The organism is Bradyrhizobium sp. UFLA06-06 (genome assembly GCF_054820065.1).
On sequence record NZ_JADFUD010000014.1, the window covers coordinates 1 to 115,343 of the forward strand.

The following is a 115,343-nucleotide window of genomic DNA, read 5'->3' on the forward strand; positions in this document are numbered from 1 at the left end:
GAACGGGGCTCTAGATTCTTGTTTTGACGCGTTTTCTTCACGCGAACCGGTATCCACTTCGCTCGAAAACGCTCTAGAAATCCACCGTCATGGAAAGCCAGAGCGTCCGCGGCATGCCGCTGATCACATAGCCGGTTGGATTGCCGATCCAGTAGTGCCTGTCGAACAGATTGGTCAGTGACGCCCTGAAGGTGGTCGGACGCCCCGCGAGCGTCGTCGCGTAGCGCGCACCGATGTCGAAGGTCGCCCAGGCGGGGACGCTTTGGACGTTGTCGGCACTGACATAGGCCCGGCTGGTGTAGATGGCACGCGCCGTCGCGGTGAGGCCGGGCACGAAGGGCGTATCCCATTCGACACCGAGATTGCCCTGCAGGTCGGGCGCGCCGATCGCGTGATTGCCGTCGTAGAGGTGGCCCTGCGTTTGGGTGAGCCGGGCATCGAGCCAGGTCACGCCACCGAGAACGCGGACGCCGGGCGCGACCTCGCCGAAGGTATTGAGCTCGATGCCACGATTTCTCTGCTCGCCATCCAGACTGTAGATCTTGGTGACGGGATCGATCACCCCGCTCGGTTGGCTGATCTGGAATGCCGCAAGGCTCGCGCCGAAGCCTCCGAGATCGAGCTTGGTGCCGACCTCGACTTGCCGCGTCTTGAACGGCGCAAACACCGCATTGGTGTTCGCCGCGCCGGAAGGCGGCGTCGGCCCCGGCGTCAGCCCTTCGATGTAATTGGCATAAAGCGAGAGTTGCTTGATCGGCCTCACCACCAAGGCGATCGAAGGCGACGTCGCGCTATCGTCGTAGTGCGTTGTTTCCAGGCCGCTGACCGGATTGAAGCTGCTCGCGATCACCTGCTGCTGGCGCGCGCCCACGATCACCTGCAACAGGCCCCCCATCGTCGTGATGGTGTCGGCAACACCGACGCTGCGCAGCCCGAGGAAGCCGGACTTGCCCTCCGGGAATGTCGATACCGGCGCGCCGGCGGTCGTCAGCAAGGTCGGTCTGTAGATGTTCGTCAGGTAGGTCGCGTAGTTGGTCTGGCCGAGCCAGTCCGTCCGGTTTTGCGCGCTGCCGCTGACCACGACCTCGTGGCCGATGGGACCCGTGTCGAAACGCGCGCGTATGCCCGCCTCGCCGGAGGCGCCCTCCGACTTGCCGGTCTGGAACCGTGACGTGCCCAACGCATCGCCTGCGGTGTTGAGCAGCGTGGCACCGGGATCTTCCTGCTTGTCGTAGCGGAACTGGTTGCCGCCGATCGCGCCAAACACGGTGACGCTGTTGCTGAGATCGTATTCGGCCCTGGTCAAGCCGGTCAGGCTCTGCGACCTCGCATAGTCAAACGGCTGCGCGAGATTGATACGCGGATCGGGGGCGCTCGGCATTGCGATGCCGGGCACGGGCGTGTAGCCGCGCTGGGCCGCCTTCATCCAGTCGTCCTGGGAGATGATGTCCGCCGACCAGCGAAAGCGCTCTCCATGATAGTCCACGCCGAGCGAGCCCACGCCGTTGCGCGCCGACTGCCGATCGATCGTGGTGTTGCCGCCGTCGATCCCGCCGTTGAAGCGAACGCCCCATTCCTTCTGTTCGCCATAGCGGCGTGCGAGGTCCAGCTCCGTTCCAAAACGTCCATCCGAGATGTAGCCGGCGGTCAGGCGCGTGATGTCTTCCGCCGCCCGCTTCGTCACGACATTGACCGTGCCACCGATGCTGCCTTGCGGAGCCATTCCGTTGAGAAAGGCACCCGGACCCTTGAGCAGCTCGATGCGCTCGATGGGAGCCGGATTGATGCGGTAGGCCGGAACGAGGCCGTAGAGTCCGTTCAAGGCGATTTCGCTGTTCTCGACCCGGAAGCCGCGGATGGTCAGCGCGTCGTAACGGTTGCTGCTGCCGATCGCAGCACGCACCGACGGATCGGAATTGGTCAGCACTTCCGCAACGCTGGTTGCCTGCTGATCGCGGATCGTCTTCTCGGTGTAGCTCGTCAGACTGTACGGCGTCTCCATGTAGTCCTTGTTGCCGAGCAGGCCGAGTTGCCCGCCGCGCGCGACCTGGCCGCCGATATAGGGCACGGGCAACGCCGCCTGCTGCGCGCCGGCCGTCGGCGCGGCCGCAGCCTGCGGCGCGTGCTCGCGCCTGCTCACCTGACGCGATGCCGATGGGCGCACTGAGCGCGACGACGACGGCCTCCGAACCGGCGTGGCTCGATGCTGTGGCGCGGTGACGACGACTGGAGGCAGCGGCGCAACGCTGCTCGCGGGTGACTGCTCAGGCGACTGGGCGAGCGAAGGGACCGCGGAAAGGAGGAGAGACGCGCACGCGAATTGAAATGCGCGTGGAGCGTTTGAACTGACGAGCATGAGGTCCCCGGATTCTTCGTGGCTTCGCCTCGAACATCATCAGGGTTCGAGCGCGACCACCGGGGCATAAGCAGCATGCGTTGTGGGGCCAACTAGAACGCATCTAAGCGACGGGGATAACATCCTCTGCATGAAGCGCCATCGATGCAGCAAATTTCGCGTTTCGCTTATTCCTTCCTTGAAATGGCGACGCGCGTACGCGGTTCGGTCCCGACGGACGCTTTCGAGGTTAGAGGGATTCTTGGTGCGATCGTCGTCGCGATCGACGCGCTGCATCCAACCGTCGCGGTGAATCGTCGCAGACCGCGGATGCCGGCGGACGGAGCGATCGACAACGACGACCGATGGCTTCACCGACATGCGTCCCCTCGCCCGCCAGGGCGAAGGGACACGCAGCCACGGCGATCAGACGCCGGCCATCATCACGTATTTGATCTCGACATATTCATCCATGCCGTGACGCGAGCCTTCGCGGCCGAGGCCCGATTCCTTGACGCCGCCGAACGGCGCCACTTCGGTCGTGATCAGGCCGGAGTTGACGCCGACCATGCCCGACTCCAGCGCCTCGGCGACGCGCCAGACGCGGCCGATGTCGCGCGAATAGAAGTAGGAAGCGAGACCGAACGGCGAGGCATTGCACATCGCGATCACGTCGGCCTCGTCCTTGAAGCGGATCACCGGCGCGAGCGGGCCGAAGGTTTCCTCGTGCGACACCAGCGCGTCCGGCCGCACATCCGACAGCACCGTCGGCTCGAAGAAGCTGCGGCCGAGCGACGAGCGCTTGCCGCCGGTCACGATCTTGGCGCCGCCCTTCACGGCGTCGGCGATGTGCCGCTCGACCTTCTCGATCGCTTCCATGTTGATCAGCGGCCCCTGCGTCACGCCAGCTTCCGTGCCGTCGCCGATCTTCATCTCCGCGACCTTCTTCGACAGCTTCGTGACGAACGCGTCGTAGATCTTGTCCTGGGCATAGAGACGGTTGGCGCAGACGCAGGTCTGGCCCATGTTGCGATACTTCGAGACGATGGCGCCTTCGACCGCGGCATCGATGTCGGCATCGTCGAACACCACGAACGGCGCATTGCCGCCGAGCTCGAGGCCGAGCTTCTTCACGCCGACCGATGCCTGCCGGTACAGGATCTTGCCGACCTCGGTCGAGCCGGTGAAGCCGACGAAGCGCACCGCCGGATGCTCGCACAGCACCTTGCCGATCGGCGGCGCATCACCGGTGATGATGTTGAACACGCCCTTCGGCACGCCGGCCTTCTCGGCCAGCGCAACGAGCGCGAGCGCCGACAGCGGCGTCTCGTTGGCGGGCTTCAGCACCACGGTGCAACCGGCCGCCAGCGCCGGCGAGACCTTGCGGGTGATCATCGAATTCGGGAAATTCCATGGGGTGATGGCGCCGCAGACACCGATCGGCTGCCGGATCGCGAGCAGACGTGCGTCCGGACGCTGCGTCGGGATCGTCTCGCCATAGACGCGACGCGCCTCTTCCGCAAAGAATTCGACATAGGCGGCGCCGATATCGACCTCGCCGAGCGCTTCCGCCAGCGGCTTGCCCTGCTCGGAGGTCAGGATCAGCGCGAGATCCTCGCGGTTGGCGATGATCAGATCGAACCATTTGCGCAAGATGTTGGAGCGCTGTTTCGCGGTGAGCTTGGCCCAGGCCGGAAACGCGCGCTCGGCGGCCTCGACGGCCTTGGTCGCGTCATCGGCGCTCAGCTGCGGGATCTTGATCAGCTCGACGCCGGTCGCCGGATTGTTGACGGCGAATTCGGGGGTGCCGACCCAGGCGCCGTCGATATAGCAGCGGTCGCGCAGCAGCGAGGGGTCCTTCAGGCGGCTTTGCAGGGAGGATGCTGCGGATTGGGTGGCGCGTGCGGCAACGGGCGGGGTCATGGCGTTACTCCTGTCATTTCTGGAATTTCTTGGGGGTGTTCGCCGCCTATATAAGCGGAAAGCCGCTGCGATGCACCGGCGCCGGGCGCGACCCTGCTTCAAGCAATATTGAGGGCTCGCGCGCGATCTTTTTCCACGCGCCGACGTGCAGCGGTGCTCAGACTGCGCCGCCGGACATGTAGGTTTCACGACGGCCGATCATGCGCTCGGCCGCGGCCTTGGCGTCCGCCTTGGTCGAGGTCGCGCAGGTCCGGTATTCGAGGTCGGCCTGCGCCCGCGCATCGCGGCGGCCGAACCAGGATTTGGCGCCGGACCGCAGCAGCGCCAGCGCCTGCGCGACATTCTCGACGGCCTCGAACGAGTGCAGCGCGCCGGTACCTGCGTAGCGGACTTCGTAGAGACCTGGGCTGATCGGCGCCTCGATATTCTCGCCGCGGCCCGGCCGCGGATAGCGCTTCCATTCACTCCATGTCGAAATCATTGCTGCGCCCCCGCAAGGCGGGAAATGACGAATCTTTTCGTCAAATCCGGTCCAATCCGCCGCACCGTTTGTGCAGCGATCTGAATGCGTTAATGCAAATAATCAGGTACGAAAATCATTCCTTGATCACGTTACCGTGGCCGCTTGCGGAGGTCACCGGGACTTGCGCGGCGTCCCCTGCAAAATCTGCGCGCGTGGTGAACGCCTCCCGACCAAGGCCGTTCCTAGCGGCCCGGCCTTCACGACATCGCGACATCCTCGCATCGCGCCCGCCTTGCGGGAGCGGAAAAGCGGGAGGATGATCCGCCCACTTCAAAACAATAAACCCCACCGGAGGAAGCCCCCAATGCAGAGCAAGGCCCAGATCGATCAGGTATTGCGCCAGAAGAGCGAGGCAAAGGAAATTCCCGGCGTGGTCGCCATCGCGGCCACCGGCAAGGACGTGATCTACGAAGGCGCGTTCGGCAAGCGCGACCTTTCCAAGAGCGATCCCATGACGGCGGACAGTGTGTTCTGGATCGCCTCGATGACCAAGGCGGTGACCTCGGCGGGCGCGATGCAGCTTGTCGAACAGGGCAAGCTCTCGCTCGATGAGCCGATCGGCAAGCTGTTGCCCGATCTCGCCGCGGTGCAGGTGCTTGACGGCTTCGACGCCAAGGGCGAGCCGCAGCTGCGGCCGGCGAAAAAGCCGATCACGCTGCGCCAGCTCATGACCCACACCGCCGGCTTCGCCTACGATATGTGGGACGGCAACCTCGGGAAGTATCTGGAAAAGACCGGCACGCCCGGCATCATCACCTGCTTGAATGCCGCGCTGAAGACGCCGATCATGACCGACCCCGGCACGCGCTGGGAGTACGGCACCAATATCGACTTCGTCGGCAAGGCCGTGGAGGCCGCATCCGGCAAGAAGCTCGATGCCTATCTGCGCGACAACATGTTCGCACCGCTCGGCATGAGCGACACCGCGTTCAAGATCTCCGACGACATGCGCAAGCGGCTGGTCGGCATGCATGCCCGCGGCGAGGACGGCACGCTGGCGGCAATCCCGTTCGAGCTCGAGCAGAATCCTGAATTCCACATGGGTGGCGGCGGCCTGTATTCGACGGCGGCCGACTACATCAAGTTCTGCCAGATGATCCTCAACAAGGGCAAAGGCAACGGCAATCAGGTGCTGAAGGCCGAGACGGTCGCGACCATGGGGCAGAATCACATCGGCGAGCTCACCGTCGGCAAGATGACGACGGCCTTGCCGGTGTACACCAACGACGTCGATCTCTATCCCGACATCGTCAAGAAGTGGGGACTGAGCTTCCTCATCAACACCGCCAAGACGCCGGAAGGCCGCAGCGCCGGCAGCCTCGCCTGGGCGGGCCTTGCCAACACCTATTACTGGATCGATCCGTCGCGCGACGTCTGCGGCGTGATCCTGACCCAGCTGTTGCCGTTCGCCGACAAGCACAGCCTGGAAGCCTTCGCAGGCTTCGAGAAGGGCATCTATGCCGGGCTCGACGCCGGCAGCGGGCAGAGGGCGGCTTAAAATATCCTCTCCCTCTCCCCGTTCTTACGGGGAGAGGGTTGGGGTGAGGGGCTGCTTCCACGAGCTCTGACCGCAGTGAGACCTGTACCCCCTCACCCGGAACGCATCTCGCGATGCGTTCCGACCTCTCCCCGCAAGCGGGGCGAGGTAAGAGCCCGACCGTCTCATACCCGCCATAGGTCGGGCCTGTCCCATCGGCGCCAAACGACTAAGATCGCGCAAAAAGCGTGACGACACGAACACGACCACGAGGAGGACGATCTTGGCAGCCGATATCCTGGTCCCCAAGGCAGACAGCTATGTGTGCGGCATTTCCGATATGCCGCTGCTCGGTGAAACTATCGGCCGCAGCCTCGACCGTGCACGGGCGCGCTGGGGCGAGCGCGAAGCGCTGGTCTCGCCGAGCCACAACGTGCGCTGGACCTGGAACGAATTCGCCTGTCGCGTCGAGGCCTTGGCGGCGGGCTTTCTCGCGCTCGGGCTGCAACGCGGCGAGCGGATCGGCATCTGGTCGCTGAACCGGCCGGAATGGACACTGACGCAATTCGCCGCCGCGAAAGCCGGACTGATCCTCGTCACCATCAATCCGGCCTATCGCCTCAGCGAACTTGAATTTGCGCTCGGCAAGGTCGGCTGCGCCGCGATCGTGACGGCGACCGCATTCAAGACCTCGGCCTATATGGAGATGCTGAACACGCTGCTGCCCGAGCTTGCGAGCTCCGAGCCCGGCCATCTGCGCTCGGCGCGGCTGCCGCAACTGCGCGCCGTGATCCAGATCGGCGGACCGGCGGCGCCGGGCACCATTCCGTTCGATGCGGTCGCGCAGATGGGCGGCGAGCGCCATCGCGAGCAGCTTGCGGCGCTCGGCGAGAGCCTGCAGTTCGACGATCCCGTCAACATCCAGTTCACCAGCGGCACCACCGGCTCGCCGAAGGGCGTGACGCTGACCCATCACAACATCCTCAACAACGGCTACTTCACCGGCCGCGCCATGCGCCTGACCGAGCAGGACCGCATCTGCATTCCGGTGCCGCTCTATCACTGCTTCGGCATGGTGATGGGCAACCTCGCCTCGGTCACGCTCGGCACCGCCATGGTGTATCCCGGCGAAGGCTTTGATCCGCTGGCGACGCTGACGACGGTCGCGCAGGAGAGATGCACGACGCTGTACGGCGTGCCGACCATGTTCATCGCCGAGCTCGACCATCCGGACTTCGCGCGCTTCGATCTGTCCTCGCTGCGCACCGGCATCATGGCCGGGGCGCCCTGCCCGATCGAGGTGATGAAGCGCGTCAATACCGAGATGAACATGCGCGAAGTGACGATCGCCTACGGCATGACCGAGACCAGCCCGGTGAGTTTCCAGAGCGCGACCGACGATCCCCTGGAGCGCCGCGTCTCGACCGTCGGCCGCATCCATCCGCATGTCGAGGTCAAGGTGGTCGATCTCGACGGCAAGGTGGTGCCGCGCGGCGAACGCGGCGAGCTCTGCACGCGCGGCTACAGCATCATGCTCGGCTATTGGGACGAGAAGGAAAAGACGTCAGACGTGCTCGACGCCAATGGCTGGATGCACACCGGCGACCTCGCCGTGATCGACGACGAGGGCTATTGCAACATCGTCGGCCGCATCAAGGACATGGTGATCCGCGGCGGCGAGAACCTCTATCCGAGGGAGATCGAGGAATTCCTCTACCGCCATCCGAAGATCCAGGACGTGCAGATCTTCGGCGTCGCCGACGAGCGCTATGGCGAGGAGCTGTGCGCCTGGGTCAGGACCAGGCAGGGCGAAACGCTCACCGCCGACGAGCTCCGCGCCTTCTGCCATGGCCAGATCGCCCACAACAAGATCCCGCGCTATGTCGAATTCGTCGACGAATTCCCGATGACGGTGACCGGCAAGATCCAGAAATTCGTGATGCGCGACGCAGTGGAGCGGCGGCTGGGATTGAAGGCGTCGAAGACGGCGTGAGGCATTTTCTGCTCCCTCTCCCGCTTGCGGGGGAGGGTCGGGGTGGGGGCTCTTTCCGCGAGTCATTCCGTGGAGAGAGCCCCCACCCGCACCGCATCTTCGATGCGCTGCGACCTCCCCCGCAAGCGGGAGAGGTGAAGAAAGCCAGCGGCGCTCTTAAACCAGCAGCCCCTGCTGCTTCGCCAGATCCTGCAGCGACACCAGCGGCCGGGCGCCGATGTGCTGGATCACCTCGGCGGCGGCGAGCGCGCCGAGCCGGCCGGCATTCTCATGGCCGACATTGCGCACGAGACCGACCAGGAAGCCGGCGGCGAACAGGTCGCCGGCGCCGGTGGTGTCGACCAGCCTGTCGATCGGCGAGGCGGGCGCCGCGACGACGCTGTCGCCGGAGATCACGACGCAGCCCTTCTCGCTGCGGGTGACGACGCCGAGCCTGGTGTCCTTGCCGAACTGCTTCAGCGCGGTGTCGAAATCCGAGGTCTGGTACAGCGAGTGCAGCTCGGACTCGTTGGCGAACACCAGGTCCACAATGCCCTTGCGCATCAGGTCGAGGAATTCGTCGCGGTAGCGATCGACGCAGAACGAATCCGACAGCGTCAGCGCGACCTGGCGGCCCGCGCCATGCGCGATATCAGCCGCCTTCACGAAGGCGTCCTTGGCGTTCTTCGGATCCCAGAGATAGCCCTCGAGATAGATGATGCCGGCGGCCGCGATCTGCGCCGGATCGATATCGTCCGGCGTCAGGTCCTGCGCGGCGCCGAGATAGGTGTTCATGGTGCGCTCGCCGTCCGGCGTCACCAGGATGTAGGAGCAGCCGGTGGCCGGGCCGGTCCTGGCCGGCGTAGTATCGAAGGCGACGCCCGCGGCGCGGATGTCGTGGACGTAGAGCTTGCCGATCTGGTCGTCCTTGACCTTTCCGACATAGGCGGCGCGGGCACCGAGACTGCCGACGCCGACGATGGTATTCGCGGCCGAGCCGCCCGACATCTCGGTCGCCACGCCCATGTCGCCGTAGATCGCGGTGGCGCGCGCCTCGTCGATCAGTTGCATCGAGCCCTTGGTCATGCCGTGACGGGCAAGGAACCCCTCGTCGGTCTGTACCAGCACGTCGAAGATCGCGTTGCCGATCCCAAGAACGTCGTATTTTGCGTCAGCCATAGACCTGCCCTGTGTTAACGCCACTCAACAAGAGTGGCGGCCTATCACGTTCGGCCTCGGGGCAGCAAGGGAAGGGCTGCTGCTAGTTCCGTCATCCCCTCGCCTGTAACCCGTCATCCTGAGGTGCGAGCCTCTTGGCGAGCCTCGAAGGATGGACGGCCCGACTAGTGGCCGATGCATCCTTCGAGGCTCGCTTCGCTCGCACCTCAGGATGACGGGGCTGACGGAGTGCCGCTGGCAGCAAAGCGCGCTACTGCTATACAGACCTCATGTTCCGCTCCTTCCTCACGGTCTCCTCGGGAACGCTGGCCTCGCGACTGCTCGGCTTCGTGCGCGATTCCGCGATCGCGGCGCTGCTGGGCGCGGGGCCCGTGGCGGATGCGTTCCTGGCGGCGTTCCAGCTTGTGAATGTGGTGCGACGGCTGCTGGCCGAGGGTGGACTGAATGCCGCTTTGGTGCCGGCTTGGCTGAAGGCGCGCGATGCCGGCGGCTTGGACGCGGCAACCGCCTTTGCCGGCCGCGTGCTCGGCACCGTCAGCGCCGCCGTGATCGCGGCCGCGCTCGTCATCGGCGTGCTGATGCCGCTGGTGATCGCGGCGATCGCGCCGGGGTTCGTCGGCCGCGACACACTGCAATTCGCCGTCGACTACGCACGGCTGATGCTGCCCTATCTCGCCTTCGCCGGTCCGGTCACCGTGATGATGGCGCTGCTCAGCGCCCAGGGGCGCTTCGCGCTGACCGCGTTCTCGCCGCTGTTGTTCAACATCGCGCTGATATCAGTGATGGCCGTGCTGCTGGTGCGGCAGCAGGAGCCGGCGCAGGCCGCGATTGTCATGGCGGCGACGATCGGCATCGCCGGCTTCCTGCAACTGTCGATGCTGGCGCTGCGCGGCGCGAAACTCGCTTCGCCGCTCAGCGTGTCCTTCGATCCTGACGTGCGCCGCTTTCTCGGCCGCGCGGTCCCGGGCATGGTCGCGAGCAGCGCGCCACAATGGCTGATGGTGGCGGGCGCGGTGATCGCATCGACCTCGCCATCGGCGGTGTCCTGGCTCTATTTCGCCAACCGCCTGCTCGAGCTGCCGCTCGGCATTGTCGGCGTCGCCATGGGCACCGTGCTGATCCCGGAGATGACGCGCGCCGTGCGCAGCGGCGAATCCAGCGCGATCGCGCATGCGGAATCGCGTGCCCTCGAGCTCGCGGTCGGGCTGGCGCTGCCGGCGACGCTCGGCCTGATGGTGCTGAGCGAGCCGACCGTGCGGATGCTGTTCGAGCACGGCGCGTTCACCGCCCAGGATAGCGCGGCAACCGCGCAAGCCTTGACCTGGCTGACGCTGGCCTTGCCGGCGCATGTGCTGGTGAAGGCGCTGTCGCCGGCATTCTTTGCGCGCGAGGACACGCTGACGCCGCTGCTCGCGACGCTGAAAGCGGTCGTGGTGGCGATCGCGGCGGCCTTCCTGCTCGGCCAGATCTTCGGTGCGAGCGGAATTGCCGCAGGCATCGCGCTCGGCGCCTGGAGCAACGCACTGGCACTGATCCGCAAGGGGGCCGCGACCTTCGGCTTCTCGATCGATGCCGATGCGCGCCGCCGGCTGCCGCGCATCCTGGCCGCGGCGCTCGCGATGGGCGCCCTGCTCTGGCTCGCGCAGGGCGCGCTGCCGTCAGCCGGCAGCCACGGTTTCGTGCAGGCAGCCTCCCTGCTCATGCTGATCGCCTCAGGTATCGCCGGTTACGGGCTGTTCTTGCAGCTTTTCGGCGTCACCGGCTGGCGCGAGGCGGTTAACGCCGTCAGGCAAAGGCGCCCCGCGTGACTTGCGCGCGCGAAGCTTAAGTGGCAAACGACGCGGCAAAACTAGCCATTTCCGGGAATTAGACCATGGCGTTCGTTGAACGGGTTTTCTCAGGCGTCCAGCCGACGGGCAATCTGCACCTCGGCAACTACCTCGGCGCTATCGTCAACTTCGTGAAGATGCAGCAGACTCACAACTGCATCTATTGCGTCGTCGACATGCATGCGATCACGCAGGGCGTCGAGGTCTGGGGCGGCCCGGCCGAGCTCGCCCGCAACACCCGCGAGGTCACCGCGGCCTTCATCGCCGCGGGCATCGATGCCAAGAAGCACATCGTGTTCAACCAGAGCCAGATCGCCGGCCATGCCGAGCTGACCTGGATCTTCAACTGCGTCGCGCGGATCGGCTGGCTGAACCGCATGACGCAGTTCAAGGAGAAGGCCGGCAAGGACCGTGAGAACGCCTCGGTCGGCCTCTACGACTATCCGGTGCTGATGGCCGCCGACATCCTGCTCTACCGCGCGACCCATGTGCCGGTCGGCGAGGACCAGAAGCAGCACCTGGAGCTGTCCCGCGACATCGCGCAGAAGTTCAACAACGATTTCGGCGATTCAGTTCGTGGTCACGGTTTCGCCGACGGCCTGTTCTTCCCGCAGCCCGAGCCGCTGATCACGGGACCCGCGACGCGGGTGATGAGCCTGCGCGACGGCACCAAGAAGATGTCGAAGTCGGATGCGTCGGACAATTCGCGCATCAACCTCACCGACGACGCCGACACCATCGCGCAGAAGATCCGCAAGGCGAAGACCGATCCGGAGCCGCTGCCGTCGGAGGAAAAGGGCCTGGAGACGCGTCCCGAGGCCGACAACCTGGTCGGCATCTACGCGGCGCTGGCCGGCATCTCCAAGCAGGAGGTGCTGACGCAGTTCGGCGGCGGGCAGTTCTCCAGCTTCAAGAACGCGCTGGTCGAGGTTTGCGTCGCAAAACTGGCGCCGATCGCCTCCGAGATGAAGAAGCTGGTCGCCGATCCCGGCCATGTCGACGCGGTCCTCGCCGACGGCGCCAACCGCGCCCGCGGCATCGCCGACGAGACCATGCGCATCACCAAGGACATCGTCGGCTTCATCCGTCCGCGCTGACGCGCAAGGCAGGAACTGCGCGCTCCCTCTCCCAAACGGCGAGGGAGTATGGCACCATGGGTTGGTTTGGTTCAGCACCGGGACATGCATGACCACCCAGCGACGAAGCTACGAGACAGGTCACAAGCCGAAATGCCTCGTCATCGTTGACGACACTGCGGAATGGGACCGCGCGGTCTATTACGCCAGCCGGTGGGCGATCCGGGTCGGCGGCGGCGTCGTGATGCTGCGGGTGATCGAGACCGAGGATCAGAACCAGCAATGGCTAGGGGTCGCCGACATCATGCGCGCGGAGGCCGAGGAGGCCGCCAATGAGGCGCTCGACCGCGCCGCCGGCCGCGCCAACGGCATCGCCGCGATCACCCCGGAGCGGGTGATTCGCGAGGGCGACCCGATCGAGCAGATCCTCGACGTGATCGACAAGGACGTCGATATCTCAGCGCTGGTGCTGGCCGCCAATCCGGGCGCCGAGGGGCCCGGGCCGATCATCACCACCATGGCCAAGACCATGGGGGCATTCCCGATCCCGGTGACCATCGTGCCAGGCGGCCTGACCGACGCCGAGATCGACGCCCTGTCCTAGCCCGTTACCGGCCCCGGACCCGCTTCCGGGCATGGGTAGGCGCCTGGAACCGCGGTTTTGCGGCTTGATCGCGGGCTTTTTAGTTGCCATCTGATTCCTTGATTTGACGCGTTTTCTTCGCGAACCGGTGTCACTTCGCTCGAAAACGCTATAATGGAACCCAACGCGCCGGCCTTGAACCGGCGACGCCGGAGACAGCAAATGTTCATTCAGACCGAAGCCACGCCGAATCCCGCCACGCTGAAATTCATCCCGGGCCGCATGGTGCTCGACAGCGGCACCATGGAATTCTCCTCGCCCGAATCCGCCGCACGCTCGCCGCTCGCCGAACGGCTGTTCGCCGTATCCGGCGTCACCGGCGTGTTCTACGGCGGCGACTTCATCACCGTGACCAAGGCGGACGGCGACTGGCAGCACCTCAAGCCCGCGATCCTCGGCGCGATCATGGAGCACTACATGTCCGGCGCGCCGCTGCTCGCCGACGGCACCGCGGCCAGCGACGACGCCCGCGACGAGCAAGACGAGTTCTTCGACGAGGCCGACGCCGAGACGGTCGAGCAGATCAAGGACCTGATCGAGACCCGCGTGCGTCCTGCGGTCGCCAATGACGGCGGCGACATCACCTTCCGCGGCTTCAAGGACGGCATCGTCTATCTCAACATGAAGGGCTCCTGCGCCGGCTGCCCGTCGTCGACCGCAACCCTGCAACACGGCATCCAGAACCTGCTCCGGCACTTCGTGCCCGACGTGCAGGAAGTCCGGCCGATGTGATGGAGCGGCGAATGGCGAGTGGCGAATCGCGAATAGCATTCTCCGCAAGACCCCTGTTCGCCATTCCCTATTCACTATTCGCCCTCCCATGATGATTCTCGCCATCGATACGGCGCTCGACGCCTGCTCCGCGGCGGTGCTCGACACCACCTCCGGCAATACAATCGCCATTGAATCGCAGGCGATGCAGCGCGGCCATGCCGAGGCGCTGATGCCGCTGATCGCGCGGGTGATGAAAGAGAGCGGCATCGGCTTTGCCGGGCTCGACCGCATCGCCGTCACCACCGGCCCTGGCAGTTTCACGGGCCTGCGCGTCGGCCTCTCGGCGGCGCGCGGCTTGGCGCTGGCCGCGGAAAAGCCGGTGGTCGGACTGTCGACGCTCGCCGCTTACGCCGCGCCTGTCGTCGCCGAGAATGGCGCGTCTGCGATCCTGTCGGCGATCGATGCGCGGCATGATCACGTCTATTTCCAGCTGGTCGGCGGCGACGGCAGCCCGATCATCAAGCCGAAGGTGGCGCCGATCGCGGAAGCGCTCGAGGCCTCCCAACACGGCGCGCTGCATCTGGTCGGCAACGCCGCCAATATCCTCGCCGAGCGCTGGCCCGCCGACGCCGCACCGCCGGTCAAGGTCGACCGGCAGCCCGCGCCCGATATTAACTGGGTCGCATGGATCGGCGCGGCCGTGGATCCTGAGACCGCGCCGCCGCGGCCGTTCTATCTGCGCGCGCCCGACGCCAAGCCGCCGAAGGACCGGCTCGAAATCAGCGCGCCGCGATCGACATGATCGACTGGCTGTCACGATGGTGGGGCGGCGGTCCGCCCGCGATCGAGCCCGCATCGCTGCGCGATGCGGCGCGGCTCGCGCAATTGCACGGCGCGTCGTTTCATCGCGGCTGGGGCGAGGGCGAATTCGAGGCGATGCTGACCGAGCGCAACACGCTGGTGCACCGGCTGCGGCAGGGACGCAAGGTGATCGGCTTTGCCGTCTCGCGGATGGCGGCGGACGAAGCCGAAATCTTGTCGATTGCGATCGATTCCAATCAGCGCGGCCGCGGGCTGTCGCGCGACCTGCTGCTGACCCATCTCGGCCATCTTGCCGGCCGCGGCATCCGAACCATCTTCCTCGAGGTGGAAGAGAACAATCAGCCGGCGCGACGGCTCTATGAAAGGGCCGGATTCGGCGTGATCGGCCGCCGCGGACGCTACTACAAGCAGCCCGGCGGGGAACATTTGAACGCGCTTCTGATGCGGCGCGACTTGTCGTAACATCGGCGCGATGGCAGAACAGCGCCCTGCTCTGCCATCCAAGGCCCAAGGACTGGCCAAGGACCTGCCAAGGACCCATGACGACGGTGAAAATCACGCCTGCGCAGAAGAATACCGGCATCGAGGCGCGCTGCGCCGCGACCGGCATGCGCATGACCGAACAGCGCCGCGTGATCGCACGCGTGCTGGCGGAGGCCATGGATCACCCCGACGTCGAGGAGCTCTACCGCCGCTGCGTTGCGGTCGACGACAAGATCTCGATCTCGACCGTCTATCGCACCGTCAAGTTGTTCGAGGATGCCGGCATCATCGAGCGCCACGACTTCCGCGAGGGCCGCGCGCGCTACGAGCAGATGCCGGAGAGCCATCACGACCATCTGATCAATCTGCGCGACGGCAAGGTGATCGAGTTCACCTCCGAGGAAATCGAGAAGCTGCAGGCCGAGATCGCGCGCAAGCTCGGCTACAAGCTGGTCGATCATCGTCTCGAGCTGTATTGCGTCCCGCTCGACGAAGACAGCAAGTCCTAGGCGCGTGCGGGAACGCGTCACCCGACCATGACATTCGATCTCGTCATCTTCGATTGCGACGGCGTGCTGGTCGACAGCGAGGTGATCTCCTGTCGCGCGCATGCGGAAACGCTGACGCGGCACGGCTTTCCGATTACGCCTGACGGCGTGCTGAAGCGCTTCCTCGGCGTGTCCGACCGCGAGGCGCGGCGGATCGTCGAGAGCGAGATCGGCCGCGCGCTGCCCGAGACCTTCGAGGCCGAGGTCAAGCACGCGACGCTGAGCTTCTATGCCGACGATCTCAGCGCCATCGCGCATGTCGGCGAGGCGATCGCCGCGCTCGGCTTACCGAAATGCGTGGCGTCGAGCGGCACGCCGGAAAAGATCCATCACGGCCTGACCTGCGCCGGGCTCTACGACCAGCTGGCGCCGCATATTTTCTCCGCCACGCAGGTCAAGCGCGGCAAGCCGGCGCCCGATCTCTTCCTGTTCGCGGCCACGCAGATGGGCGTGACCCCTGCGCGTTGCGTCGTGATCGAGGACAGCGTGGCCGGCGTCACCGGCGCCCGTGCCGCCGGGATGACCGTGCTCGGTTTTTACGGCGGCAGCCACTGCACCGCGGAACATGAGGGGATGCTGCGCCAGGCCGGCGCGGCCGTAACCTTCGCCGATATGCGCCAATTGCCCGATTTGATCGCCCCGGGTGGGGGCCACGGCGAGCGCTGACTGACCCTGCGAGGTCATTCCGGGGCGCGACCGAAGGGAGCGAACCCTCAGGTGCGCAATTGCGCACCGAGAATCTCGAGATTCCGGGTTCGATGCTGACGCATCGCCCCGGAATGACGTCCAGACCGCTGGATTTTCGCCGGTTTAAGCTATATTTCAGCTCCGGCGCCCGATGGCGCCGTTTCCATTTTTCGCTCTCAGGGTTCCATGACGACGCCGCGCAAGCTGCACATCAAGTCCTATGGCTGCCAGATGAATGTCTACGATGCGCAACGCATGGCGGACACGCTGGCCGGCGAGGGCTTTGTCGAGACCGCGAGCGCCGAAGACGCCGACCTCGTGATCCTCAACACCTGCCACATCCGCGAGAAGGCATCGGAGAAAGTCTATTCCGAGCTCGGGCGGCTGCGCGTCGCCAAGGACGAGGCCGCGCGGGCGGGCCGCGAGATGAAGATCGCGGTCGCCGGCTGCGTCGCGCAGGCCGAAGGCGCCGAGATCATCCATCGCGCGCCGACCGTCGACATCGTGGTCGGGCCGCAGAGCTATCATCATCTGCCCGAGCTCTTGAAGCGCGCCAAACAAAACGGCCGCGCGCTGGAAACGGAATTCCCGGTCGAGGACAAGTTCGGCTTCCTGCCGCAGCCGAAGCCGGATGCGATCCGCGCCCGCGGCATCTCCGCCTTCGTCACGGTGCAGGAAGGTTGCGACAAGTTCTGCACCTTCTGCGTGGTGCCTTACACGCGCGGCGCGGAAGTCTCGCGTCCGGTCACCAGGATCATCGACGATGTGAAGCAGCTCGCCGACAATGGCGTGCGCGAGTTCACGCTGATCGGACAGAACGTCAACGCTTATCACGGCGAAGGCCCCGACGGCCGCGTCTGGCCGCTCGGCAAATTGTTGCAACGGCTCGCCGCAATCCCAGGCGTCACGCGGCTGCGCTATTCGACCAGCCATCCGCGCGACGTCGACGACGCCCTGATCGCGGCGCATCGCGATTTGCCCGAACTGATGCCGTTCGTGCACCTGCCGGTGCAATCGGGGTCGGACCGGATCCTTGCCGCCATGAACCGCAAACATACCGCCGATGACTACCGGCGCGTCATCGACCGGTTCCGCGCCGCACGGCAAGATATTGCTTTTTCATCAGATTTTATCGTGGGCTTCCCAGGAGAGACCGCGGAAGAATTTTCCGCCACCCTCGCGCTTGTCACGCAAATCGGATACGCTGCGGCGTATTCATTCAAGTATTCGCCACGGCCGGGCACGCCGGCGGCGGAGATGCGGGAGACAGTGTCAGCAGCCGAGATGGACGAGCGCTTGGGGCGGCTTCAGGAATTGATCGACAGCCAGCAATCGGCCTTCAACCGGGCTGCGATTGGCACAACGGTCGATGTGCTGTTCGAGCGCGCCGCGCGCAATCCGGGCCAGATCGTCGGCCGCACCGCCTATCTGCAGCCCGCCCATGTGATGGCGTCGCACGACATCATCGGCCGGGTCCTCCCGGTGAGGATCGACAGCCTCGAGCGCTACAGCCTGATCGGCGAGCTCGCGCCGCGACCCGCGCCCGGCCTCATTTCGCAGACCATTGGAGCCTGAAATCCTTGCCCAAAAGCGCATCGGATTCGTCTTCGCTCGCTCCCAGCCGCAAACCTGACCGCGACATGCAAATGCCACCTGAGACCCGGCCCCCTGAAACTCAGGTCGTCATCGATTTCGACGACAACCGCGCGGCATCCGCGCTGGTCGGCCCCTACGGACAAAATCTGGCGCTGATCGAGCGGCGGCTCGGCGTCGTGGTCGATTCCCGCGGCAATCATCTGACCATCGCAGGCTCCCGCGACGGCTGCGACGCGGCGCGGCGCGTGCTGGAGACGCTCTACGCGCAGGCCGTCGAGGGACACGACCTCGACCAGGGCGAGGTCGAAGGCGCGATCCGCGCCGTGATCGCGCAGGGCTCGCTGTTCGAATTCGACAACAAGACCGCCAAGCCGACCTTCGAGACCATCAATCTGCGCAAGCGTCCGGTGCGCGCCCGCACCGCGGCGCAGGATTCCTACATCCGCGCGCTGAAGCGGCATGAGCTGGTGTTCGGCATCGGCCCGGCCGGCACCGGCAAGACCTGGCTCGCGGTCGCCCATGCCGCGCAGTTGTTCGAGCGCAAGGAGGTTGATCGCATCATCCTGACGCGGCCCGCGGTGGAAGCCGGCGAGCGGCTCGGCTTCCTGCCCGGCGACCTCAAGGAGAAGGTCGATCCGTATCTGCGCCCGATCTATGACGCGCTGTACGATCTGATGGACGCCCGCGTCGTCGAGCGCGCGCTGCAGGGCAACGAGATCGAGATCGCGCCGCTTGCCTTCATGCGCGGCCGCACCCTGACCAATGCCGCCATCATCCTCGACGAGGCGCAGAACACCACGACGATGCAGATGAAGATGTTTTTGACGCGTCTCGGCGAGAACAGCCGGATGATCGTCACCGGCGACCCGTCGCAGATCGACCTGCCGCACGGCCAGGCCTCGGGGCTCACGGAAGCCGTGAAGCTGCTCGACGGCGTCGAGGGCATCGCGCAGGTGCATTTCAAGGCCGAGGACGTCATCCGCCATGAATTGGTGGCGCGCATCGTGGCCGCCTATGAGGGATTGCCGCAAAAGCCGGCAAACGCCAGATCTTGAGACCAATAGCTTCGGCCGCGAGCCCGCACGATGCGGGATCCGGCCATAACGCAGATTTTGAAACCAACGTGTCTGCTTTTCCTGCAACCGAGGTTCTCGTCACCGCCGAATGCTGGCAGGCCGAGCCCAATGCCGACGCGGTGATCCACCGCGCCATCGAGGCTGCCGCCGAGATCGCCGATGCCGATGTCGCCGACGCCGAGCTTGCGGTGATGCTGACCGACGATGCCGGTATCCGCACCCTGAACGCCAACTGGCGCAGCATCGACAAGCCGACCAATGTGCTGTCGTTTCCGGCGCTGCAGCCGGAAGGCGCCAGCGGATCCGACGATGCCCCGCGCATGCTCGGCGATATCGCGATCGCCTATGAGACGACGCGGCGGGAAGCCGATGAAGAGCAGAAGCCGTTCGACCATCATTTGAGCCATCTCGCGGTGCACGGCTTCCTGCACCTGATCGGTTACGACCACGAGAACGACGACGATGCCGAGGACATGGAGGCGCTCGAGCGCGAGATCCTCTCTTCCCTCGGCATTCCCGACCCCTATGCGGATCGGATCGCCTGACATGCCGGATTCCGAACCGACCCACGACAACCCGCGCAACGTGAGCAACCTGCCCGCCGTGGTGCACGAGGGCGAGGTGCAGCGCCCGGCGGCCGAGGGCTGGCTGGTGCGCGCGATCCGCACGCTGTTCGGCTGGAAGGCCGGCTCGGTGCGCGACGATTTGCAGGTCGTGCTCGACGCCTCGACACCCGACGATGTCGGCTTCTCGGCGATCGAGCGCACCATGCTGCGCAACATCCTGTCGCTGAACGAGCGGCGGATCGCCGACGTCATGGTGCACCGCGCCGACATCGTCGCGGTCAAGCGCGACATTCCGCTCGGCGAATTGATGAGCCTGTTCGAGAGCGCGGCGCATTCGCGGCTCGTCGTCTACAACGAAACCCTCGACGACCCCGAGGGCATGGTGCACATCCGCGACCTGCTCGCCTTCATGACCGCGAAGGCCCGCGTCACCGACGCGACCAAGACGAAGCGCAAGAAGCCGTTCCCGGCGGGGCTCGATCTGCGCAGCGTCGACCTCGCGCTGCCGCTGTCGGAAGCCAATATCATCCGCAAGCTGCTCTATATCCCGCCATCGATGCGCGCGATCGACCTGCTGGCGCAGATGCAGGCCTCGCGGATCCATCTCGCGCTGGTGGTCGACGAATATGGCGGCACCGACGGGCTGGTGTCGATCGAGGATATCGTCGAGCAGATCGTCGGCGAGATCGACGACGAACACGATTCCGACGAGCCGCCGTCCATCGTTCGCCAGCCGGACAACTCCTTCATCGCCGATGCGCGCGCCAGCCTCGACGATGTCCGCTCGGTGATCGGCGAGGATTTCGTGATCGGCGACGCCGGCGAGGAGGTCGAGACGCTCGGCGGCTACCTCGTATCGTTCGTTGGGCGCCTGCCGGTGCGCGGCGAGGTGATTTCGGGACCCGGCAATTACGAGGTCGAGGTGCTCGACGCCGATCCGCGGCGGGTCAAGCGCGTGCGCATCACCGCGCGCAAGGAACGGCCGACGCCGCGCAAGGAGCGCGAGCGGCGCCGCGAGCAGGCGCCGGACTCCGGAAACCCGCAGGCGAACGACAACATGCCGCCGCCCGGCGAGGGAGCCGGTCCGCAGTGAGGCTGTCCGACAAGCTCCGATCGATCGGCCTTGCAATCATCCTGACCTGGGGATGGAAACGCGCCGTCCTCGCGCTCACGGCCGGCGCGCTGTCTGCGCTGGCGATGGCGCCGTTCAACGCCTGGCCGGTTCTGTTTCTCACCTTTTCCATCGCGGTCTGGCTGATCGACGGCAGCGCGGCCGGCCGCTGGCGCGGTCTGCCCGCCGCGGCGCTGTCCGGGTTCTGGTTCGGCCTCGGCTATTTCGTGCCGGGCCTGTACTGGATCGGCTACGCCTTTTTCGTCGATGCGGACACCTTCGCCTGGCTGACGCCGTTCGCGGTGCTCGGCCTGCCTGCCTATCTCGCTTTGTTCACTGCGTTCGGCTTCGCGCTGGCGCGGCTGATCTGGCCGCGCGACGCCTTGCGCGTGCTGGCGCTCGCGGTCAGCCTGACGATTTCGGAATGGCTGCGCGGCCATCTCCTCAGCGGCTTTCCGTGGAATGCGTTCGGCTACGCACTGACCGAGCCGCTTGCGCTGGCCCAGACCGCGTCGCTGATCGGGCTGTGGGGCATGACGTTCCTGGCCGTCGCGATCTTCGCAAGCCCGGCCGTGTTGATCGACGGCGCCTCGCGCGGCCGCAAGCCGTGGCGTGCCCCGGCGGCGGCGGTGCTGGTTCTGGCAGCGATGCTGGTGTTCGGCGTGGTCCGCCTCGCGCAGCAGCCGACCAGGATGGTCGACGGCGTCAAGCTGCGCATCATGCAGCCCGATTTGCAGCAGGACGCCAAGTTCAACTACTCCGCCAAGGCGGCGGTGATGCAGAAATATCTCACCCTGTCGGATCGCGCCTCCGGGCCGCACGCCACCGGCGTGAAGGATGCCACCATCCTGATTTGGCCGGAATCCGCGTTTCCGTTCTTCCTGACCAAGGAAGCCGACGCGATGGCGCAGATCGCCGACCTGCTGCCGAAGGGAACCGTGCTGATCACCGGTTCGGTGCGCGCGCCCGATCTGCCGCCCGGCGTCCGCGTCACGCGCGCCTATAATTCCATCTACGTCATCGACCACGACGGCAGCGTGCTTGCGGTCTACGACAAGCTGCATCTTGTCCCGTTCGGAGAATATCTGCCGTTCCAGGACTGGATGGAGAAGGTCGGCTTCGTGCAACTCACCAAGGTGCAGGGCGGCTACATTCCCGGCACGATCCGCCGGACGCTCGATATTCCGAATGCACCGCGCGCCCTGCCCCTGATCTGCTACGAGGCGATCTTTCCCGGCAATGTCGTAAGCCGCGACGACCGTCCCGGCTGGATCGTCAATGTCACCAATGACGGATGGTTCGGAATCTCGACCGGCCCTTACCAGCACCTGCAACAGGCCCGGCTGCGCACCATCGAGGAAGGCCTGCCGATGGTCCGCGCCGCAAATACGGGCATCTCGGCCGTCATCGACCCCGTCGGCCGGATCGTCGCACAACTCGGGCTCGGCATCGAAGGCGTGCTCGATGCCGGCCTGCCGGCGGCCATCGCGCCGACGATCTACGCGCGTGTCGGGAACATCCCCGCCGCTGTGATTGTGATCACAGCCCTGGCGTTCGTGTTGCGGCGGCGGTTTGTGAGGCGAAAACCCTGACGGCTGCATATCGCCGGTTGTCGCGAACCCGAAAAAACGTCGAAATTTACCTCAGTATGATTCCACCAGTTGACAGATCGACCGTGCACTTCGCATTGTACGGGTCCACGCGAAATCACAAGCCAAGTCAGCCCCTTTGCGCAAATTGTCCGCATTTCGTCCCGATCCTCCTTGCAGGATTTGACGGCACCGGCGCCTGAGGCATACTCCACTTCCAACTTGCCTCATCCACGGGCGCGCAATCCCTTAGGAGAGTTGGAGATGTCCACCAAAGCGCCCAATCCTGTTGACAAATATGTCGGCAGCCGCGTCCGGATGCGACGCATCATGCTCGGCATGAGCCAGGAGAAACTGGGCGAGGCGTTAGGCCTGACGTTCCAGCAGGTGCAAAAATACGAGAAGGGCACCAACCGCGTCGGCGCCAGCCGGCTGCAGCAGATCTCCGAAATCCTGCAGGTGCCGGTTTCTTTCCTGTTCGACGGCGGCCCGAGTGGGGTCAAGACCGCCGACGGCTTCAGCGAGGGCGCCTCGCCGACCTATGTCTCCGATTTTCTGGCAACCGCCGAGGGCCTGGCCCTGACCCGCGCCTTCACGCGGATTGCGGACGCCAAGCTCCGCCGCAGCATCGTCGAACTGGTCGAGCAGATCGCGGCGCGCGAGGCTGCCGAGCAGGTCTGATTCAGCCATATCCGTTTGAGCGATCGTCAAATCTGGAATATGCCATTCCAGCGTACGCTAACGCGATGAGTTCAGCTTGAGCATCATCGCGCTTTAGCGCCTCGTTTGAGCATGATTTCGGATCATGCTTTGGCGCGTGCGCGCAATGACAAAGCGAATTCACAGGCGACGACAACAGCATGTCCAGCAATCCGTTCGAAACCGCCGTGATTCTCGACGGCATCCGCCGCTGGGTCGAGATCGAATCTCCGACGGAGCGGCCCGATCAGGTCAACAAGCTGGCTGATCTCGTCGCGTCGGGCTATCGCGACCTGCCGGCCACGGTGGAGCGGATTGCGGGACGCGACGGCTGCGGCGATCACCTGGTGACGCGCTCGTCCTGGGGCCAGGACGCGCCGGGCATCCTGGTGCTGAGCCATCTCGACACAGTCCATCCGATGGGATTCATCGAACGGTTACCATTCCAGGTCGACGGCGACAGCGCGTTCGGCCCCGGTATCTACGACATGAAGGGCGGCGCCTACCTCGCCTATCATGCATTCAGGCAGGCCTGCGCCGACGGCGCGCGCCCGCCGCTCGGCATCACCCAGCTCTACGTCTCGGACGAGGAGATCGGCAGCCCGACCTCGCGGGCGCTGATCGAGGCCGAGGGCCGCAAGGCCAAATACGTGCTGGTGACCGAGCCGGCGCGCGACGGCGGCAAGATCGTCACCGGACGCAAGGGCGTTGCGCGGTTCGACGTGTTCATCAAGGGCGCGCCGGCCCATGCCGGCACGCGCCCCGAGGACGGCCGCAGCGCGATCCGGGAACTCGGCAATGTGATCCAGGCGCTGGAGGCGATGAACGACCTCGAGCGCGGCGTCACCGTCAATGTCGGTGTCGTCCGCGGCGGCACCAAGCCGAATGTGATCGCCGAAGAGGCCTATGCGGAAGTCGACATGCGCGTGCCGACCATGGCCGACGCCGACGAGCTGGTACCAAAGATCCTCGGGATCACCTCACGCACCGAGGGCGTCAGCGTGAAGATATCGGGCGAATTGAACCGTCCGCCCTATGAGAAAAGCAACGCCGGCGCCGCCCTCTACGAGCACGCCAAGGGGTTGGCCGCCGAGCTCGGCTTCGAGCTGGTGGATGTGTTCACCGGCGGCGGCTCCGACGGCAATTTCACCGCCCCGCACACCGCGACCCTCGACGGCCTCGGCGTCGACGGCAAGGGCGCGCATACCCATTACGAGCAGCTCTACATCTCGTCGATCGAGCCGCGCGCGCGGCTGCTCCACCGTCTCTATCAAACGCTGCGATGACACCGGCTCCAGGCGACCGCGGCGATCGCGATTCCCCCGACGACGGCGCGATGGCGCATGCGCGCGGCTCGTTCTTCGGGCGGCGCAAGGGCCATAAGCTGCGCCCGCATCAGGCCGACCTGATCGGCACTCTGCTGCCGCATCTGGCCGTCGACATCTCGGCGCCCGCGCCCGAGGCGCTGACCGAGTTGTTCGATGACGGCATCGGGAATGTCAGGCTCGAGATCGGCTTCGGCGGCGGCGAGCATTTGATCGCGGAGGCACAGGCCTTTCCGACCACGGGCTTCATCGGCTGCGAGCCCTATGTCAACGGCATGGCGAAGATCCTGACCCAGATCGAGGCGCTGAATATCGGCAATATTCGCCTGTTCGCCGGCGACGCGGCCGAACTGCTGGCCTGGGCGCCACAGCGCTCGCTTGCGCGCATCGACCTGATTCATCCCGATCCCTGGCCGAAGCGGCGGCACTGGAAGCGGCGCTTCGTGCAGGATGCGACGGTCACTGCGATGACGCGGCTGCTGCCGCCGGGCGGCGAATTCCGCTTCGTCAGCGATATCGACGACTACTGCGCCTGGACGCTGGCGCATCTGATGCGCTCGCCCGACTTCGCCTGGCTCGCCGAGCGCGCGATCGACTGGCAACAGCCGTGGCCGAACTACACGATGACGCGCTACGGCGCCAAGGCCGAGCGCGAGGGGCGCAAGGCGGCGTATTTGAGGTTTCGACGCACGCCTTAGTGTCGTCGTTCCGGGGCGATGCGCAGCATCGAACCCGGAACCTCGAGATTCCGGGTTCGTCGCTATCGCGCCGCCCCGGAATGACGAACAGTTAGCCCTTCACTTCCGCCAGCCGCGCCTTCCTGATGTCGGTCGCCTCCCACACCATCCGCTTGCCGCGCTCGCGGCCGAGCAGTTCGATCGGATCGTGATTGTCGATGTGGCCGAACTGGCCCTTGTAGACGCTGTAGCCGCACAATTCCTGCAAACGGCGCGGAAAGCGGGCCGCAGTCTCGCGCGGAATGCCGAGTTGCAGGTTCTCCTGCTGCCGCATCCAGCCCCAGCAATAGGCGCAAGAGAAGGCAAAGCGCCTGGCGTCGCTGGTGTTGGCGCCGCCGCCATGCCACAGCGCGCTGTCGAACAGCATCACGCTGCCGGCCGGCATGGTCGCGGTGACCACGTCGTACTCCTTGCCGTATTCGGGGGACGAATCGAGTTTGTGGCTGCGCGGGATGATCCGCGTCGCGCCGTTGTCGTCGCGGAAATCGGACAGCGCCCAGATCGCATTGATCGTGATCGGAATGTGCGGCCGCGGCAGCGGGATCAATTGGGTGTCTTCGTGAATCGGCTGCGCCTCCTGGCCGGGCCCGAGCACCAGCGAGCAGAACGACGAGAGCAGGCATTCCCTGTCCAGCACGCGTTCGACCACCGGCAGCACGTTGTCATGCAGCGGCACCTCCCAGAACAGATCGTCATAGGTCAGGAGGTTGTTGATGCGCAGCGTCTTGAAGCCTTCGAACGACGTCCTGGCAGGTGCGAGATTGTGCTCGCGCTCGATTCTCAGCACCGCCGCCTTCAACCCCTCGACCAAATCCGGCGAGGCGGCGCGCTCGAACACGGTGTATCCGTCGTCGCGGATCCGCGCGGCGTGCGATTGGATGTCGGCGTCCGTCAGCATGGCGATCTCCCCGTTGGCGCTGTGTCGCGCCTTGCGGAAAGCATAGCGGAACGACTCTAGTCCGTCACCCTGAGGAGCGCGGAACGCGCGTCTCGAAGGGTCGACAGCCCGACTGTGGCCGCGCATCCTTCGAGACGCGCCTGCGGCGCTCCTCAGGATGACGGAGCCAAGAGCTGTTAGCGTGAACTAGCGCGACTTCCAGAACTCCACGACGCGCTGCGCCGTTGACGGCATCAGGCGCACGAAATTCACCCGCGCACCTTCGATATCGGCAGGAGACGGCACGCGGTTCGGCCCGAGCCGCATCAGGATCAGGGCGCGCACGGTGGGCCATTCGAAGCCGATCGTCTTGCTGGCGATCAGGATCGGATCGTAACGGTCGCCGGAGATCAGGCGATCGAGCGTGACGATTTTCACGCCGGCCATCGCGGCGAGCGCCGCCACGCATTCCTCATATTTGAAGGCCTTTGCGAAGCCGGCCACCGCGGCCTCGTTCAATTCGCCGGCGCGGTACAGCGCCAGGATGGCGCGCTGCGCAGCCGTGAAGTCGCGGCCCTCGACCTGAACGATCACACCCTCGATCTCGTTCATCGCGAGCTTGATCTCGGCCTGGCGCTCCGGCTTGGCGACGGCATGCAAACGGCGGCGGATCACGTCGATCGAGCCGGCGAGCAGGCCCTTCAGATGCTCGGGCGGAAGATCATCGCGGCGGCCGATCCGCAGCGTCAGCACGCCGTCCTGGCCGGCGCGCCGCACCAGCGTCGCGAAGGACGCATCCGAGAACGCGGCGCCCGCATTGCCGGCCGCGCATCGGATCACATCGCGATCGCCGCGGCGGACAAGGACGTCGGTCAGCGCGGTCGAGAGCTTTGGCCGCTCGGCCATCGCGAGCAGATGGCCCTGGCCCTTGGCATTGGCGATCTCGACCAGCACCTTTTCATCAATCACCGGCGATCGGCGCAGCAGCGGCCCCGCGATCGCGACCTCGTCCTCGCGCGCGAGGTGCCCGACCAGATGGCGCGGCGCGTTGCCGAGGGGCGCGAGCCGTTCGGCGAGATCGACCCGCGCAGCAAGCTCGGCATGCGGCACCAGGCTGGTCAGCACCCCGTCGAACAGGTCGATATGGTCGGGGCGGAAGCTCGCGGCGCCCTGCAGGAACAGCTCGCCGAGCCGCCGCGCGGCCTCGGCGCGGCGCTTGGGGTCGCCGCGGCGAACGATGTCGTCGAGTTCCGGAATCAGCGCAGGGGCTGTCGTCATGAGCCTTGTCCAACCGGCGACTTCTGCCGATTTTCGGCAATCTATGGCCCCGTTCGTAAACGGAGGGTTAGATCGATCCGGCATCCGGGGAGCCGTAAAATCGCCTCCCGCCGGACCCGAGGGGCCTTGCCCGACCCGGGCAAAAGAGCTATATCCACCGCAACTTATGGTATCTCATACGATCGCGTAGGAGAGTGGGCCCCCCGGGACCCGCTCTTTTTTATTACCTGACGGGACCCAGCGAGGCCGGGTCCGGTTTGGGTAGCGTTAGCGGCCCCTTAAGGCCATCTGAACAACACAACAGACCTCAGCAGCCTTTAGACCTTAGACAGCCTTTGACACTGGATATGACCGAACCGACCGCCACGTCCGTGGACACCGAACTGCTCGCCGAGCCGCGTCTCGTCGTCGAGCCCGGGGTTGCGGCGCGCGTCGCCGCCGTCGCGGTCCCGGTGCTGCAGGGCATGGGCTATCGCCTGGTGCGCATCAAGGTCTCGGGCGATGCCGGCTGCACCGTGCAGATCATGGCGGAGCGGCCCGACGGCTCGATGCAGCTCGAGGATTGCGAGGCGATCTCGCGCGCGCTGTCGCCGGTGCTCGATGTCGCCGACCCGATCGAGCGCGCCTACCGGCTGGAAATCTCCTCGCCTGGCATCGACCGCCCGCTGGTGCGCCGCTCCGACTTCGAGCGCTATACCGGGCATCTCGTGAAGATCGAGATGGCGGTGGCGCATCAGGGCCGCAAGCGGTTCCGCGGCGTGCTTGCCGGCGTCGAGGGCGATGCGGTGCGCATCAGGCGCGACGATCCGCGTCCCGACGAGGACGCCGAGGTTCTCCTGGTGATGGAGGACATCTCGGACGCGCGGCTGGTCCTGACCGACGAGCTGATCGAGGAATCGATGCGCCGCGGCAAGGCCGCCGAGCGCGAGCTGCGCCGCGAGCTCGGCCTCGCGCCGCCGCAACCGGCCCACGCCAAGAAGAGCGATCCGGCGAAGAGCCAGAAGCCGAAACCCAAGCCTGGTGACAAGCCTGCTCACATGCCCGGCAAGAAGCCGGCCCCGACCAACACCAAAAAGCACCGCCTGGCGGCCGAGCGCGCGCGCCGTGGCGAGATCGATCCATCCGAAGGAGACTAAGCCATGGCAGTCAGCGCCAACAAACTCGAACTGCTGCAGATCGCAGACGCAGTTGCGCGCGAAAAGTCGATCGACCGCTCCATCGTGATCGCGGCGATGGAAGACGCCATCGCCAAGGCCGCGCGTGCCCGCTACGGCAGCGAGACCGACGTCCATGCCGAGATCGATGCCAAGAAGGGCGAGCTGCGGCTGACCCGCCACATGCTGGTGGTCGACGTCGTCGAGAACTCGTCGAACCAGATTTCGCTGCACGACGCGCAGCGCGCCAATCCGGGCGCCCAGGTCGGCGACACCATCGCCGACACGCTGCCGCCGCTGGAATATGGCCGCATCGCCGCGCAGTCGGCCAAGCAGGTGATCGTGCAGAAGGTGCGCGAGGCCGAGCGCGACCGGCAGTACCAGGAATTCAAGGACCGCATCGGCGACATCGTCAACGGCATCGTCAAGCGCGTCGAATATGGCAGCGTGATCGTCGACCTCGGCCGCGGCGAAGCGATCGTGCGCCGCGACGAGATGCTGCCGCGCGAAGTGTTCCGCAACGGCGACCGCGTCCGCGCCTATATCTTCGACGTCCGCCGCGAGACCCGCGGTCCGCAGATCTTCCTGTCGCGCACCCATCCGCAGTTCATGGCGAAGCTGTTCGCGCAGGAAGTGCCGGAGATCTACGACGGCATCGTCGAGATCAAGGCGGTCGCCCGCGATCCGGGCTCGCGCGCCAAGATCGGCGTGATCTCGCGCGATTCCTCGGTCGACCCGGTCGGCGCCTGCGTCGGCATGCGCGGCTCGCGCGTGCAGGCCGTGGTGAACGAGCTGCAGGGCGAGAAGATCGACATCATCCCGTGGTCGCCCGACATCGCGACCTTCGTCGTCAACGCGCTGGCGCCGGCCGAAGTCGCCAAGGTCGTGATCGACGAGGACCGCGAGCGCATCGAGGTCGTGGTTCCCGACACCAACAACCAGCTGTCGCTGGCGATCGGCCGCCGCGGCCAGAACGTCCGCCTCGCCTCGCAGCTGACCGGCTGGGACATCGACATCCTGACCGAGCAGGAAGAGTCGGAGCGCCGCCAGGCCGACTTCGAGAACTCGACCCGCGTGTTCATGGAAGCGCTCAATGTCGACGAGGTGGTCGGCCAGCTGCTCGCCTCCGAAGGCTTCACCTCGGTCGAGGAACTCGCGCTGGTCGACGTCAAGGAACTCGCCGGCATCGAGGGTTTCGACGAGGAGACCGCCAACGAGCTGCAGACCCGCGCCCGCGAATATCTGGAACAACTCGAGGCGGAACTGGAAGCCAAGCGCAAGGAACTCGGCGTCGAGGACGCCATGAAGGACGTGCCCGGCATCACCGGCAAGATGCTGGTCAAGCTCGGCGAGAACGAGGTCAAGACGGTCGAGGATCTCGCCGGCTGCGCCACCGACGATCTGGTCGGCTGGACGGAGCGCAAGGAAGGCGGCGAGCCGACCAAGCATGCCGGGTTCCTCGACGGCATCGAGATCTCGCGCGACGAGGCCGAGGCCATGATCATGCAGGCCCGTCTGAAGGCCGGCTGGATCACCGAGGCCGACCTCGCCAAGCCTGCCGAGGAGGCCGAGGCCGCCGAAGCAGAAACGACGGCTTCGTAAGGAGATGCCCGACGGATGCTGGCTCAGGCTGACCCCGATCTCGACGATGGACCGCGGACGCAGAAGTCCGCGACCACGCGGATGTGCGCGGTCAGCCGCGAGGTGCGTCCGATCGACGAGCTGATCCGGTTCGTCATTGCGCCCACGGGCGAGGTGATCCCGGATCTCAAGCGCAAGCTGCCCGGCCGCGGATTATGGGTTTCCGCATCGCGGCGCAGCGTTGCGGAAGCGGTCCGCCGTCACCAATTTAGCAAGGGATTCAAGCGCGACGTCCGCGTCGCGCCGACCCTCCCCACCGACACCGACACCCTCCTGGTGCGTAGCGTCACCGAGGCCCTGGCGATGGCCGCCAAGGCCGGTCAGGTCGTCTCGGGCTTCGGCAAGGTCGAGGACGCACTCAACCGGAACGAAACTGCAGCCCTGATCCACGCTTCCGACGGCGCAGCGGACGGAATCCGCAAATTGGACGCGATCGTCAGGCAAAGGGGCGAAAAACGTGGTGAATCGCCGGTAATCCCCGTCGTCAATGTTTTGACGTCGGAAGAATTGGATTTGGCACTTGGGCGGTCAAATGTGATACATGCTGCGCTGCTCGCGGGCCCAGCGAGCAAGACGTTCCTGTCGCGCTGCCAGATGCTGGTCCGATACCGGATGGCCGACGACGACAAGACCGCCGAAGCGGCCAGAAATTCCAGAGCGTGATCCGGGAAGGCGGACGCCGTCTTTCCGACCGGTCATGCTCAGCAAACGACGACACGTTGAAGGATTTGTGCGGCAAACGCACAGCGAAACGAGATTAGGACTGCTGAATGGTTGATACCAAGACCCCTGGCGACAAGACTTTGAGTGTCCCGAGCAAGACGTTGTCGCTGAAGCCGCGCGTCGAGACGGGCACCGTGCGCCAGAGCTTCAGCCACGGCCGGACCAAGCAGGTCGTGGTCGAGAAGCGCGGCAAGCGCCGCGTCGGTGGCGATGGCCCCGGCGAGGCGCATGCGCCGGAACCCGTGGTTGCAAAGCCGGCGGCGCCCGCCGCCAGGCCGCCGCTCGGCCGCCCCTCGGGCCCGCCTCCCGGCCAGCAACAGCGTAACACCCGCTCCGGCGTGGTGCTGCCGACCTTGACCGAGGACGAGCGTTCCGCGCGTGCCAGCGCGCTGGCCGACGCCCGTCAGCGCGATATCGAAGAACGCCGCCAGGCCGAAGAGGAAGCCAAGCGCCGCGCCGTCCGCGAGGCTGCCGAGAAGGCAGAGCGCGAGGCCGCCGAGGCCCGCCGCAAGGCGGAAGAGGAACGCCATCGCCACGAGGAAGAGGCCAAGCGCAAGGCCGAGGTCGAGGCCAAGCGCCGCTTTGGCGAAGGCGAGGCCAAGCCCGGTGCGGCACCTGTCGCTGCTCCCGCCAAGCCTGCTGGAGCCGGAACTGCGTCTGCTCCGGCCGCCCGTGCGCCCGGCGCAGCCCGCCCGACAACGACCACGACGCCTGCTGCGCGTACGCCTGCTGCCCCGGGGCGGCCGCCGGCCGTTGCCGCCGAGGCGGACGAGGACGAAGGTCCGCGTCTGGTGCGCCGCCCCGGCGGCGCCGTGCGTCCCGTCGCGGCCCCGAAGACCACTCACAAGCCCGGTCCGCAGAAGCAGCGCGGACGCCTGACCGTCGTCACCGCGCTCAACGCCGATGACGTGCGCGAGCGCTCGATCGCCTCGTTCCGCCGCCGTACCCAGCGCCTGAAGGGTCACGCCGCAAACGAGCAGAAGGAAAAGCTGATCCGCGAAGTCGTCATTCCGGAAGCGATCGCGATCCAGGAACTCGCGAACCGGATGTCGGAGCGCGCGGTCGACGTCATCCGCATGCTGATGAAGCAGGGCGCGATGCACAAGATCACCGACGTGATCGATGCCGACACCGCACAGCTGATCGCCGAAGAACTCGGCCACACCGTCAAGCGCGTCGCCGCGTCCGACGTGGAAGAAGGCCTGTTCGACGTCGTCGACGATTCCACCGACACCGAGCCGCGTTCGCCCGTGGTCACCGTCATGGGCCACGTCGACCACGGCAAGACCTCGCTGCTCGACGCGCTGCGCCATGCCAACGTGGTGTCGGGCGAAGCCGGCGGCATCACCCAGCATATCGGCGCCTATCAGGTGCTGTCGCCCGAGAGCGGCACCAAGATCACCTTCATCGACACGCCCGGCCACGCCGCGTTCACCGCGATGCGCGCCCGCGGCGCCAAGGTCACCGACATCGTCGTGCTGGTGGTCGCGGCCGATGACGGCGTGATGCCGCAGACGATCGAAGCGATCAACCACGCCAAGGCGGCCAAGGTGCCGATGATCGTGGCGATCAACAAGATCGATAAGCCCGACGCGCGCCCCGAGCGCGTGCGCACCGAATTGCTCCAGCACGAGGTGCAGGTCGAATCGCTCGGCGGCGACGTCGTCGACGTCGAGGTCTCGGCCAAGAACAAGACCAATCTCGACCGGCTGCTCGAGATGATCGCGCTGCAGGCCGAAATCCTCGACCTGAAGACCAATTCGCAGCGTCCGGCGGAAGGCACCGTGATCGAAGCCAAGCTCGATCGCGGCCGCGGTCCGGTCGCGACCGTGCTGGTGCAGCGCGGCACGCTGCGCATCGGCGACATCATCGTGGCCGGCGCCGAAATGGGCCGTGTCCGCGCCTTGATCTCCGACCAGGGCGAGAATCTCGAGGAGGCCGGTCCGTCCGTGCCGGTCGAGGTGCTCGGCTTCAACGGTCCGCCGGAAGCCGGCGACCGTCTCGCCGTTGTCGAGAACGAAGCCCGCGCCCGCCAGGTCACGAGCTACCGCGCGCACCAGAAGCGCGAGAACGCGGCTGCCTCGATTTCCGGCATGCGCGGCTCGCTCGAGCAGATGATGTCGCAGCTGAAGACCGCGGGCCGCAAGGAGTTCCCGCTGATCGTCAAGGCCGACGTGCAGGGCTCACTGGAAGCGATCCTGGGCTCGCTCGAGAAGCTCGGCACCGACGAGGTCGCCGCCCGCATCCTGCATGCCGGCGTCGGCGGCATCTCGGAATCCGACGTCACGCTCGCGGAAGGCTTCAACGCCGCGATCATCGGCTTCTCGGTCCGAGCCAACAAGGAAGCGGCGGCTGCGGCCAAGCGCAACGGCATCGAGATCCGCTACTACAACATCATCTACGACCTCGTGGATGACATCAAAAAGGCGATGTCCGGCCTGCTCGCGCCCACGCTGCGCGAAACCATGCTGGGCAACGCGCAGATCCTGGAAGTGTTCAACATTTCCAAGGTCGGCAAGGTCGCGGGTTGCCGCGTCACCGACGGCACCGTGGAACGCGGCGCCAATGTTCGCCTGATCCGCGACAACGTGGTGGTGCACGAAGGCAAGCTGTCGACGCTGAAGCGCTTCAAGGATGAAGTGAAGGAAGTGGTCGCCGGCCAGGAGTGTGGCATGGCGTTCGAGAACTACGGTGACATGCGCGTCGGCGACGTGATCGAGTGTTACCGCATCGAGACGATCCAGCGCTCTCTGTAAGTCCAAATCTTACGAAGCGTTGGGTCCATTTAACTGAAAATGCGACTGCGCGGCCGGACTTTGGTCCGGCCACCAGCGCATTGTCTGATTGAAAGCAAAGCTAGACATTGATGCCCGCGGCCAAGGCCTGCGGGCGTGACGGTTTTGGAAGAAGGTCATGCCCCGTCAAAAGAAGAGCTCCAGCCCCGGCGGATCGCAACGTCAGCTGCGCGTCGGCGAAACGGTTCGCCATGCAGTTGCCGAGATTCTGTCACAGGGTGAGGTCCACGATCCCGATCTGGAAGGCCACATCATCACCGTTCCCGAGGTGCGCATGTCGCCGGACCTGAAGCTCGCGACGATCTATGTGATGCCGCTCGGCGGCCGCGACACCGACACGGTGATATCAGCGCTCGAGCGCAACAAGAAGTTCCTTCGCGGCGAGATCGCGCATCGCGTCAACCTGAAATTTGCACCCGACATTCGCTTCCGCGTCGACGAGCGGTTCGACGAGGCGGAGCGCATCGAGAAACTACTGCGGACACCTGCGGTGCAGCGAGACCTTGCACCCGATTCGGACGACGAGTGATGACTGTGATGACGACCAACGGCGTTATCGACGCGAAGGATGCCGACGCGCGCGACGCTGAGCGGGATGCTTTTGCCGGCCAGCGCACCGACGATGCGCGCCGCACCAACAACGACCCGCGCCAGAAGCAGGGCAGACAGAACCAGCAGCCGCGCCGCGACAAGCGCGACGTCCACGGCTGGGTGGTGCTCGACAAGCCGATCGGCATGACCTCGACGCAGGCGGTCGCGGTGCTCAAGCGCCTGTTCCAGGCCAAGCGCGCCGGCCATGCCGGCACGCTCGATCCGCTCGCCTCCGGCGGCTTGCCGATCGCGCTGGGCGAGGCCACCAAGACGGTGCCGTTCGTGATGGACGGCCGCAAGCGCTACCGCTTCACGGTGTGCTGGGGCGAGGAGCGTGACACCGACGACACCGAGGGGCGGCCGGTCAGGACCAGCGAGAGCCGGCCGACCGCGGATTCGATCCGGGAACTTTTGCCGCGCTTCACCGGGGTGATCGAGCAGATCCCGCCGCAATATTCGGCGATCAAGGTGCAAGGCGAGCGCGCCTATGACCTGGCGCGCGATGGCGAGACCGTGGAACTGAAGCCCCGCCCGGTCGAGATCCACGAATTAACCCTTGTGGAACATGGAGATAACGGCCAATCCGTGTTCGAGGCCGAGTGCGGCAAGGGAACCTATGTCCGGGCCCTGGCCCGCGATATGGGCCGGATTCTCGGCTGTTTCGGCCATATCTGCGCCCTGCGGCGGACCCTTGTCGGTCCGTTTACCGAACGGGACATGATTCCGCTGGAACAGTTGGAGGCTTTATGCAATAGAGCCGCGTCTGGCGAGGGCAGCCTCGCCGACGCGCTTTTGCCCGTTGAGACCGCGCTGGACGACATCCCGGCACTGGCCGTCACACGGGCTGATGCGGCAAGGCTCCACAGGGGCCAGGCCGTTTTGTTGCGCGGACGGGATGCGCCCAATACCAGCGGCACAGTCTATGTCACGGTGGCAGGCCGGCTTCTCGCGCTTGCCGAAATTGGCAATGGCGAACTCATCCCCAAGCGCGTGTTCAACCTGAACGGACTGACTGCCGGTCCGGCTCGCAACAATGAAAGTAACTGACGATGTCGATTACCGCCGAACGCAAAGCGGAAGTCATCAAGACGAATGCCAACAAAGCCGGCGACACCGGCTCGCCCGAGGTTCAGGTCGCGATCCTGTCGGAACGCATCAATAACCTCACCGAGCACTTCAAGAGCCATGTGAAGGACAACCATTCCCGCCGCGGCCTCCTGAAGCTCGTGTCGACGCGTCGCTCCCTGCTTGACTACATCAAGCGCAAGGACGAGGCGCGCTACAAGGCGCTGCTCGAAAAGCACAACATCCGTCGTTGATTTGAGAAGCACGCGCGCGAGGGTTCGCGCGCGTTTTCGCATGGTCGTCCGTGAACTCGGGCTTTCGAATTGTCGAAAGATGATCATGCGCAGCATGGCAGTCGCGCCATGCACACTAGCGTCCAGCAGCAATCCGGCCGCTGGACCGGGCAAGATGCCCAGATGACCGAAGGGATGGACGCCATCCGAAATCCAGGGACCATGGCAGGATCGCCGGATACTGATCGCAACCGCGTGTCAGTGTCTCGCCGTCTTGGCATGGTCTTTGTGTTTCAGGGCGCCATGCTTTCGTGAAACCATGAAAGAAGACCGAAATGTTCAATACGCATTCCGTCGAGATCGACTGGGGTGGACGTCCCCTCAAACTTGAAACCGGCAAGATCGCCCGCCAGGCCGACGGCGCCGTGATGGCGACCTACGGCGAGACCGTGGTGCTTGCCACCGTCGTCGCGGCGAAGGCACCGCGCGAAGGCGTCGACTTCCTGCCGCTCACGGTCGACTACCAGGAGAAGACCTACGCGGCCGGCCGCATTCCCGGCGGCTATTTCAAGCGCGAAGGCCGTCCGACCGAGAAGGAGACGCTGGTCTCCCGCCTGATCGACCGCCCGATCCGTCCGCTGTTCGTCGACGGCTGGCGCAACGAGACCCAGGTGATCGTCACCGTCCTGTCGCACGACATGGAGAACGATCCGGACATCGTCTCGCTGGTCGCCGCCTCCGCCGCCCTGACCCTGTCGGGCGCGCCGTTCAAGGGCCCGATCGGCGCTGCGCGCGTCGGCTTTGCCAATGACGAATACGTGCTCAACCCGACGCTCGACGAGATGACCGAGACCCAGCTCGATCTCGTCGTCGCCGGCACCGCGGACGCCGTGCTGATGGTGGAATCGGAAGCCAAGGAGCTCAACGAAGACGTGATGCTCGGCGCGGTCATGTTCGGCCACCGCCACTTCCAGCCCGTCATCAACGCGATCATCGAGCTCGCCGAGAAGGCCGCCAAGGAGCCGCGCGAAGTCACCACGATCGACAATTCGGAGATCGAGAAGGAGATGCTCGGCATCGCCGAGCAGGAGCTCCGCAATGCCTACGCGATCCCGGTCAAGCAGGAACGCTATGCCGCGGTCGGCGCCGTCAAGGAGAAGGTGCTCGCGCACTTCTTCCCGGAAGGTCAGGAGCCGAAATACGACAAGCTCCGCGTCGCCGGCGTGTTCAAGGAACTGGAAGCCAAGATCGTTCGCTGGAACATCCTCGACACCGGCAAGCGCATCGACGGCCGCGACGCCAAGACCGTGCGCAACATCATCGCCGAAGCCGGCGTGCTGCCGCGCGCCCACGGCTCGGCGCTGTTCACCCGCGGTGAAACCCAGGCGATGGTCGTGACCACGCTCGGCACCGGCGAGGACGAGCAGTACATCGATGCACTGTCGGGGACCTACAAGGAAACGTTCCTGCTGCACTACAACTTCCCGCCCTACTCGGTCGGCGAGACCGGCCGCCTCGGCGGCACCAAGCGCCGCGAGATCGGCCACGGCAAGCTCGCCTGGCGCGCGATCCACCCGGTGCTGCCGCCGCACCACGAGTTCCCGTACACGATCCGCGTGGTCTCCGAGATCACCGAGTCGAACGGCTCGTCCTCGATGGCTTCGGTCTGCGGTGCCTCGCTGTCGCTGATGGACGCCGGCGTGCCGCTGAAGCGGCCGACCGCCGGTATCGCCATGGGCCTGATCCTCGAAGGTCAGCGTTTCGCGGTGCTGTCGGACATCCTCGGTGACGAGGATCATCTCGGCGACATGGACTTCAAGGTCGCCGGCACCGACCAGGGCATCACCTCGCTCCAGATGGACATCAAGATCGAGGGCATCACCGAGGAGATCATGAAGGTTGCGCTTGGCCAGGCCAAGGAAGGGCGCATCCACATCCTCGGCGAGATGGCCAAGGCGCTGACCGCGGCGCGCGCCGAGCTCGGCGAATACGCACCGCGCATCGAGACCTTCAAGATCGCCACCGACAAGATCCGCGAAGTGATCGGCACCGGCGGCAAGGTGATCCGCGAGATCGTCGAGAAGACCGGCGCCAAGGTCAACATCGAGGACGACGGCACCGTGAAGGTCGCCTCCAACGATGGCGAGGCGATGAAGGCTGCGATCAAGTGGATCAAGTCGATCGCCTCCGATCCGGAGGTCGGCCAGATCTACGAGGGCACCGTCGTCAAGGTGATGGAGTTCGGCGCGTTCGTGAACTTCTTCGGCGCCAAGGACGGCCTCGTCCACATCAGCCAGCTCGCGGCCAACCGCGTGCAGAAGACCTCCGACGTCGTCAAGGAAGGCGACAAGGTCAAGGTCAAGCTGCTCGGCTTCGACGATCGCGGCAAGACCCGCCTGTCGATGAAGGCCGTCGACCAGACGACCGGCGAGGACCTCGAGGCCACGCAGAAGACCGAGGCTGCGGCGCCGCGCGAAGCTGCCGGCGAGTAAGCCCAGGCCAATCGACTAGCAAATCGACTGTTACGAAAAGGGCGGCCCTGGGGCCGCCCTTTTTGGTTTGCCGAGGTCGGACGCAAATCAATCTCCGCTGATCGGCATGCGCGGTTTTGACCCGGCATTGTGATCGGGATTCGTTGGAACCCGTTCACAACTCGGGCCTAACATCAGGATGCTTTCCCAGCACGGAGAACCACGATGTCCTCGATGTCCCGACGCCATTTGATCATCGCAGCAGGCGGCATCGCTGCGGCCGCCGCCTCGTCGCGCGCTGCGTTCGCGCAGGCCACGGCGCCGGCCCCGGCCGGACCATTCAAGATCGATCCGCTGACCTATCCCACCAATGCGCTGGAGCCGCATATCGATGCCAAGACGATGGAGATCCATCACGACCGGCATCATCAGGCCTATGTCACCAACCTCAACAATTTCGCCAAGGACAATCCGCAGATCGCCGAGAAGCCGGTCGTCGAGGTACTCGCCAATCTCGGCAGCGTGCCGGACGCGATCCGCACCGGCGTGCGCAACAACATGGGCGGCCACGCCAACCACACCATGTTCTGGCAGATCATGGGACCGAACGGCGGCAAGGCGGACGGCGAGGTGCTCGCCGCGATCGATCGAGACCTCGGCGGCATGGAGAAATTCCAGACCGATTTCAACGCCGCCGGCGGGCGCGTGTTTGGCTCCGGCTGGGTGTTCGTCACCGTCACCAAGGATGGCAATCTCGCCATCGAGACGCGGCCGAACCAGGACAATCCGATCATGGACGGTAAGCGCGCGCTGCTCGGCAACGACGTCTGGGAGCACGCCTATTACCTGACCTACCAGAACCGCCGGCCCGATTATCTCAAGGCGTGGTGGAATACGGTGAACTGGAAGGCCGTGGCCGAGCGCTATGCGGCGGCGAAGGCCGGGACGCTCGGCGTGTGAGCCGCCGGGCTCGCCGGTCGCGAGGAACTGCGTTACCTTCGAAAGCTCCGCGATCGCTTCGCGGGGCTTTCACCTTTATGTATCCACAGCGTCGCGCCGCCGGTGTCGAACGCCGTGAGGATCGACGATGACGCCGCCGACCATCCGCCCCGCACGTTCCGACGAACATGACGCGATCGCGCGCGCCTGGATGGCGAGCTGGGCCTCGACCGGGCTCTCGCAAGCCAACGACAGTTTGTTGAACGATCTGCGTACCCGCCTGCCGCGCGAGATCGCGGGTGGCTGGAGCCTGTTCGTCGCCGACGATCGCGGCAGCATCGCCGCCATGCTGGCGCTGCACCTGCCGACCTCGCGGCTCGACCAGCTGATGGTGGTCCCCGCCTATCAGGGCCGGAGCCTGGGACGTCAGCTGCTCGCCTTCGCGCGCCGGCAGATGCCCGACGAGATCTGGCTGAAATGCGTCCGCGAGAATGAGAAGGCCTGGCGCTGGTACGAGCGCGAAGGCTTTGTGTTCGAGAAGGAAGCGCCCAATCCGGTCACGGGCTTCATGATGAAGTATTATCGGTGGAAGAGAACAAACCGCACATCGGAGGCTAAGCCATGATCAAGCTGTACTGGTCGCCGCGCTCGCGCTCGTTCTCCGCCATCTGGCTGCTGGAGGAAACCGGCCTGCCATACGAACGGGTGCTGACCGACATCAGCACCGGCGCGCAGAAATCACCCGATTTCCTCAAGATCAACCCGATGGGCAAGGTGCCGGCGTTGACCGACGGCGACGCGCAGCTCGCCGAGGCCGCCGCGATCTGCGCCTATATCGCCGACCGCTATCCCGAGACCAAACTTGCGCCGGCAGCGACGGACCCGAAGCGGGCGCGCTATCTGCAGTGGCTGTTCTTCTCGCCGAGCTGCATCGAGCCGGCGCTGATCCAGCTCTTCACCAAGCTCGAGGTGCCGACCAGCACCGCGGCATGGGGCAGTGCCGCGCAGGTGTTCGACGTGCTCGACGCCGAGTTGCAGAAGGGGCCGTGGATCCTCGGCGATCAATTCTCCGCCGCCGACATCGCGATCGGCGCGGGACTGAACTTTGCGGTGCGCGTGTTCAAGATGGTGCCGCCGCGGCCGTCGTTCGAGGCCTATATCGACCGCTGCGTGGCCCGGCCGGCGTTCCAGCGCGCGGAAAAGATCGCGGCGGGGTGAGCGTCGGATCTTGTAGCCCGGATGGAGCGAAGCGAAATCCGGGAAAAGTCTCTGATGTAGAAAGAGCTCTCCCGGATTACGCTTCGCTCCATCCGGGCTACTAACCTCCCCTTGAAAAGGGGAGGTCGCTTTGCTCGCCAGAGCAAAGCGGGTGGGGATCAACTCTCTCCGCTAGACTAGCAGCATCGCCTGCGGCTGACCCCCATCCCGACCTTCCCCCTTTCAGGGGGAAGGAGAAGACCGGTCTGTAACCGCTCGCGCGGTTTTCCGAACGGCTTAACCCGGCACGACGCGCGGATCGACGTCCTGCGTGTAATCCACGCCGTCGATGCCGAAGCCGAACAGGCGGAGGAACTGGCTCTTGTACTCGCCGAGATCGGCCAACTCGCCGAGCGTCTCGGTGGTGAGCAGCGGCCAGCGCCGCGACACTTCCGTCTGCACCTCGGGCGAAAGCTCCCAGTCGTCGACCCTGACGCGCTGCGCATCATCGAGCGCGACGCCCTTACCGAGCTTCGTCCGGAACAGGCGGTCGATCTGCTCGATGCAGCCTTCATGGAGGCCGAGCTGCTTCATGACCTTGAACAGCACCGTGCCGTAGAGCGGCACCACCGGAATGGCCGAGCTCGCCTGGGTGACGACGGCCTTCAGCGCGACGACGCGTGCCGCGTCAGGTCCGAGCCGGCCGCGGATCGCTTCTGCCTTGCTGTCGAGATCGACCTTGGCGCGGCCGAGCGTGCCGTTCCAGTAGATCGGCCAGGTCAGCTCGCTGCCGATATAGGTGTAGTTGAGCGTCTGGAAGCCCGGCGCCAAAACGCCGGCATCCGCGAGCTGGTCGATCCAGCGCTTCCAGTCGTCGCCGCCCATCACCGCGACGGTGGCCGCGGTTTGCTCCTCGCTCGCCGGCTCAAGCGTGGTCTGGAACACCTCACCGGTCTCGGTGTCGAGCGTCTTGATCTCGACCGGGGCGCCCAGCGGCTTGATCACCGAACGATAGGTCTTGCCGGTGTCGGGATCGGTCCGGACCGGCGCCGCCATGCTGTAGACCAGCAGGTCGAGCTGTCCGAATTTCTCGCGCACCTGCTCGATGAAGGTCGCCTTCAGCTCGTCGGAGAAGGCGTCGCCTTCGAGCGTGAGCGGCGATCGTCCGATCTTCTGGGCTTCGATCTCGAAGGCACGGTTGTTGTACCAGCCGGCGCTGGCGCTTCTCTTTTCCGACGGCTCGCGCTCCAGCGACACTCCGATGGTGTCAGCGCCGCCGGCGAAGGTCGCGACGATGCGGCTCGCGAGGCCATACCCCGTCGAGCAGCCCAGCACGGCAACCCGCTTCGGGCAGTCGGCGACCGGGCCCTGCTTCAGAACATAGGCGATCTGTTCGCGGACATTCGTGGCGCAGCCGACGGGATGTGCCGTCGTGCAGATGAAGCCTCGCACGCGCGGTTCAATAATCATTCCCACCCCATTCCGGATCGTTGCACTGTTCCCATTCGCTGCCTGCGGGCCTCCCTCAGCAAGCGAGGAGAGGCGAAATCACGCGTCAAGCCGCCTGAACACCAGCGTGGCGTTGGTGCCGCCGAAGCCGAACGAGTTCGACAGCACGGTGTTGAGCTTGACGTTGTCGATGCGCTTGCGCACGATCGGCATGTCGGCAAACACCGGATCGAGTTCGGTGATATGTGCGCTCTCGCAGATGAAGCCGTTGTTCAGCATCAGCAGAGAATAGATCGCTTCCTGCACGCCGGTGGCGCCGAGCGAGTGGCCGGTCAGCGCCTTGGTCGCCGAGATCGGCGGGCACTTGTCGCCGGTGCCGAACACCTTGCGGATCGCCTCGATCTCCGGCGGATCGCCGGCGGGCGTCGAAGTGGCATGCGGATTGATGTAATCGACCGGCGTGTTCACCGTCGACATCGCCATGCGCATGCAGCGCTCGGCGCCCTCGCCCGACGGCGCCACCATGTCGTAGCCGTCGGAGGTCGCGCCGTAGCCGACGACCTCGGCATAGATCCTGGCGCCGCGCGCCTTGGCGTGCTCGAGCTCTTCCAGCACCACGACACCCGCGCCGCCAGCGATGACGAAGCCGTCGCGGTTGAGGTCGTAGGGACGCGAGGCGGTGGCCGGCGTGTCGTTGTATTTCGAGGACATCGCGCCCATGGCGTCGAACAGCACCGACAGCGTCCAGTCGAGCTCCTCGCAGCCGCCGGCGAAGATGATATCCTGTTTGCCGATCTGGATCGTCTCATAGGCGTTGCCGATGCAGTGGTTCGACGTCGCGCAGGCCGACGAGATCGAATAGTTCACGCCCTTGATCTTGAACCAGGTCGCGAGCGTCGCCGACGCGGTCGAGGACATGCCCTTCGGCACCGCGAACGGACCGACGCGCTTCGGGCCCTTGGCGCGCGCGATGTCGGCGGCCTCCACCAGCGTGCGCGTCGACGGTCCACCGGATCCCATGATGATGCCGGTGCGGATGTTGGAGACTTCATTCTCCTCGAGGCCGGAGTCGCGGATCGCCTGTTCCATCGCAACGTGATTCCACGCCGCACCTTCGGCAAGGAACCGCATCGCGCGGCGATCGATCACCTCGGCAGGATTGAGTGTCGGCGCACCGTGCACCTGCGAACGGAAGCCGAGTTCGGCGGCCTTCTCCGCGCGCGAAATGCCCGACTTCGCCTCGTAGAGGCTCGCAAGCACTTCCTGGGTGTTGTTACCGATGGACGAGACAATACCCATCCCCGTGATGACAACCCGCCTCATGTTCGCCTCGCCCTGCCTTTATGTTGCCGCATGATGATCCTGCTCAGGATGGCGCCGTGCCCTGCTTGAACAAACCGACCTTCAAGTCCTTGGCGCGATAGATAATCTCGTCGTCCATGGAAAGCCACCCATCGGCAATTCCGAGCACGAGCTTTGACCGCATCACGCGCTTGATATCGATGTTGTACACAACCTTGCGCGCGTGCGGCAGCACCTGTCCGGAGAACTTCAGCTCGCCGAGGCCGAGCGCGCGGCCGCGACCTTCGCCACCGATCCAGCCAAGGTAAAAGCCGACCATTTGCCACATGGCATCGAGGCCGAGGCAGCCCGGCATCACCGGATCGTTCTTGAAATGACAGCCGAAGAACCAGAGATCCGGCTTCACTTCGAGCTCGGCGCGCACCAGCCCCTTGCCGTACTCGCCGCCATTCTCCGAGATATCGCTGATGCGATCGAACATGAGCATCGGCGGCAGCGGCAACTGGGCGTTGCCGGGACCGAAAAGCTCGCCCCGCCCGCAAGCCAGCAAATCCTCGTATTCGTAACCGCCGCGCCGATCCAGCATCCTCTTTCCACCTCTGATGTCCCGATGAAGCGCTTTGCTTGGTCGGACCTTGATCTACCCACGGGAACCGGAATAACCCGTCCCGCATCTTGGCGCTACCTGGGTACGCTACGGCCTGTTATCTCTGCCGAAAGCGCATATGTGGTCCGCGCGCTCTCTAACATACGGCTAACTGGGCGGCAAAGCGGCATTCCGATGATAAATGACCGCTTCTCCTTAGGTTTCTACCGCAGCTTGGATTCGTTCTAGTTGCGAAAAACTTGCATCTGATAGGCATCCTTTTTATATTTATGAGGAATATTGCCTGAGTTGGGTGCATAGAGTGGATATGAACGAGGAAGTACCGGCTGTGAACGATGATGCCGTGCACCCGGCTGCCCGGGGCGCTGGGCACCACCCTGCCCTGACCGGCTGTCCGTGGCATGACGTCAACGAAATGTTGCAGTCTGCCGGTCTGCGGCCGACCCGCCAGCGCATGGCGCTGGGCTGGCTGCTGTTCGGCAAGGGTGCCCGCCACCTGACCGCTGAAATGCTGTACGAGGAAGCCACGCTGGCCAAGGTTCCGGTGTCGCTGGCGACCGTCTATAACACCCTGAACCAGCTGACCGATGCCGGCCTGCTGCGCCAGGTCAGCGTCGACGGCACGAAAACCTATTTCGACACCAACGTGTCGACGCATCACCACTTCTATCTCGAGCACAACCACGAGCTGGTCGACATTCCCGACCCGAACCTCGTGCTGTCGAAAATGCCTGACGTGCCCGAAGGCTACGAGATCTCCCGCGTCGACATGGTCGTGCGGCTGCGCAAGAAGCGCTGAACGGTCTTACCGTGGATCTGAGTCGTGATGGCCGGGCTCGTCCCGGCCATTTTCATTTGGGGACGGGGAAGCTCAGTCCACCTTCTCGTCGGCGTAGACGCCCCAGAGGCGCTGCTGCTCGATCCAGCCGTCGAAGCCGTTGCCGGTGACCCGGCACCAGTTATTGGCGCATTTCTTCACCTGCGCGACGACGCCGGCCTGCAGGCGCGCCGCGATCGCGCTGGTGGCATCGGGGCGATCGTAGAGCGAGGCCAGATCGTCCTTGTTCTTCATGGTGACGACGGCGGTGCGACGGCCGGACAGCAGGGAATGATAGACCCAGCCTTCGGCGCCCTCGGAATCGCGCACCCGGCGCCAGTTCTCGAACTCGGCGGTGATTTCGACCGGCAGCCCCGACCGCGTATAGACCCAGGCGACGTCATTGTCCTTGGTCGGGCCGGCCCGGACGTTCACATGATCCGACTTCAGGCTGACATAGCGCGGGATCGGCAGGCCGCTGGTGGTGGGGCTCAAATCCTTGGCGGAATGTCCGGGCATGACCGACGCACTCAGCATGCTTCCGACCAGCGCCACCAATGAACTGAAACGCCAGAGCGCCACCATCAACTCGTCTCCTGCCGAGATGCCCAACCCGCATTCGGCGCACTGCAACCCCAACCACGCCCGAAGGCCCCTGCGCCTGCGCCCGTTCGCTCCCGCACAGCAAGTCCGGGGGGTTCTTGTCTTGGCCCGGCCTTCTGCTAGAGAGGACGGAACGCCTGAGAGCCAGAACACCCGAATTTCCCGTTGTTTCGCCTTGGCGAAAAGCCGGGGCAAGTATCGGGGAACCCTAGGAAACGCGAAGGAAACGCCGGGACAGCACGGCTATCAGCAGTGTCGAACAACCGGGTTAATGAGGCCTGAACGGTTTGTTTTTTGGCAAGCCGCGCGCCCCATGAAAGCAGGACATGTCGGTGAAGAAAAAGCCTCTCGTCGTCGTCACCCGCAAGCTGCCGGACTCGATCGAGACCCGGATGCGCGAGCTGTTCGACGCCAGATTGAATCTCGACGACACGCCGATGACGCCGGAGCAGATCGCCGAGGCGGCGCGAACCGCCGACGTGCTGGTGCCGACCGTGACCGACATGATCCGCGAGGACGTGATCAATCAGCCCGACTGCAAGCTGAAGATGATCGCCAATTTCGGCAACGGCGTCGACAATATCGACGTCGCCGCGGCGCATGCGCGCGGTATCACGGTGACCAATACCCCGAAGGTGCTGACCGAGGACACCGCCGACATGACCATGGCGCTGATCCTTGCGGTGCCGCGGCGCATGATCGAGGGCGCCTCGATCCTGACCGAAGGCAAGCAGCACTGGGCGGGCTGGTCGCCGACCTGGATGCTCGGCCACCGCATCGGTGGAAAGAGGCTCGGCATCGTCGGCATGGGCCGCATCGGCCAGGCCGTGGCCCGCCGTGCCCGCGCCTTCGGCCTGCAGATCCACTATCACAACCGCCGCCCGGTGGCGCCTATGATCGCCGAAGAGCTCGGCGCGACCTATTGGGAAAGCCTCGACCAGATGCTGGCGCGGATGGACATCATCTCGGTGAACTGCCCGCACACGCCGGCGACCTATCATCTGCTCTCGGCGCGGCGGCTCAAGCTGATCCGCAAAGAGGCCTATGTCGTCAACACCGCGCGCGGCGAGGTGATCGACGAGGACACGCTGATCAAGCTGATCGAAGCCGGCGATATCGGCGGCGCAGCCCTCGACGTCTATGAGCACGAGCCCGCGGTGAACCCCAAGCTGGTGCGGCTCGCCAGGGCCGGCAAGGTGACGCTGCTGCCGCATATGGGCTCGGCCACCATCGAAGGCCGCGTCGAGATGGGCGAGAAGGTGATCATCAACATCCGAACCTTCCTCGACGCCCACAAGCCGCCGGATCGCGTGCTGCCGAGCATGCTGTAAGTGCTCGCAGCCGGGATTACGCCGCGCTCGATCCAAGCCACGCAGCTCCAACCTCCCCTTGAAAAGGGGAGGTCGCTTTGCTCGCCAGAGCAAAGCGGGTGGGGATCATCTCTCTCCACGAGCGACGGTGCGTGTGGCTGACCCCCATCCCGACCTTCCCCCTTTCAGGGGGAAGGGGAAGAGAGATTTGCGGCCCGGATGAGAGGCGAGCTGCCAAAATATCGAAAACAACCCCATGCAAAGTAGCCGGTGCGGCCGGCGCTCGACCAGGCAACTTGGCGCGTCGGGCTACGGGATTGCCGAGCATGCTCTGAGACCAACATTCGGTGTCGTCCCTGCGAAAGCAGGGACCCATAACCACCGCAGTTCATGGTTGCGCCGAGCTGGAGCTCCAGCCTTCGTCATTGTGAGAGCTGGTCCCGGGTCAAGGCCGGGACGGCGATGTGGCGAGGTCCTGCCTTACTTCTTCCGCCGCGCCTGCTTGCGCCAGTCGGCGACGAACGACACGAACGCGGCGAGCGCGGGCGGCGGCTGACGGCGGCTCGGATAATAGAGGAACGGTCCGTCGAACGGCGGGCACCAGTCGTCGAGCACGCTGACCAGCGCGCCGGATTTGACGCCGTAGCGGACATAGCCCTCGAACGTCGCCCAGTAGCCGACGCCGTCATGGACCGCGCGCAGCGCAAGGCCGAGATGCGTCGCGGTCAACTTGGCCGGCGGCGAGATCTTCACCACGCGGCCGTTCTTCTCGAACTCCCAATCGAACATCACGCCGTTGCTGAAGCGGCTGCGGATGCAGGGGTGCGCCAGCAGATCCTTCGGATGCATCGGCCGGCCATGCTTTGCGACATACTCACTGGACGCCACGATCGCGTAACGCTGCGGCGCGCCGAGCGGGACCGCGACCATGTCCTGCGCCAGATGCTCGCCGTAACGCACGCCGGCGTCAAAGCCCTGCGCGACGATGTCGACGAACGCACTCTCCGCGACGACGTCGAGATCGACCCGCGGATATCTGGCGAGGAACGGCGCGATCATCGGCGCCAGCACGAGATCGACCGCGGGCGGCGGCGCGTTGATGCGCAACCGCCCCGACGGCTCGGCGCGCAGGCCGCGCACCTCCGTGATCGCATCGGCGACGTTGACCATGGCCGGCGCGACGCGGGCGAGCAGCAGTTCGCCGGCCTCGGTCAGCGCGACGCTGCGGGTGGTGCGGTTCATCAGGCGGACGCCGAGCCGCTCCTCCATGTCGCGCAGGCGCTGGCTGAGGCTGGAGACCGAGACGCGCTGCTCGAGCGCGGCACGCCGGAAATTGCGCGTGCGCGCCACCGCCACGAAGGCGTCGAGGTCGCGAAGGTCGAAATCCTGCATTGTTCGATATAGTGAACAAGCTATTCGCGATTGTCCAGCTTATCGTCCGAAACCGACCGGCCCATATCACCTCGGCATTTGGCGACGGATTTTCCGCCGCCAACGTTCGAGGAACATCCACATGGACACACGCAAACTCGGCTCAACCGGGCCCACCGTCTCGGCCCTCGGCCTCGGCTGCATGGGCATGTCCGAGGTCTATGGCCCGGCCGATCGCGGCGAGAGCATCGCCACGGTGCATGCGGCGCTCGATGCCGGCATCACGCTGCTGGACACCGGCGACTTCTACGCCATGGGGCACAACGAGATGCTGGTACAGGAAGCCCTGAAGGACGTCGGGCGCGACCGGCTGCAGATCAGCGTCAAGTTCGGCGCGCTTCGCGGCCCCGCGGGTGAATTCGCCGGAATGGACACCCGGCCGGCCGCGACGAAGAACTTCCTCGCCTATTCGCTGCAACGTCTCGGCACCGACTACATCGACATCTACCGGCCTGCACGTCTCGATCCCAACGTTCCGATCGAGGAGACGATCGGCGGCCTCGCCGATCTGGTGAAGTCCGGCTACATCAGACATATCGGCCTGTCCGAGGTCGGCTCCGACACCATCCGCCGCGCGCATGCCGTGCATCCGATCGTCGATCTCCAGATCGAATACTCGCTGATCGAGCGTGGCATCGAGCGCGACATCCTGGCGACCTGCCGCGAGCTCGGCATCGGCATCACAGCCTACGGCGTGCTGGCGCGCGGACTGATCAGCGGCCACTGGTCGAAGGAGTCCGGCAAGATCGGCAGGGACTACCGGCTGATGACGCCGCGCTTCCAGGGCGCGAACCTCGATGCCAATCTCGCGCTGGTGGACCAGTTGCGCGCCATTGCCGCCGAGATCGGAGCAACGCCGGCACAGGTCGCAATCGCGTGGGTCGCGGCACAGGGCAAGGAGATCGTGCCGCTGGTCGGCGCCCGCACCCGCAACCGTCTCACCGAAGCGCTCGGCGCGACCAGGCTGACGCTGACGCAAGCTCATCTCGCGGCGCTGTCGAAAGCCTTCCCGCCGGATATCGCTGCCGGCACGCGCTATGCGGCCGAGCAAATGGCGCATCTCGACAGCGAGAAGCCGGCCACCAGGTGACGGCGCCAATCAGGTGCGATGGGCGCTGAGATCAGTGATGACAGGCCCATCGCCATTGAGCGGGTTCTGCGGATCGCGCGCGTAGCGCAGGGTTTCGAACCGCATCGCGCGCGCATCCACCATCAGGAGCCGGCCGACCAGGCCCTCGCCGAAGCCGACGATCTCGCGGATCGCCTCCAGCGCCATCATCGATCCCAGGACGCCGGCGAGCGCGCCCATCACACCGGCCTCGGCGCAAGCCGGCACCGTGCCCGGCGGCGGCGCCTCCGGAAACAGGCAGCGATAGGTCGGGTTGAATTCGCCCTCCGCATTCTTCTCATGCGCGCGGATCGTGGTCAGCGAACCGTCGAACTGGCCCAGCGCCGCCGTGATCAGCGGCCGCTTCGCGAGGAAGCACGCATCGGCGACGAGATAGCGGGTCTCGAAATTGTCGGAGCCATCGAGCACGAGATCGTAACGCGCGATCAGCGCCATCGCATTGTCGGCGGTGAGCCGCATTGGATGCGCCTCGAACGTCACATGCGGATTGAGCGCATGGATCTGCGCCGCCGCGCTGTCGACCTTGCGCTTGCCGATATCAGACGTCGCATGGATGATCTGGCGCTGCAGGTTGGAGAGCGAGACGATATCGTCATCGATCACGCCGAGCCGGCCGACGCCGGCGGCGGCCAGATACATCAGCACCGGCGCGCCGAGGCCGCCGGCGCCGATCACCAGCACCGACGCTTTTTTCAGCGCATTCTGGCCGGGGCCGCCCACCTCGCGCAGCACGATATGGCGGGCATAGCGTTCAAGTTCGTCGGCACTCAGCATCGTCTCATCTATCCTACCCGTGACCCTCATGGTGAGGAGCGCGGCACGCGCGTCTCGAACCATGAGGCCCGGTCCGTGGCCTCATCCTTCGAGACGCGGCTGACGCCGCTCCTCGGGATGAGGGTTGACGCGCTCCCTGAACCGGAGCGCGGTTGTTGCCGACCAAGCAGATGTGCTTAATTGCCTGGACGTCAATGGTGTCAGTCATTCCCCCCGGATTTGTCATGAGATCGGTGCTTTCGGCAACATTGATGGCCGCTGCCATGGGCATGGCGCAGGCCCAGATGACCCCGCCCTCGACGGCGGGGGCGAAGCCGAAGACCGTGACGACGGTGCCGATCCGCCCCGCTTTGCAGAAGCCGGAGGATACCGCGGGCGCGATGGCGCAGGCCGAACGGCTGGCGCTGCAATCGGACCTCGCCTGGGTCGGCGAATATAACGGCGCGATTACCGGCGACGTCAGCGAGCGCATGGTCAATGCGATCAAGGAATTCCAGAAGAAGCGCGGCGGCAAGCCGACCGGCGTGCTGAACCCGCAGGAGCGCGGCGTGCTCGCCGACACGGCGCGGCGGAAGCAGGAGGCTGTCGGCTGGCGGATCGTCACCGAGCCGGCCACCGGGGCGCGGCTCGGCATTCCGACCAAGCTGGTGCCGCAGATCAACAGCGACGCCTCCGGGTTCAAATGGACCTCGCCGACCGGCACTGTCCAGGTACTGCTGACCCGGCGCAAGGAAGCGAGCCCGACCACCGCAAAGCTTGCCGAGCAGGAAAAGAAGGAACCGGCCGGCCGCACCATAGACTACACCGTGGTGAAGCCGGATTTCTTCGTGCTGTCGGGCATGCAGGGGCTGAAGAAGTTCTATCTGCGCGGCACCTTGAAGGGCGACGAGGTCCGCATCCTCACCATCCTCTATGACCAGGCGATGCAAACCAGCATCGAGCCGGTGGTGATCGCGATGTCGAGTGCCTTCAATGCATTTCCGGCCGCCGTGCAGGCCGGTCCGCCGCCGCGCAAGACCGTCGAATATGCCACCGGCGTCGTGGTCAGCGACGACGGGGCCGTCGTGACCGATCGCGTGGCGACCGACGACTGCATCGCGCTGACGATCCCGGGCTATGGCAATGCCGATCGGGTCGCCGACGACAGGGATCACGACCTCGCACTGCTGCGCATCTATGGCGCGCGGGGCCTGAGGCCACTCAATATCGCAGGCCAGGCGACGCAGACCGCGCTCGACATCACCGGGATCGCCGATCCGCAGAGCCAGGGCGGCGGCGCGGCCGCGAGCAGCGTCAAGGCTTCGGTCGCACAGATCGGCGGCGGTGATCAGGCGCTGTCACCGGCGCCTGCGCTCGGGTTCTCCGGCGCGGCGGCGCTCGATAGCGGCGGCAGGTTTGCCGGCATCGCGGTGCTGAAGCTCGTCATCGTTGCAGGCCCCGCAAACGCGGCGCCGCCGGCGCAGGCCGCGCTGGTGCCGGCCGACACGGTGCGCAGCTTCCTGAAAGCGCATGGCGTCACCGCGTCGGGCGACTCGGCGGACGCCAAGGCCGCCGTGGTCCGCGTGATCTGCGTCAGGAAGTAAGTTCACCTCGCCCCGCTTGCGGGTGATCCCGCAGAGCAGACCGGGTTCTGTCCATCTCGTCGTCCCGGCGTAGGCCGGGACCCATACGCCGCAGCAGGCGTTGTAGGCGGGACTCGTCGTTTCAGCAGCGCGTAACAATGACGGGCTGTGGTTATGGGTCCCGGCCTTCGCCGGGACGACGATGGGGACAGGCTCTGGCGGACGGTCCAGCATTCCATAGTCATTTGTGATTCAGCTACCACTCTTCACATGTCGTCCTGGCGAAAGCCAGGACCCATAACCACCGCATTCAGCGATGAAACAGGATCGCGGCCCCGGCGTCGCACAGCAATGAGATTAGGGGTAATGGGTCCTGGCTTTCGCCAGGACGACGGTGAGGATGGCTCTCGGTTCAACCTGTCAAACAGCGTAGTCGGCGTCACCTCAACGCAAACCGCACACCGGCGCGGGCGAGACCGCCGGCAATGCCGACCGGGGTGCCGTCGGCGCGCCAGCAGGCTGCGCCCGACATCGTGCCGTCAGCGTGAAACTGGATCGCGTTCATGCCGCCGGCCACCGTCGGCACCACTTGCACGCTGTGGCCCTTCGCTGAAAGCGCGGCGCGGACGGCCTCCGGCACCGCCTGCTCGACCTCCAGCGCATTGCCCTCGGTCCAGACCCGCGGCGCTTCGACCGCCTCCTGCAGGCTCATGCCGTGGTCGATCAAATTGATCAGCGCCTGCATCGCGCTCGGGAAGATGCGTTTGCCGCCGGGCAGGCCGAGCGCGTAAGTGAGCTTGCCGTCGCGCAGCGCCATCATCGGCGACATCGAGGTGGTGACGCGCTTGCCGGCGGCCAGCGACAGCGCGTGGCCCGGCCGCGGATCGAACAGATTCATGTAGTTGTTCGGCACGGTGCCGAGGCCGGGGATCAGGATCTTGGCGCCGAACAGATTGTTGATGGTCTGGGTGGTCGCGACCACATTGCCCATCGCATCCGCCGCGGTCATGTGCGTGGTGTGCGCGCTTTCGAGCGGGGTGACGCCGGCGCTCCAGGCCTGCGCGGCAGCGGGATCGATCGCGCGGCGGCGCTCCTCGGCATAGGCCTTCGAGGTCAGCCGCTCCACCGGGACGTTGATATAGGCGGGATCGCCGCTCGCGGCCGCGCGGTCGGCAAAGGCGATCTTCAGCACCTCGGCGAGATAGTGGATGGTCTCGGCCGTACCGAAGCCGAGGTGCGCGATGTCATAACCTTCGAGGATGTTGAGCATCTGCGTGATGTGCACGCCTGACGCCGCCGGCGGCGGGGGCCCGAGGATTTCCCAGCCGCGGTAATCGCAGCGGATCGGCTGCCGCTCGACGGTCTTGTAGGTCGCGAGATCGTGTTGTGCGATGAAGCCGTCGTTCTTCTTCATGTAGTCGACCAGGATATCGCCGAGCGGTCCCTGGTAGAGCGCGTTGTCGCCATGATCGGCGATGTATTTCAGCGTCTCGGCATATTCCGCCTGCACCACGCGCTCGCCGGGCTTCAGCGGCGTGCCATCAGGCAGATAGATCGCCGAGATCGGCTTGTCCTTCAGCATCTCCTCGGCGCCGTCGGTGATGCATTCGTGCAAATAGGGCGTCGCCGCATAGCCGCGCGCGGCGTGCTTGATCGCCGGCTGCATCACGTCGGCGAGACTCATGGTGCCGAAGCGGCGCAGCGTCTCGCACCAGGCCTTCAGCGAGCCCGGCACCGCGACCGCCTTCGGCCCGTTCAAATTCTCGTTGCCGACGGTGTCGAACACGTCATGCGCCGAACCGGGCTTCGAGGTGTAGGTATCCGGCTTTACCGCCTGCGGCACCGTGCTTTGGCCATCGATGAAGCGATGGCTTCCGTCGGCGAGGCGAATATGCGCCATGCCGCCGCCGATGATGCCGACCATCATTGGCTCGACCACGGTCAGCGTGAACAAGGTGGCGATCGCCGCATCGATCGCGTTGCCGCCGGCAGCTAACATCTCGGCGCCCGCGCTCGATGCCAGCGGATGATTGCTCACCACCATGCCGCGGCTGCTGGTGGCCGGTTGCTTCTCGCATTGAAAACTTGTCGCGGCGCGATCGCGCCAAGCGTCATTCATCGACATGCCGTTCATCGCCATTGTCTTCTCGTTCTTGATGGAGCGATGGGACCTATGTTCGCCAGCCTCGCATGCGCGGTCAAGCTGTCGCTTTCGTCATGGCCGCATTCGCAAAAGCGATGTCAGCGTCGATCGCGCAACCAGGTCTCGCGCGTAACCTTCCACTTCTCCGCTCTGGATTCGCCATTGTGGTGCGGAAGCTCGACGAAGCCTATGAATTCGGCGCCGGTCTTCTGCTTGACCCGGCGCGAGGCGACGTTGGACTGCGCGTTGCAGACATGGAAGCTGGCAAGGCCGAGCGTCAGGAAGGCGAAATCGTTCACCGCCGCGATCGCCTCGGTCATGAGGCCCTGATTCCAATAGGGCTCGGCGAGCCAGAATCCGCGATTGCCCTTGCGGCCATCGGCGCGCGGCCGGAAATTGATGTTGCCGATCGCCTCGCCATCGCCGGCACGCAACACCAGCACCCATTGATAGCTTTCCTCGCCGGCCGCGATCTTATCCAGCTCCCGCCTGATAAAACTTTCCGCACCGTCGCCGGGATAGGGCCACGGCACCACCGTGGCGAGAGTCTTGATCACATTCCAATTGTTGAAGTGACGCTGGATCGCCGCGGCATCCGACAGCGCAAGCGGCCGCAGGATCAGGCGCGGCGTCTCGATGCGCGGGGTCTCGAACATGTTACTTCTGACACTTCGGGCACCAGAACGTCGAACGGCCGTTCTGGGTGAAGCGCCTGACGATGCCCTCGCAGCCCGACGTGCGGCACGTCTCGCCCTCGCGGTCGTAGACCTGGAACGAATGCTGGAAGTAGCCGAGATCGCCATTGGTCAATCGATGGTCGTTGATCGAGGAGCCGCCGGCCTTGATCGCCTGGTTGAGCACCGAATGGATCGCGTCGACCAATCGCCTGGCGTGGTCGGTGGGCTCGCCCCCGGCAACGCCTTTGCGTTGTCCGGACTTCGTTGCAAGCGTCGCGGCCAATCGCCGCGGCGACAGATGCGAACGAAACAGCGCCTCGCAGACATAGATGTTGCCAAGTCCCGCCACCACGCGCTGGTCGAGCAGCGCCGCCTTCAGGCTGGTCTTCTTGTTGTGGCAGGAGCGCGCCAGCATCGCCGCGTCGAACTCGTTGCCGAGCGGCTCGGGACCGAGCCCTTTCAGCAGCGGCTCATCGTCGATCGCGTTGCGCGCGATGACCTTCATGTAGCCGAAGCGCCTGGGATCGTTGAAGACGACGGCCGCGCCCGAAGACATGTGGAACACGACGTGATCATGCGCGCGATCCTCGCTGCGCGGATGGTGGAATTGCCCCGGCGTCGCCGCGCCTTCGCCTTTCAGCACGCGGAACGAGCCCGACATGCCCAGATGCATCAGCAGCACGTCGCCGGAGTTCAGGTCCGCCATCAGATATTTGGCACGGCGGCCGAGCCCGGTGATGGTCCGGCCCTCGAGCCGGGCGATAAAGTCTTTTTGAAACGGAAACCGCAAATCCTTGCGGCGGGCCTCGGCCTTGAGGATCCTGGACCCCTCCATGGCCGGTTGCAGGCCGCGGCGGACGGTCTCGACTTCGGGTAATTCCGGCATGGCAGGCATTCACCTTTTGGAAGTGACGTGATAGCGCCATTGCGGCCGCCGCGCTATGGTTTGGCTGGAGCGTTTTTCGAGCGAAGCGGCTACCGGTTCGCGTGAAGAAAACGCGACCAAAAAGGGTAAGAGTTCTGAGTGATGGATCGGCCGGATCAAACCACCCATTTCGGCTTCAGGGACGTGCCCCTGGGCGAGAAGCAGACGCTGGTGAACGACGTGTTTCACAGCGTGGCGTCACGCTACGACCTGATGAACGACCTGATGTCGGCAGGCCTGCACCGGGCCTGGAAGGACGTCATGATCACGACGCTCGATCCGCCGAAGGGCGACCGGCCGTTCGCGCTGCTCGACGTCGCCGGCGGCACCGGCGACATCGCGTTCCGGGCCGCCAAGACCGCGGGCGCGGGCTTTCATGCCACGGTCTGCGACATCAATACCGACATGCTCGCCGTCGGCCGCGAGCGCGCCGCGAAGCAGCACCTCGATGACCGCGTGTCGTTCGTCGAGGGCAACGCCGAGGCGTTGGGCTTCGCCGACCGCGCGTTCGACGCCTACACCATCGCGTTCGGCATCCGCAACGTGCCGCAGATCGACCTTGCGCTGCGCGAGGCCTATCGCGTGCTCAAGCCCGGCAGCCGCTTCCTGTGCCTGGAATTCTCCACCGTCGACGTGCCCGGCCTCGACAAGATCTACGATCTGTTTTCCTTCAAGGTGATCCCGCCGCTCGGCCGCGCCGTCACCGGTGATGCCGAGTCCTATCAATATCTCGTCGAGTCGATCCGCAAATTCCCGCGGCCGAACGCGTTTGCCGAGATGATCGGCGCCGCCGGCTTTGCCCGCGTGAAGTGGCAGAGCCTCTCCGGCGGCATCGTGGCGCTGCATTCGGGCTGGCGTTTGTGATCTCTGCACTGACCCACATCACGCGCCTCGCCCGCGCCGGTTTCGTGTTTGCGCGCGAGGGCGTGTTCGGCGTCGTCGATCCCGCGCTGGTGCCGCCGCCCGGGCAGCTCGCGCTGAAGCTGGCGCGGCTGATCGAGCGCCGCTCGGCCAAGTCCGGTCCACGGTTGTCGCGCGCACTGACGCGGCTCGGACCGGCCTATCTCAAGCTCGGGCAATTCCTCGCCACCCGCCCCGACGTGGTCGGCGTGGCGATGGCGCGCGATCTCGAAGCCCTGCAGGACCGGCTGCCGCCGTTCGCGCAGGAAGCGGCCGAAACCGTCATCACGCAATCGCTGGAACGGCCGTTGGCGCAGGCCTTCGTGCATCTGGGCCCTGCGGTTGCCGCAGCCTCGATCGCGCAGGTGCATCGCGGCGAGATCGAGCGCGACGGCGTCCGGCAGCAGGTTGCGGTCAAGGTGCTCCGGCCCAATGTCGCCGCGCGCTTCCGCCGCGACCTCAGCGACTTCTTCTTTGTCGCGCACAAGGCCGAGGCGCATTCCGCCGAGGCGCGGCGCTTGCGGCTGATCGAGGTCATCAACACGATGTCGCGCTCGGTCGCGATGGAGATGGACCTGCGGCTCGAGGCGGCCGCGCTGTCCGAGATGGCCGAGAACACCCGCGACGATCCGGACTTCCGCGTCCCCGCGGTGGATTGGGACCGCACCGCGCACAGTGTGCTGACGATGGAGTGGATCGACGGCATCGCGCTGAACGATCACGTCCGGCTGGCGCAGGCCAAGGTCGATTTGCCCGATCTCGGCCGCAAGGTGATCCAGAGCTTCCTGCGCCACGCGCTGCGCGACGGCTTCTTCCATGCCGACATGCATCCCGGCAATTTGTTCCTCGACGAGGCCGGCCGGCTGGTCGCGGTCGATTTCGGCATCATGGGACGGCTCGGGCTGAAGGAGCGGCGCTTCCTGGCCGAGATCCTGCTCGGCTTCATCACCCGCGACTATCGCCGCGTCGCCGAGGTGCATTTCGAGGCCGGCTATGTGCCGGGCCACCATTCGGTGGAGAATTTCGCGCAAGCGATCCGCGCGATCGGCGAGCCGATCCACAACCGCACCGCCGAGGAAATCTCGATGGCGAAGCTGCTCACGCTTCTGCTCGAGGTCACCGGCCTGTTCGACATGCAGACGCGCCCCGAGCTGATCCTGCTGCAGAAGACCATGGTGGTGGTCGAGGGCGTGGCGCGCGGCTTCGACCCGAAGCTCGACATCTGGAAGATCGCCGACCCCGTGGTGCGCGAATGGATCACGCAGAATCTCGGCCCGGCCGGCCGCATCCAGGGCGCGATCTCGGGCGCGGGCGAGCTCGGCCGCATCCTCGCCAACCTGCCGTCGATCGCCAACCGCGCCGTCACGGTGCTCGAGCAGCTGGAGACCATGACGCTGGAGGGCCACATGCTGTCGTCGGACTCGATCGACGAAATGGCCCGCGCCGAGGCCCGCAAGGCGCGGGTGCAGACCGTCGGCCTCTGGGTCATTGCGATCGCCTCCATCGCGATCTTTTTCGCCATCCGGGCGCACTGATTGCAATGCATGCACTATGTGATAGCATCGCTATCACGCTTGTTTGAGCATGATCTCCGCGCAAACGCCTTGCGTTTGTCGCGAGGGAAAACCGCTTCACACTTTTCCGGATCATGCTTTGAGGGCAGCACGCCATGGCCAGCCTGACCATCCGTAAACTCGACGACACGCTGAAGGCCTATCTGCGGCTGCGCTCCGCCAAAAACGGCCGCTCGGTCGAGGAGGAGGTCCGGGTGATCCTCCGGGACCTTGCAGACGGCGGTACGGAGCCTGCCGAGGCGCCCGGCCCGGGTTCCGCGACAGTGGCAGCAGCCCCTGCTCCGCGGGCCGCCAGCGCGGCCGGCGAGCCGCGCGTCACCCTGATCATCGGCGGGGGGATAGCGGCCTACAAGGCGCTGGATCTGATCCGGCGGCTCAAGGAACGGCACATCCAGGTCCGCTGCGTGCTGACCAGGGCGGCCCAGCAATTCGTCACCCCGCTCGCCGCCAGCGCGCTGTCGCATGAGCGCGTCTACACCGACCTGTTCGACGCCGAGAGCGAATTCGACGCCGGCCATATCCGCCTGGCGCGGGACTGCGACCTGATCGTGGTGGCGCCGGCGACCGCCGACCTAATGGCCAAGATGGCGCAGGGCCATGCCGACGATCTCGCCACCGCCACCTTGCTGGCGGCCAACCGGCCGATCCTGCTGGCGCCGGCGATGAACCCGCTGATGTGGAACAATCCGGCCACCCGCCGCAATGTGCTGCAGCTCCGCCGCGACGGCGTCCATACCGTCGGACCGAATGCGGGAGAAATGGCGGAAGCCGGCGAAGCCGGTGTCGGCCGGATGGCCGAGCCGACCGAGATCGCCGCCGCCGCCGACCGCATGCTGCGCCCGCCGCAGCCGCGTCCGCTGGCCGGCAAGCGGGTGCTGATCACCGCGGGCCCGACCCACGAGGCGATCGATCCGGTCCGCTACATCGCCAATCGCTCGTCCGGCAAGCAGGGCTTTGCCATTGCCGCCGCCGCGCGCGCCGCCGGCGCCGAGGTGGTGCTGGTGACCGGCCCGGTCGAGCTCGACGACCCCCAGGGCATCTCCGTGATGCGCGTAGAATCCGCGCGCGACATGCTGCACCGGGTCGAGGCGGCGCTGCCGGTCGACGTCGCGATCTTCGCCGCCGCGGTCGCCGACTGGCGGGTCGCCACCGAGGGCAGCCAGAAGCTGAAGAAGACCGCGGCCGGCATGCCGCCGCTGCAGCTGGTCGAGAACCCGGACATCCTCGCGACAATTTCCAAGCTGAAGGAGCAGCGGCCGCCGCTGGTGATCGGCTTCGCCGCCGAGACCGAGCACCTGATCGAGAACGCCAAGGCGAAGTTCGCGCGCAAGGGCTGCGACTGGATCGTCGCCAACGACGTCTCGCCAGCGACCGGCGTGATGGGCGGCGACCGCAACACCGTTCACCTGCTCTCGCGCGAGGGCAAGGACGTCACCGTCGACTCCTGGCCCGTCATGACCAAGGAGGAAGTCGCGACCGCGCTGGTGTCGCGCATCGCAAGAGCCGTAGGAACCGCATCGTGAGCGCCACCATCAAGGTCGAAGTCCACCAATTGCCGCACGGCGCCGATCTCTTGCTGCCGATCTATCAGACCGCCGACGCCGCCGGCCTCGACCTGCTCGCGGCGGTGCCGCGGTCAGCGCCGCTGCTGCTGCTGCCGGGCCGCTACGAGATGGTTCCGACCGGGCTGACGATCGCGCTGCCGCCGGGCTATGAGGCCCAGGTGCGGCCGCGCTCCGGCCTTGCCGCCAAATACGGCGTCACGGTGCTGAACTCCCCCGGCACGATCGACGCCGACTATCGCGGCGAGATCAACGTGCTGCTGATCAATCACGGCCACGAGGTGTTTTCGATCCGGCGCGGCGAGCGCATCGCGCAGATGGTGATCGCGCCGGTCACAAGGGCCGAGCTGGTTCCGGTCGACGTGCTGTCGGCGACCGGGCGCGGCAGCGGCGGCTTCGGCTCGACCGGACGCTAGAGCACGTCGGAGAAGTGTGCGGACGAGCTCGGGAAGAGCACGCTTGGTGCACTCTCCGCACGACTACGGAGTCAATTCGCGTAAAATCCACGCCACCCGGCGGCATTTTTTCACAGGGGATTCTGCGTTCACGGTCTGGACTCTTACTCGCCGAGTCCCGTTGGGACTATTCTGTTTTGATTCGAGCGCGACGGGGGGTCTTCGTCGGGCTGACTGGTCCTGCTTGGGCATGATCGGCGGACAAACGTTGTACGTTTGCCGTGAGGGAACACCGGTCTCCTCTTTTCCGGATCATGCCTGGGGTTTGTGCGTTCTGGGGCAACATATGTCGGGCGTAGTCGCGGCAATGCGTCGAACCCTGCTGTCATGCACCTCACTGGCGCGCGACGGCATGATTGGGCTCGCCATCACCGCGCTGCTGCCGGCGCGCGCCGCGTTTGCCGCCGAGAGCCCGGTCGCCCAGGCGATGTCGGATCATTTCGGCTTCAATCACCAGGAGGTCGCGGTCCTCGCGACGTCGCTTGCGCTGGTCGGCTTCTCGGCCGTCGCCGCGATCCTCCTGATGCGCACCCGCGTGCGCGCGACGAGGGCCGAGGAGCAGTTGCAGTCCGAGATCGCGGACCTGCAGGCGCAATCGGACCGGCTGCGCGCGCTGCTGTTCGTCGAGCCGCAGGTCCTGATCTCCTGGGCCGCGGGCGACAACCGGCCACAGATCTCGGGCGACATCTCGCTGGTGATGTCGCAGGAAGGCTCGCCGCAACGCGTCCTCGCCTTCGGAACCTGGCTGCCGCCCGAGCCGGCGCTGCAGATGGACCACGCCGTCGACGCGCTGCGCGAGAAGGGCGAGGCGTTCCTGCTCAACCTCTCGACATCGGCCGGCCGCGCCATCGAGGCGATGGGCCGCGCGATCGGCGGTCAGGCCATCGTGCGGATCCGCGAGCTCGGCGGCCTGCGCCGCGAGCTCGCCGAGTCCAACCTGCGCTACAAGTCGCTGCAGGAGGAAACCGAGCTGCTGCGCGATTTCGCCGCCGCCGCGCCGTGGCCGATCTGGGCCAAGAGCCTCGAGGGCAATCTGCGCTATGCCAACGCGGCCTATGTCCACGCCACCGAGGGCAAGAGCGTGTCGGACGCGCTGCAGCGCAATCTCGAACTGCTCGAAAGCGACCAGCGCACCGAATTGACCCGCGCGCTGAACGACAATGCCAATTATGCCGCGCGGCTGCCGATCGTCGTCAGCGGCGAGCGGCGGATCTACGACGTGCAGGCGCTCAAGCTCTCCGGCGGCAGCGCCGGCATCGCGATCGACGCCAGCGAGGCTGCGGCATTGCGCGCGGCGATCGCGCGGATGGTCGAAGCGCACCGGCGCACCCTCGACCAATTGTCCTCGGGCGTCGCGGTGTTCGATGCCGACCGGCGGCTCACCTTCTACAACGAGTCCTATCGGCGGCTGTGGGGGCTCGACCAGGCCTTCCTCGACGGCAACCCCGACGACTCCAGCGTGCTGGACCGGCTGCGCGCCAACCGCAAGCTGCCGGAGCAGCCGGATTTCCGCGCCTGGAAGGCCAAGCTGCACGAAGCCTATCGCGCGGTCGAATCCGAGACCTATACCTGGTTCCTGCCCGACGGCCGCGCCATCAGCGTGGTCACCACGCCGAACCTCGAGGGCGGCGTCACCTATCTGTTCGACAACGTCACCGAGAGCCTCGACCTCGCGCGCCGCTACGACCGCCTGACGCGGGTGCAGCGCGAGACCCTGGACAATCTCGGCGAGGCGGTCGCGGTGTTCGGCAGCAACGGCCGCGCCGAGCTGTTCAACCCGCCCTTCGCCAAGATGTGGAAGCTGCCGGCCGACGCGCTGCAGGGCGAGCCGCATATCGAGGCGGTGGAAGCGCTGTGCCGGCCGCTGTTCGACGACGCCCTGACCTGGCGCACGCTGCGCGAGCAGATCACCGCGATCGAGAACCGCGCCCAGGTCGCGCTCAAGCTCGAGCGCAAGGACGGCAGCGTGCTGAATTGCATGACCATCCCGCTGCCCGACGGAAAGACCCTGCTCGCCTTCCAGGACATCACCGACACCGAAAATGTCGAGCGGGCGCTGCGCGAGCGCAACGAGGCGCTGGAAGCCGCCGACCAGATGAAGGTCGATTTCGTCCACCACGTTTCCTACGAGCTGCGCGCACCGCTCACCACCATCATCGGCTTCGCGCATTTCCTCAGCGATCCCTCGACCGGACCGCTGACGCCGAAGCAGGCCGAATATCTCGACTACGTCACCAAATCGACCAACGCGCTGCTGGCGTTGACCAATAACATTCTCGATCTCGCCACCATCGACGCCGGTGCGATGAAGCTCGAGCTCGGTCCGGTCAATATCGGCCAGGCGATCGAGGCCGCCGCCGAAGGCATCCAGGATCGCCTCGCGACCGACCGCATCACGCTGAAGGTCGATATCGAGCCTGAGATCGGCGCCTTCGTCGGCGACGAGCGGCGCGTGGTGCAGGTGCTGTATAATCTGCTCGCCAACGCGGTCGGCTTCTCGCCGCATGACGCCACCGTCACGATCAGCGCGCACCGCACCGAGCACAGCGTGGTGTTTGCGGTGACCGACGCCGGTCCCGGCATTCCGGCCGAGATGCGCGACAAGGTGTTCAACTGGTTCGAGAGCCATTCGCACGGCTCGCGGCACCGCGGCGCGGGGCTTGGCCTGTCGCTGGTCCGCTCCTTCGTCGAACTGCATGGCGGACGGGTGCGGGTCGATTCGACCGTAGGCCGCGGCACGACCGTGACCTGCGACTTCCCGATCGACCAGACCGCACATCGCAACGCTGCTGAATGACGGCGACCTCGACATTCTCGGTGGCGCTCGCGAACGAGACCGCGACAGCGGAGCTGATGGCCGACCTCGCGCTCCTGATCGGCGCCGGCGACGTCATCACACTGTCCGGCGACCTCGGCGCCGGCAAAACCACCGCCGCGCGCGCGCTGATCCGTTACCTCGCCGCCGACGATGCGCTGGAGGTGCCGAGCCCGACCTTCACGCTGGCGCAGAGCTACGAGCTGCCGTCGTATCCGCTGGTTCATGCCGACCTCTACCGCATCAACGACGCCAGTGAGCTCGAGGAGATCGGGCTGTCGCCGCTGCCCGACGACATCGTGGCGCTGATCGAGTGGCCGGAACGGGCGCCCGACGCGATGCCCGCCGACCGCATCGATATCGCGTTCAGCCATCGTCCGGCGCTCGGATCGGCGGCGCGCGCGGCCGAGATCACCGGCCACGGCAAGGGCGCGGCGAAGGTCGCGCGGCTCAACGAGCTGCGCCAGTTTCTCGATCGCGCGGGCTTTCTCAATGCCCGGCGCGAACGCATGCCGGGCGATGCCTCGACGCGCTCCTATGCGCGGCTGCGCAACGACGACGGCACCGTCATCCTGATGAACTCGCCGCGCCGTCCCGACGGCCCGGCGATCTACAGCGGCCAGTCCTACAGCGCAGCAGTGCATCTCGCCGAAGACGTCAGGCCGTTCGTCGCGATCGGAAACGGTCTGCGCAAGCATGGTTTCTCCGCGCCTGCGATCCGTCACATCGACCTCGGATCCGGCTTCCTCATCACGGAGGATTTCGGCGCCGAAGGCATCATCGATGGCGATCCACCGCACCCGATCGCCGAGCGTTACGAGGCCGCCGTCGACATGCTGGCGGCGCTGCATCGCGAGGTGCTGCCGGAGCAATTGCCGCTGACATCGGACGAGAGCTACGACATCCCGGTGTTCGACATCGACGCCTGGTTGATCGAGATCGGGCTGATGCTGGAATGGTATCTGCCCGACCGCGGCGTGCAGCCGAGCGAGGAGCTTCGCGCCGAATTTCTCGGGATGTGGCGCGGCCTGCTTGAGAAGCCCGCGGCGGCGCCGCGGACCTGGGTGATCCGCGACTTCCATTCGCCGAACATCATCTGGCTTGCCGAACGCACCGGTATCCTGCGCGTCGGCGTCATCGATTTCCAGGACGCGCTGCTGGGCCCCGCGGCCTATGACGTGGTGTCGCTGCTGCAGGACGCGCGGCTCGATGTGCCGGAGCAGCTCGAGCTGTCGCTCTTGACCCGCTACATCAAGGCGCGGCGCGCCACCGATGAGAGCTTCGATCCGACCGGCTTCGCCGAGCTCTATGCGATCATGTCGGCGCAGCGCAACACCCGCCTGCTCGGCACCTTTGCGCGGCTCAACCGCCGCGACGGCAAGCCGCAATATCTCAAGCACCAGCCGCGGATCTGGACCTATCTCGAGCGGTCGCTGGCGCATCCGGCGCTGACCAGCTTCCGCATCTGGTACACAGCCAACGTCCCTCCTCCAGTACCGTAGTTTACGGGTTATTAGCCTCAGGCCCCCTAAGGTTGCCGAGCCCGCACCTGATCCATGGCGCGGCCGGATCTGGAGCGGGACCACACGATGGGGACGGAACGACGCAAGGGCGATCGTGTCACGTTTGAGCGCGGCATAGCGGCGCACATGATGGGCATCGACGGCACCTGGCGGCGCGACTGCACCATGGAAGACGTGTCGGAGACGGGCGCCAAGCTCTCCGTCGACGGCTCGGTCGAGGGCCTGAACCTGAAGGAGTTCTTTCTGCTGCTGTCGTCCACAGGATTGGCCTATCGCCGCTGCGAGCTGGCATGGGTCAATGGCGACCAGATCGGCGTCAACTTTCTCAAACAAGGCGACAAGAAGAAGAAAACTGCCAAACGCGGCACGCAAGCTGCCGACGTCTAGGCCAGGGTCGTCATTGCCGTCTTACGGCCGTCATGTCCGATGACTATGGCGTCTGATTGATGTGCTTGCCGAATCGCCGTGATATGATCGGCGCATGAGAGATGATGACCGAGAATATCCGGAAGATGCCCGTCACACCCCATAAGGCCATGGTGCTCGCTGCGGGCCTCGGCGTCCGCATGCGCCCCCTGACCAACACGATGCCGAAGCCGCTGGTCAGCGTCGCCGGCCAGCCGCTGCTCGACCATGTGCTCGACAAGCTCGCCGGCGCCGGCGTCAGCGAAGCCGTCGTGAACGTGCATTATTTGCCCGACCAGATCATCGAGCACGTCAAGACCCGCAGCCGTCCGCGCGTGATCATCTCCGACGAGCGCGACCAGGTGCTCGGCACTGGCGGCGCGGTGGTGAAGGCGCTGCCGCTGCTCGGCGACGCGCCGTTCTTCCATCTCAATGCCGACACGATGTGGATCGACGGCGTGCGCTCCAATCTGGCGCGGCTCGCGGAAACCTTCGATCCCGCGCGGATGGATATCCTGCTGCTGATGGCGCCGACCGCCTCGAGCATCGGCTATGGCGGGCGCGGCGACTATTCGATGTTGCCGGATGGCGCCTTGCGCAAGCGGCGCGAGCATCAGGTGGTGCCGTTCGTCTATGCCGGCGCCGCGATCATGTCGCCTGCGCTGTTCGCCGACGCGCCGGCCGGCGAGTTCTCGCTGACCAAGATCTTCGACCGCGCCAACGAGCAGGAGCGACTGTTCGGCCTGCGCCTCGACGGCGTCTGGATGCATGTCGGGACTCCCGACGCGATCCAGGCTGCGGAAGAAGCCTACCTGGAAAGCGTCGCGTAGGCAAAGCCGTCGTCAGCCCTCGGCGTCGATCGCGAGCACCGCGAAGCTCGCAAGCCAGTGTTCGCCCATATAGTCGCTGGCGATATGCGGCAGGCCGGCGTCGAGATGGCGTCGCGCGGCATCCTGCAGGATCGGACGGCGCGTATCGGCCGCCGGCAACGCACCGGCCAGCGCCCGCCAGCACCATGCGCGGCTGAGATTGAGCCCGTCGAGATGTGCCAGCTTGCCGTCCGTGCGATCGGTGACCGTGGCAGGTCGGAACAGGGTTGCCGGTTCGCGCAGTTCGAGCCGCGGCAGGAAGCGGTCGAACCAGGGCAGGAAGTCACCCGGCGCCAGCAGCCGGCGCATGCACTCCGCTTCGATCAGCGCGGACGACTGGAAGTCGTCGCCGCTCGGCTCACCCCAGGCAGGGCAATCCTGATCGGCGCCGTACCAGCGCAGCGCCGTGTCGCGCAACAGCGCGCCGAACGCATCGTCCTGTGTCGCCGCGGCGTAGTCGGCTGCCATGCGCAGCCCGAACGCGGTGTTGAAATGGGTGCCGGCGCGCACCGGATAGGTGGCGAGCGGCAGGAAATCGCGGTAGCGCTGCGCGAAGATCTCGGCAAGCGGAGCGATCCGGTCGTGCCAGCTGCTGTTCTCGAGGAGCGAGAGCTCTGCCGCGAGTTTCAACAGCCAGCCCCAGCCGTAAGGCCGCTTGAAGCCGCGTGCGGTCGGGGCGGCGAGATAGCTGCATTCCGCCGCGACCTTCTCCGCAACGAACTGCGCGTCGAACAGCGCGCGGATATCGCCCGCCGCCCCGGATGAGGGATAGCGGCGCAGCAGCCGGGCAAGCATCCAGTAGCTGTGGACGCAGGAGTGCCAGTCGTAGCTGCCGAAGAACACCGGATGCAGCTCGCGCGGCGTGCGCGCGTCCTGCGGCCCCGCCAGCACGTGATCCGGCTTGTTCGGATATTCGCGCGTGACATGGCCCAGCGCGATGCGCGCGAAGCGGACGGCGAGCTCTTCGGTCAGGATCGTCGCGCTCATGGTGAGGCATTCTCCTTGCGCTCGCGGCGAACAAGCATCTCGATCAGCCGCGGCGTCATATAGATCGGAAACTGCGTGGCGGCGAAGAACAACGCCGTCATCGGCGACACCGCAGCGCCCATCGCCGACCAGACCAGTCCGACATTGCGGTTGCCGAGAATGAGGCCGCTGGTCAGCCGTACAGCCAGATTGCCCGGCGTGAGCAGCGCGCCACACAATTGCAGGGCAAGATTGCAGACGAAGGCAAGGCCGACGCAGGTGAACGCGGCGGCCGGTTGCGCTTCGATCTGAGTGCGCACCCCGGCCATGGTGGCGATCGCGAACAGCAGCAGCGAGGCGAGCACGAGCGCGTCGATGATGCGCGCGTGCTGCGCCAATCGTGCAGCGGCCTGATTGCGCAGCAGCAACGCCAGCGCGCCGGCGGCGCCGACCAGCAGCGCCAGCCGCGTCGCAAGCGCCAGCGGATCGAGCGCGAGATCGGCAAATCCCGCGGCGATCAGCGGCACGGTGACCGGCGCCAGCGCCATCGACAGCAGCGTCACGACGAGCGGAATGGTCGCGTCGAAGCCGAGCATGCGCGCGACGGCCGCCGTACCGCTCGACGGCGGCGCACACACCGACAGCACCAATGCGACGATCAGCTCGGGTCGAAAGCCAGCGCCGCGCGCCGCGAAGCCGACGGCAAGCGGGCTCGCCAGCATGGCGAGCGCCGGCAACAGCAGCCAGACCAGCGGCCGCCGCAATGCGCGCCGGAACGCCGTCCCGTCGACCTGGAGAAAGGTGCCGAGCACCAGAACGAAGATCGCCGCCGCCATCAGCGGGCGCACGCCATCCGCCAAGGCAGGGAAAGCCAATCCTGCCAGCACGCCGATGATCAGCAGTGTCGGCCCGCGCGGCACCAGCATCGCAAATCTCGCCAAATTCCTAGGTCCCGTCGTGATGTCCGGCCAACGAGCATAGGCCCGGGCAAATCATTGTTGAAATCGATTATTCTTATAGGCACTATTGTTACGATGAATTTAGCTGCCATCGATCTCAACCTGCTGGTCGCCTTCGAGGCGCTGATGGAGGAGCGCCACGTCACCCGGGCGGCCGAGCGCATCGGGCTCGCCCAGCCGTCCATGAGCAGCGCGTTGCGGCGGCTGCGTGCGCTGTTTGCGGACGAACTGTTCCTGCGTGCCGGCGCGGGCATGCAGCCGACCGAAAAGGCGCTGGCGCTGGCCGGGCCGATCGGCGAAGCGCTGCGGCAAATCCGGAGCGCGTTGGTGCCCGATCAGGGCTTCGATCCGGCGATCGCGCGACGGCGCATCACCATCGCCGCGACCGACTACGGCGATCTCGTTGTGGTGCCGGAACTGACCCGACTACTGCGCATCGAAGCGCCCGGCATTGACCTTGCCGTGCGCCCGCTCACCGATGCGACGGTGGCGCTGGCGAAGCTGGAGCGCGGTGAACTCGATGCGCTGATCGGCGGGCACCTGCCGGAGTCGCCGCGCTGTGTCCGGCACCGGCTATTCGAGGAACGCTTTGTCTGCGTCCGCGATGCACGCACGAACCGATCGGAGCGCCTCGATCTGAAAGATTACGCGGCCCTGCCGCACGCGCTGTTCTCGGCGGCCGGCGGCGATGGCCTGCCGAGCGTGATCGACGCGCTGCTGGCGCGCCATGGACTGAAGCGACGGGTGGCGGTGACGCTCGCGCATGTGGTGGCCGTTCCGTTCGCCGTGGCCGGCACCGATCTCATCGCCACGATGGCCGAGCGCGTCGCCCGGCGCTTCACGCACCTTGCCGACATTGCCGTCGTCGCACCGCCGATCGACATCCCCGCCTTCGCGATCGACCTGATCCACCCAAGCCGCGCCGCCCGCGATCCGGCGCTGCGCTGGTTCCTGGATGCCGTCGATCGCTGCGCCGGTCGATTGCGATATTGAGCGGTGACGTTGACCGCAGGGCTATCGCATATGGGAGGAAATGGATTTGTCCGCACCGTCATGGCCGGGCTTGTCCCGGCCATCCACGTCTTTCTTCGCCTGGAAACAAAGACGTGGATGCCCGGGACAAACCCGGGCATGACGAGTTTGTGGAGCGACCGAGCTCATATGCGATAGCCCTGACGTTGATCGGGAGGGGTGGCTAACGACGGCCGCCGCTCCCTATATTGGCGCCGGATTCGAATCAGGCAGCCCATGCGCGTCTTCAGTGTTCCCGTTTCTGCGCCGTTCCTGCGCACCGTCATCTCGGCGCTGGTCGATGGCCGGCTGGTCGCCGGATTCGAGGCGCAGAGCGATCCGGCAAGGCTCGCCAACGCCACGCTGTATCTGCCGACCCGCCGTGCCGGACGGCTGGCGCGGGAAATCTTCCTCGATGTGCTCCAGTCCGACGCCGCCGTGCTGCCGCGCATCGTCGCGCTTGGCGACATCGATGAGGACGAACTCGCCTTCGCGGACCAAAGCGAGGATGTCGGCGGCGCCGCGCCGTTGGAGATTCCGCCAAGGCTCGGCGAACTCGAGCGCCGGATGACCCTCGCGCATCTGGTCGCGGCCTGGGCGAAGACGCCGGTGTCGGCGCCGCTGGTGGTCGGCGGCCCGGCCTCGACCCTGCAACTCGCCGGCGATCTGGCGCGGCTGATGGACGACATGGTGACGCGCGGCGTCGACTGGCGCGCGCTCGACCGCCTGGTGCCGGACCAGCTCGACAAATATTGGCAGCACTCGCTCGACTTCCTGCGCATCGCGCGCGACGCCTGGCCGAACTACCTCAAGGAGATCGGCCGGATCGAGCCCGCGGCGCGCCGCGATCTCCTGATCGAGGCGGAAGCGGCGCGGCTGACCGCGCATCACGCGGGCCCGGTGATCGCCGCCGGTTCGACCGGCTCGATGCCGGCGACGGCGAAATTCCTGCACGCGGTGGCGAAGCTGCCGAACGGCGCCGTGGTGCTGCCCGGGCTCGACACCGATCTCGACGAGGACTCCTGGGACACGATCGGCGGCGAGCGCGGCGACGACGGCAGGTTCACCACGCCGCCCTCGTCGAACCATCCGCAATTCGCGATGCACGCTTTGCTCGACCGCTTCGGCATCAAGCGCCGCGACGTCGAGAGCCTTGCCGAGCCCGCGCCGTTCGGCCGCGAGGTGCTGGTGTCGGAGACGATGCGTCCCTCGACCGCGACCGCGCAGTGGCACGACCGGCTGGAACGGCCGGAGATCGTGGCGCGGATTTCCGCCGGGATGACCAATCTCACCGTGGTCGAGGCGCCCAATCCGGAAATGGAGGCGCTGGCGATCGCGGTCGCGATGCGCGAGGCGCGGCATCTCGGCAAGTCGGCCGCGCTGGTGACGCCGGATCGCGCGCTGGCGCGCCGCGTGATGGCGTCGCTGACGCGCTGGAATCTCGAGTTCGATGATTCCGGCGGCGATGCACTGATGGAAACGCCGGCCGGCGTGTTCGCCCGCCTCGCCGCGGAGGCTGCGGCCAAGGGGCTGGAGCCACCGACATTGCTCGCGCTGCTCAAGCATCCGCTGTTCCGGCTCGGCGGTTCGCATGGGGCGTTGCGGCGCGCGATCGAGGTGCTGGAGATCGCGCTGCTGCGCGGCACGCGGCCGCAAGCCGGGACCGGCGGTCTCGCGCGCGACTTCGCGCGCTTCCGCGCCGAGCTGGTCAAGCTGCACGGCGGCGAGACCTCGTCGCTGCACGCCATGGAGCCGCGCGCCCGGCTGCGCGACAACGAGCTCAACCAGGCCGAGGGCCTGATCGCCAAATTACAGGCGGCGCTGGCGCCGCTCGAAGGCATGGCGTCGTCAAAGCCCTACGACTTCGCGGAGTTGGCGGCGCGCCACCGCGAGGCGCTGATCGCACTGTCCGGCGACCGGAACGGCGTTGCTGTCGTGTTCGAGGAGCGCGCCGGTGCGGCGCTGGCGTCCGCGTTCGACGAGCTGCTCGCCAAGCAGCAGCCGAGTGGGCTGATGACGCCGCTCGCCGATTATCCCGAGGTGTTCCAGACCGCGTTCGCCGACCGCATGGTGCGGCGGCCGGAATCGGCGCGCGCGCAACTCAACATCTTCGGCCAGCTCGAAGCCCGTCTCACCGAATCCGATCGCGTCATCCTCGGCGGCCTGGTCGAGGGCGTCTGGCCGCCGGCGCCGCGGATCGATCCCTGGCTGAGCCGGCCGATGCGGCACGAGCTCGGGCTCGATCTTCCCGAGCGGCGCATCGGCCTGTCCGCGCACGACTTTGCGCAGCTGCTCGGCCATGACGAGGTGATCCTCACCCACGCCGCAAAGGTCGGCGGCGCGCCGGCGGTCGCCTCGCGGTTCCTGCACCGGCTCGAAGCGGTTGCCGGCGAGGCGCGCTGGAAGGCCGCGACATCGGCCGGCGAAATCTACGTGCAATATGCCGCCGAGCTCGACCGGCCCGACAAGGTCGAGCCGATCCCGCAGCCGGAGCCGCGGCCGCCGCGCGAAGCACGGCCGCTGAAAATGTCCGTCACCGCGATCGAGGACTGGCTGCGCGATCCCTACACGATCTACGCGCGCTACATCCTCAAGCTCGATCCGCTCGACCCCGTCGACATGCCGCTGTCGGCGGCCGATCGCGGCTCGGCGATTCACGAGGCGCTCGGCGAGTTCACCCAAGTCTATTCCGATGCGCTGCCCGCCGACACCCTGCGCACGCTGCGCGAGATCGGGGCCAAATATTTTGCGCCGCTGATGGAGCGGCCCGAGGCGCGGGCGCTGTGGTGGCCGCGCTTCCAGCGCATCGCCGGATGGTTTGCCGAATGGGAGCAGGCCCGGCGCGGCAATATTGCTGCGATCAAGGCCGAAATCCGCGGCGAGATCGGCATTCCGCTCGACGACGCCAGGACCTTCACCCTCTCGGCGCGTGCCGACCGGATCGAACGGCGCGACGACGGCAGCTTTGCGATCCTCGACTACAAGACCGGCCAGCCGCCGACCGGCAAGCAGGTGCGCATGGGCCTGTCGCCGCAGCTGACGCTGGAAGCCGCGATCCTGCGCGAGGGCGGCTTCGCCGAGATTCCAGCGGACTCCTCGGTCGGCGACCTCGTCTATGTCAGGCTGAGCGGCAACAACCCGCCGGGCGAGCAGCGTTCGCTGGAGCTGAAGATCAAGACCAGCGACACGCCGCAGCCGCCCGACGAGGCCGCCGACAGCGCGCGGCGCAAGCTCGAAGCCCTGATCCGCGCCTTCGACGACGAGCAGCAGGCCTACACCTCGCTGAACCTCTCGATGTGGGCGAACCGCTACGGCGCCTATGACGACCTCGCACGCATCAAGGAATGGTCGGCCGCCGGCGGCCTGGGGATCGAGGAATGGTGAAGGCGATCAGGCCCATCCCGCCTGCCGTGCGCGACGCGCAGGCGCGCGCGTCCGATCCGAAAGCGTCGACCTTCGTGTCGGCCAATGCCGGCTCGGGCAAGACGCATGTGCTGGTGCAGCGCGTGATCCGCCTGCTGCTGTCAGGCGTGCCGCCGGAAAAGATCCTTTGCATCACCTTCACCAAGGCGGCCGCGGCGAACATGGCCGAGCGCGTGTTCACGACGCTCGGCCATTGGGTGACGCTCGACGACACCGGGCTCGACGCCGCGATCCGCGAGGCCGGTATCGCTCACCCTTCCGCCACATTGCGACGCGAGGCGCGCAAGCTGTTTGCCTGCGCGCTGGAGACGCCAGGCGGCTTGAAGGTGCAGACCATCCACGCGCTGTGCACCCGCCTGCTGCAACAGTTTCCGTTCGAGGCCAATGTGCCGGCGCGCTTTGCCGTGCTCGATGACCGCGACCAGAACGAGATGATGGAGCGCGCCAATCTCGCGGTGTTCCTCGAGGCGTCGCGGATTCCCGACAGTCCCATCGGCCGCGCGCTGCGGACGGCGATGGCAAATGCCGCCGACGTCACTTTCAAGGAGGTGGTCCGCGAGGCCTGCCTCAGCCGCGACCATTTCATGGCCTGGACCGATGCCGCCGGCAACGCCGCGGCCGCCGCCGCTCAGATGTCGGCCGCGCTCGGCGTCTCCGCCGACATTCGCATCGAGGATGTCGAGCGCGAGATCGTCGACGGGCCGAATCTGCCGCGGTCGAGCTGGAAAGAAATGGCGACGCTGCTCGACACCAGCAGCAAGGCGGATCAGAAGCAGGCCGAGCGACTGCGGGCCGCGCTGACCTTCACCGGTGCAGCCCAGGTCGAGGAATATCTCGGCGTCTTCCTGACCGACGACCGCGCGCCGCGCGCGTCTGTCGTCACCAACAATTTCATCAAGAAGAATCCGGTCGCAGGCCATCGGTTCGAGGCGGAGATCGACCGTCTCGGTCCCCTGATCGAACGCCGCCGCGCCGTGGTCGCGCGCGACCGCACCGAGGCGCTGATCCACATCGCGACCGCGGCCGCAGCGCATTACCGGCGCGAGAAGCTGGAGCGTGGCCTGCTCGACTATGACGATTTGATCGACAAGACGCTGGCGATGCTCGACCGCGTCTCTTCGGGCTGGGTGCATTACAAGCTCGACCGCGGCGTCGATCACGTGCTGATCGACGAGGCGCAGGATACGAGCCCGCGGCAATGGGACATTGTCGCGCACATCATCTCGGAATTCACCTCCGGCGCCGGCGCGCGCGACGGCCTGGTGCGCACCGTGTTCGCGGTCGGCGACGAGAAGCAGTCGATCTTCTCGTTCCAGGGCGCGGCGCCGCGCGAATTCGACCTGCGCCGGCGCGAGTTGAAGCGGCGGTTCGAGGAAGCCGGGCTGAAATTCGACCCGGTGTCGTTCACCTATTCGTTCCGCTCGGGGCCGGTGATCCTGCACTCGGTCGACCATGTGTTCCGCGAACAGGAGATCTTCCGCAGCATCCATGCGGTCGAGAACGGCTACCCGATCCACAATGCGATGACTGACGCCGGCCCCAGCCTGATCGAGCTCTGGGATCTCGCGGTCGCCGACGATCGCCAGGACATCGAGGGCTGGCGCGCGCCGTTCGACGGTGTCTCGGTGACCAGCCCCGAGGTGAAGCTGGCAAGGCGCATCCAGGCCGAGATCAAGCGCCTCGTTGCCAGCGGCACCATGACGGGCAGCGCCGGCGGACGGCGGCCGCTCAGCTACGGCGACATGCTGATCCTGGTGCGGCGGCGCGGCAACGCCTTCGACGCGGTGATCCAGGCGCTGAAGCACGCAGGCATCCCGGTCGCCGGCGCCGACCGGTTGAAGCTGACCGAGCACATCGCGATCATCGACCTGATGAACCTCGCCGATGCGCTGCTGCTGCCGCAGGACGATCTCGCGCTGGCGGTGGCGCTGAAGAGCCCGCTGTTCGGCCTCGACGACGACGATTTGTTCAAGCTGGCGTACCAGCGTCGCGGCTCGCTGCGCGAGGCACTGGCCGCGCAGGCACCGACCGATGAGCGATTCTCGGCCGCGCTGCGCCGTTTCGAACAATGCGAGCGCCGCTTCACCCAGGAGACGCCGTTCGCGTTCTACGCCTGGCTGCTCGGCGGCGACGGCGGGCGGGCGCGCATCCTGCGCCGGCTCGGCCATGAGGCCAACGACGCGCTCGACGAATTCCTCGAGCTTGCGCTGAGCTATGAGCGCAAGGCGCCGGCCTCGCTGCAGGGCTTCGTCGCCTGGCTGCGCGCCGCCGACACCGAGGTGAAGCGCGACATGGAGATTTCGCGCGACGAGGTCCGCGTCATGACCGTGCACGGCGCCAAGGGCCTCGAGGCATCGGTGGTGTTCCTGGTCGACACCACGACCTCGCCGTCGGACACGCAGCGGCTGCGGCTGATCCATCTGCCGCAAGGCAATGCCGCGCCGAACGCGCCCGGCGTCGTGGTGTGGGCCGGCAAGAAGGCCGAGGATCCGCCCGGCGTCGCCGATGCGCGCAAGGCGATGCTCGGCGACACCGAGGACGAGTATCGCCGCCTGCTCTATGTCGCGATGACCCGTGCCGCCGATCGGCTGATCGTCGGCGGCTGCATGCCGGGCAACATGAACACGGTGCGGAAATCGTCCTGGTACGATCTGATCACCAGGGGGCTCGCCAATTCCGGGCTGAAGCTCGAAGAGATCGAGACCCCGGCCGGCAAGGTGATGCGCTATTCGCGGCCGGACGACGTCGCCGATCTCACCGGTGCGACTGCGTCGGCGGCCGCGGTGCCGATCGTGTTGCCGTCCTGGCTGCGTGCACCGGCCGCACCGGAAGCATCAGCGGCGGGCATGCTGCGTCCGTCCGATCCGGCTGATGACGACAGCCATCCGATCCGAACCGGCGAATCGGTGCTGCTGCGCGCCCGCGCCCTGCAACGCGGCACGCTGGTGCATCGCCTGCTGCAATCGCTGCCCGACGTGGCCCTCGAGCGGCGGCGCGCCGCCGCGCTCGGCTTCCTCGCGCGCAATGCCGACGGCTGGAGCGAACAGGAGCAGGCCGCGCTCGCGGATCAGGTGCTCGCCCTGATCGGCGATCCGCGCTTCGCCGCCGTGTTCGCGCCCGGCAGCCGCGCGGAGGTCTCGATCGTCGGGCGGCTGGAGCGGCCGGGCCAGCCGAAGGCGCTGGTCTCGGGCCAGATCGACCGCCTGGTGGTGACCCCTAGCCATGTCCTGATCGTCGATTTCAAGACCAATCATGCCCCGCCCAGGACCGCCGCCGGGGCGCCGCGGGGCTATGTCCGGCAGCTCGCGCTGTACCGCGCGGTGCTGGCGAAGCTTTATCCCCAGCTGCCCGTGCGGGCCGCCCTGCTCTGGACCGAAACGACTGAAATCATGGAGATTTCCGCCTCCGCGCTGGACGCCGCCCTGGCATAAGTTCATGTCGGCGTGAGCAACCTTGACCCGGCAAGGGGGCGTTCATAGGTTTGACCCATGCTCCCGGGCGCGATTCTCAACCGCCCTTTTGTCTCAACCGAACGAGGTACTCACATGGCCGTTGGCAAGGTTTCTGACGCCGATTTCGAAGCCGAAGTGCTCAAGGCGACCGGGCCGGTGGTCGTCGACTTCTGGGCCGAGTGGTGCGGCCCCTGCCGCATGATCGCGCCCGCTCTCGATGAGATTTCCGGCGCGATGGGCGACAAGGTCAAGATCGTGAAGCTCAACGTCGACGAGAGCCCGAAGACCGCGTCGAAGTATGGCGTGATGTCGATCCCGACCCTGATGATCTTCAAGGGCGGCGAGATGGCGTCCCGTCAGGTCGGCGCCGCTCCGAAGGCCAAGCTGCAGCAGTGGATCACCGCTGCGGTCTGATCCGTTTCGAATTAGCTGATTTGCGGAACGGCCGGCGATAAGCCGGCCGTTTTGTTTGCGCGCTTCGTAGCCCGGATGGAGCGCAGCGCAATCCGGGAATGCCGCGTCCGCGGATGTCGCGGTCCCGGATTTCGCTTCGCTCCATCCGGGCTACGGATTACCGAATCCATCCGGTCGCCAGCGCCGAGGCGAGTTCGGCCTGGCCGTGCTGGCGCGCCAGCGCCGCCATTGCCGCGTGGTCGTAGGAGATGTGACGGAAGGTCACGTCCCAGCCACCATCGACCTGCTCGAGGATCGCATAGCGCGCATCGGGCGAACCGGCCTCCACGACATGCGGACGCGGCTTGCCGACGCGATAGCCGGGCGAGCCGACGCTGCCGGGATTGACGATCAACCGGCCGTCGCGAAGTCGCACGGCGCGCGCAGTATGCGTGTGTGCGCAGAGGATCAGCGGCTGCCCCACGCCGGCGGCCCTTGCCTCGATCGATTCCAGCGAGGACATGCAGACTTCGCCGCCCGGCAATACCGTCTCGAGCCAGTAGGTCTCGTCATCTTGGGGCGTTGCATGACAGAGGAAAACCTCGTCGCGATAGACCGCATTCGCCGGCAGCGTGCGCAGCCAGTCGAGATGCCGCGGCTCGAGCTGGGTATAGGTCAGCCGCTCCCAGGAGCCCATTTTGTCGTGCGGACGGTCGATCAGATAGCGGTCGTGATTGCCGAGCAGATGGACCGCATCGAGCGCCATCAGCATGTCGATCGTCGGCCTGGCGTCGAGCGGCCCGCTCACCATGTCGCCGAGGTCGACGATGTCCCGAATTCCCTGCGCGCGGATGTCCGACAGCACGGCTTCGAGCGCGAGATGGTTGCCGTGGATGTCGGCGATCGCAGCAAAACGCATGGTGTCTCGTCCTCCCTCATGCGCACCGCATCCGGGACGCGCGACCACTTATGCAGGAGGCGTGCCGTTGGCCGCAAGCACCGGGCCGGCCAGATACAGCGAGCCCGTGATCAGGATGCGCGGCGGCACCTCATAGGCCAGCATCGCAAGCCGTTGCAGCGCGGCGGCGACGCCATCAGCGATCTCGACCCGCATGCCGAGCGCTCGCGCGGCGTCGGCTAATCTGTCCGGCGCCATGCCGTTGTCGCGGCCGGGCACCGGGACCGCGATGATGTGGCGGGTCAGTCCGGCAAAATTGGCGAGGAATGCATTGGCGTCCTTGTTGGCCATCATGCCTGCGATCACGACCAGCGGCCGCGACACGCGCTCCTCGAGATCGCCGAGCGCAGCGGCCGCGACACGGCCGCCCTCGGCATTGTGCCCGCCGTCGAGCCAGACCTCGGAGCCCTGCGGCCCCTGGCCGACGAGCGCGCCGGAAACCAGCCGCTGCATTCGCGCCGGCCATTCCGCATTGACGATGCCGGCTTCAAAGGCCGCGATGTTGAGTTTGAACTTGTCGATCGCGCGCAGCGTCGCAATCGCGAGGCCCGCATTGTCGAACTGGTGCCGGCCGAACAGTTTCGGCGCGGCGAGATCCAGCAGGCCGCGCTCGTCTTGATACACCAGCCGGCCGCGCTCGACGCCGACATGCCATTGCTGGCCGGCCGCATGTAGCGGCGCGCGCATGCGGTTCGCCTGCGCCTCGATCACGGCCATCGCATCCGGCGCCTGCTCGGCCGAGATCACCGGCACCTTGCGCTTGATGATCGCGGCCTTTTCACCGGCGATCGCCGTCAGATTGTCGCCGAGGAATTCCATGTGGTCCATGCTGACCGGCGCGATCACCGAGGCGAGCGGCGTCTCGACCACATTGGTCGAATCGAGCCGGCCGCCGAGCCCGACCTCGAGCAGCGCGACATCGGCAGGATGCCTGGCGAACAGGCAGAATGCCACCGCCGTTTCCATCTCGAAGATGGTGATGGGATTGCCGCCGTTGACGCGCTCACAGTGCTCGAACGTCTCGCGCAGCTCATCGTCACCGACGAGCTTGCCGCCGCCTTTGGCGCCCAGCCGGTAGCATTCGTTGATCCGCACCAGATAGGGCGAGGTGAAGACGTGCACGCGCAGGCCCGACGCCTCCAGGATCGCGCGCAGATAGGCGATGGTCGAGCCCTTGCCGTTGGTGCCCGCGACATGGATCACCGGCGGCAGCTTGCGCTCGGGATGATCGAGCCGCTCCATTAGGCCACGCATGCGATCGAGGCTGAGATCGATGCGCTTGGGATGCAGCGCCGATATCCGCGCGATCAACGCCTCGAACGAGGCCTGCGATGGGGCGGCGCTTGCGGTCACGCGTGCGGCGCGGCCGGCACCGTCTCCGGCGCCGTGACGATCTGGGCCGGCTCGGTGACCGGGGCCTTGGGCTTCGATGCGGATTCGAGCGGCGGCGCCTTGGTCAGCAGGCGGCACAGCCGCGCCAGCGTGGCCTTCATCTCGTGGCGATGCACCACCATGTCGACCATACCGTGCTCGCGCAGATATTCGGCGCGCTGAAAGCCGTCCGGCAGCTTTTCGCGGATGGTCTGCTCGATCACGCGCGCGCCGGCAAAGCCGATCAGCGCGCCGGGCTCGGCGATCTGGATGTCGCCGAGCATCGCATAGGACGCGGTGACACCGCCGGTGGTCGGATTGGTCAGCACCACGATGTAGGGCTGGCGCGCCTCGCGCAGCATCTGCACGCCGACGGTGGTGCGCGGCATCTGCATCAGCGACAGAATGCCTTCCTGCATCCGCGCGCCGCCGGATGCGGCGAACACGATGAAGGGCGACTTCTTCTCGACCGCGAGCTCGAGCCCGCGCACCATCGCTTCACCGGCGGCCATGCCGAGCGAGCCGCCCATGAAATCGAAATCCTGCACCGCGACCACGACGCCGGCGCCCTCGAGCTTGCCGTAGCCGACCTTGATCGCGTCGTTCAGCCCGGTCTTGGTGCGAGCGTCCTTGATGCGGTCGACATATTTGCGCTCGTCGCGGAATTTCAGCGGATCGGCCGTCACCTCGGGCAGCGCGACGTCGAACCAGGTCTCGTTGTCGAAGATCGACTTCAGCCGGGCCACCGCGCCCATGCGCATGTGGTAGTTCGAGCCGGGGATGACGAACTGGTTGGCCTCGACGTCCTTGTAGAACACGAGCTGCCCGGAATCCGGACACTTGATCCAGAGGTTTTCCGGCGTCTCGCGCCGAAGGATGTTGCGGATCTTCGGCCGGACGACGTTGGTGAGCCAATTCATGGTTCGCTCCGAAATGCGGATCGGTTCCGCACCAGCTGGATATATGGCGGGCCGGGCGAGCCCGGCAAGCCGCCTTCGGCGGCCTTGTTGCCGCAAAATGTGGCTTATTCAGCGGCCTGCTTGGCGCCCCGGACCCCCTGTGCCAGCGCCGACACCAGGTCGGCCACCGCGCTCACGGTCTTCGGCGTCGCGCGGCCCTCGGCATCGAGATTGGCACGCACCACATCGACGATCGCGGTGCCGACCACGGCGCCGTTGGCGCTTTCGGCGATCGCGCGCGCCGTCTCCGGGGTGCGGATGCCGAAGCCGACGCAGACCGGCAGCTTGGTGTGCCGCTTGATCCGGGCCACGGCTTCCGCGACCACCTTCGAATCGGCCGTCGCAGCGCCGGTGATGCCGGTGATCGAGACGTAATAGACAAAGCCCGAAGTGTTCGCGAGCACCGCCGGCAGGCGCTTGTCGTCCGTGGTCGGCGTCGCCAGCCGGATGAAGTTCAGCCCGGCCTTCATCGCGGGGATGCAGAGCTCGGTATCTTCTTCCGGCGGCAGGTCGACGATGATCAGGCCGTCGACGCCGGCGGCCTTGGCATCGGCCAGGAAGCTGTCGACGCCGTAGATGTAGATCGGATTGTAGTAGCCCATCAGCACGATCGGCGTGACGTTGTCGTCCTTGCGGAAGTCGCGGACCATCGCCAGCGTCTTGCGCAGCGTCATGCCGCCCTTGAGCGCGCGCAAACCGGCGGCCTGGATCGAGGGACCGTCGGCCATCGGATCGGTGAAGGGCATGCCGATCTCGATGACGTCGGCACCGGCCTTCGGCAGCGCCTTGAGGATGTCGAGCGAGGTCTTGGCGTCGGGATCGCCGGCCATCACGAAGGTGACGAAAGCGGAGCGGCCCTGCTGCTTCAACTCGGCGAAACGTGCGTCGATACGGGTGGTCACTTCTTCCTGCCCTTCAAGATGTCGCCAACCTGCGGCACGTCCTTGTCGCCGCGGCCCGAGAGGTTGACCACCATCAGGTGATCCTTCGGCCGCTGCGGTGCGAGCTCGGACAGTTTCGCGATGGCGTGCGCCGATTCCAGCGCGGGGATGATGCCCTCGAGCCGCGACAGCAGCTGGAAGGCAGCCAGCGCCTCCTCGTCGGTCGCCGAGAGATACTTCACGCGGCCGGTCTCGTGCAGCCAGGAATGTTCGGGGCCGATGCCGGGATAGTCGAGGCCGGCCGAGATCGAATGCGCTTCCTCGATCTGCCCGTCGGCGTCCATCAAAAGATAGGTGCGGTTGCCATGCAGCACGCCAGGACGCCCGCCGGCGAGCGAGGCGGCATGCAGCTGCGTCAGCCCGTGACCGGCGGCCTCGACGCCGAAGATCTCGATCAAGGGATCGTCGAGGAACGGATGGAACAGGCCCATCGCATTGGAGCCGCCGCCGATGCAGGCGATCAGCGAATCCGGCAGGCGGCCCTCGGCCTCCTGCATCTGCTTGCGGGTCTCGTGGCCGATGATCGACTGAAAGTCGCGCACCATCATCGGATAGGGGTGCGGTCCCGCCACCGTGCCGATGCAATAGAAGGTGTCGTGCACGTTGGTGACCCAATCGCGCAGCGCGTCGTTCATCGCATCCTTCAGCGTGCGCGCGCCCGACTGCACCGGGACGACCTTGGCGCCCAGCATCTCCATGCGGATCACGTTCGGCTGCTGCCGCTCGACGTCGACCGCGCCCATATAGACCACGCATTCGAGCCCGAACCGCGCGCACAGCGTTGCCGTCGCCACGCCATGCTGGCCGGCGCCGGTCTCGGCGATGATGCGCTTCTTGCCCATGCGGCGCGCGACCATGATCTGGCCGAGCACATTGTTGACCTTGTGCGAGCCGGTGTGGTTGAGCTCCTCGCGCTTCAGATAGATCTTGGCGCCGCCGAGATGCTCGGTGAGCCGCTCGGCGAAATAGAGCGGCGAGGGCCGGCCGACATAGTCCTTCAGATAGACGTTCATCTCGGCCTGGAACGCCGGATCGGCCTTGGCGTCGGCATAGGCTTTTTCGAGATCGAGGATCAGCGGCATCAGCGTTTCCGCGACGAAGCGTCCGCCGAAAATGCCGAAATGCCCGCGCTCGTCGGGGCCGCTGCGGAATGAATTGGGCAGGTTTGGATTCATCGAACCATCAGTTCTTGGGTTGCGCGCGCGGCGCGGATGAAGGCGCGGATCAATTCGGGATCCTTGACGCCGGGCGTGCCCTCGACGCCCGACGAGACATCGACGCCGCCGGCGCGCGTGACGCGGACAGCTTCAGCGACGTTGTCGGCATTGAGCCCGCCGGAGACCATGTAGGGCAGCGCGAGATCGAGATTTTCCAGCACGTGCCAATCGAACGGCGCGCCGAGGCCACCCGGCCGCGTGGCATCCTTCGGCGCGCGGGCATCGAACAGGATACGATCGGCGACGCCGGCATAACCCGGCAGCGGGGCGAGATCGGCTGCGGTCTCGACCGGCAGCGCCTTCATCAGCGGCAGGCCGAACTTCGCCTTGATGTCGCGCAGCCGCGCCGTGGTCTCCTTGCCGTGCAATTGCAGGATATCCGGCCGCAGCGTCTCGACGATGTTCTCAAGCGTCGCATCGTCGGCATCGACGGTCAGCGCGACCTTGACGGCGCGGCCCTTGGCGCGGCTGCCGAGCTCGCGCGCGGTCTCAAGGCTGATGTGACGCGGCGACGGCGGAAAGAACACGAACCCCACCATGTCGGCGCCGCCCTCAAGCGCGACGTCGAGCGTCTCGCGCGTGGACAGGCCGCAGATTTTGACAAGCAGGGGCATGGTCTCGAAGCGGGTCTCAAAACGGGTTTTCGGGCGGCCGGAACCGGGGTGGATCCCGGTCCGACGGGGCGGGTTCTACAACGTCGCGCCCTGCTTGTCTCGCCCGGCGGCCCCGTAAAAACCTGATAGGGCCGGGGCCGGACGGCGCTGCGCGTCGTCCCGGGAGGCGGCGGCCCTGAGGTCGGCGAGCTCGGCGCGGACATGGCGGGCGTCAGCCTCGTGCTGCCGGGCCGCGCGGCGCCAGCGCCCTTGCTTGAACCAGGTTCCGATGCCGCCCGCGATCACGCCCAGGATCGCGGAGGCGATAATGACGACGAACAGCGGCAGTGTGACCGCAACCGTGGGGGTCACCGAATTGAAGGGATCGAACGACACCGTCACCCAGTGACGGTTGGCGACTGCAAAAATGATGAAGATCAGTCCGAGCGGAATGACGACCACTGCCGTGAAAAACTTTCGCATGACCATCTCTCGCAGCGATGGAGCAAATGCGGGCGCATCGCCCGCAACACGGCAACGCCTGACGTCGCGCCTTAGGCGTCGACCTTAAGCATCAGCCTTGGGCGCATCGACCTTGGCGGCGCCCGCCTCGGTTACGTCGCGGTTGAGGCGCTCGCGCATTTCCTTGCCGGTCTTGAAGAACGGCACGCTCTTCTGGTCGACCGGCACATGCTCGCCGGTGCGTGGATTGCGGCCGGCGCGCGCCGGACGGTGCTTCACCGAGAATGCGCCAAAACCGCGCAGCTCGACACGGTCGCCACGAGCCAGCGCCGCGACGATTTCATCGAGAATCGCATTCACAATGTTCTCGACATCCCGCTGGTAGAGGTGCGGGTTGTGCTCGGCGATACGCTGAACAAGTTCGGATTTGATCATCGAAAGTGGGATCCGGGCTCTTGCGGAAACCCATTTCCGTGAAAATGCCGTGCACTGTCAAGACGCTAAATCGATTTAGAGCGTCGTGAAATCACGTGACAAATAGCCCAATTGGGGCATGCGGCGATTCCCGCAAAGCGGGAATAGCCTGACGAGCACGCCTTTGGCAGCCGATCAGTTGGTTCCAGCCGGGCTCCACAGCGCCAGCATGCCGTCAAGCCCGAACCGGTCGACTGCCTCGGCCACGCCGCCCTGCTCGATCCGCCGCGCGATCGCGCCAAGACCGAACGCATCGAGCGTCACGGACGCCGCGGTGCGCAGGAAGGTCAGGTCGCCGAACCGCGGATTGAGCTTGTAATTGCGCACCGGCAGGTCGCTTTTGACCTTCTTCTCCGCAACCAGCCAGGCGATCGCGGTCTTCTCGTCTCCCAGCTGATCAACCAGCTTGAGATCGACTGCCTGCCGGCCGGTGAAAACGCGACCGTCGGCGACCTTCTCCAGCAGGGCGTCGTCCATGCCGCGCCGTTGCTTCACCAATCCACGGAACCATGCATAGGAGTCCTTGACGAGACCGTCGATCGCGGCGCGGGCCTCCGGGCTGGTCGGCTCGAAGCCGTTGGGTGCCGCCTTGAGCGGGGAAGATTTGATCTCCTCCATTTTCACGCCGACAGTCTTGAGCAATTCCGAAACGTTCGGATACTGGAACAGCACGCCGATCGAGCCGACCAGCGAGGTCTGCTGGGCGACGATATGATCGGAGGCGATCGCCGTGATGTAGCCGCCCGAGGCGGCCAATCCCTCGACCACGACGACAAGCGGCTTCTTCGCCTTCAGCTGCATCAGCGAGTCGTAAAGCTGCTCGGAGCCCGCCGTGGTGCCGCCGGGCGAATTGATGTGCACGACAACAGCCGCATAGCTCGACTTGCCGAGCCGCTCCAGCGCCTCGACGCGATCCTGGTCGCTGCGGATCAGTCCGTCGATATTGACCCGCGCGATGGTGTTCGATGTCGAAAAGGTGCCGCGCCCGCCGGCGGCGACCACGCCCACGCCGACGATGGCCGCGATCGCAATGACCGCGGCGGCGACGCGCCAGAACGTCAGTTTGCGCCTGATGCGGCGGCGATCGACGATCACGTCTGAATCCAGCGACATCCGATCTCTCCAGAAATGGTCAGCGCGCAATCTGCGCGTTTTGCAGTCGCAGCGTCACTATCAGCTTAGCCAAATACATCAATTGCGACGCAATATGAAGAAAACAAGGCCCGGTCTTTGGAGGTACCTGTAGCCCGGATGCACGTGCGCTTCGTCCCGGCTGCGCCCTAACCTCCCCTTGAAAAGGGGAGGTCGCTTTGCTCGCGAGAGCAAAGCGGGTGGGGATCTGCTCTCTCCATGAGCAGCATCGCCTTCGGCTGACCCCCATCCCGACCTTCCCCCTTTCAGGGGGAAGGAGAAGATAAATCCGTAGCCCGGATGGAGCGAAGCGTAATCCGGGAGGCTTCAGCAGCACGGATAGAAAGTCCCGGATTTCGCTTCGCTCCATCCGGGCTACGGATACCTCCAAACAAAAAGGGCCCCGGCTTGCGCCGGGGCCCCGATTGTTCGCTCAAATCGTGCGAACGCTTACTTGTCGGTGCCGCGGTTCTTCAGCGCGGTGCCGAGGATGTCGCCAAGCGTCGCACCCGAGTCGGAGGAGCCGTACTGCGCGATGGCTTCCTTCTCTTCGGCGACTTCGAGCGCCTTGATCGAGACCTGCACCTTGCGGGCCTTCTTGTCGAACTGGATGACGCGGGCATCGACCTTCTCGCCGACGGCGAAGCGCTCGGCGCGCTGGTCGTTGCGGTCGCGGGCCAGCTCGGACCGCTTGATGAAGGTGGTGAACTCGGTGCCCGAAATCCGGACCTCGATGCCGCTCTCCTTCACTTCGAGCACTTCGCAAGTCACGACCGCGCCCTTCTTGACGTCGCCCGGCTCGGCGAAGGGGTCGCCTTCGAGCTGCTTGACGCCGAGCGAGATCCGCTCCTTCTCGACATCGACATCGAGCACCACGGCCTTGACCATGTCGCCCTTCTTGAAGTTGTCGATGACCTGCTCGCCCGGAAGCTTCCAGTCGAGATCGGAGAGGTGGACCATGCCGTCGACATCGCCCTCGAGACCCAGGAACAGACCGAACTCGGTCTTGTTCTTGACCTCGCCCTCGACCACCGAACCGACCGGGAACTTCTCGACGAAGACTTCCCAGGGATTGCGCATGGTCTGCTTGAGGCCGAGCGAGATGCGGCGCTTGACCGAATCCACTTCCAGCACCTGCACTTCGACTTCCTGCGAGGTCGAAACGATCTTGCCGGGGTGCATGTTCTTCTTGGTCCACGACATCTCGGAGACGTGGATCAGGCCTTCGATGCCCGGCTCGAGCTCGACGAACGCGCCGTAGTCGGTGATGTTGGTGACGCGGCCGGTGAAGCGGGCACCCAGCGGGTACTTGGCTTCGATGCCCTGCCACGGATCATCCAACAGCTGCTTCATGCCGAGCGAGATGCGGTGCGTCTCGTGGTTGATCTTGATGATCTTGACCTTCACCGTCTGGCCGATGGTCAGCACCTCGGTCGGGTGGTTGACGCGGCGCCAGGCGATATCGGTCACGTGCAGCAGGCCGTCGATGCCGCCGAGATCAACGAACGCACCGTAATCGGTGATGTTCTTGACCACGCCGTCGATCACCTGACCCTCTTCGAGGTTCTGCACCAGCTCCTGGCGCTGCTCGGCGCGGGTCTCTTCGAGAACCGTGCGGCGCGACACCACGATGTTGCCGCGGCGGCGGTCCATCTTGAGGATCTGGAACGGCTGCGAGTTGTTCATCAGCGGCGCAACGTCGCGGATCGGACGAATGTCGACCTGCGAGCGCGGCAGGAAGGCCACGGCACCGTCGAGGTCGACCGTGAAGCCGCCCTTGACCTGGTTGAAGATGACGCCGTTGACCTTTTCGTTGTTCTGGAACGCCTTCTCGAGCTTGCCCCAGCTTTCCTCGCGGCGCGCCTTGTCGCGCGACAGCACGGCTTCACCGAGCGCATTCTCGATACGGTCGAGGAACACCTCGACTTCGTCACCGACCTTCAGATCGCTTTCACGGCCGGGGCCGGCGAATTCGCGCAGCGCAACGCGGCCCTCGGTCTTCAGGCCGACGTCAATGACGGCCATGTCCTTCTCAATTGCAACCACCTTGCCCTTGATGACGGAGCTTTCCTGCAAATTGCCGCCGGCAAAGGATTCATCAAGCATCGCCGCGAAATCATCGCGGGTCGGGGTGTAAGAAGACGCAGAATTCGAAACCATTTGTTCTCCAGATGCGGGATCTCGCCGGCCGTTCGGGTTGATGGGCGCACCGTGCGTGAAGTGTCAGGGCTCCGCAAACCCTGACGGCCGCTCATTGCAGGAGGTGCAACAGCGGGCCGGCAGCAAAACTGCACGTTCGGTACGTTTGATAGATCCGGAGCCTGAAACGAAAATATCGACTGCAAGACCTGGGAGCGGGCGTTCCTCCAGATGCGGCGTTGGTTTCGTTTGAGATTGGTTCAAACCCATCGCCGGCCCGCTCAGACACGGCCTCGACATCGTCGATGCTGCTCCGAACGGCGCTGATATAGCCCCGCAGGCTGCTTTCGGCAAGCAGGAAATGCCCAATTTTGCTGGGTTTTCGGGCCAAAACCGCCTGCCATGCCTGCTCTTCTAGCGCCTGGCGCGCGCCGCCTCGACGATGGCGATGGCGGCGCGGACGCCGGCCTCGATGTCGAGGTTGGAATTGTCCAGCGTGTGGGCGTCCGCAGCCGGCCGCAAGGGTGCAATCGCCCGGTTCTTGTCCCGCTCGTCGCGCTTGAGGATGTCGGCGAGCACCGCCTCTTCGTCGGCGTCCTCGCCGCGGGCGCGCGCCTCCAGCGTGCGCCGCCGTGCCCGCACGCGGGGATCGGCGACCACGAAGATCTTCACGTCGGCATCGGGGCAGATCACGGTGCCGATGTCGCGTCCATCCAGCACCGCACCGGGCGGATCGGCCGCGAACTGGCGCTGAAAGTTCACCAGCACCTCGCGAACCTGCGGAATGGCCGACACCACCGAAGCGGCATCGCCGACCTTCTGGGTCTTCAGGATCGGATTGCCGAACTTTTCGGGGTCGAGCTCGAGCGCCGCAGCCACGGCCAGCACCTCGTTGCTGAGCTCGGCACCGGCTTGCATCATCGCATAGGCCACCGCGCGGTAGATCACGCCGGTGTCGAGATGGCGGTAGCCGTAGTGGTGGGCGAGCCGCTTGCCGAGCGTGCCCTTGCCTGAGGCGGCGGGTCCGTCGATGGCGATGATCATGCGAAATCAGCTCCGAGCGCGCGCATCATCGGGATGAAATCCGGAAAACTGGTGGCGATGAAGCCGGTGTCGTCGATCTTCACCGGCCGATCGGAGGCGCAGCCCATCACCAGCGCCGACATCGCGATGCGGTGATCCATATGGGTGGCAACAAGACCGCCGCCGGGAACATGGCCGCGGCCCTCGACGATCAGATCGTCGCCGGACACCTCCACCTTGACGCCGTTGACCCGCAGCATGTCGGCGGTGGCTTCAAGGCGGTCGGATTCCTTGACGCGCAGCTCCTGCAGGCCGCGCATGATCGTGGTGCCCTCGGCGAAGGCAGCTGCAACCGCCAGCACCAGATATTCATCGATCATCGACGGCGCGCGCTCCGGCGGCACCTCGACGCCCTTCAGCTGCGAGGCGCGTACGCGCAATTGCGCCATCGGCTCGCCGGCATCGCCGCGCACATCGCTCTCCTCGATCGAGGCGCCCATCTCGCGCAGCGTGGTGAACAGGCCGGTGCGCAGCGGATTGGTCATCACGTCGGAGAACACGACATCGGAACCTTCGACGATCAGTGCGGCCACGATCGGGAACGACGCGGAGGACGGATCGGCGGGCACCACGACGTTGGCGCCGTGCAGCTCGGGCTCGCCGTTCAGCGAGATTCGCCTGCCGTGGCTGCCTTCCTTCTCGGAGGAGATCTCGGCGCCGAAATGCTTCAGCATCAGCTCGGTGTGGTCGCGGCTCGCCTCCTGCTCGATCACTGTGGTGATGCCGGGCGCGGAGAGCCCCGCAAGCAGCACCGCGGACTTGATCTGGGCCGAGGCGACCGGCGTCTTGTAGACGATCGGCACCGGATAGCGGGCGCCGTGCAGGGTGAGCGGCAGCCGCCCGCCCTCCCTTATGTCGCTGGTTCGGGCGCCCATCAGCTCCAGCGGGTCGAGGATGCGGCGCATCGGCCGCGAGCGCAGCGAGGCGTCGCCGTCGAAAATGGCGGCGATCGGGCAGCCGGCCACTGCGCCCATCACCAGCCGGCAGCCGGTGCCGGAATTGCCGAAATCGAGCGGCGCGGCAGGCTGGGCGAAGCCGCCGACGCCGACGCCTGCGACCGACCAGGTAAACGGCGCCGTCCGCTCCACTTTCGCGCCCAGCGCGCGCATGGATTTGGCGGTATTGAGGACGTCCTCGCCCTCCAGGAGGCCGGAAATGCGGGTTTCGCCGACCGAAAGCGCCCCCAGGATCAGGGCACGGTGGGAAATCGATTTGTCGCCGGGAACGCGGACGGTGCCGGCCAGGGGGCCGCACGTGCGCGATTCCAGCGGGGTCGGGGTGTCAGATTGGGCCAAGATTGTGTCCTCTCGCGCCGCGGCAGGTATCACATAGGCAACACCACGTCACGCGCCCGTCACTTGCGCGCAAACCGCTATTGACAGCAGCCTCTCAACTAGCCAAGTGAAGCTCCGTTTTTCAGGAAAATTCTGGGATTACCACGTGGCCAAGTCCGAGCTCGGAACCAAGCGCATTTGCCCGACCACGGGCAAGAAGTTCTACGACCTCAACAAGAATCCGGTGATCTCGCCCTATACCGGCGAAGTCGTGCCGATCGCGCCGGTCGCCCCGCCGCGGGGCCGTGGCGCCACCGTCACTTCGCCTGCGACCGCAGCCGACATGCCGGAGCCCGCCGAGGCCGAAGAGATGGTCTCGCTCGAGGAGGCCGATGCCGAGGAGAACACCGGGAAGGTCAAGGCCCAGGTTCCCGAATCCGAGGACGATATCGAGGTCGATGAGACCATCGACGACGATGACGACGACGATTCGACCTTCATCGCCGACGAGGAAGAGGGCGATGAGGACGTCACCGACATTATTGGTGACGTCGGCGGCGACGAAGAGACTTGAGATCGGCGCCGATCTATGATCAACGGTGCTGCCGCGCGAGTCGTGTAGGCCGCGCGGGCCGGGATTGATCCCCCAGGATCATCCTACTGGATAAGGGGCCATAGCTCAGCTGGGAGAGCGCTTGCATGGCATGCAAGAGGTCGGCGGTTCGATCCCGCCTGGCTCCACCACGCTTCGCCCTTCGGGCTACGCGTGGCGCAGCCACGAGTTGCCCGAAGGGCGAAGCGTGGTGTCCGGCGTAGCCCAAAGGGCGAAGACGGACGGTCAGCTGCTCTGGCTATCCGTGGATGCGAATGTGGTACGTCTACATCATCCGCAGCATCAACTTCCCTGATCAGGAATACGTTGGCGCTACCGAAGACCTGAAGCGACGGATTCCCGAGCACAACGCCGGCAAGTCCACGCACACCTCAAAATTCAAGCCTTGGCAGCTCGTCTGGTACTGCGCATTTCCAGACAAATATAAAGCCCTCGCATTCGAGAAATATCTCAAATCCCATAGCGGCCGCGCCTTCGCCAAGAAGCGCCTCTAACCGCTCGCCCCCTACTCCCCCAGCACTGCATTCAGCCGGTCGCGCAGCGCGACGATCTCGTCCTTCATCGCCATCAGTTCGCTAACGGTGCAGTCCGAGGCCGCGAGGATCGACTGCGGCACGGCCTTGGCCTTTTCGCGCAGCGCGTGGCCCTGCGGCGTCAGCGCGATCAGCACCACCCGCTCGTCCGCGGTGCTGCGGGTCCGCTTGATCAACTCGGCCGCCTCGAGCCGCTTCAAGAGCGGCGTCAGCGTGCCGGAATCCAGGAACAGGCGCTCGCCGAGGTCCTTCACCGCCACGTCGTCGCGCTCCCACAGCGCCAGCATCACGAGATACTGCGGATAGGTCAGCCCGAGCCGGTCGAGCAGCGGCTTGTAGACGCGGTTGAAGGCGTGCGCGGTCGAATAGACCGCAAAGCAGATCTGGTTATCGAGCCGCAGCGCCTGATCCGCCGCCGTCGGTTTCCTGGCCATGATTCCCATCGAATCCATCTCGTTTCCGGGTCATTCTGGGCTCTCGGGACCGCGGATTCAATTGCGAACAATTAAATGTGAGGCCGCATATTTTATATTGTGCACAATCTATTTGCGTGCAATACATGCGTCGTCGAATTCAAGTCCACACCCACCAAGGGAGACCACGATGTCTGTGAACGTGCTCTACAAGACCAGCGCCAAGGCAACCGGCGGCCGCGACGGCCATGCGGCAACGCTCGACGGCGCGCTCGACGTCAAGCTCACGACCCCGAAGGAGCTCGGTGGCGGCGGCGGTGCCGGCAACAATCCGGAGCAGCTGTTCGCGGCGGGCTATGCCGCCTGCTTCATCGGCGCGATGAAGTTCGTGGCCTCGCAGGGCGGCCCCAAGGTTCCCGCCGACGCCTCGGTGACCTCGACGGTCGGCATCGGCCCGCGCTCGGAAGGCGGCTTCGGCCTCGCCGTCGACCTCGCGGTGTCGCTGCCCGGCCTTTCCCGCGCCGACGCTGAAGCGCTGGTCGAGAAGGCCCACCATGTGTGCCCCTATTCCAACGCGACCCGCGGCAATGTCCACGTCAAGCTGAGCGTCGTCTAATTCCACATCACGCAATGGTCCGCCGCGACACGTGGCGGACCATTACTCTTTAGCGGCTGGTTCGCTTGGCGAACGCATGCGCCGCCTGCTGCATGGGCCTGCGCCGACGGAAGCATTGCTGCCCCGGCTGAAGACCGTTAGCTCTGGGACCCTCGTTATCTGATCCCAACTGAGCGAAGGTTGTTTCCATGAATACCCCAGCGGCTACGGGCGCGATGACCGGCCTGCGCGTGATCGATCTGACGCGCGTGCTCGGCGGTCCGTATTGCACCCAGATTCTCGCCGACCACGGCGCCGACGTGATCAAGGTCGAGCCGCCCGCCGGCGACGAGGTGCGCGACTGGGGTCCTCCCTTCCATGACGAGGACGCGGCCTATTTCGTCGGCATCAACCGCAACAAGCGCTCGATCGGCCTCGACCTCGCTTCCGAGGGCGGACGCGCGGTGCTGATGAAGATGCTCGAAACCGCCGACGTGCTGATCGAGAATTTCAAGCCGGGCACGCTCGACAAATGGGGCATCGGCAACGACGTGCTGCGCGCGAAATTTCCGCGCCTCGTGCATTGCCGGATCTCCGGCTTCGGCGCCGACGGCCCGCGCGGCGGCAATCCCGGCTATGACGCGATCATCCAGGCGATGACCGGCATGATCGCGGCGACCGGCTCGCCGGAGAGCGGCCCGATGCGGATCGGCGTGCCGCTGGTCGACATCACCACCGGGCTCTACGCCGCGATCGGCATCCTGATGGCGCTGTCGGAGCGGCAGCGCTCGGGGCTCGGCCAATTCATCGAGACGACGCTGTACGAGACCGGGCTTGCGATCATGCATCCGCACACCGCGAACTATTTCATGCACGGCAAGCCGCCGTCGCTGACCGGCAACGAGCACCCCAACCTCGTGCCTTACGCGATCTTTCCGACCAAGACCGACAACATCTTCATCGGCGTCGGCAATGACGGCACCTTCCGCAAGCTCGCCAAGGAGATCGGCAAGCCCGAGCTCGGCACCGATCCGCGCTTTGCCCGCAACAAGGACCGCATCGCCAACCGCGATGCGCTCCGCGTCGAGCTGGCCGCGGTGTTCAGCCAGCACGAGGCCGAGCCGCTGTGCAACCGGCTGCTCGCCGCAGGCCTGCCGGCAGGCCCGGTGCAGAAGATCGACCAGGCGCTGACCAACCCGCACACCATTCATCGCGGCGACGTCATCGAGAAGGATTGGTACAAGGGCGTCGCCTCGCCGATCCGCCTCGAACGCACCAAGCCGAACCTGCGCCGCACGCCGCCGAAGTTCAGCCAGCACGCCGCGGAAGTGCTCGGCGAGTTCGGCTACTCGAAGGACGAGATCAACGGCCTGGTTGAAAAGGGCGTGGTCTGCGGCCCCCAGCGCAAGCGCTAAAGGCGTCATGAGAGCAGTCGAATAGCGACCACAACGGTGGTCAGCTCCCTCGCCCCGGCCTTACGGGGAGAGGTGATGCGCAGTCCGTTGCGCCGAGAAACTATCAGACCCTGCGGTGCAACGTCGCGTCCGGCGCTGCACCGCACGGAGCCGGCTGCGATCTTCGCCTTTTTTACCGCTTCCCTTCGCTTCGGCTTCCCCCCTACCATGACTTTCGTTTATACGGTCATTTGAACGTCATCCGGCGCTGATAACGCGCGCAACGAAAGATGATGTTCCAATTGGGAGGGGTTTTGATGTTCTTTCGACGACTAGGCGCTGCCGCGGCAGCCGCTGCCGCGCTTGCATTCGCGTCGCCCGCGTTTGCGGTGACCGAGATCCAGTGGTGGCACGCGATGACCGGCGCCAACAACGACGTCATCGTCAAGCTGGCCAACGACTTCAACGCCTCGCAATCCGACTACAAGGTGATCCCGACCTACAAGGGCGGCTACGCCGACACCATGAACGCCGGCATCGCCGCGTTCCGCGCCGGCAACGCGCCGCATATCATGCAGGTGTTCGAGGTCGGCACCGCGACGATGATGGCCGCCACCGGCGCCGTCAAACCGGTCTACAAGCTGATGGCCGACGCCGGCGAGAAGTTCGATCCGAGCGTCTATCTGCCGGCGATCACCGGCTACTACTCGACCTCCAAGGGCGAGATGCTGTCGTTCCCCTTCAACTCGTCGTCGACGGTGATGTGGATCAATCTCGATGCGCTGAAGAAGGCCAACATCGCAGAGATTCCGAAGACCTGGCCGCAAGTGTTCGACGACGCCAAGAAGCTGAAGGCGGCCGGCTACGCCACCTGCGGCTTCTCCGGCTCGTGGGTCACCTGGGTCAATCTCGAACAGCTCTCGGCCTGGCACAATGTGCCGCTCGCCAGCAAGGCCAACGGCCTCGACGGCTTCGACACCGTGCTCGAATTCAACGGCCCGCTGCAGGTCAAGCATCTCGAGAACCTCGTCGAGCTGCAGAAGGACAAAACCTACGACTATGCCGGCCGCACCAACACCGGCGAAGGCCGCTTCACCTCCGGCGAATGCCCGATCTACCTGACCTCGTCGGCCTTCTTCGGCAACGTCAAGGCGCAGGCCAAGTTCAACTTCACCGCGGCGCCGATGCCGTATTATCCCGACGTCAAGGGCGCGCCGCAGAACTCGATCATCGGCGGCGCCTCGCTCTGGGTGATGGGCGGCAAGTCGGCCGAGGAATACAAGGGCGTGGCCAAGTTCCTGACCTTCCTCTCGGACACCGACCGCCAGATCTGGATCCACAAGGCCTCGGGCTATCTGCCGATCACCAAGGCCGCCTACGCCAAGGCCAAGGAAGAGGGCTTCTACAAGGACCAGCCCTATCTCGAGACCCCGCTGCTCGAGCTCACCAACAAGGAGCCGACCGCGAATTCCCGCGGCCTGCGCCTCGGCAACATGGTGCAGCTGCGCGACATGTGGTCGGAGGAGATCGAGCAGGCGCTGGCCGGCAAGAAGACCGCCAAGCAAGCGCTGGACGCCGCCGTCGAACGCGGCAACCAGATGCTGCGGCAGTTTGAAAAGACCGCCGTCCGCTGACATGATGCCTTCGGGCATGATCGGGAAAAGCGCGAAGCGGCTTTCCGAAAAGATCATGCCCAGACGACAAGCTAAAGCGCGATGACGATCCAACCTCATCTCATCGCGCTTTAGGGCCATCAACCGGCAGGCCGCATCCGCGGCCTGCCCTTCCTCCGAGCCCATGCAAAAGCAAGCGATTTTCCAGTCAAAGCTGTTGCCTTACGCGCTGGTTGCCCCGCAGCTCGCGATCGTCCTGATCTTTTTCTACTGGCCGGCCGTGCAGGCGGTGATCCAATCCTTTCTGCTGCAGGACGCTTTCGGTCTCTCCACCAGCTTCGTCTGGTTCGAGAACTATCTCGATCTGTTCAAGGAGCCGGCCTATTTCGCAGCGATCGTCCGAACCTTCGTGTTCTCGTTCGCGATCGCGGTCTCCTCGCTGTCCTTCGCGCTGCTGCTCGCGGTCATGGCTGACAGGCCGCTACGCGGCTCGACGCTGTATCGCACGCTGCTAATCTGGCCCTATGCGGTGGCGCCGCCGGTGGTCGGCGTGCTCTGGGTGTTCATGCTGCACCCCTCGCTCGGTGTGCTGTCGCGCTATCTGCGCACCATGGGCATCGACTGGAATCCGCTGCTCGACGGCAACCAGGCGGCGGCCCTGATCATCCTCGCCGCGGCCTGGAAGCAGATCTCCTACAATTTCCTGTTCTTCCTCGCCGGGCTGCAGAGCATCCCGAAGAGCGTGATCGAGGCCGCCGCGATCGACGGCGCCCGTCCGATGCGGCGGTTCTGGACCGTGATTTTCCCGCTGCTGTCGCCGACCATCTTCTTCCTCTTGGTCATCAACATCGTCTACGCCTTCTTCGACACTTTCGGCATCATCGACACCATGACCCGCGGCGGTCCCGGCAAGGCGACCGAGACGCTGGTCTACAAGGTCTATACGGACGGCCTGCTCGGCGGCAATCTCGGCTCGTCGGCGGCGCAGTCGGTCATCCTGATGGTCATCGTCGTCATGCTGACGGCGATCCAGTTCCGCTTCGTCGAACGCAAGGTGACCTACTGATGGTCGAGGAGGAGGGCTTCCAGCGCTATCTGGCTCACGCCATCCTGTGGATCGGGATCGCGATCGTCGCCTTCCCGGTCTATCTCGCGCTGGTCGCCTCGACCCAGGACAACGCCGTCATCGCCAACGGCCAGATGTCGCTGCTGCCCGGCGGCCATTTCCTCGAGACCTACTACCAGACGCTGTTTGTCGGCACGAGCGGCTCGACCCGCGAGCCGGTGCTCAACATGATGCTGAACTCGCTGATCATGGCGCTGCTGATCGCGGTCGGCAAAATCGCGATCTCGATCATCTCGGCCTATGCGATCGTGTATTTCCGGTTTCCGTTCCGGATGGCGATCTTCTGGATCATCTTCATCACCTTGATGCTGCCGGTCGAGGTGCGCATCTATCCGACCTACAAGATCGTCGCCGATCTGCATCTGCTCGACAGCTATGCCGGCCTCTCGCTGCCGCTGATTGCGTCAGCCACCGCGACGCTGCTGTTCCGCCAGTTCTTCATGACAGTGCCGGATGAATTGCTGGAGGCTTCGCGGATCGATGGCGCGGGCCCGTTCCGCTTCTTCTGGGATACGCTGTTGCCGCTGTCGCGCACCAACATGGCCGCGCTGTTCGTGATCCTCTTCATCCTCGGCTGGAATCAGTATCTTTGGCCGCTTCTGATCACGACGCGCGACGACATGCAGACCATCCAGGTCGGAATCCGCAAGATGATCACGACGACCGATGCGCTGACCGAATGGCCGATCGTGATGGCGACCGCGCTGCTCGCGATGCTGCCGCCGGTGTTCGTCGTCGTCGTGATGCAGAAACTGTTCGTGCGCGGATTGGTGGAGACGGAAAAATAATCCATGGCTAACGTCACGCTGCGCAGCGTCCGCAAGACCTATCCCGGCGGCTTCGAGGCCATCAAGGGCGTCGATGTCGATGTCGGCGACGGCCAGTTCTGCGTGCTGGTCGGCCCATCCGGCTGCGGCAAGTCCACGCTGCTGCGCATGGTCGCGGGGCTCGAGACCATCACCGGCGGCGAGATCGACATCGGCGGCCGCGTCGTCAACCAGGTCGAGCCCGCCGATCGCGACATCGCGATGGTGTTCCAGAACTACGCGCTCTATCCGCATATGAGCGTCTACAACAACATGGCCTACGGCCTGCGCAACCGCGGCATGGCCGAGGCCGAGATCAAGACCCGCGTCGAGGAAGCCGCGCGCGTCCTCGAGCTCTCGCCGATGCTGGAGCGCAAGCCGCGCCAGCTTTCCGGCGGCCAGCGCCAACGCGTCGCGATGGGCCGCGCCATCGTGCGCCAGCCGAAAGTGTTCCTGTTCGACGAACCGCTGTCGAACCTCGACGCCAAGTTGCGCATCGCGATGCGGGTCGAGATCCGCAAACTGCAGCGCCGGCTCAACACCACGTCGATCTACGTCACCCACGACCAGCTCGAGGCGATGACGCTCGCCGACATTCTCGTCGTCATGAACGGCGGCCAGGTCGAGCAGGTCGGTAATCCGCTGGACATCTACCAGAAGCCGGCGACCACCTTCGTCGCCTCCTTCATCGGCGCCCCGCCGATGAACCTGATGCCGCTGCGCGCGGACGAGCTGAAGTCCCAGATCACGGGCGCCGACGGCGCGGGCATTGTCGGGATCCGGCCGGAGGATTTCGTGATCTCGAGCGAGACCGGATCCGGCGGCGTCGCGCTTGGCCTCACCGTCGAGGCGATCGAGCATGTCGGCGCCGAGACCTTCGTCTATGGCAGCCGCCAGCGCGAGGAGCAGGGCGTTGCCGCCAATCCGGGCGAGCTGCCGCCGGGCGAGGTGATCGTCCGGGTTCCCGGCGTCTCGGGTCCCGCCATCGGCGAGCGGATCCGGGCCGTCGCCCCCCGCGACAAGCTGCATCTTTTTACCGCCGACGGCCGCAAGCGCGTCGGGGAGTAACCGATCGGGAAGAATTTACCCCCATGTTGCGGGCGTTTAGGCTGGTTTCGGGCTGCTTGAACGCTATCCAGATCGCCCCCATATCCCTCACTGACCGGAGGCCAGACGGCCCACCGGTTGCATGGGGCGCCGCAAGGGCCCCTCAAAGTCGCTTCGAGAGGACTTTGTAATGTCTCGTGTTCCATCGTTGTCCAGTCCGTTCCTTCTGGGATTCGACGAGATCGAGCGTGCGCTCGATCGCGTCGTGAAGGGCGCCGACGGCTATCCTCCGTACAACATCGAGCGGTGCGACCGTACCAACGGGCAGCCTGAACGGCTGCGCATCACGCTAGCGGTGGCGGGCTTCACCCGTGACCAACTCGATGTAACTATTGAGGAAAATCAGCTCGTCATCCGCGGCCGCCAGCAGGACGACAAGGCTCGGCAATACATCCATCGCGGCATCGCCGCGCGCCACTTCCAGCGCACCTTCGTGCTGGCGGAGGGGATGCAGGTGCTGGGCGCGGATCTGAAGAACGGGTTGTTGTCGATTGACCTGGCCAGGCCGGAACCTGAACGGGTCATTAAGACAATCGCTATCAGTGAGCACGAATAATAGAAACAACGAGCGGACTCGACCGCTTATCTGACTGAGGAGTCGAGACCATGAGTGAACTGAGTACCACCACCATCGAATCCGAGAGCGTCACGCCGGAAGCGCTGGCCCATCTGGGTGAAGGTCATATCGCCTACGTGAAGCAGGTCCGCTCCGAGGACGTGCCAGATCTCTTTCCGCAGGCGCCGAAGATCGCGCCGGGCCTCAAACTGTTCGCACTGCACGCCGCCGACGGCACGCCGATCATGCTGACCGACAGCCGCGAAGCCGCGGTCGCGAACGCATGGAGCAACGAGTTGCAGGCCGTCAGCGTCCACTGACGCAAATCCACGGCTGAATTCAGCATCCGCGAATTCAATGCGCGGGCCTGCCTCGTCACCGAGGCGGCCCGCGCATTTTTTATGGCGATGTGGTCGACGTGGCGAGCAGCGGGCCCATGCTGAGCTGCACCTCGCCGGGCACGTTGTAGTCGCGCATCAGCATGCGGTTGTTGCGCAGCCCGCAGGCCTCCCGCTGCACCACGAACATCCAGAGCGCATGGCCGGCCTCCCGCACCAGGAGGCGCCGTGCCTGTTGTGTGGACGTCGATACTTCAGCGCGCGAATGGGCGGCATCGAACTCGCGGAGCCTGGCGAGCGCCTGCTCCAGCGCGCGGCCCATGCGGCCGAGCGCACTCGCCCTCTCCTCGGCGAGCTCGTAAGCGAGAACGTCGACGGGAACGCGATCAAGGCGAAAATCGCGGGACATCAGTCATCCCTTGGTTCGCGCACGCAATGTTGCGCGCGTCCGTCTTCCGGCGTCATCGGCTGGTTGTCAATACACGTTCGGGACAAAGCACTTTCGAGCGAAGTGGATCAGAACCGTTGCACCAGCCGCGCGCGGATGTCCGGCTTCAGCACCTTGCCGACCTTGGAACGCGGAAGATCGTCCCAGACCTCGATCTGCTTCGGCGTCTTGATGCTGCCGATCTGCTGCTTGACGAAGGCGGCGAGCGCTGACGCATCGACGGTGTGGCCGGCGCGCGGCTGCACCACGGCGACGATCCGCTCGCCCCATTTGTCGTCGGGCAATCCGATGACGGCGCAATCCTGCACCGCCTCGTGGGCACGCAACGCGTTCTCGACCTCGATCGAGTACACGTTGAAGCCGCCGGTGATGATCATGTCCTTGGCGCGATCGACGATGTACAGGTAGCCGTCGCCGTCGACGTAGCCGATATCGCCGGTGTGGTGCCAACCATGCGCCGAAGCCTCGCGCGTCGCCTCGGGGTTCTTGTAGTAGCCTTCCATGACCAGCGAGCCGCGCACCACGATCTCGCCGCGCGATCCCGCCGGCAACAACTTGCCGTCGCCATCCATGATGCCGGCCTGCACCAGCGGGCCGATCCGCCCGGCCGACGAGAGTCGCTCCATCGCGATCGTGCCGTCCGGATTGTAGTGATCGGCGGGCGGCATCATCGAGATCATCATCGGCGCCTCGGTCTGGCCGAACAGCTGCGCCATCGGGCCGATCCGCCGCAGGGCTTCCGCCAGCCGCGTCGCCGAGATCGGTGCCGCGCCGTACCAGAAACATTGCAGCGAGCTGCGATCGGCCGCATCGAGCCCGGGATGATCGAGCAGCATGTAGATCACGGTCGGCGGCAGGAAGGTGTGGGTGACGCGATAACGTTCGATCAGCGCCAGGAACTCGCCGATGTCAGGGTGGTGCATGATCACGACGCGACCACCCAGCGTCATGATCGGAAAACAAAGCACGCCGGCGGCATGCGTCAGCGGCGCCAGCGCGAGATAAATCGGACGGCCCTTGAACGGATAGCCCATCAGGGTCAGCGCGGTCATCGCCTCGATGTTGCGTCCGGACAGCATCACGCCCTTCGGCGTGCCGGTGGTGCCGCCGGTGCCCGGGATCATCGCGAGATCGTCGATCGTCTCACGCTGATAGACATCATCGGCGAGTCCGCCGAGCCAGCGGTCGAATGACGACGCGAACGGCAACTCGGCGTCGAGACAGACCAGCGCGCGCAGCTTGGGGATGTCCTGCCGGACCGCCTCGACCATCGGCGCAAAGCTCGAATGAAACAGCAGCAGGCTGCAATCGAACTGGTCGAGAATGAACTTGTTCTCGGCCGCCTCGTTGCGCGGATTGATCGGGCACCACACGGCGGCCGCGCGCGAGATGCCGAACACGCAGGCGAAAGCGAGCGGATCGTTGCCGGACAGGATCGCGACTTTCTCGCCGGGAGCGATGCCCGACCGCTCGAGGCCGCGCGCGATCCGGTAGCTCAGCCGCTGCACCTCGCCGTAACTGAGGTCCCGCCCGTCCATCGTGAGACACGGCGCGTCGGCGCCGAGCGAGGCACCCTTGTCGAGATAATCGATGAAGCGCATGGTCGCCCCTCAAGCATCATGAGGTTGGGTTGGACTCGAACCGCGGCGGAGATCCACCTCTCCCTTGGGAGAGGTCGGCGCGTAGCGCCGGGTGAGGGGTTACGGCCTATCGTCGGAGCCGCGGCCCCTCACCCGATTTGCTGCGCAAATCGACCTCTCCCCAATGGGGAGAGGTGAAGAACGATCGCGATCGCAGCCGCGGCGCTCAATCATGCACGGTCAGGACCGGCTTGCCGACCAGCCCAAAGCTGCGCAATTGCCCGAGCAGCTCGCGATGGCCGAACGCCTGACAGCCGGAGGCGAAGCCTACGCGCTTGGGCGGCTGCTGCAGCAGGTGCGCGGCAGCATAGGCCTGCAGCATGCCGGTCTGCTTGTAGTTGCTGTTGCCGTAGATGACGCAGTGCGCGCGCCCCAGCGGGCCGGAGGCATACACCGAATCCAGCGACTTGTTGACGCGCGGGTTCTCGCGCGGCGGCATGGTGTTCATCACGCCGGCAGCAGTCTGCGCCAGCGCGGCGTAGCGCTCGTCGGGCTTCATGTCCTTGGTCGCCTCCAGCGCGGCGGCGACGATCTGCGGCACGCCCAGCATGAGCGCACGATTGAACACGCCGCCCAGCACCTTCACGTTGGCGACGCGCGGATCCTGCTTGAACCACACCGGGTGCGAGGTGCCGCCCCAGGGCAGCGCCAGCGCCAGCTCGTGCTGGCCGGGGATGGCGAGGTTGTAGAGGCCGGCATCGGGCTGATGCTCGACGTATTTGTTCTGCTCCAGGTAGTACGCCTTGGCCATCGCGGCGTTGACCAGAATGGTCTGCGTCGAGGCGATGGTCGGGCTCCCGCCCCAGAACACGGCGATATCGAGCGTGTCGAGGCCGGGCGTCTCAAGGCACAGCTGCGCGGCAATCTCGCCGGTGGTGTACATCTGCGCGATGCCCGGCGCCAGCAGCAGGCCGGCATTGGCGAATTTCGTGCCAAACTCCTGCTCGAGCGTGATCAGCCAGTCCTGCTCGCCGGTCGTGTCGGTGTAGTGGCACCTGGCAGCCAGGCAGGCCTGGACCACCTCGCCGCCGAACTTGGCGAAGGGGCCCACGGTGTTGAGCACCACCGAGGCGCCCTTGAACAATTCAGTCAGCGCGGCCACGGTGTGCGGCACCGACACGACCTCGTAGTCGGCGGTCTCGATGCCGGCCACGTTCGACTTCATCGCGGCGTTGAGCTTCTCGGCGCTGCGGCCGGCGGCGATGAAGGGGATGTTGTACTCGCGCAGATATTCGCAGACCAGCCGGCCGGTATAGCCGGAAGCGCCATAGACGATGACGGGCTTCTTCTCGCTCATTGCGATCCTCCGAAATGCTTGTTGTCGGCGTTGTTGCTACATGCCCATGCCGCCATCGACCGGCAGGCCGATGCCGGTGATGAAGCGCGCATCGTTCGAGCACAGGAACACAGCGGCGTCGGCGATGTCGGAGACCTCCGCGAGCTTGCCGAGCGGCGTCTGCTCCACCACCGAACCGACCGCGGCGTTGACGTCGGGCGCGAGACCGATCTTCACGATGTCATTGGCGAGCTGCAGACCCATGTCGGTCGGGATCAGGCCGGGATAGATGCAGTTGACGCGCACGCCGTAGCCGAGCTTGCCGGCTTCCATCGCGCCGACGCGCGTCATGCGGTCGACCGCGGATTTGGTGCCGGAATAGACCGCGATGCTCGGAAACGCGATCGTCGCCGCCACCGAAGCGATGTTGACGACCGCGCCGCCCTTGCCCGCGGCGCCGCCCGGCCGCATCGCGCGGAAGGCGTGCTTCATGCCGAGCACGGTGCCGACGATGTTGACGTCGCACATGCGGCGCGCGTCCTCGGCCTTGATGTCGGCAACCAGCGAGGTGATCTCGATGCCGGCATTGTTGATCAGGATGTCGAAGCCGCCGAGGGTTTCGACCGTCGCTGCGGCGGCCCGTTCCCATTGCCCATCGTCAGTGACGTCGAGCTTGACGAAGCCGGTCTTCACCCCGGCCTTGGCGATCTCGGCGGCGCTGGCCTTGCCGGTGTCGTCGAGAATATCGCCGATCATGACCGCGGCGCCGGACCGCGCCAATGCCTGCGCGATCGCCGCGCCAATCCCCCGGGCGCCGCCGGTGACCAGGGCTTTCCTGCCTTCAAGGCTCTTCCCACTCATCACTTAGTCCTCCCTTTGCTTGGTGATTTGGTCGGCGTGCCGTTGGCCGCGGCAGCATGGGACGGCGGTCTGCGCATTCTGGGTGCACTGGTGGTGGCGGCCGGCGTCAGCGGGGCGCAGCGTTGGCGCGCCCGGCGGTGCATCTCCTCCTATGTCTCGATTGGTCAGCCGTCTTGACGGTTGTCCAAATTATTGCGCCAACCCTCGTCCAGAAACTTGACACTTGTCAAGTCTGAATTTGACAAGTGTCAAAGAGGATGATTGTGAAGAGATGGAGCGCGCCGCGGTCGCCGCGGTATAGTTGCTCGAGGGAAGAAGCAGAGGGAAGGCACGGAATGGCGCGGCAAGCGACAGGGGCGGCCCAACGCGTGGCTGTGGCGGCCGAGGCGCTGCGCGACGAGAAGTTCAACGCGCGGCGCGTCGAGCTCGCAGAGGCCGCACTGGAAACGCTTGGCGAACTCGGCTTCGCGCGCACCAGCCTGCGCGAGATCGCGCAGAACTCCGCATTCACGCACGGCGTGTTTCACTACTACTTCAGCGACAAGCTCGACCTGATCTGCTGCTGCGTCCGTCACTACAAGGCGAAATGCGTGACGCGCTATGACGAGGTGGTGACGACAGCACGCAGCCGCGACGAATTGACCGAAGGTTTCCTCGCCAAGCTCGCGGCCACGCTCGAGAACGAAGCGCGCATGCATCGGCTCTGGTACGATCTGCGCTCGCAGGCGATGTTCGAGCCAGCGTTCCGCAAGGACGTCCTCGAGATCGACAAGAGCCTGGAAGCGATGATCTGGCGCATCGCCACGCGCTACGCCGAGCTCGGCAACAAGCGGCCGGCATCGTCGCCGGCGGCGCTTTATGCGCTGTTCGACGGCCTGTTCCAGAGCGCGCTGCTCCGGCATCTCGCCGATGACGAGAAGGCCGTGCCCGATCTGCTCGACGAAGTCCGCCGTCTGCTGCCGACGATCTGCTGAGAGAATCGCGAACGATTCAACTCCAACCTCCCCTTGAAAAGGGGAGGTCGCTTTGCTCGCCAGAGCAAAGCGGGTGGGGATTCGCACTCTCCACATACAGCGTCGCCTGCGGCTGACCCCCATCCCGACCTTCCCCCTTTCAGGGGGAAGGAGAAGACGGACCCGTACGGATGGAGCTTCGTAGCCCGGATGAAGCGCAGCGAAATCCGGGATTCGCGCCAGTTGCGAGATTTCCCCGGATTGCGCCTCGCTCCATCCGGGCAACGGAGATTGAAACGATCGCGCATTGATGTGCGCCACCGCGTGGCGCGCAGTCTATGTCTTGGTGACAGTTGCGCGAACGAACTCGCGAATGCGGATGACTACGCCGCGCTCGCCGGCGGCAGCGCGAGCACCGAGTAGATCGCCTGGGCGTCGCGCGAGGCACGCAGCTTCTTGGCGACGTCCTGGTCGCGCAGCAGGCGGGCGATCCGCGCCAGCGCCTTGAGATGGTCGGCGCCGGCGCCTTCCGGTGCCAGCAGCAGGAAGATCAGGTCGACCGGCTGTCCGTCCATCGCCTCGAAATCGATCGGGCGCTCGAGGCGGGCGAAGAAGCCGAACAGCTTCTCCAGCTTGGGCAGCTTGCCGTGCGGAATGGCGACGCCATAGCCGACCGCCGTGGTGCCGAGCTTCTCGCGCTGCAGCAGCACCTCGAAGATGGCGCGCTCATTCTGCCCGGTCAGAGCGGAGGCACGCGCAGCGAGTTCCTGCAGCGCCTGCTTCTTGCTGATGACTTTCAAAGCCGGGAGAATCGCCTCGGGTGCGACCAGATCGGTAATCGGCATTGGGACGTTCCGAGGTGAATGACCGTCAGGTTGCGAAATAGGCTTTACAGCGGCGGCGTCAAGAAGATGAGGTGGGATGCGGGCTTAGCCCGGGTCCGGTTCGCAGGGCTTCTACTCCAACGTATCGGCGGTGCCAACACCTGCGAACCCTGTTCCGCCCCCCTTGTTCCTGGAGGCGGCGGACCATAAGCAGGGCTGGCTTCGGACGTCAATGCCATCTGCCAACTATCCTCAAGGGCTCACCGCCGGCGGATCGACCCAGCCGACATTGCCATCCGTACGGCGGTAAATGATGTTCAACCGGCCGCTGCCGCCATGCTGGAACACCAGGCAGGAGGCGCCGGTCAGGTCGAGCTCCATCACGGCTTCGCTGACCGACAGCCGCTTCAACGCGGTGGTTGCCTCGGCAATGATCACCGGGCTGTATTCGGTGACCTCGTCCTCGTTCTCGGGCGCCTCGATGACGTAGCTCGGCGCGTCGAGCCCGACGCCGTTCAATTCGGCAAGCGCGGCAGTCGCGGCGTAGGTCTTGCGGGCGGAACGATCCTTGAGCCGGCTCTTGTAGCGGCGCAGACGCTTCTCGATCATCAAGAGCGCGGCATCGGCGCTGGCATAGGCGTCGGTGGCATTGGATTCGGCTTCCAGCGTAATGCCGGAATCCAGATGCAGCGCGCAATCGGTTCGGAAGCCGAAGCCATCCTTGCTCAGCGTGATGTGACCCGAATAGTTGCCATCAAAATACTTTCGCAGGACCTCGTCGGTGCGCTCGCTGACGCGCGCGCGAAGCGCCTCGCCGATGCTGATGCTCTTTCCCGAGATTCGAAGGGTCATTTGATGCCTCAATTGCTGGATGCCTCGATCACTCTTGCAGGAGCATGATGCTTGCTTCCGGTTACCTCCCTTTCTGGACGACGCTCGACCTGGAAAGATTGAGACTATCCCGATTTGGCGCGAACGCAACGAGCGCATGGCCCGCTCCGTACCCGGATGGGGTCACGCTCAAGAAGTAACCTAAACGGGGGCTGTATCGCGCGACCGGTCGGACGAGGAGGCAGGGGCCGAAAGGGCATTACCGAGCATGCTCTGTTTGTCACGGCGGCGCTGCACCGAGGATGGTATCCGCATCGCCTCGCGGTACTTCGCAACGGTGCGGCGGGCGATATCAATGCCCGAGGCGCGCAAACGTTCCACGATCGTGTCGTCGGACAGGATTGCCGACGGCGCCTCGCCGTCGATCAATTGCTTGATGTGGTGACGCACCGCCTCGGCCGAATGCGCCTCGCCGCCGTCGGCCGACGCGATCGAGGCGGTGAAAAAATACTTCAATTCAAAACTGCCGCGATTGGTCGCCATGTATTTGTTGGCGGTGACGCGCGACACCGTCGATTCATGCATCTGGATCGCGTCCGCGACCGCCTTCAGATTGAGCGGCCGCAAATGCGCGACGCCATAAGTGAAGAAGCCATCCTGCTGGCGGACGATTTCGGTCGCGACCTTCAGGATGGTGCGGGCGCGCTGATCGAGCGCGCGGACCAGCCAGGTCGCGTTCTGCAGGCAGTCGGTGAAGTACGACTTGTCACCGTCCTTGCGGATCGTCTTCGACAGCTCAGCGTAATAGGTCTGGTTGACCAGAACGCGCGGCAGAGTGTCGCTGTTGAGTTCGACATGCCAGCCGCCGTCGGGACCCGGACGCACATAGACGTCGGGCACCATCGTTTGCGTCCGCGCAGTGCCGAACTTCAGCCCGGGCTTCGGATCGAGCCGGCGGATCTCGGCGATCATGTCGGTGATGTCTTCGTCGTCGACGCCGCAGAGCTTTCGCAAGGCCGCGATGTCGCGCTTGGCGAGCAGGTCGAGATGCTCGACCAGCGCCTGCATCGCCGGATCGTAGCGATCGAGCTCGCGCAGCTGGATCGCGAGGCATTCGCTCAGGTTTCGCGCGCACACGCCCGGCGGATCGAATTTCTGCAACACCGCGACGACCTCGTCGACCGCTTGCTGCGACGCACCGAGCCGCTCGGCGGCCTGGCCGAGATCGGCCGGCAGGTAGCCGGCGTCGTCGACCAGGTCGATCAGATACTGCCCGATCATGCGCTGCGCCGGCGCCGAGAACGCCACCGCGAGTTGTTCGGCGAGGTGGTCGGCAAGTGTCAGCTCGGCGGCCACGAAAGCTTCGAGATTGTACTCGTCGTCGCTGGAGGCGCCGCCGCCCCATTCGGTGTAGACCGATGGCGGTGCATCCTGTGCGGCGCGCGCCGCCGCTTCCGCCGGCTCCTCGGAAAACACGTTGTCGAGGCGGGTATCGAGCGTCTGCTCGATCTCGGCGCGGCTGCCGAGGTCGCGGTTCAGCCATTCCTCCTGGCCGGGCTCGAAGGCGGCCTCGCCGCCTGGGCCGGCGGCCATGTCGGAAACGTCGCCATCGTCCCCATAGCTGCTGGAACCGTCGGAATCGCCGTAGTCCGGCCGCTCCATGGCCGGCTCGCCCGCCACCGGCGGCTCCGGCCCGTCGGCGGCCCGCTCCAGCAGCGGATTGCGCTCCAGCTCTTCCTCGACAAAGGCCGACAGGTCCAGGTTCGACAGTTGCAGCAGCTTGATCGCCTGCATCAGCTGCGGCGTCATCACCAGCGACTGCGACTGGCGGAACTCTAGTCTTTGGGTCAGCGCCATGGAGGCAAGAACGATCCTAAAAGTTGGCTCGATTCTTGCTTATATTAGTCCGAAGCCCTTGTACACGGCTTGACGGATTGGAAAATAGCGCTAGAGGCGGAATTCCTCGCCAAGGTAAAGCCGACGTACATCGGGATCATTAACGATCTCCTCCGGGCTTCCCTCAGTCAAGATTTCACCGGCATAGACGATATAGGCGCGGTCGGTCAGGCCGAGCGTCTCGCGGACATTGTGGTCGGTGATGAGCACGCCGATGCCGCGGTTGGTAAGATGGCGGACGAGATCCTGGATGTCGCCGACCGCGATCGGGTCGATGCCGGCGAACGGCTCGTCGAGCAGCATGTAATTGGGGCGCGTAGCCAGCGCGCGCGCAATCTCGACGCGGCGGCGCTCGCCGCCGGACAGCGCGATCGACGGGCTCTTGCGCAGCCGCGTGATGTTGAACTCGTCGAGCAGCGAATCCAGCTCGTGCTCGCGCTTCTTCTTCGAGGGCTCGACGACCTCGAGCACCGCGCGGATGTTCTGCTCGACCGACAGGCCGCGGAAGATCGAGGCTTCCTGCGGCAAATAGCCGATGCCGAGGCGCGCGCGCTGATACATCGGCAGCTTGGTGACGTCGTGGCCGTCGAGTTCGATCGCGCCGCGATCGGCCTTGATCAGCCCGGTGATCATGTAGAACACGGTGGTCTTGCCGGCGCCGTTGGGCCCGAGCAGGCCGACCGCCTCGCCACGGCGCACATAGATGCTGACGCCGCGCACGACCTGGCGGCTGCCGAAACTCTTTTCCACGCTATGCACAGCCAGATAACCCGGCCGCTTGATGAGCTGCGGCGCGGCGGGCGCGCTGTTCCGGGCCGGCCTCGCACGCGCCGGCGCGGGCGCTGCTGCCGGTTGGGCTCGCGGCAGCTCGACGCCGGGAGCCGACGCGGCGCGCGCCATCGGCGGCGCATCACGCACCGGAGACGTAAGCATCTCGCCGAACTGGTCGTCGAGCGCCGTGATGTCGTCATGCGAGCGCGCAAATCCGGTACTGCGTTTCGCAGAGCGCCGCCGGAACATGCCGAGAAAATCCACCATCCCCGCTTCGCTTCAGCCTCTCACGGTGATCCCGCGACCTTGCCTGCGCATCGATCGATTCGCATGCGACGCCGCAAGCATGAGCCGGAAATCTGAATACCGGCCTTCCCGCGCGACAAAAGCGGACGCATTTTGCGCGGAGATCATGCTCGAACAACACGGCAAAGCGCGATCACCCGCGCCTTGAATGAATGGATGCCCCTGTCCCGGCCAACATAATCCCCTCGAGGCGCATTGTTCGGCCGAGCCGCTGCAGTAGATACAGTCTCGCCCCGCCGGCTTCAACCTCGCGGCCGCAGAATATTATCTAACCAATTGATTCTGCTTGACCTTACGTGAGGCTTACTTGGACTTGCCGCCTGGAATCAGCTGCAGTGGCGACGGGGCCGGGGCTGAGCCGGGGGCGGCCGGCGCGCCGCACTTGCCGCTCTGTCCGCCCGGCGACTGGATGAACAGGCCCTGCACCTTGCCATTGTCGGCTTCGACGCGCGAGACGCCGGTGGTCATGTCGACCAAAAGGCGGTCGCCGCGCAGCACGTTCTGGCACTGGGTCAGCACCACCTGGCTGCCGCCGCCGCCCAGCATCGTGATCAAATTGGTCTTGGTGTCGAAGATCGCGGTCTCGCCGGTGACGACCTGGTCCTTCTGGGTCACGACAACATTGCCCTTGGCCTCCAGCCGCTTGATCGAGGAGGCGCCGCCGGGGCCCGGGGTTGCCGATTGCATCGGCGCGGCGCCCTTGGCGGCTGCACCCTTGGTGCCGGTCGGGGCGGGCGCCGGCGCCTGGGTCGATTTATCCTCGTAGAACACGACCAGCGTCTTCGACGTCATGGTGGTGTCGCCCTGCACGACCTTCACATTGCCGGCGAAGGTCGCCTCCTTTTTCTTGTCGCGCATTTCGAGCGAGGCGGCCTCGATCTGGATCGGCTGGTCGCGGTTCTGCGAGAAGCCCTGCATGGCGTTGGGCACGCCGCTCATCGAGCCCTGCGCGAACGCGGCACTCGCGGCGAAAAGCGCGAACAGGAACGCCGCAATTGCCATGCCGTGCGGAAAACGTCTCATCATCAAAATCATTTCGTGTTGGCGGATTTGCGTGGCTTCGGTGACGGCGGCGGCGGCGGTGGAGCGGGCTCGGCCGGCGGGGCGGCATTGTTGTCGCCGAGCTTGTCGAGATTCATCACGACATTGCCTTCGAACCGCACCAGCTCGCCGCTGTTGTAGATCCGGAGCCTGTCGGCGGTCAGCGTGCCGTCGAGCAGCTTGACGTCGACATGCTCGTCCGACGACACGTTGCCCTTGTTGATGTCGACGAAGGCCTGCGTCAGCCGGGCCTCATAGCCGGTGGACGACTGCAGGAAGATGTCCTGGCGCAGGTCGAGCAGCTGCTTCTTGTTGTCGAAGAAGCCGGTGCGCGCATCCATTGTCACCGTCGACTGATCCTGTTGCGCCACCTTGGCGCGGATCGTCTTCAGCTCGACATGGTCAGGATCGGTGACATCCTGGATCGCCGCCTTGGCCCACATTTCATAAGGCCGTCCGTCGTTGGAGAAGCCGGCGATATGCGGCGCTTCCATCGTGATCTTGGTGCCGGACACGACGAGATTATCCATCTCGAGCGGCAGCTTGGGGATCAGGTCGTGGAACGGATTGAACAGCGCGATGTAGATGACCACGGCCATCGCCAGGCCGACCATCGCTGGCACCGCGACGCGCAGGATCCGCACCATGCGGCTGTGCCGCGCGGCGGCGGCAAAGCGCGCCTCGAGGCCCGTGACATAGGCTGGATTCTGAACCGAATTCACCTGAACTCCAGAGGCGCGAAACTGCCCCTATTCTAGCCGGAGCCGCCCAAATATGCAGCCCGGACCTCGCCTCGCGCCCCCGCACCGGACCACGCGTGAACAGTTTGGCCGAAACGGGGCGGAACTGCCCCGGCCGCGACGAATTCGGCGCGCATCATGAATGGGCGAAAATGTCCTCGGCCTCCCAGCCGTCGAGATCGAGCCTGGCGCGGGCGGGGAGGAAGTCGAAGCAGGCCTGGGCGAGATCTGTCCGTCCCTCGCGCGCGAGCATGACATTCAGCTTGTCGCGCAGCGCATGCAGGTGCAGCACGTCGGAGGCGGCGTAGGCGAGCTGGGCCTCGCTGAGGCTTTGCGCGCCCCAGTCGCTCGACTGCTGCTGCTTCGACAATTCGACGTTCAGCACCTCGCGCACCAGATCCTTCAGGCCGTGGCGATCGGTGTAGGTGCGCGACAGGCGCGAGGCGATCTTGGTGCAATAGACCGGCGTCGGCATCACGCCGAACGTGTTGTAGAGCACCGCGACGTCGAACCGTGCGAAATGGAAGATCTTGGTGATCTTGGGATTGGCGAGCAGCGCCTTCAGGTTCGGCGAATCGGTGTGGCCCTTCGGAATCTGGATCACGTCGGCGGTGCCGTCGCCGTTCGACATCTGCACCACGCAGAGCCGGTCACGGTGCGGATGCAGCCCCATGGTCTCGGTGTCGATCGCCACCGAGTCGGTGTAGCGGGACAGATCGGGCAGGTCGCCGCGGTGCAGGCGGATGGTCATGCTGTCAAAAACCTCGTCGAATCGCCGTCGGAATAAACTACCGTCCAATCCGCCGACAGGCGAGCATGCGCCAGTCTTCGGATCGCACTGGCATCGGGTCCGGTCAGGACCGGACACCAGCAGCGGGAATCCTTAATTGTTCCGGCACGGATAGTTGAGGGTGTACCGCCATTGTGCAGCGGAGACAATGGGTTGCTATCCCCACCACGCGCCCCCACGAGGGCGCGCCATCACTGCCAGCTGACGCGCAGGCCGAAGCGGCCGGTGATGTCCTCGCGATGGAGGCTGTCCACCGAGGTCGTGTAGCCGGCGCTCGCATAGGCGCTGATCGTGCGATTGAGCTGCGCGGAGACGCCGGCACCGACCTCGACGGCGGTGCCGCGGCTTTGCACGCCGATCAGGTCCGTTGTCGCGAACGCGATGCTGCGGTCATTCGCGGCGGTGTGCCAGAGATTGGCCTCGAGATAGGGACGCAGTTCGGCCGTGCCGACGACGAAGGTTGCCGGAATGCGCACGCCGAGCCGCCCGGTCAGCGTATCGGCACTGCCGAGCGCGACGCTCGAGAACATGTCGTTGAAACTGTCGAACGACTGCCGCTGCCAGATCAGCTGCGCCTGCGGCTCGATCGCGAGAAAGCTGTTCAGCGGGATCGGCGCGCCGGCTTCCAGCGATGCAGCGACGCCGGTGCCTGACACCCGCGCGCCGACCTGACGATCCGACTGCGGGCTTGCGCCGTAGAAGCTGCCCATCAGCACGGCGTCGACATACCAGCCCGACGGGCCGACATGGGTCCAGTAGCCGCCGATATTCTGGCTGTCGATCGAGAGCGTGCCGGTGCGGACGTCGTTCAGGCCGAGCGCGAAGCCGTTGATGGTGCCGCTGGCCCAGCCATATGCGTAGAAGAATCCGGCGCGATCATGATGCTCGGGCGCGGACTGGAAGCGCAGGATGTCGACGCCGACCTGCACGCCGGCCATGGTGCCGTCGAAGGCGGGGCTGACCGTGCCGGCCCAGCTCTGCGAGCTGTGCGAGCCGTAGGCACGCGCCCACGCCGCCGGCTGTTCGCCGCCGCTGGTCAGCAAGGCTTGATCGCCCTGGCGCTGATGGAAGGTGCCGAGCGTCGCCAGCCCGAGCTTTTGTGCCACCTGCGGCAGCGCCGAATAGACCGACACCTCTTCACGGTAGAGCTGGACCGGCGCGGCGCCTGCCGGCGGCGGCGTCAGCGACGATAGATCTTCCGCGGGCAGCCCCGGAGGCGGCGGCACCACGTTGGGCGATGAAGGCGGCGCCGGTGCAGGCGCAGCCGGGGGCGCAGGCGAGGCCGTGCCGGGCAACAATGCCGAGCGCAGATACCAGTTGTTGGCGCTGCCGGCGGAGACGCCGCCGCGGAACAGCAGATATTCATGCGCGCCCGCCACGACGGCGTTGGAGAGGCCGAATGCACCCGCAGCCGTGGTGCCGCCGTTGACCGCCTGCACCACCATGATGCCGTCGGCGGTGGTCAACGCGCCCGCGCCGCCGGCATTGGTGACGGTCACCGCGGTCGAGCCCGACGCATTGCCGCCGGAGATGACGAGCCGATCCGACGGCGAACCATCGCCACCGAGCACGGTGCGCAGATAGAGCCCGCCGCCATTGCCGACATAGTTGCCCGCGATCGTCAGGCTGTTCGCCGCGATGGCGCCGCCATTGGTCAGGTTGATGACACCGGCATTGGTGACGGTGATCGGCGGGCCACCCGGAAACGGCGTGATCGACGGATTGGCGCCATTGCCCGCCAGCAGGCTGGTGCCGGCCGCAATCGACACATTGCCGGTCAGCGACGTCTGCAGCGTCAGCGAACCGCTGTTGATGAAGGTGTTGGCGAAGGTGCCGGTGCCGGCCCAGGTCCAGTCATTGCCTTCCATCGTCAGCGTCTGGAATCGCGCAAACGCATTGTCGACCGTGCCGCTGCCTTGCAGCCGCACCTGGTTGCCGCCGCCGCCGCCATCGGCAAGGCCAACGATCTGCGAGCCGGTTTGCAGGATCATCGTCACCGCGCCGCCGCCGCCCGCGAGCGCCGTGCCGCTGTTGCCGGCGATCAGGCCGGCATTGACGATGGTGGTGGCGCCGTTGAGCGTGCGGATCGCGGGCCCCGCCTGGCTGATGATCTTGCCGCCGGCGAGGTTCTCGATGCGGGCGGTGAATGACGATCCGGCGGTGTTGGAGAACACGCCGTCGGCATTGACGCCGCGCGCCTCGATCGTGCCGCTGTTGCGCAGGACGCCGGCATTGCCTTGCATGAACACGGTGTTGTTGGCGGTGCCGCCCGCGTCGCCACCGGTCGTCAGCAGCGTGCCGGTATTGGTGATGGTCGCAAACTGGCCGGCGGAGAAGATCGCACGGGCGCCTGCGCCGGCCGTGGTGATGGTGCCGCTATTGGTGAAGGTGTTGCTGTCGCCGGTCTGCACAAAAAGGCCGTGCGATTGCGGGCCCTGGGTGGTGATCGTCCCGGTATTAATCAGCGTGTTGTTGTTGTGCTGCGTGAGACCGGTGATGGCAAGGCCGCGCGAGGTGCCGTTCTGCGTCGTGATCGTGCCGTTGTTGATCAGCGTGTTGCCGTTACTGCTGGCGGCGATCGCATTGCTGCCGGCGCCCGAGGTCGTGATCACGCCCGACGCGCCGTTGGTGAAGACATTGCCGTTGCCGCTGCCGAAGATGCCGGTGCCACCGCCGCTGATGGTCAGCGTGCCGTTGTTGGTGGCGGCGCTGCTGGAGACAAGGCCGATCGCGGTCGCTCCGGCGCCCGGCGTGATGCCGGCGCCCTGCAGCACGTTCACGGTGACGTTCGAGCTGCCGGCAACGGCCTGCACGCCGGTCGGCGAGGGATTCGGCGCTGCGGTCGAGCAGGTTACCGTCTGCCCGCTCGCTGGCGCGAGACTGTCGCAGGCCGCAAACGCCGGCGACGTGGACAACAGACAACCGCCACCCAAGGCCGTGCACGACAGGATTGCCGCGAGCCGCGAGGAAACCATGCCCCTACTCCACCGTCGGCGCGAAGCCGAGCCCCCGGCCTCGCCGCCATCTGCTACCCCCGCCCCGCTCTCAGCTCCGCTGATCCGCTCCGTTCAAGCTTGAAACGATTTGCAGCGACCTGTTGCGCGGTCGCCACAGACGGAACCATGAGATGCATCAGTACGATTCACATCCTTGACGTGCGTACCCTTCCAAGGTTGTGAAGTACAGCATTCACTCGTTGCAGTTATCGACCGACACAACCGGAAACAATCGCCATGGCGTCTCGGGCGCGCCGCTGTCCCCATTTTCTCGCCAAGTTCGACGTGGCACGCGCCCAGGTCGGGGCCAAGTCATTGCCGCTACGCGTTCGATTTCGAGGGAACTGTTGCCCGCGCGCCCCATGAAATCCGGCCGCGCCCTCCCTATCTGTTGCCGGCCAGCACCGGCCTCCCCAATGAAATGAGCCTTATGTCCGACCAGACCATCGCTGCGCCGATCGACGACGACCAGCAGGAGCGCGGCTTCTCGCGCTACCAATCGTTCCTGATCGCGCTGCTTGCCTTCACGCAATTCACGCTGATCCTCGATTTCATCATCATGTCGCCGCTCGGCGCCATCCTGATGCCGTCGCTGAACATCACGGCTGGGCAATTCGGCGTCGCGGTCTCGGCCTACGCGTTCGCGGCCGGCATTTCCGGCGTCCTCGCCGCCGGCTTTGCCGATCGCTTCGACCGCAAGCGGCTGCTGCTGTTCTTCTATGTCGGCTTCATGCTCGGCACCGTGCTCTGCGCGCTGGCGCAGAATTTTCACGTGCTGCTGCTCGGCCGCATCGTCACCGGCATTTTCGGCGGGGTGATCGGCTCGGTGGTGCTCGCCATCGTCACCGACCTGTTCCCGCTGCAACAGCGCGGCCGCGCCATGGGCGTGCTGCAGACGGCGTTCGCCGCGAGCCAGGTGCTCGGCGTCCCGGCCGGCCTGTTCCTGGCCAATCACTGGAACTGGCACATCTGCTTCGTGGCCATCGTCGGGTTGTCGATTGCCGCGATCGCGGCGATTGCGATCGCGATGCATCCGGTCGATGCCCATCTCAAATTGCAGCACGACAGCAATCCGTTCCGCCATCTGATCGCAACCGTGGGGCAGCCGCGCTACACGCTGGCCTTCCTGGTGACCACGCTGCTCGCGACCGGCGGCTTCATGCTGATGCCGTTCGGCAGCGCCTTCACCGTGCATAATCTCGGCATCGACATCGTCCACCTGCCGACGATCTATCTCGTCTCAGGCCTGTTCAGCATCATCATCGGGCCGCTGGTCGGCCGCGCCAGCGATGCGTTCGGCAAATATCCGACCTTCGCATTCGGCTGCGTGGTGACGGTGATCATGGTGCTGATCTACACCAATCTCGGCCACGTCTCGCTGCTGACCGCGATCGTGGTCAATGTGCTGATGTTCATCGGCATTTTCTCGCGCATGATCCCGTCCCAGGCGCTGATGTCGGCGATTCCCGACGCCAGCCAGCGCGGATCGTTCAGCGCGATCTCGGCATCCGTGCAGCAGCTGTCGGGCGGGCTGGGCTCGGTCTTTGCGGCGGCGATCATCGCGGAAAATCCCGACGGTTCGCTGCTGCACTTCGACCGGCTGGGCTACATCGTCGTCGCAACCACCATTATTTCGATGATCGCGATGTATTTCGTGCAGCGGCCGATCGCGCGCCGCGCGGGCCGGCGGATCGTGTGACGGCAGGCGCCGCTCGTTCCGGCTACACGGGCTGGGACGCAGGCTCGGGCCTGCGCGCCTCCCGGCTGGCCGCCGCGGATGCTTGACCTCCGCGGCTGACGAAGCTCCGCAGCTACATTTGAAGCAAGGTAACGAGAGGAATTGCGCAGAACGCTTTGTCAAGCAAGACCTTGCGAAGGCGCTGCGCAACGCCGCGGAGCTTCGGGTGGTGTTCCACCAGCCGCTTGGTGCGGTCCACCGCGGACATCACTCCGGCGGCCTGTCGGCCGAGCCTGGTGAGCGGAATGAAGCTGTCGAACAATGGCTCGTCGTCCTTGCAGAATAGCCGCTTGTAGTCATGCGAGCCGAAGTCGAAGGCGCGATAGTGCTGGCCGGCAAAATGATGGATGATTTCCTGCATCAAGAGCAGGCCGGGACTGAATTTCGCGCTGCCTGACAAAGTGTAGGTGTTGAACATCGTCGAGAAGCGGTGGCCATCGGCAGCCAAGGCGAAGATCGCGATCACTTCCTCGTCGCATTCGAGCGCATGGATTTCGATGACACGGCCGCCGTGGGACAGCCTTGTCATGCAGGCGGCGCGGATGAATTTCTCCACGGCGTGTTCGGCGAACACATTTGACTGCTTCCGCTCGGCCAACCGCTCCGACTTCACGCGGAAGAACCAGTCGAGCAGGCGGTCGATGTCGGCATCAGCGGAGGCGACGTGATAGCGGTAGCCGGTCAGCTCCAGCAGTTTGCGCTGCTTGAGCTTCATGCGGCGGGAGAGATTGCCGACCAGGTTCACGGCCGTTGCGCCCGGCTCGATTGTGCGCATCGGGCAGTTCAAGACCAGGGGCTCATGAGGCAGCAGCGCCAGCGGGTTCTGCACGCCGCGCCACTGCGCCGGCTGCTGGCGCAACGCCAGCACGTCGACTTTGTCACGCTTGGCGAGCATCGCCATGAATGCGTGGAGATCGGCCTTCGTGGCACCGGAAGCGAACCCGCGCTCCCACAGGCCCATATTGAAGGTTGCGTGCTCGCCCCCCATGAAGCTCGCGCGGCGCACGCCGAAGGCCGTTTGCAGAGCAAGCGGCAGCAAGCCCCGTGCTTGGCCATCGCCGTCACGCGCGATAACGATGAAAGGCGACAGTCCCGCGCGCTCACCGACCTCACGCTGCCACGGGGCGAGGAAGTCGAACCGCTGAAAGGGCGTGATGGAATGACTCGAGTTCTCAAGACTCCGCCAGATCGTCTCGGCGGCGTCGAGATCGTGGACGACGTCGACGGCGGCGATGCGCGTTGCTCGCGCCGTCCGGCTTTCGATCGCGATCATCGCCAAGCTCTGTCGTGGTGTAGTCGCAGCGGGGCTGAGGCCGTCCAGTCGGCGCCGATCTGAGCGTAATTCGATGTCGGGACAAAATTGGCAAAAATGCCGCAGGACGAGAGAACTGGGATTACCTCCATCGTTTATTCGTTGGTCATGAGGCTGTCGTTTCCGTTTCGGATACACCTGCCTTCAGGCTCCATGTTGACAACGGAAGCACGTATTCGGCGGCCACGTGGTCAACACACCGCCACGGTTCATCTCGTGATATCAAGCTGCGATGGCGGATCACTTGGTACAGCCTGGCATTATCGAAATTGCGATCGAGCCCAGGTCGAAGGCCGACCATCAGCGGCTCGAGG

At 65.6% G+C, this 115,343-nt stretch carries 100 protein-coding genes and 1 tRNA gene; 58 read left to right on the plus strand and 43 right to left on the minus strand.

The genetic code is table 11. From position 1 onward, the window contains the following. Positions 1-73: 73 nt before the first annotated feature. The 3 genes from IF803_RS14405 to IF803_RS14415 form a co-directional block, all read right to left on the minus strand. Complete coding sequence (locus IF803_RS14405) at positions 74-2,140, minus strand: TonB-dependent receptor (protein ID WP_461192576.1); 2,067 nt, start codon at positions 2,138-2,140, stop codon at positions 74-76. Between the two features lie 621 nt (positions 2,141-2,761). Beyond that, positions 2,762-4,258, minus strand: a complete 1,497-nt coding sequence (locus tag IF803_RS14410) for an NAD-dependent succinate-semialdehyde dehydrogenase (RefSeq protein WP_461192577.1) — start codon at positions 4,256-4,258, stop codon at positions 2,762-2,764. 157 nt (positions 4,259-4,415) lie between these two features. After that, positions 4,416-4,739: a hypothetical protein gene (locus IF803_RS14415; RefSeq protein WP_038382583.1), complete on the minus strand. Its 324-nt coding sequence runs from the start codon at positions 4,737-4,739 to the stop codon at positions 4,416-4,418. Between the two features lie 346 nt (positions 4,740-5,085). Here IF803_RS14415 and IF803_RS14420 point away from each other — a divergent pair, with 346 nt between their 5' ends. Both IF803_RS14420 and IF803_RS14425 read left to right on the plus strand, forming a co-directional pair. Continuing rightward, positions 5,086-6,279: a serine hydrolase domain-containing protein gene (locus IF803_RS14420; protein ID WP_028344327.1), complete on the plus strand. Its 1,194-nt coding sequence runs from the start codon at positions 5,086-5,088 to the stop codon at positions 6,277-6,279. A 277-nt stretch (positions 6,280-6,556) separates the two neighbouring features. Beyond that, a complete protein-coding gene (locus IF803_RS14425; protein WP_461192648.1) occupies positions 6,557-8,251 on the plus strand; it encodes an AMP-binding protein in 1,695 nt (564 codons plus the stop codon). Between the two features lie 156 nt (positions 8,252-8,407). Here the strand turns inward: IF803_RS14425 and IF803_RS14430 are convergent, their stop codons facing one another. Then, positions 8,408-9,409 carry an adenosine kinase gene (locus IF803_RS14430; RefSeq protein WP_461192578.1) on the minus strand — a complete coding sequence of 334 codons (1,002 nt, stop codon included), beginning with the start codon at positions 9,407-9,409 and terminating at the stop codon, positions 8,408-8,410. A 269-nt stretch (positions 9,410-9,678) separates the two neighbouring features. Between IF803_RS14430 and murJ the strand changes: the two genes are divergently transcribed. From murJ to trmB, 16 genes are all read left to right on the plus strand, one after another. Continuing rightward, the gene (gene murJ, locus IF803_RS14435; protein WP_461192579.1) at positions 9,679-11,217 is read left to right on the plus strand and encodes a murein biosynthesis integral membrane protein MurJ; all 1,539 of its coding nucleotides are present in this window, start codon (positions 9,679-9,681) and stop codon (positions 11,215-11,217) included. Between the two features lie 65 nt (positions 11,218-11,282). Then, entirely contained in the window at positions 11,283-12,335 is a 1,053-nt protein-coding gene (gene trpS / locus IF803_RS14440; protein ID WP_304497873.1) for a tryptophan--tRNA ligase, read from the plus strand. 88 nt (positions 12,336-12,423) lie between these two features. Beyond that, complete coding sequence (locus tag IF803_RS14445) at positions 12,424-12,918, plus strand: universal stress protein (protein ID WP_461192580.1); 495 nt, start codon at positions 12,424-12,426, stop codon at positions 12,916-12,918. Positions 12,919-13,119: 201 nt separating this feature from the next. Next, complete coding sequence (locus tag IF803_RS14450) at positions 13,120-13,689, plus strand: NifU family protein (protein WP_411785010.1); 570 nt, start codon at positions 13,120-13,122, stop codon at positions 13,687-13,689. A gap of 88 nt (positions 13,690-13,777) precedes the next feature. Further along, positions 13,778-14,473 carry a tRNA (adenosine(37)-N6)-threonylcarbamoyltransferase complex dimerization subunit type 1 TsaB gene (tsaB, locus tag IF803_RS14455; protein ID WP_461192581.1) on the plus strand — a complete coding sequence of 232 codons (696 nt, stop codon included), beginning with the start codon at positions 13,778-13,780 and terminating at the stop codon, positions 14,471-14,473. Further along, on the plus strand, positions 14,470-14,955 hold the full coding sequence (gene rimI / locus IF803_RS14460) for a ribosomal protein S18-alanine N-acetyltransferase (RefSeq protein ID WP_461192582.1): 486 nt from the start codon (positions 14,470-14,472) through the stop codon (positions 14,953-14,955). Before tsaB ends, rimI begins: the two co-directional genes overlap by 4 nt. A gap of 77 nt (positions 14,956-15,032) precedes the next feature. After that, positions 15,033-15,485, plus strand: a complete 453-nt coding sequence (locus IF803_RS14465) for a Fur family transcriptional regulator (protein ID WP_016840396.1) — start codon at positions 15,033-15,035, stop codon at positions 15,483-15,485. A 27-nt stretch (positions 15,486-15,512) separates the two neighbouring features. Beyond that, entirely contained in the window at positions 15,513-16,190 is a 678-nt protein-coding gene (locus tag IF803_RS14470; RefSeq protein ID WP_461192583.1) for an HAD family hydrolase, read from the plus strand. 207 nt (positions 16,191-16,397) lie between these two features. Beyond that, a complete protein-coding gene (gene miaB / locus IF803_RS14475) occupies positions 16,398-17,786 on the plus strand; it encodes a tRNA (N6-isopentenyl adenosine(37)-C2)-methylthiotransferase MiaB (protein WP_461192584.1) in 1,389 nt (462 codons plus the stop codon). 5 nt (positions 17,787-17,791) lie between these two features. Then, on the plus strand, positions 17,792-18,862 hold the full coding sequence (locus tag IF803_RS14480; RefSeq protein ID WP_080686933.1) for a PhoH family protein: 1,071 nt from the start codon (positions 17,792-17,794) through the stop codon (positions 18,860-18,862). A 68-nt stretch (positions 18,863-18,930) separates the two neighbouring features. Continuing rightward, positions 18,931-19,428: an rRNA maturation RNase YbeY gene (gene ybeY / locus IF803_RS14485; RefSeq protein WP_461192585.1), complete on the plus strand. Its 498-nt coding sequence runs from the start codon at positions 18,931-18,933 to the stop codon at positions 19,426-19,428. Position 19,429: 1 nt separating this feature from the next. Then, the gene (locus tag IF803_RS14490) at positions 19,430-20,542 is read left to right on the plus strand and encodes a hemolysin family protein (protein ID WP_028343903.1); all 1,113 of its coding nucleotides are present in this window, start codon (positions 19,430-19,432) and stop codon (positions 20,540-20,542) included. Further along, on the plus strand, positions 20,539-22,152 hold the full coding sequence (lnt, locus tag IF803_RS14495) for an apolipoprotein N-acyltransferase (protein WP_461192586.1): 1,614 nt from the start codon (positions 20,539-20,541) through the stop codon (positions 22,150-22,152). The genes IF803_RS14490 and lnt overlap by 4 nt, the downstream gene beginning before the upstream one ends. 261 nt (positions 22,153-22,413) lie before the next feature. After that, positions 22,414-22,830, plus strand: a complete 417-nt coding sequence (locus IF803_RS14500; protein WP_016840389.1) for a helix-turn-helix domain-containing protein — start codon at positions 22,414-22,416, stop codon at positions 22,828-22,830. Between the two features lie 179 nt (positions 22,831-23,009). Further along, on the plus strand, positions 23,010-24,134 hold the full coding sequence (locus IF803_RS14505) for a M20 family metallopeptidase (protein ID WP_461192587.1): 1,125 nt from the start codon (positions 23,010-23,012) through the stop codon (positions 24,132-24,134). Continuing rightward, complete coding sequence (gene trmB, locus IF803_RS14510) at positions 24,131-24,871, plus strand: tRNA (guanosine(46)-N7)-methyltransferase TrmB (protein ID WP_461192588.1); 741 nt, start codon at positions 24,131-24,133, stop codon at positions 24,869-24,871. Before IF803_RS14505 ends, trmB begins: the two co-directional genes overlap by 4 nt. A 91-nt stretch (positions 24,872-24,962) precedes the next feature. Here trmB and IF803_RS14515 read toward each other — a convergent pair whose 3' ends face one another. Both IF803_RS14515 and IF803_RS14520 read right to left on the minus strand, forming a co-directional pair. Beyond that, positions 24,963-25,808: a phytanoyl-CoA dioxygenase family protein gene (locus tag IF803_RS14515; RefSeq protein ID WP_461192589.1), complete on the minus strand. Its 846-nt coding sequence runs from the start codon at positions 25,806-25,808 to the stop codon at positions 24,963-24,965. 186 nt (positions 25,809-25,994) lie between these two features. After that, the gene (locus IF803_RS14520) at positions 25,995-27,065 is read right to left on the minus strand and encodes a DUF2336 domain-containing protein (protein WP_461192590.1); all 1,071 of its coding nucleotides are present in this window, start codon (positions 27,063-27,065) and stop codon (positions 25,995-25,997) included. A 347-nt stretch (positions 27,066-27,412) separates the two neighbouring features. Between IF803_RS14520 and rimP the strand changes: the two genes are divergently transcribed. The 11 genes from rimP to IF803_RS14575 all read left to right on the plus strand — a co-directional run bounded on the left by rimP (position 27,413) and on the right by IF803_RS14575 (position 39,895). Next, positions 27,413-28,201 carry a ribosome maturation factor RimP gene (rimP, locus tag IF803_RS14525; RefSeq protein ID WP_304497883.1) on the plus strand — a complete coding sequence of 263 codons (789 nt, stop codon included), beginning with the start codon at positions 27,413-27,415 and terminating at the stop codon, positions 28,199-28,201. A 3-nt stretch (positions 28,202-28,204) separates the two neighbouring features. Beyond that, on the plus strand, positions 28,205-29,821 hold the full coding sequence (nusA, locus tag IF803_RS14530) for a transcription termination factor NusA (RefSeq protein ID WP_212057943.1): 1,617 nt from the start codon (positions 28,205-28,207) through the stop codon (positions 29,819-29,821). 15 nt (positions 29,822-29,836) lie between these two features. Then, a complete protein-coding gene (locus tag IF803_RS14535) occupies positions 29,837-30,523 on the plus strand; it encodes an RNA-binding protein (protein WP_028343911.1) in 687 nt (228 codons plus the stop codon). 107 nt (positions 30,524-30,630) lie between these two features. After that, on the plus strand, positions 30,631-33,339 hold the full coding sequence (infB, locus tag IF803_RS14540; protein ID WP_028343912.1) for a translation initiation factor IF-2: 2,709 nt from the start codon (positions 30,631-30,633) through the stop codon (positions 33,337-33,339). 157 nt (positions 33,340-33,496) lie between these two features. Beyond that, positions 33,497-33,907: a 30S ribosome-binding factor RbfA gene (rbfA, locus tag IF803_RS14545; RefSeq protein ID WP_028343913.1), complete on the plus strand. Its 411-nt coding sequence runs from the start codon at positions 33,497-33,499 to the stop codon at positions 33,905-33,907. Next, positions 33,907-35,016: a tRNA pseudouridine(55) synthase TruB gene (gene truB / locus IF803_RS14550; RefSeq protein ID WP_461192591.1), complete on the plus strand. Its 1,110-nt coding sequence runs from the start codon at positions 33,907-33,909 to the stop codon at positions 35,014-35,016. Before rbfA ends, truB begins: the two co-directional genes overlap by 1 nt. Before the next feature lie 2 nt (positions 35,017-35,018). Next, a complete protein-coding gene (rpsO, locus tag IF803_RS14555) occupies positions 35,019-35,288 on the plus strand; it encodes a 30S ribosomal protein S15 (RefSeq protein ID WP_016844725.1) in 270 nt (89 codons plus the stop codon). Between the two features lie 314 nt (positions 35,289-35,602). Then, positions 35,603-37,759 carry a polyribonucleotide nucleotidyltransferase gene (gene pnp / locus IF803_RS14560; RefSeq protein WP_028343916.1) on the plus strand — a complete coding sequence of 719 codons (2,157 nt, stop codon included), beginning with the start codon at positions 35,603-35,605 and terminating at the stop codon, positions 37,757-37,759. Positions 37,760-37,963: 204 nt separating this feature from the next. Next, complete coding sequence (locus tag IF803_RS14565; RefSeq protein ID WP_461192592.1) at positions 37,964-38,698, plus strand: superoxide dismutase; 735 nt, start codon at positions 37,964-37,966, stop codon at positions 38,696-38,698. Positions 38,699-38,825: 127 nt separating this feature from the next. After that, positions 38,826-39,302: a GNAT family N-acetyltransferase gene (locus IF803_RS14570; protein WP_461192593.1), complete on the plus strand. Its 477-nt coding sequence runs from the start codon at positions 38,826-38,828 to the stop codon at positions 39,300-39,302. Next, the gene (locus tag IF803_RS14575; RefSeq protein WP_461192594.1) at positions 39,299-39,895 is read left to right on the plus strand and encodes a glutathione S-transferase family protein; all 597 of its coding nucleotides are present in this window, start codon (positions 39,299-39,301) and stop codon (positions 39,893-39,895) included. Before IF803_RS14570 ends, IF803_RS14575 begins: the two co-directional genes overlap by 4 nt. A gap of 276 nt (positions 39,896-40,171) precedes the next feature. Here the strand turns inward: IF803_RS14575 and fabV are convergent, their stop codons facing one another. From fabV to fabA, 3 genes are all read right to left on the minus strand, one after another. After that, positions 40,172-41,344 (minus strand): enoyl-ACP reductase FabV, encoded by a 1,173-nt coding sequence (gene fabV, locus IF803_RS14580; protein ID WP_461192595.1) that lies wholly within the window; start codon positions 41,342-41,344, stop codon positions 40,172-40,174. Positions 41,345-41,422: 78 nt separating this feature from the next. Next, positions 41,423-42,646, minus strand: a complete 1,224-nt coding sequence (gene fabB / locus IF803_RS14585; RefSeq protein WP_028343921.1) for a beta-ketoacyl-ACP synthase I — start codon at positions 42,644-42,646, stop codon at positions 41,423-41,425. A 43-nt stretch (positions 42,647-42,689) separates the two neighbouring features. After that, the gene (gene fabA / locus IF803_RS14590; RefSeq protein WP_074126537.1) at positions 42,690-43,211 is read right to left on the minus strand and encodes a 3-hydroxyacyl-[acyl-carrier-protein] dehydratase FabA; all 522 of its coding nucleotides are present in this window, start codon (positions 43,209-43,211) and stop codon (positions 42,690-42,692) included. A 328-nt stretch (positions 43,212-43,539) separates the two neighbouring features. Here fabA and irrA point away from each other — a divergent pair, with 328 nt between their 5' ends. Next, the gene (irrA, locus tag IF803_RS14595; protein ID WP_026192029.1) at positions 43,540-44,031 is read left to right on the plus strand and encodes an iron response transcriptional regulator IrrA; all 492 of its coding nucleotides are present in this window, start codon (positions 43,540-43,542) and stop codon (positions 44,029-44,031) included. Between the two features lie 72 nt (positions 44,032-44,103). On the opposite strand, the gene IF803_RS14600 is transcribed toward irrA, so the two are convergent. Next, positions 44,104-44,631 (minus strand): SH3 domain-containing protein, encoded by a 528-nt coding sequence (locus tag IF803_RS14600; protein ID WP_461192649.1) that lies wholly within the window; start codon positions 44,629-44,631, stop codon positions 44,104-44,106. 347 nt (positions 44,632-44,978) lie between these two features. On the opposite strand from IF803_RS14600, the gene IF803_RS14605 reads away from it, so the two are divergent. Then, the gene (locus IF803_RS14605) at positions 44,979-45,983 is read left to right on the plus strand and encodes a 2-hydroxyacid dehydrogenase (protein ID WP_461192596.1); all 1,005 of its coding nucleotides are present in this window, start codon (positions 44,979-44,981) and stop codon (positions 45,981-45,983) included. Positions 45,984-46,442: 459 nt separating this feature from the next. Here the strand turns inward: IF803_RS14605 and IF803_RS14610 are convergent, their stop codons facing one another. Further along, positions 46,443-47,354, minus strand: coding sequence for a LysR family transcriptional regulator (locus IF803_RS14610; protein ID WP_461192597.1), 912 nt, complete (start codon positions 47,352-47,354; stop codon positions 46,443-46,445). 121 nt (positions 47,355-47,475) lie between these two features. On the opposite strand from IF803_RS14610, the gene IF803_RS14615 reads away from it, so the two are divergent. Next, the gene (locus IF803_RS14615) at positions 47,476-48,483 is read left to right on the plus strand and encodes an aldo/keto reductase (protein ID WP_461192598.1); all 1,008 of its coding nucleotides are present in this window, start codon (positions 47,476-47,478) and stop codon (positions 48,481-48,483) included. A 9-nt stretch (positions 48,484-48,492) separates the two neighbouring features. Here the strand turns inward: IF803_RS14615 and IF803_RS14620 are convergent, their stop codons facing one another. Continuing rightward, positions 48,493-49,296, minus strand: a complete 804-nt coding sequence (locus IF803_RS14620) for a HesA/MoeB/ThiF family protein (RefSeq protein WP_461192599.1) — start codon at positions 49,294-49,296, stop codon at positions 48,493-48,495. Positions 49,297-49,520: 224 nt separating this feature from the next. On the opposite strand from IF803_RS14620, the gene IF803_RS14625 reads away from it, so the two are divergent. Next, positions 49,521-50,879, plus strand: coding sequence for a serine protease (locus IF803_RS14625; protein WP_461192600.1), 1,359 nt, complete (start codon positions 49,521-49,523; stop codon positions 50,877-50,879). A 418-nt stretch (positions 50,880-51,297) separates the two neighbouring features. Here the strand turns inward: IF803_RS14625 and ggt are convergent, their stop codons facing one another. The 3 genes from ggt to mutM all read right to left on the minus strand — a co-directional run bounded on the left by ggt (position 51,298) and on the right by mutM (position 54,564). Then, the gene (gene ggt / locus IF803_RS14630; RefSeq protein ID WP_461192650.1) at positions 51,298-52,977 is read right to left on the minus strand and encodes a gamma-glutamyltransferase; all 1,680 of its coding nucleotides are present in this window, start codon (positions 52,975-52,977) and stop codon (positions 51,298-51,300) included. Positions 52,978-53,099: 122 nt separating this feature from the next. Next, on the minus strand, positions 53,100-53,657 hold the full coding sequence (locus IF803_RS14635; RefSeq protein ID WP_461192601.1) for a GNAT family N-acetyltransferase: 558 nt from the start codon (positions 53,655-53,657) through the stop codon (positions 53,100-53,102). 1 nt (position 53,658) lies between these two features. Then, positions 53,659-54,564 carry a bifunctional DNA-formamidopyrimidine glycosylase/DNA-(apurinic or apyrimidinic site) lyase gene (gene mutM, locus IF803_RS14640; RefSeq protein ID WP_461192602.1) on the minus strand — a complete coding sequence of 302 codons (906 nt, stop codon included), beginning with the start codon at positions 54,562-54,564 and terminating at the stop codon, positions 53,659-53,661. A 141-nt stretch (positions 54,565-54,705) separates the two neighbouring features. Between mutM and ubiE the strand changes: the two genes are divergently transcribed. The 8 genes from ubiE to IF803_RS14680 all read left to right on the plus strand — a co-directional run bounded on the left by ubiE (position 54,706) and on the right by IF803_RS14680 (position 64,667). Next, positions 54,706-55,467: a bifunctional demethylmenaquinone methyltransferase/2-methoxy-6-polyprenyl-1,4-benzoquinol methylase UbiE gene (ubiE, locus tag IF803_RS14645; protein ID WP_016844705.1), complete on the plus strand. Its 762-nt coding sequence runs from the start codon at positions 54,706-54,708 to the stop codon at positions 55,465-55,467. Continuing rightward, positions 55,464-57,038, plus strand: coding sequence for a 2-polyprenylphenol 6-hydroxylase (gene ubiB, locus IF803_RS14650; protein ID WP_028341686.1), 1,575 nt, complete (start codon positions 55,464-55,466; stop codon positions 57,036-57,038). Before ubiE ends, ubiB begins: the two co-directional genes overlap by 4 nt. Before the next feature lie 134 nt (positions 57,039-57,172). Next, positions 57,173-58,600 carry a bifunctional phosphopantothenoylcysteine decarboxylase/phosphopantothenate--cysteine ligase CoaBC gene (coaBC, locus tag IF803_RS14655; RefSeq protein ID WP_461192603.1) on the plus strand — a complete coding sequence of 476 codons (1,428 nt, stop codon included), beginning with the start codon at positions 57,173-57,175 and terminating at the stop codon, positions 58,598-58,600. Further along, positions 58,597-59,055, plus strand: coding sequence for a dUTP diphosphatase (gene dut / locus IF803_RS14660; RefSeq protein ID WP_304497897.1), 459 nt, complete (start codon positions 58,597-58,599; stop codon positions 59,053-59,055). Before coaBC ends, dut begins: the two co-directional genes overlap by 4 nt. Before the next feature lie 325 nt (positions 59,056-59,380). After that, entirely contained in the window at positions 59,381-61,891 is a 2,511-nt protein-coding gene (locus tag IF803_RS14665; protein WP_461192604.1) for a sensor histidine kinase, read from the plus strand. Next, positions 61,888-63,411: a tRNA (adenosine(37)-N6)-threonylcarbamoyltransferase complex ATPase subunit type 1 TsaE gene (gene tsaE / locus IF803_RS14670; RefSeq protein ID WP_461192605.1), complete on the plus strand. Its 1,524-nt coding sequence runs from the start codon at positions 61,888-61,890 to the stop codon at positions 63,409-63,411. The genes IF803_RS14665 and tsaE overlap by 4 nt, the downstream gene beginning before the upstream one ends. An 87-nt stretch (positions 63,412-63,498) precedes the next feature. Next, positions 63,499-63,819, plus strand: coding sequence for a PilZ domain-containing protein (locus IF803_RS14675; RefSeq protein WP_028341691.1), 321 nt, complete (start codon positions 63,499-63,501; stop codon positions 63,817-63,819). 125 nt (positions 63,820-63,944) lie between these two features. Then, positions 63,945-64,667, plus strand: a complete 723-nt coding sequence (locus IF803_RS14680; RefSeq protein WP_212057997.1) for a nucleotidyltransferase family protein — start codon at positions 63,945-63,947, stop codon at positions 64,665-64,667. A 12-nt stretch (positions 64,668-64,679) separates the two neighbouring features. On the opposite strand, the gene IF803_RS14685 is transcribed toward IF803_RS14680, so the two are convergent. Then, a complete protein-coding gene (locus tag IF803_RS14685; RefSeq protein WP_461192606.1) occupies positions 64,680-65,693 on the minus strand; it encodes a DUF2891 domain-containing protein in 1,014 nt (337 codons plus the stop codon). Beyond that, entirely contained in the window at positions 65,690-66,598 is a 909-nt protein-coding gene (locus IF803_RS14690; protein WP_461192607.1) for a hypothetical protein, read from the minus strand. The genes IF803_RS14685 and IF803_RS14690 overlap by 4 nt, the downstream gene beginning before the upstream one ends. A gap of 72 nt (positions 66,599-66,670) precedes the next feature. Between IF803_RS14690 and IF803_RS14695 the strand changes: the two genes are divergently transcribed. The 4 genes from IF803_RS14695 (at position 66,671) to trxA (ending at position 74,931) form a co-directional block, all read left to right on the plus strand. Beyond that, entirely contained in the window at positions 66,671-67,624 is a 954-nt protein-coding gene (locus IF803_RS14695; protein WP_461192608.1) for a LysR family transcriptional regulator, read from the plus strand. A 255-nt stretch (positions 67,625-67,879) separates the two neighbouring features. Further along, positions 67,880-71,026, plus strand: coding sequence for a double-strand break repair protein AddB (gene addB / locus IF803_RS14700; RefSeq protein WP_461192609.1), 3,147 nt, complete (start codon positions 67,880-67,882; stop codon positions 71,024-71,026). After that, entirely contained in the window at positions 71,020-74,496 is a 3,477-nt protein-coding gene (addA, locus tag IF803_RS14705; protein WP_461192610.1) for a double-strand break repair helicase AddA, read from the plus strand. The genes addB and addA overlap by 7 nt, the downstream gene beginning before the upstream one ends. Positions 74,497-74,610: 114 nt before the next feature. Further along, positions 74,611-74,931 (plus strand): thioredoxin, encoded by a 321-nt coding sequence (gene trxA, locus IF803_RS14710; RefSeq protein ID WP_016847387.1) that lies wholly within the window; start codon positions 74,611-74,613, stop codon positions 74,929-74,931. 157 nt (positions 74,932-75,088) lie between these two features. Here trxA and IF803_RS14715 read toward each other — a convergent pair whose 3' ends face one another. The 12 genes from IF803_RS14715 to aroA form a co-directional block, all read right to left on the minus strand. Continuing rightward, entirely contained in the window at positions 75,089-75,829 is a 741-nt protein-coding gene (locus IF803_RS14715) for a metallophosphoesterase family protein (protein ID WP_461192611.1), read from the minus strand. Between the two features lie 48 nt (positions 75,830-75,877). Then, positions 75,878-77,122: a bifunctional folylpolyglutamate synthase/dihydrofolate synthase gene (locus IF803_RS14720; protein ID WP_245288769.1), complete on the minus strand. Its 1,245-nt coding sequence runs from the start codon at positions 77,120-77,122 to the stop codon at positions 75,878-75,880. Between the two features lie 95 nt (positions 77,123-77,217). After that, positions 77,218-78,159 (minus strand): acetyl-CoA carboxylase, carboxyltransferase subunit beta, encoded by a 942-nt coding sequence (accD, locus tag IF803_RS14725; RefSeq protein ID WP_028341700.1) that lies wholly within the window; start codon positions 78,157-78,159, stop codon positions 77,218-77,220. Between the two features lie 104 nt (positions 78,160-78,263). Beyond that, a complete protein-coding gene (gene trpA, locus IF803_RS14730; protein ID WP_461192612.1) occupies positions 78,264-79,100 on the minus strand; it encodes a tryptophan synthase subunit alpha in 837 nt (278 codons plus the stop codon). Then, positions 79,097-80,314: a tryptophan synthase subunit beta gene (gene trpB, locus IF803_RS14735; protein ID WP_461192613.1), complete on the minus strand. Its 1,218-nt coding sequence runs from the start codon at positions 80,312-80,314 to the stop codon at positions 79,097-79,099. The genes trpA and trpB overlap by 4 nt, the downstream gene beginning before the upstream one ends. After that, positions 80,311-80,970 (minus strand): phosphoribosylanthranilate isomerase, encoded by a 660-nt coding sequence (locus IF803_RS14740; protein ID WP_028341703.1) that lies wholly within the window; start codon positions 80,968-80,970, stop codon positions 80,311-80,313. Before IF803_RS14740 ends, trpB begins: the two co-directional genes overlap by 4 nt. A 75-nt stretch (positions 80,971-81,045) precedes the next feature. Next, positions 81,046-81,432 (minus strand): LapA family protein, encoded by a 387-nt coding sequence (locus IF803_RS14745; RefSeq protein WP_028341704.1) that lies wholly within the window; start codon positions 81,430-81,432, stop codon positions 81,046-81,048. 84 nt (positions 81,433-81,516) lie between these two features. Further along, positions 81,517-81,846: an integration host factor subunit beta gene (locus IF803_RS14750; RefSeq protein WP_016847379.1), complete on the minus strand. Its 330-nt coding sequence runs from the start codon at positions 81,844-81,846 to the stop codon at positions 81,517-81,519. Positions 81,847-82,020: 174 nt separating this feature from the next. Next, on the minus strand, positions 82,021-82,998 hold the full coding sequence (sppA, locus tag IF803_RS14755) for a signal peptide peptidase SppA (RefSeq protein WP_028341705.1): 978 nt from the start codon (positions 82,996-82,998) through the stop codon (positions 82,021-82,023). A 468-nt stretch (positions 82,999-83,466) separates the two neighbouring features. Next, positions 83,467-85,176 (minus strand): 30S ribosomal protein S1, encoded by a 1,710-nt coding sequence (rpsA, locus tag IF803_RS14760; RefSeq protein ID WP_018269280.1) that lies wholly within the window; start codon positions 85,174-85,176, stop codon positions 83,467-83,469. Positions 85,177-85,569: 393 nt separating this feature from the next. Then, positions 85,570-86,199 carry a (d)CMP kinase gene (cmk, locus tag IF803_RS14765; protein ID WP_172646247.1) on the minus strand — a complete coding sequence of 210 codons (630 nt, stop codon included), beginning with the start codon at positions 86,197-86,199 and terminating at the stop codon, positions 85,570-85,572. Beyond that, positions 86,196-87,533 (minus strand): 3-phosphoshikimate 1-carboxyvinyltransferase, encoded by a 1,338-nt coding sequence (gene aroA, locus IF803_RS14770; protein ID WP_461192614.1) that lies wholly within the window; start codon positions 87,531-87,533, stop codon positions 86,196-86,198. Before aroA ends, cmk begins: the two co-directional genes overlap by 4 nt. A 145-nt stretch (positions 87,534-87,678) precedes the next feature. On the opposite strand from aroA, the gene IF803_RS14775 reads away from it, so the two are divergent. The 3 genes from IF803_RS14775 to IF803_RS14785 all read left to right on the plus strand — a co-directional run bounded on the left by IF803_RS14775 (position 87,679) and on the right by IF803_RS14785 (position 88,619). Further along, positions 87,679-88,086 (plus strand): TIGR02300 family protein, encoded by a 408-nt coding sequence (locus tag IF803_RS14775; protein WP_028341708.1) that lies wholly within the window; start codon positions 87,679-87,681, stop codon positions 88,084-88,086. Between the two features lie 94 nt (positions 88,087-88,180). Continuing rightward, a tRNA-Ala gene (locus tag IF803_RS14780) sits at positions 88,181-88,256 on the plus strand. Between the two features lie 123 nt (positions 88,257-88,379). Further along, positions 88,380-88,619, plus strand: a complete 240-nt coding sequence (locus tag IF803_RS14785) for a GIY-YIG nuclease family protein (RefSeq protein ID WP_461192615.1) — start codon at positions 88,380-88,382, stop codon at positions 88,617-88,619. An 11-nt stretch (positions 88,620-88,630) separates the two neighbouring features. On the opposite strand, the gene IF803_RS14790 is transcribed toward IF803_RS14785, so the two are convergent. After that, entirely contained in the window at positions 88,631-89,092 is a 462-nt protein-coding gene (locus tag IF803_RS14790) for a MarR family winged helix-turn-helix transcriptional regulator (protein WP_461192616.1), read from the minus strand. A 169-nt stretch (positions 89,093-89,261) separates the two neighbouring features. Here IF803_RS14790 and IF803_RS14795 point away from each other — a divergent pair, with 169 nt between their 5' ends. From IF803_RS14795 to IF803_RS14830, 8 genes are all read left to right on the plus strand, one after another. Beyond that, complete coding sequence (locus IF803_RS14795; protein ID WP_461192617.1) at positions 89,262-89,687, plus strand: organic hydroperoxide resistance protein; 426 nt, start codon at positions 89,262-89,264, stop codon at positions 89,685-89,687. A gap of 188 nt (positions 89,688-89,875) precedes the next feature. Further along, positions 89,876-91,081 carry a CaiB/BaiF CoA transferase family protein gene (locus IF803_RS14800; RefSeq protein WP_461192618.1) on the plus strand — a complete coding sequence of 402 codons (1,206 nt, stop codon included), beginning with the start codon at positions 89,876-89,878 and terminating at the stop codon, positions 91,079-91,081. Between the two features lie 296 nt (positions 91,082-91,377). After that, positions 91,378-92,694, plus strand: coding sequence for a sn-glycerol-3-phosphate ABC transporter substrate-binding protein UgpB (gene ugpB / locus IF803_RS14805; RefSeq protein WP_461192619.1), 1,317 nt, complete (start codon positions 91,378-91,380; stop codon positions 92,692-92,694). A 163-nt stretch (positions 92,695-92,857) separates the two neighbouring features. Continuing rightward, positions 92,858-93,739 carry a sn-glycerol-3-phosphate ABC transporter permease UgpA gene (ugpA, locus tag IF803_RS14810; protein WP_461192620.1) on the plus strand — a complete coding sequence of 294 codons (882 nt, stop codon included), beginning with the start codon at positions 92,858-92,860 and terminating at the stop codon, positions 93,737-93,739. Further along, on the plus strand, positions 93,739-94,587 hold the full coding sequence (ugpE, locus tag IF803_RS14815) for a sn-glycerol-3-phosphate ABC transporter permease UgpE (protein WP_028341715.1): 849 nt from the start codon (positions 93,739-93,741) through the stop codon (positions 94,585-94,587). Before ugpA ends, ugpE begins: the two co-directional genes overlap by 1 nt. Positions 94,588-94,590: 3 nt before the next feature. After that, entirely contained in the window at positions 94,591-95,673 is a 1,083-nt protein-coding gene (locus tag IF803_RS14820) for a sn-glycerol-3-phosphate import ATP-binding protein UgpC (RefSeq protein WP_028341716.1), read from the plus strand. A gap of 169 nt (positions 95,674-95,842) precedes the next feature. Next, positions 95,843-96,268, plus strand: a complete 426-nt coding sequence (locus IF803_RS14825; protein WP_028341717.1) for an Hsp20 family protein — start codon at positions 95,843-95,845, stop codon at positions 96,266-96,268. Between the two features lie 50 nt (positions 96,269-96,318). Further along, positions 96,319-96,588 (plus strand): BQ00720 family protein, encoded by a 270-nt coding sequence (locus IF803_RS14830; protein ID WP_016843536.1) that lies wholly within the window; start codon positions 96,319-96,321, stop codon positions 96,586-96,588. Positions 96,589-96,667: 79 nt separating this feature from the next. Here the strand turns inward: IF803_RS14830 and IF803_RS14835 are convergent, their stop codons facing one another. The 4 genes from IF803_RS14835 to IF803_RS14850 all read right to left on the minus strand — a co-directional run bounded on the left by IF803_RS14835 (position 96,668) and on the right by IF803_RS14850 (position 100,831). Then, entirely contained in the window at positions 96,668-97,015 is a 348-nt protein-coding gene (locus IF803_RS14835; RefSeq protein WP_461192621.1) for a DUF6665 family protein, read from the minus strand. Positions 97,016-97,122: 107 nt separating this feature from the next. Then, the gene (locus IF803_RS14840) at positions 97,123-98,655 is read right to left on the minus strand and encodes an AMP-binding protein (protein WP_461192622.1); all 1,533 of its coding nucleotides are present in this window, start codon (positions 98,653-98,655) and stop codon (positions 97,123-97,125) included. Positions 98,656-98,860: 205 nt separating this feature from the next. Next, the gene (locus IF803_RS14845) at positions 98,861-99,991 is read right to left on the minus strand and encodes a DUF5938 domain-containing protein (RefSeq protein ID WP_212057985.1); all 1,131 of its coding nucleotides are present in this window, start codon (positions 99,989-99,991) and stop codon (positions 98,861-98,863) included. 36 nt (positions 99,992-100,027) lie between these two features. Continuing rightward, on the minus strand, positions 100,028-100,831 hold the full coding sequence (locus IF803_RS14850) for an SDR family NAD(P)-dependent oxidoreductase (RefSeq protein ID WP_028341721.1): 804 nt from the start codon (positions 100,829-100,831) through the stop codon (positions 100,028-100,030). A gap of 335 nt (positions 100,832-101,166) precedes the next feature. Between IF803_RS14850 and IF803_RS14855 the strand changes: the two genes are divergently transcribed. Beyond that, positions 101,167-101,805 (plus strand): TetR/AcrR family transcriptional regulator, encoded by a 639-nt coding sequence (locus IF803_RS14855; protein ID WP_304497921.1) that lies wholly within the window; start codon positions 101,167-101,169, stop codon positions 101,803-101,805. 362 nt (positions 101,806-102,167) lie between these two features. Here IF803_RS14855 and ptsN read toward each other — a convergent pair whose 3' ends face one another. The 8 genes from ptsN to IF803_RS14895 form a co-directional block, all read right to left on the minus strand. Continuing rightward, positions 102,168-102,629 carry a PTS IIA-like nitrogen regulatory protein PtsN gene (gene ptsN, locus IF803_RS14860; RefSeq protein ID WP_016843543.1) on the minus strand — a complete coding sequence of 154 codons (462 nt, stop codon included), beginning with the start codon at positions 102,627-102,629 and terminating at the stop codon, positions 102,168-102,170. Between the two features lie 231 nt (positions 102,630-102,860). Continuing rightward, the gene (gene hpf, locus IF803_RS14865; protein ID WP_028337939.1) at positions 102,861-103,460 is read right to left on the minus strand and encodes a ribosome hibernation-promoting factor, HPF/YfiA family; all 600 of its coding nucleotides are present in this window, start codon (positions 103,458-103,460) and stop codon (positions 102,861-102,863) included. Between the two features lie 180 nt (positions 103,461-103,640). Beyond that, positions 103,641-105,296: an RNA polymerase factor sigma-54 gene (rpoN, locus tag IF803_RS14870; protein WP_038382655.1), complete on the minus strand. Its 1,656-nt coding sequence runs from the start codon at positions 105,294-105,296 to the stop codon at positions 103,641-103,643. Positions 105,297-105,386: 90 nt separating this feature from the next. Then, positions 105,387-106,373, minus strand: coding sequence for an LPS export ABC transporter ATP-binding protein (lptB, locus tag IF803_RS14875; RefSeq protein WP_304497923.1), 987 nt, complete (start codon positions 106,371-106,373; stop codon positions 105,387-105,389). 342 nt (positions 106,374-106,715) lie between these two features. Continuing rightward, positions 106,716-107,447: an LptA/OstA family protein gene (locus IF803_RS14880; RefSeq protein ID WP_038382657.1), complete on the minus strand. Its 732-nt coding sequence runs from the start codon at positions 107,445-107,447 to the stop codon at positions 106,716-106,718. After that, positions 107,444-108,175, minus strand: a complete 732-nt coding sequence (gene lptC / locus IF803_RS14885) for an LPS export ABC transporter periplasmic protein LptC (protein ID WP_028341726.1) — start codon at positions 108,173-108,175, stop codon at positions 107,444-107,446. The genes IF803_RS14880 and lptC overlap by 4 nt, the downstream gene beginning before the upstream one ends. A gap of 154 nt (positions 108,176-108,329) precedes the next feature. Further along, entirely contained in the window at positions 108,330-108,944 is a 615-nt protein-coding gene (locus IF803_RS14890; protein WP_076833773.1) for a ribonuclease D, read from the minus strand. Between the two features lie 230 nt (positions 108,945-109,174). Further along, entirely contained in the window at positions 109,175-111,958 is a 2,784-nt protein-coding gene (locus IF803_RS14895) for an autotransporter family protein (RefSeq protein ID WP_461192623.1), read from the minus strand. 451 nt (positions 111,959-112,409) lie between these two features. Here IF803_RS14895 and IF803_RS14900 point away from each other — a divergent pair, with 451 nt between their 5' ends. Next, positions 112,410-113,678 (plus strand): MFS transporter, encoded by a 1,269-nt coding sequence (locus IF803_RS14900; protein ID WP_461192624.1) that lies wholly within the window; start codon positions 112,410-112,412, stop codon positions 113,676-113,678. A gap of 112 nt (positions 113,679-113,790) precedes the next feature. Here IF803_RS14900 and IF803_RS14905 read toward each other — a convergent pair whose 3' ends face one another. After that, positions 113,791-114,990 (minus strand): GNAT family N-acetyltransferase, encoded by a 1,200-nt coding sequence (locus tag IF803_RS14905; RefSeq protein WP_461192625.1) that lies wholly within the window; start codon positions 114,988-114,990, stop codon positions 113,791-113,793. Positions 114,991-115,343 lie beyond the last annotated feature (353 nt).

Coding starts and splice junctions, on each gene's coding strand:
- IF803_RS14565 (WP_461192592.1), top strand. CDS start 37,964: ATGTCCTCGATGTCCCGACGCCATTTGATCATCGCAGCAGGCGGCATC.
- IF803_RS14430 (WP_461192578.1), bottom strand. CDS start 9,409: ATGGCTGACGCAAAATACGACGTTCTTGGGATCGGCAACGCGATCTTC.
- IF803_RS14845 (WP_212057985.1), bottom strand. CDS start 99,991: ATGAGCGAGAAGAAGCCCGTCATCGTCTATGGCGCTTCCGGCTATACC.
- IF803_RS14470 (WP_461192583.1), top strand. CDS start 15,513: ATGACATTCGATCTCGTCATCTTCGATTGCGACGGCGTGCTGGTCGAC.
- IF803_RS14830 (WP_016843536.1), top strand. CDS start 96,319: ATGAGTGAACTGAGTACCACCACCATCGAATCCGAGAGCGTCACGCCG.
- IF803_RS14610 (WP_461192597.1), bottom strand. CDS start 47,354: ATGCAGGATTTCGACCTTCGCGACCTCGACGCCTTCGTGGCGGTGGCG.
- IF803_RS14500 (WP_016840389.1), top strand. CDS start 22,414: ATGTCCACCAAAGCGCCCAATCCTGTTGACAAATATGTCGGCAGCCGC.
- trmB (WP_461192588.1), top strand. CDS start 24,131: ATGACACCGGCTCCAGGCGACCGCGGCGATCGCGATTCCCCCGACGAC.
- IF803_RS14825 (WP_028341717.1), top strand. CDS start 95,843: ATGTCTCGTGTTCCATCGTTGTCCAGTCCGTTCCTTCTGGGATTCGAC.
- IF803_RS14855 (WP_304497921.1), top strand. CDS start 101,167: ATGGCGCGGCAAGCGACAGGGGCGGCCCAACGCGTGGCTGTGGCGGCC.
- IF803_RS14445 (WP_461192580.1), top strand. CDS start 12,424: ATGACCACCCAGCGACGAAGCTACGAGACAGGTCACAAGCCGAAATGC.
- IF803_RS14790 (WP_461192616.1), bottom strand. CDS start 89,092: ATGGCCAGGAAACCGACGGCGGCGGATCAGGCGCTGCGGCTCGATAAC.
- hpf (WP_028337939.1), bottom strand. CDS start 103,460: ATGACCCTTCGAATCTCGGGAAAGAGCATCAGCATCGGCGAGGCGCTT.
- trpS (WP_304497873.1), top strand. CDS start 11,283: ATGGCGTTCGTTGAACGGGTTTTCTCAGGCGTCCAGCCGACGGGCAAT.
- cmk (WP_172646247.1), bottom strand. CDS start 86,199: ATGATCATCGCCATCGACGGACCCGCCGCCTCAGGCAAGGGCACGCTC.
- IF803_RS14800 (WP_461192618.1), top strand. CDS start 89,876: ATGAATACCCCAGCGGCTACGGGCGCGATGACCGGCCTGCGCGTGATC.
- rpsO (WP_016844725.1), top strand. CDS start 35,019: ATGTCGATTACCGCCGAACGCAAAGCGGAAGTCATCAAGACGAATGCC.
- IF803_RS14890 (WP_076833773.1), bottom strand. CDS start 108,944: ATGACCATCCGCCTGCACCGCGGCGACCTGCCCGATCTGTCCCGCTAC.
- tsaE (WP_461192605.1), top strand. CDS start 61,888: ATGACGGCGACCTCGACATTCTCGGTGGCGCTCGCGAACGAGACCGCG.
- IF803_RS14675 (WP_028341691.1), top strand. CDS start 63,499: ATGGGGACGGAACGACGCAAGGGCGATCGTGTCACGTTTGAGCGCGGC.
- IF803_RS14795 (WP_461192617.1), top strand. CDS start 89,262: ATGTCTGTGAACGTGCTCTACAAGACCAGCGCCAAGGCAACCGGCGGC.
- ptsN (WP_016843543.1), bottom strand. CDS start 102,629: ATGCCGATTACCGATCTGGTCGCACCCGAGGCGATTCTCCCGGCTTTG.
- IF803_RS14490 (WP_028343903.1), top strand. CDS start 19,430: ATGCCGGATTCCGAACCGACCCACGACAACCCGCGCAACGTGAGCAAC.
- IF803_RS14605 (WP_461192596.1), top strand. CDS start 44,979: ATGTCGGTGAAGAAAAAGCCTCTCGTCGTCGTCACCCGCAAGCTGCCG.
- rpsA (WP_018269280.1), bottom strand. CDS start 85,176: ATGGTTTCGAATTCTGCGTCTTCTTACACCCCGACCCGCGATGATTTC.
- IF803_RS14515 (WP_461192589.1), bottom strand. CDS start 25,808: ATGCTGACGGACGCCGACATCCAATCGCACGCCGCGCGGATCCGCGAC.
- IF803_RS14835 (WP_461192621.1), bottom strand. CDS start 97,015: ATGTCCCGCGATTTTCGCCTTGATCGCGTTCCCGTCGACGTTCTCGCT.
- infB (WP_028343912.1), top strand. CDS start 30,631: ATGGTTGATACCAAGACCCCTGGCGACAAGACTTTGAGTGTCCCGAGC.
- IF803_RS14895 (WP_461192623.1), bottom strand. CDS start 111,958: ATGGTTTCCTCGCGGCTCGCGGCAATCCTGTCGTGCACGGCCTTGGGT.
- IF803_RS14740 (WP_028341703.1), bottom strand. CDS start 80,970: ATGCCCCTGCTTGTCAAAATCTGCGGCCTGTCCACGCGCGAGACGCTC.
- pnp (WP_028343916.1), top strand. CDS start 35,603: ATGTTCAATACGCATTCCGTCGAGATCGACTGGGGTGGACGTCCCCTC.
- ubiE (WP_016844705.1), top strand. CDS start 54,706: ATGGATCGGCCGGATCAAACCACCCATTTCGGCTTCAGGGACGTGCCC.
- murJ (WP_461192579.1), top strand. CDS start 9,679: ATGTTCCGCTCCTTCCTCACGGTCTCCTCGGGAACGCTGGCCTCGCGA.
- IF803_RS14850 (WP_028341721.1), bottom strand. CDS start 100,831: ATGAGTGGGAAGAGCCTTGAAGGCAGGAAAGCCCTGGTCACCGGCGGC.
- IF803_RS14905 (WP_461192625.1), bottom strand. CDS start 114,990: ATGATCGCGATCGAAAGCCGGACGGCGCGAGCAACGCGCATCGCCGCC.
- truB (WP_461192591.1), top strand. CDS start 33,907: ATGACTGTGATGACGACCAACGGCGTTATCGACGCGAAGGATGCCGAC.
- IF803_RS14415 (WP_038382583.1), bottom strand. CDS start 4,739: ATGATTTCGACATGGAGTGAATGGAAGCGCTATCCGCGGCCGGGCCGC.
- IF803_RS14745 (WP_028341704.1), bottom strand. CDS start 81,432: ATGCGAAAGTTTTTCACGGCAGTGGTCGTCATTCCGCTCGGACTGATC.
- IF803_RS14715 (WP_461192611.1), bottom strand. CDS start 75,829: ATGCGTTTTGCTGCGATCGCCGACATCCACGGCAACCATCTCGCGCTC.
- IF803_RS14520 (WP_461192590.1), bottom strand. CDS start 27,065: ATGACGACAGCCCCTGCGCTGATTCCGGAACTCGACGACATCGTTCGC.
- IF803_RS14680 (WP_212057997.1), top strand. CDS start 63,945: ATGCCCGTCACACCCCATAAGGCCATGGTGCTCGCTGCGGGCCTCGGC.
- IF803_RS14665 (WP_461192604.1), top strand. CDS start 59,381: ATGTCGGGCGTAGTCGCGGCAATGCGTCGAACCCTGCTGTCATGCACC.
- coaBC (WP_461192603.1), top strand. CDS start 57,173: ATGGCCAGCCTGACCATCCGTAAACTCGACGACACGCTGAAGGCCTAT.
- IF803_RS14420 (WP_028344327.1), top strand. CDS start 5,086: ATGCAGAGCAAGGCCCAGATCGATCAGGTATTGCGCCAGAAGAGCGAG.
- IF803_RS14465 (WP_016840396.1), top strand. CDS start 15,033: ATGACGACGGTGAAAATCACGCCTGCGCAGAAGAATACCGGCATCGAG.
- rpoN (WP_038382655.1), bottom strand. CDS start 105,296: ATGGCGCTGACCCAAAGACTAGAGTTCCGCCAGTCGCAGTCGCTGGTG.
- IF803_RS14450 (WP_411785010.1), top strand. CDS start 13,120: ATGTTCATTCAGACCGAAGCCACGCCGAATCCCGCCACGCTGAAATTC.
- IF803_RS14575 (WP_461192594.1), top strand. CDS start 39,299: ATGATCAAGCTGTACTGGTCGCCGCGCTCGCGCTCGTTCTCCGCCATC.
- fabV (WP_461192595.1), bottom strand. CDS start 41,344: ATGATTATTGAACCGCGCGTGCGAGGCTTCATCTGCACGACGGCACAT.
- IF803_RS14880 (WP_038382657.1), bottom strand. CDS start 107,447: ATGATTTTGATGATGAGACGTTTTCCGCACGGCATGGCAATTGCGGCG.
- ugpE (WP_028341715.1), top strand. CDS start 93,739: ATGGTCGAGGAGGAGGGCTTCCAGCGCTATCTGGCTCACGCCATCCTG.
- ggt (WP_461192650.1), bottom strand. CDS start 52,977: ATGAATGACGCTTGGCGCGATCGCGCCGCGACAAGTTTTCAATGCGAG.
- IF803_RS14410 (WP_461192577.1), bottom strand. CDS start 4,258: ATGACCCCGCCCGTTGCCGCACGCGCCACCCAATCCGCAGCATCCTCC.
- ugpA (WP_461192620.1), top strand. CDS start 92,858: ATGCAAAAGCAAGCGATTTTCCAGTCAAAGCTGTTGCCTTACGCGCTG.
- nusA (WP_212057943.1), top strand. CDS start 28,205: ATGGCAGTCAGCGCCAACAAACTCGAACTGCTGCAGATCGCAGACGCA.
- IF803_RS14720 (WP_245288769.1), bottom strand. CDS start 77,122: ATGCGTGGCCTAATGGAGCGGCTCGATCATCCCGAGCGCAAGCTGCCG.
- IF803_RS14685 (WP_461192606.1), bottom strand. CDS start 65,693: ATGAGCGCGACGATCCTGACCGAAGAGCTCGCCGTCCGCTTCGCGCGC.
- fabB (WP_028343921.1), bottom strand. CDS start 42,646: ATGAGGCGGGTTGTCATCACGGGGATGGGTATTGTCTCGTCCATCGGT.
- IF803_RS14750 (WP_016847379.1), bottom strand. CDS start 81,846: ATGATCAAATCCGAACTTGTTCAGCGTATCGCCGAGCACAACCCGCAC.
- tsaB (WP_461192581.1), top strand. CDS start 13,778: ATGATGATTCTCGCCATCGATACGGCGCTCGACGCCTGCTCCGCGGCG.
- mutM (WP_461192602.1), bottom strand. CDS start 54,564: ATGCCGGAATTACCCGAAGTCGAGACCGTCCGCCGCGGCCTGCAACCG.
- IF803_RS14620 (WP_461192599.1), bottom strand. CDS start 49,296: ATGCTGAGTGCCGACGAACTTGAACGCTATGCCCGCCATATCGTGCTG.
- IF803_RS14535 (WP_028343911.1), top strand. CDS start 29,837: ATGCTGGCTCAGGCTGACCCCGATCTCGACGATGGACCGCGGACGCAG.
- addA (WP_461192610.1), top strand. CDS start 71,020: ATGGTGAAGGCGATCAGGCCCATCCCGCCTGCCGTGCGCGACGCGCAG.
- accD (WP_028341700.1), bottom strand. CDS start 78,159: ATGAATTGGCTCACCAACGTCGTCCGGCCGAAGATCCGCAACATCCTT.
- IF803_RS14635 (WP_461192601.1), bottom strand. CDS start 53,657: ATGTTCGAGACCCCGCGCATCGAGACGCCGCGCCTGATCCTGCGGCCG.
- fabA (WP_074126537.1), bottom strand. CDS start 43,211: ATGCTGGATCGGCGCGGCGGTTACGAATACGAGGATTTGCTGGCTTGC.
- miaB (WP_461192584.1), top strand. CDS start 16,398: ATGACGACGCCGCGCAAGCTGCACATCAAGTCCTATGGCTGCCAGATG.
- rbfA (WP_028343913.1), top strand. CDS start 33,497: ATGCCCCGTCAAAAGAAGAGCTCCAGCCCCGGCGGATCGCAACGTCAG.
- IF803_RS14615 (WP_461192598.1), top strand. CDS start 47,476: ATGGACACACGCAAACTCGGCTCAACCGGGCCCACCGTCTCGGCCCTC.
- trpB (WP_461192613.1), bottom strand. CDS start 80,314: ATGAATCCAAACCTGCCCAATTCATTCCGCAGCGGCCCCGACGAGCGC.
- IF803_RS14840 (WP_461192622.1), bottom strand. CDS start 98,655: ATGCGCTTCATCGATTATCTCGACAAGGGTGCCTCGCTCGGCGCCGAC.
- rimI (WP_461192582.1), top strand. CDS start 14,470: ATGATCGACTGGCTGTCACGATGGTGGGGCGGCGGTCCGCCCGCGATC.
- trxA (WP_016847387.1), top strand. CDS start 74,611: ATGGCCGTTGGCAAGGTTTCTGACGCCGATTTCGAAGCCGAAGTGCTC.
- IF803_RS14625 (WP_461192600.1), top strand. CDS start 49,521: ATGAGATCGGTGCTTTCGGCAACATTGATGGCCGCTGCCATGGGCATG.
- IF803_RS14570 (WP_461192593.1), top strand. CDS start 38,826: ATGACGCCGCCGACCATCCGCCCCGCACGTTCCGACGAACATGACGCG.
- IF803_RS14690 (WP_461192607.1), bottom strand. CDS start 66,598: ATGCTGGTGCCGCGCGGGCCGACACTGCTGATCATCGGCGTGCTGGCA.
- lptB (WP_304497923.1), bottom strand. CDS start 106,373: ATGGTGGATTTTCTCGGCATGTTCCGGCGGCGCTCTGCGAAACGCAGT.
- ugpB (WP_461192619.1), top strand. CDS start 91,378: ATGTTCTTTCGACGACTAGGCGCTGCCGCGGCAGCCGCTGCCGCGCTT.
- sppA (WP_028341705.1), bottom strand. CDS start 82,998: ATGTCGCTGGATTCAGACGTGATCGTCGATCGCCGCCGCATCAGGCGC.
- IF803_RS14785 (WP_461192615.1), top strand. CDS start 88,380: ATGTGGTACGTCTACATCATCCGCAGCATCAACTTCCCTGATCAGGAA.
- irrA (WP_026192029.1), top strand. CDS start 43,540: ATGAACGAGGAAGTACCGGCTGTGAACGATGATGCCGTGCACCCGGCT.
- rimP (WP_304497883.1), top strand. CDS start 27,413: ATGACCGAACCGACCGCCACGTCCGTGGACACCGAACTGCTCGCCGAG.
- IF803_RS14900 (WP_461192624.1), top strand. CDS start 112,410: ATGTCCGACCAGACCATCGCTGCGCCGATCGACGACGACCAGCAGGAG.
- addB (WP_461192609.1), top strand. CDS start 67,880: ATGCGCGTCTTCAGTGTTCCCGTTTCTGCGCCGTTCCTGCGCACCGTC.
- IF803_RS14505 (WP_461192587.1), top strand. CDS start 23,010: ATGTCCAGCAATCCGTTCGAAACCGCCGTGATTCTCGACGGCATCCGC.
- IF803_RS14820 (WP_028341716.1), top strand. CDS start 94,591: ATGGCTAACGTCACGCTGCGCAGCGTCCGCAAGACCTATCCCGGCGGC.